Origin of the sequence: Dactylosporangium sp. CA-092794 (genome assembly GCF_050948465.1) — a bacterium.
Lineage (GTDB): Bacteria > Actinomycetota > Actinomycetes > Mycobacteriales > Micromonosporaceae > Dactylosporangium.
Genome location: NZ_CP192044.1, coordinates 1256540 through 1371882 on the forward strand (window position 1 = coordinate 1256540; position 115343 = coordinate 1371882).

At 71.9% G+C, this 115343-nt stretch carries 104 protein-coding genes, 1 tRNA gene, 1 pseudogene and 2 riboswitches (2 of these 108 running past the window's edge); of the genes and pseudogenes, 62 read left to right on the forward strand and 44 right to left on the reverse strand.

What is annotated here, in order from left to right:
• Positions 1–236: the start of an N-acetyltransferase family protein gene (locus ACQPXD_RS05485; RefSeq protein WP_432835437.1), read on the reverse strand. Its footprint begins 250 nt before the window's first position; the window shows 236 of its 486 coding nt (coding positions 1–236); its start codon is at positions 234–236; the stop codon falls past the left edge of the window.
• 72 nt (positions 237–308) lie between these two features.
• Positions 309–713, reverse strand: coding sequence for a superoxide dismutase, Ni (gene sodN / locus ACQPXD_RS05490; RefSeq protein WP_432835439.1), 405 nt, complete (start codon positions 711–713; stop codon positions 309–311).
• 69 nt (positions 714–782) lie between these two features.
• Here sodN and ACQPXD_RS05495 point away from each other — a divergent pair, with 69 nt between their 5' ends.
• The 3 genes from ACQPXD_RS05495 (at position 783) to ACQPXD_RS05505 (ending at position 3360) form a co-directional block, all read left to right on the forward strand.
• Positions 783–1097: a S26 family signal peptidase gene (locus ACQPXD_RS05495; RefSeq protein WP_432843658.1), complete on the forward strand. Its 315-nt coding sequence runs from the start codon at positions 783–785 to the stop codon at positions 1095–1097.
• Between the two features lie 116 nt (positions 1098–1213).
• Positions 1214–2395, forward strand: a complete 1182-nt coding sequence (locus ACQPXD_RS05500) for an NAD(P)-dependent malic enzyme (RefSeq protein WP_432843660.1) — start codon at positions 1214–1216, stop codon at positions 2393–2395.
• Between the two features lie 20 nt (positions 2396–2415).
• Positions 2416–3360 carry a zinc-binding dehydrogenase gene (locus ACQPXD_RS05505; RefSeq protein WP_432835441.1) on the forward strand — a complete coding sequence of 315 codons (945 nt, stop codon included), beginning with the start codon at positions 2416–2418 and terminating at the stop codon, positions 3358–3360.
• 770 nt (positions 3361–4130) lie between these two features.
• On the opposite strand, the gene ACQPXD_RS05510 is transcribed toward ACQPXD_RS05505, so the two are convergent.
• The gene (locus tag ACQPXD_RS05510; protein WP_432835443.1) at positions 4131–5048 is read right to left on the reverse strand and encodes an alpha/beta hydrolase family protein; all 918 of its coding nucleotides are present in this window, start codon (positions 5046–5048) and stop codon (positions 4131–4133) included.
• A gap of 73 nt (positions 5049–5121) precedes the next feature.
• Between ACQPXD_RS05510 and ACQPXD_RS05515 the strand changes: the two genes are divergently transcribed.
• Complete coding sequence (locus ACQPXD_RS05515; protein ID WP_432835445.1) at positions 5122–5754, forward strand: Pr6Pr family membrane protein; 633 nt, start codon at positions 5122–5124, stop codon at positions 5752–5754.
• On the opposite strand, the gene ACQPXD_RS05520 is transcribed toward ACQPXD_RS05515, so the two are convergent.
• The 7 genes from ACQPXD_RS05520 to ACQPXD_RS05550 form a co-directional block, all read right to left on the reverse strand.
• A complete protein-coding gene (locus ACQPXD_RS05520; RefSeq protein ID WP_432835447.1) occupies positions 5713–7239 on the reverse strand; it encodes an FAD-binding oxidoreductase in 1527 nt (508 codons plus the stop codon). The genes ACQPXD_RS05515 and ACQPXD_RS05520 overlap by 42 nt on opposite strands.
• Positions 7240–7400: 161 nt before the next feature.
• Complete coding sequence (locus ACQPXD_RS05525; RefSeq protein ID WP_432835449.1) at positions 7401–8444, reverse strand: alpha/beta hydrolase family protein; 1044 nt, start codon at positions 8442–8444, stop codon at positions 7401–7403.
• Between the two features lie 191 nt (positions 8445–8635).
• Positions 8636–8815: a DUF6104 family protein gene (locus ACQPXD_RS05530; protein ID WP_432835451.1), complete on the reverse strand. Its 180-nt coding sequence runs from the start codon at positions 8813–8815 to the stop codon at positions 8636–8638.
• Between the two features lie 71 nt (positions 8816–8886).
• Positions 8887–12579, reverse strand: coding sequence for a multifunctional oxoglutarate decarboxylase/oxoglutarate dehydrogenase thiamine pyrophosphate-binding subunit/dihydrolipoyllysine-residue succinyltransferase subunit (locus ACQPXD_RS05535; RefSeq protein WP_432835453.1), 3693 nt, complete (start codon positions 12577–12579; stop codon positions 8887–8889).
• Between the two features lie 207 nt (positions 12580–12786).
• Entirely contained in the window at positions 12787–13695 is a 909-nt protein-coding gene (locus ACQPXD_RS05540; RefSeq protein ID WP_432835455.1) for an ABC transporter permease, read from the reverse strand.
• Positions 13692–14603, reverse strand: coding sequence for an ABC transporter ATP-binding protein (locus tag ACQPXD_RS05545; RefSeq protein ID WP_432835457.1), 912 nt, complete (start codon positions 14601–14603; stop codon positions 13692–13694). Before ACQPXD_RS05545 ends, ACQPXD_RS05540 begins: the two co-directional genes overlap by 4 nt.
• A gap of 65 nt (positions 14604–14668) precedes the next feature.
• Positions 14669–15079: a DUF3052 domain-containing protein gene (locus ACQPXD_RS05550; protein ID WP_432835459.1), complete on the reverse strand. Its 411-nt coding sequence runs from the start codon at positions 15077–15079 to the stop codon at positions 14669–14671.
• A 92-nt stretch (positions 15080–15171) separates the two neighbouring features.
• On the opposite strand from ACQPXD_RS05550, the gene ACQPXD_RS05555 reads away from it, so the two are divergent.
• The 9 genes from ACQPXD_RS05555 to ACQPXD_RS05595 all read left to right on the forward strand — a co-directional run bounded on the left by ACQPXD_RS05555 (position 15172) and on the right by ACQPXD_RS05595 (position 23467).
• The gene (locus ACQPXD_RS05555; RefSeq protein WP_432835461.1) at positions 15172–15933 is read left to right on the forward strand and encodes a GNAT family N-acetyltransferase; all 762 of its coding nucleotides are present in this window, start codon (positions 15172–15174) and stop codon (positions 15931–15933) included.
• Between the two features lie 5 nt (positions 15934–15938).
• A complete protein-coding gene (locus tag ACQPXD_RS05560) occupies positions 15939–16745 on the forward strand; it encodes a lysophospholipid acyltransferase family protein (protein WP_432835463.1) in 807 nt (268 codons plus the stop codon).
• Positions 16746–17651: 906 nt separating this feature from the next.
• Positions 17652–18512 (forward strand): DUF4097 family beta strand repeat-containing protein, encoded by an 861-nt coding sequence (locus ACQPXD_RS05565; protein WP_432835465.1) that lies wholly within the window; start codon positions 17652–17654, stop codon positions 18510–18512.
• A complete protein-coding gene (locus ACQPXD_RS05570) occupies positions 18509–19144 on the forward strand; it encodes a PadR family transcriptional regulator (RefSeq protein ID WP_432835467.1) in 636 nt (211 codons plus the stop codon). The genes ACQPXD_RS05565 and ACQPXD_RS05570 overlap by 4 nt, the downstream gene beginning before the upstream one ends.
• 124 nt (positions 19145–19268) lie before the next feature.
• A complete protein-coding gene (locus ACQPXD_RS05575) occupies positions 19269–19958 on the forward strand; it encodes a response regulator transcription factor (protein WP_344613221.1) in 690 nt (229 codons plus the stop codon).
• A gap of 12 nt (positions 19959–19970) precedes the next feature.
• Complete coding sequence (locus ACQPXD_RS05580; protein WP_432835469.1) at positions 19971–21431, forward strand: sensor histidine kinase; 1461 nt, start codon at positions 19971–19973, stop codon at positions 21429–21431.
• Positions 21428–22363, forward strand: a complete 936-nt coding sequence (locus ACQPXD_RS05585; RefSeq protein ID WP_432835471.1) for a S1C family serine protease — start codon at positions 21428–21430, stop codon at positions 22361–22363. The genes ACQPXD_RS05580 and ACQPXD_RS05585 overlap by 4 nt, the downstream gene beginning before the upstream one ends.
• A gap of 208 nt (positions 22364–22571) precedes the next feature.
• Positions 22572–22934 carry a hypothetical protein gene (locus ACQPXD_RS05590; protein WP_432835473.1) on the forward strand — a complete coding sequence of 121 codons (363 nt, stop codon included), beginning with the start codon at positions 22572–22574 and terminating at the stop codon, positions 22932–22934.
• Positions 22931–23467 carry a DUF6036 family nucleotidyltransferase gene (locus ACQPXD_RS05595; protein ID WP_432835475.1) on the forward strand — a complete coding sequence of 179 codons (537 nt, stop codon included), beginning with the start codon at positions 22931–22933 and terminating at the stop codon, positions 23465–23467. Before ACQPXD_RS05590 ends, ACQPXD_RS05595 begins: the two co-directional genes overlap by 4 nt.
• Positions 23468–23653: 186 nt before the next feature.
• Here ACQPXD_RS05595 and ACQPXD_RS05600 read toward each other — a convergent pair whose 3' ends face one another.
• The 4 genes from ACQPXD_RS05600 to ACQPXD_RS05615 all read right to left on the reverse strand — a co-directional run bounded on the left by ACQPXD_RS05600 (position 23654) and on the right by ACQPXD_RS05615 (position 25357).
• Positions 23654–24274 (reverse strand): DUF6879 family protein, encoded by a 621-nt coding sequence (locus ACQPXD_RS05600; protein ID WP_432835477.1) that lies wholly within the window; start codon positions 24272–24274, stop codon positions 23654–23656.
• Between the two features lie 93 nt (positions 24275–24367).
• On the reverse strand, positions 24368–24559 hold the full coding sequence (locus ACQPXD_RS05605) for a hypothetical protein (RefSeq protein WP_432835479.1): 192 nt from the start codon (positions 24557–24559) through the stop codon (positions 24368–24370).
• On the reverse strand, positions 24556–24930 hold the full coding sequence (locus tag ACQPXD_RS05610; protein ID WP_432835481.1) for a hypothetical protein: 375 nt from the start codon (positions 24928–24930) through the stop codon (positions 24556–24558). The genes ACQPXD_RS05605 and ACQPXD_RS05610 overlap by 4 nt, the downstream gene beginning before the upstream one ends.
• A gap of 70 nt (positions 24931–25000) precedes the next feature.
• On the reverse strand, positions 25001–25357 hold the full coding sequence (locus tag ACQPXD_RS05615) for a putative quinol monooxygenase (RefSeq protein WP_432835483.1): 357 nt from the start codon (positions 25355–25357) through the stop codon (positions 25001–25003).
• Between the two features lie 161 nt (positions 25358–25518).
• Between ACQPXD_RS05615 and ACQPXD_RS05620 the strand changes: the two genes are divergently transcribed.
• Positions 25519–26472 carry a cupin domain-containing protein gene (locus ACQPXD_RS05620; RefSeq protein WP_432835485.1) on the forward strand — a complete coding sequence of 318 codons (954 nt, stop codon included), beginning with the start codon at positions 25519–25521 and terminating at the stop codon, positions 26470–26472.
• Positions 26473–26494: 22 nt separating this feature from the next.
• Here the strand turns inward: ACQPXD_RS05620 and glpK are convergent, their stop codons facing one another.
• Positions 26495–27970, reverse strand: a complete 1476-nt coding sequence (gene glpK / locus ACQPXD_RS05625; RefSeq protein WP_432835487.1) for a glycerol kinase GlpK — start codon at positions 27968–27970, stop codon at positions 26495–26497.
• A gap of 106 nt (positions 27971–28076) precedes the next feature.
• Here glpK and ACQPXD_RS05630 point away from each other — a divergent pair, with 106 nt between their 5' ends.
• The 6 genes from ACQPXD_RS05630 (at position 28077) to ACQPXD_RS05655 (ending at position 36079) form a co-directional block, all read left to right on the forward strand.
• On the forward strand, positions 28077–31475 hold the full coding sequence (locus ACQPXD_RS05630) for a cyclic nucleotide-binding protein (RefSeq protein WP_432835489.1): 3399 nt from the start codon (positions 28077–28079) through the stop codon (positions 31473–31475).
• A gap of 259 nt (positions 31476–31734) precedes the next feature.
• Complete coding sequence (locus tag ACQPXD_RS05635) at positions 31735–32907, forward strand: hypothetical protein (protein ID WP_432835490.1); 1173 nt, start codon at positions 31735–31737, stop codon at positions 32905–32907.
• Positions 32908–33020: 113 nt separating this feature from the next.
• Positions 33021–33374, forward strand: a complete 354-nt coding sequence (locus ACQPXD_RS05640; RefSeq protein WP_432835492.1) for a hypothetical protein — start codon at positions 33021–33023, stop codon at positions 33372–33374.
• Between the two features lie 252 nt (positions 33375–33626).
• A riboswitch (cyclic di-AMP (ydaO/yuaA leader) is annotated at positions 33627–33765 on the forward strand.
• A gap of 7 nt (positions 33766–33772) precedes the next feature.
• Positions 33773–34765 carry an NlpC/P60 family protein gene (locus ACQPXD_RS05645; protein ID WP_432835494.1) on the forward strand — a complete coding sequence of 331 codons (993 nt, stop codon included), beginning with the start codon at positions 33773–33775 and terminating at the stop codon, positions 34763–34765.
• A gap of 63 nt (positions 34766–34828) precedes the next feature.
• Positions 34829–35611, forward strand: coding sequence for a methyltransferase domain-containing protein (locus ACQPXD_RS05650; protein ID WP_432835496.1), 783 nt, complete (start codon positions 34829–34831; stop codon positions 35609–35611).
• A 54-nt stretch (positions 35612–35665) separates the two neighbouring features.
• Positions 35666–36079: an Rv0361 family membrane protein gene (locus ACQPXD_RS05655; protein ID WP_432835498.1), complete on the forward strand. Its 414-nt coding sequence runs from the start codon at positions 35666–35668 to the stop codon at positions 36077–36079.
• Between the two features lie 52 nt (positions 36080–36131).
• Here the strand turns inward: ACQPXD_RS05655 and ACQPXD_RS05660 are convergent, their stop codons facing one another.
• The 3 genes from ACQPXD_RS05660 to ACQPXD_RS05670 all read right to left on the reverse strand — a co-directional run bounded on the left by ACQPXD_RS05660 (position 36132) and on the right by ACQPXD_RS05670 (position 39386).
• Positions 36132–37055, reverse strand: a complete 924-nt coding sequence (locus tag ACQPXD_RS05660; RefSeq protein ID WP_432835500.1) for a sigma-70 family RNA polymerase sigma factor — start codon at positions 37053–37055, stop codon at positions 36132–36134.
• A gap of 365 nt (positions 37056–37420) precedes the next feature.
• The gene (locus tag ACQPXD_RS05665) at positions 37421–38413 is read right to left on the reverse strand and encodes an NAD-dependent epimerase/dehydratase family protein (protein WP_432835502.1); all 993 of its coding nucleotides are present in this window, start codon (positions 38411–38413) and stop codon (positions 37421–37423) included.
• Positions 38414–38471: 58 nt separating this feature from the next.
• Entirely contained in the window at positions 38472–39386 is a 915-nt protein-coding gene (locus ACQPXD_RS05670; protein WP_432835504.1) for a glycoside hydrolase family 16 protein, read from the reverse strand.
• A gap of 242 nt (positions 39387–39628) precedes the next feature.
• Between ACQPXD_RS05670 and ACQPXD_RS05675 the strand changes: the two genes are divergently transcribed.
• From ACQPXD_RS05675 to ACQPXD_RS05690, 4 genes are all read left to right on the forward strand, one after another.
• Positions 39629–41476, forward strand: coding sequence for a bifunctional metallophosphatase/5'-nucleotidase (locus ACQPXD_RS05675; RefSeq protein ID WP_432835506.1), 1848 nt, complete (start codon positions 39629–39631; stop codon positions 41474–41476).
• A 106-nt stretch (positions 41477–41582) separates the two neighbouring features.
• Positions 41583–42392 (forward strand): SAM-dependent methyltransferase, encoded by an 810-nt coding sequence (locus tag ACQPXD_RS05680; RefSeq protein WP_432835508.1) that lies wholly within the window; start codon positions 41583–41585, stop codon positions 42390–42392.
• An 11-nt stretch (positions 42393–42403) separates the two neighbouring features.
• On the forward strand, positions 42404–44524 hold the full coding sequence (locus ACQPXD_RS05685; protein ID WP_432835510.1) for a putative bifunctional diguanylate cyclase/phosphodiesterase: 2121 nt from the start codon (positions 42404–42406) through the stop codon (positions 44522–44524).
• Positions 44525–45197: 673 nt separating this feature from the next.
• The gene (locus ACQPXD_RS05690; RefSeq protein WP_432835512.1) at positions 45198–46019 is read left to right on the forward strand and encodes an SDR family NAD(P)-dependent oxidoreductase; all 822 of its coding nucleotides are present in this window, start codon (positions 45198–45200) and stop codon (positions 46017–46019) included.
• A 144-nt stretch (positions 46020–46163) separates the two neighbouring features.
• Here the strand turns inward: ACQPXD_RS05690 and ACQPXD_RS05695 are convergent, their stop codons facing one another.
• The 3 genes from ACQPXD_RS05695 to ACQPXD_RS05705 form a co-directional block, all read right to left on the reverse strand.
• Positions 46164–46997 (reverse strand): DUF5753 domain-containing protein, encoded by an 834-nt coding sequence (locus tag ACQPXD_RS05695; RefSeq protein WP_432835514.1) that lies wholly within the window; start codon positions 46995–46997, stop codon positions 46164–46166.
• Between the two features lie 108 nt (positions 46998–47105).
• Complete coding sequence (locus ACQPXD_RS05700; RefSeq protein WP_432835516.1) at positions 47106–48920, reverse strand: hypothetical protein; 1815 nt, start codon at positions 48918–48920, stop codon at positions 47106–47108.
• Between the two features lie 1837 nt (positions 48921–50757).
• Complete coding sequence (locus ACQPXD_RS05705; protein WP_432835518.1) at positions 50758–51396, reverse strand: hypothetical protein; 639 nt, start codon at positions 51394–51396, stop codon at positions 50758–50760.
• 100 nt (positions 51397–51496) lie between these two features.
• Here ACQPXD_RS05705 and ACQPXD_RS05710 point away from each other — a divergent pair, with 100 nt between their 5' ends.
• Positions 51497–52567 (forward strand): LLM class flavin-dependent oxidoreductase, encoded by a 1071-nt coding sequence (locus ACQPXD_RS05710; protein ID WP_432835520.1) that lies wholly within the window; start codon positions 51497–51499, stop codon positions 52565–52567.
• Positions 52568–52577: 10 nt separating this feature from the next.
• On the opposite strand, the gene ACQPXD_RS05715 is transcribed toward ACQPXD_RS05710, so the two are convergent.
• Positions 52578–53312: a M50 family metallopeptidase gene (locus ACQPXD_RS05715; RefSeq protein ID WP_432835522.1), complete on the reverse strand. Its 735-nt coding sequence runs from the start codon at positions 53310–53312 to the stop codon at positions 52578–52580.
• Positions 53313–53511: 199 nt separating this feature from the next.
• Between ACQPXD_RS05715 and ACQPXD_RS05720 the strand changes: the two genes are divergently transcribed.
• Positions 53512–55098, forward strand: a complete 1587-nt coding sequence (locus ACQPXD_RS05720) for a serine/threonine-protein kinase (protein ID WP_432835524.1) — start codon at positions 53512–53514, stop codon at positions 55096–55098.
• 66 nt (positions 55099–55164) lie between these two features.
• Here the strand turns inward: ACQPXD_RS05720 and ACQPXD_RS05725 are convergent, their stop codons facing one another.
• The 3 genes from ACQPXD_RS05725 to ACQPXD_RS05735 form a co-directional block, all read right to left on the reverse strand.
• Positions 55165–55929: an FAD:protein FMN transferase gene (locus ACQPXD_RS05725; protein WP_432835526.1), complete on the reverse strand. Its 765-nt coding sequence runs from the start codon at positions 55927–55929 to the stop codon at positions 55165–55167.
• Positions 55929–56501: an FMN-binding protein gene (locus tag ACQPXD_RS05730; protein ID WP_432835528.1), complete on the reverse strand. Its 573-nt coding sequence runs from the start codon at positions 56499–56501 to the stop codon at positions 55929–55931. The genes ACQPXD_RS05725 and ACQPXD_RS05730 overlap by 1 nt, the downstream gene beginning before the upstream one ends.
• 197 nt (positions 56502–56698) lie before the next feature.
• Positions 56699–58096 (reverse strand): ferredoxin reductase family protein, encoded by a 1398-nt coding sequence (locus ACQPXD_RS05735; protein WP_432835530.1) that lies wholly within the window; start codon positions 58094–58096, stop codon positions 56699–56701.
• Between the two features lie 239 nt (positions 58097–58335).
• Here ACQPXD_RS05735 and ACQPXD_RS05740 point away from each other — a divergent pair, with 239 nt between their 5' ends.
• Positions 58336–58776 carry a hypothetical protein gene (locus ACQPXD_RS05740; RefSeq protein WP_432835532.1) on the forward strand — a complete coding sequence of 147 codons (441 nt, stop codon included), beginning with the start codon at positions 58336–58338 and terminating at the stop codon, positions 58774–58776.
• A 179-nt stretch (positions 58777–58955) separates the two neighbouring features.
• Here the strand turns inward: ACQPXD_RS05740 and ACQPXD_RS05745 are convergent, their stop codons facing one another.
• The 3 genes from ACQPXD_RS05745 to ACQPXD_RS05755 all read right to left on the reverse strand — a co-directional run bounded on the left by ACQPXD_RS05745 (position 58956) and on the right by ACQPXD_RS05755 (position 61456).
• Positions 58956–59432, reverse strand: coding sequence for a GNAT family N-acetyltransferase (locus ACQPXD_RS05745; RefSeq protein ID WP_432835534.1), 477 nt, complete (start codon positions 59430–59432; stop codon positions 58956–58958).
• A 181-nt stretch (positions 59433–59613) separates the two neighbouring features.
• Entirely contained in the window at positions 59614–60312 is a 699-nt protein-coding gene (locus ACQPXD_RS05750) for a DsbA family oxidoreductase (protein ID WP_432835536.1), read from the reverse strand.
• An 85-nt stretch (positions 60313–60397) separates the two neighbouring features.
• Positions 60398–61456, reverse strand: a complete 1059-nt coding sequence (locus ACQPXD_RS05755) for a P1 family peptidase (RefSeq protein WP_432835538.1) — start codon at positions 61454–61456, stop codon at positions 60398–60400.
• A 95-nt stretch (positions 61457–61551) separates the two neighbouring features.
• Between ACQPXD_RS05755 and ACQPXD_RS05760 the strand changes: the two genes are divergently transcribed.
• Positions 61552–61812: a hypothetical protein gene (locus ACQPXD_RS05760; protein WP_432835540.1), complete on the forward strand. Its 261-nt coding sequence runs from the start codon at positions 61552–61554 to the stop codon at positions 61810–61812.
• A gap of 135 nt (positions 61813–61947) precedes the next feature.
• On the forward strand, positions 61948–63087 hold the full coding sequence (locus tag ACQPXD_RS05765) for a hypothetical protein (protein ID WP_432835542.1): 1140 nt from the start codon (positions 61948–61950) through the stop codon (positions 63085–63087).
• A gap of 74 nt (positions 63088–63161) precedes the next feature.
• Here the strand turns inward: ACQPXD_RS05765 and ACQPXD_RS05770 are convergent, their stop codons facing one another.
• On the reverse strand, positions 63162–64109 hold the full coding sequence (locus ACQPXD_RS05770) for an LCP family protein (protein ID WP_432843662.1): 948 nt from the start codon (positions 64107–64109) through the stop codon (positions 63162–63164).
• A 594-nt stretch (positions 64110–64703) separates the two neighbouring features.
• Between ACQPXD_RS05770 and ACQPXD_RS05775 the strand changes: the two genes are divergently transcribed.
• From ACQPXD_RS05775 to ACQPXD_RS05840, 14 genes and pseudogenes are all read left to right on the forward strand, one after another.
• Entirely contained in the window at positions 64704–66161 is a 1458-nt protein-coding gene (locus ACQPXD_RS05775; RefSeq protein ID WP_432835544.1) for a sugar transferase, read from the forward strand.
• A gap of 46 nt (positions 66162–66207) precedes the next feature.
• Positions 66208–67314 (forward strand): glycosyltransferase, encoded by a 1107-nt coding sequence (locus ACQPXD_RS05780; RefSeq protein WP_432835546.1) that lies wholly within the window; start codon positions 66208–66210, stop codon positions 67312–67314.
• Positions 67301–68482 (forward strand): glycosyltransferase, encoded by a 1182-nt coding sequence (locus ACQPXD_RS05785; RefSeq protein ID WP_432835548.1) that lies wholly within the window; start codon positions 67301–67303, stop codon positions 68480–68482. Before ACQPXD_RS05780 ends, ACQPXD_RS05785 begins: the two co-directional genes overlap by 14 nt.
• Positions 68483–68505: 23 nt before the next feature.
• Positions 68506–69687 carry a glycosyltransferase gene (locus ACQPXD_RS05790; RefSeq protein WP_432835550.1) on the forward strand — a complete coding sequence of 394 codons (1182 nt, stop codon included), beginning with the start codon at positions 68506–68508 and terminating at the stop codon, positions 69685–69687.
• A gap of 121 nt (positions 69688–69808) precedes the next feature.
• Positions 69809–70894 (forward strand): glycosyltransferase family 4 protein, encoded by a 1086-nt coding sequence (locus tag ACQPXD_RS05795; protein ID WP_432835552.1) that lies wholly within the window; start codon positions 69809–69811, stop codon positions 70892–70894.
• Positions 70894–72210 (forward strand): lipopolysaccharide biosynthesis protein, encoded by a 1317-nt coding sequence (locus tag ACQPXD_RS05800; RefSeq protein ID WP_432835554.1) that lies wholly within the window; start codon positions 70894–70896, stop codon positions 72208–72210. The genes ACQPXD_RS05795 and ACQPXD_RS05800 overlap by 1 nt, the downstream gene beginning before the upstream one ends.
• Positions 72211–72263: 53 nt before the next feature.
• Positions 72264–73655: a glycoside hydrolase family 55 protein gene (locus ACQPXD_RS05805; RefSeq protein ID WP_432835556.1), complete on the forward strand. Its 1392-nt coding sequence runs from the start codon at positions 72264–72266 to the stop codon at positions 73653–73655.
• 271 nt (positions 73656–73926) lie between these two features.
• On the forward strand, positions 73927–76008 hold the full coding sequence (locus tag ACQPXD_RS05810) for an O-antigen ligase family protein (protein WP_432835558.1): 2082 nt from the start codon (positions 73927–73929) through the stop codon (positions 76006–76008).
• 949 nt (positions 76009–76957) lie between these two features.
• Positions 76958–77725: a single-stranded DNA-binding protein gene (locus ACQPXD_RS05815; RefSeq protein WP_432835560.1), complete on the forward strand. Its 768-nt coding sequence runs from the start codon at positions 76958–76960 to the stop codon at positions 77723–77725.
• A gap of 165 nt (positions 77726–77890) precedes the next feature.
• A tRNA-Arg gene (locus tag ACQPXD_RS05820) sits at positions 77891–77963 on the forward strand.
• A gap of 118 nt (positions 77964–78081) precedes the next feature.
• Positions 78082–78414 carry a YnfA family protein gene (locus ACQPXD_RS05825; RefSeq protein WP_432835562.1) on the forward strand — a complete coding sequence of 111 codons (333 nt, stop codon included), beginning with the start codon at positions 78082–78084 and terminating at the stop codon, positions 78412–78414.
• A 162-nt stretch (positions 78415–78576) separates the two neighbouring features.
• A complete protein-coding gene (locus ACQPXD_RS05830) occupies positions 78577–79164 on the forward strand; it encodes a GNAT family N-acetyltransferase (protein ID WP_432835563.1) in 588 nt (195 codons plus the stop codon).
• Between the two features lie 83 nt (positions 79165–79247).
• On the forward strand, positions 79248–79484 hold the full coding sequence (locus tag ACQPXD_RS05835; RefSeq protein WP_432835564.1) for a hypothetical protein: 237 nt from the start codon (positions 79248–79250) through the stop codon (positions 79482–79484).
• 81 nt (positions 79485–79565) lie between these two features.
• Positions 79566–79874 (forward strand): annotated as a pseudogene (locus ACQPXD_RS05840) (cellulose binding domain-containing protein); the annotation flags it as partial.
• 26 nt (positions 79875–79900) lie between these two features.
• Here the strand turns inward: ACQPXD_RS05840 and ACQPXD_RS05845 are convergent.
• Positions 79901–81247 carry a condensation domain-containing protein gene (locus tag ACQPXD_RS05845; protein ID WP_432835566.1) on the reverse strand — a complete coding sequence of 449 codons (1347 nt, stop codon included), beginning with the start codon at positions 81245–81247 and terminating at the stop codon, positions 79901–79903.
• A gap of 131 nt (positions 81248–81378) precedes the next feature.
• Here ACQPXD_RS05845 and ACQPXD_RS05850 point away from each other — a divergent pair, with 131 nt between their 5' ends.
• On the forward strand, positions 81379–81639 hold the full coding sequence (locus ACQPXD_RS05850; RefSeq protein ID WP_432835568.1) for a hypothetical protein: 261 nt from the start codon (positions 81379–81381) through the stop codon (positions 81637–81639).
• 313 nt (positions 81640–81952) lie between these two features.
• On the opposite strand, the gene ACQPXD_RS05855 is transcribed toward ACQPXD_RS05850, so the two are convergent.
• Both ACQPXD_RS05855 and ACQPXD_RS05860 read right to left on the reverse strand, forming a co-directional pair.
• Positions 81953–82504, reverse strand: a complete 552-nt coding sequence (locus ACQPXD_RS05855; RefSeq protein ID WP_432835570.1) for a hypothetical protein — start codon at positions 82502–82504, stop codon at positions 81953–81955.
• A gap of 954 nt (positions 82505–83458) precedes the next feature.
• On the reverse strand, positions 83459–84433 hold the full coding sequence (locus ACQPXD_RS05860; protein ID WP_432835572.1) for a cobalamin biosynthesis protein: 975 nt from the start codon (positions 84431–84433) through the stop codon (positions 83459–83461).
• Positions 84434–84563: 130 nt separating this feature from the next.
• Here ACQPXD_RS05860 and ACQPXD_RS05865 point away from each other — a divergent pair, with 130 nt between their 5' ends.
• From ACQPXD_RS05865 to ACQPXD_RS05880, 4 genes are all read left to right on the forward strand, one after another.
• Positions 84564–86102 (forward strand): cobyric acid synthase, encoded by a 1539-nt coding sequence (locus tag ACQPXD_RS05865; RefSeq protein ID WP_432835574.1) that lies wholly within the window; start codon positions 84564–84566, stop codon positions 86100–86102.
• A 22-nt stretch (positions 86103–86124) separates the two neighbouring features.
• Positions 86125–86799, forward strand: coding sequence for a uridine kinase family protein (locus ACQPXD_RS05870; RefSeq protein WP_432835576.1), 675 nt, complete (start codon positions 86125–86127; stop codon positions 86797–86799).
• Entirely contained in the window at positions 86796–87875 is a 1080-nt protein-coding gene (locus tag ACQPXD_RS05875) for a M48 family metallopeptidase (protein ID WP_432835578.1), read from the forward strand. Before ACQPXD_RS05870 ends, ACQPXD_RS05875 begins: the two co-directional genes overlap by 4 nt.
• Positions 87876–88790: 915 nt before the next feature.
• The gene (locus tag ACQPXD_RS05880) at positions 88791–90146 is read left to right on the forward strand and encodes a dipeptidase (RefSeq protein ID WP_432835580.1); all 1356 of its coding nucleotides are present in this window, start codon (positions 88791–88793) and stop codon (positions 90144–90146) included.
• Between the two features lie 119 nt (positions 90147–90265).
• On the opposite strand, the gene ACQPXD_RS05885 is transcribed toward ACQPXD_RS05880, so the two are convergent.
• From ACQPXD_RS05885 to ACQPXD_RS05895, 3 genes are read right to left on the reverse strand one after another with little or no spacing between them, the layout of a single operon-like run.
• Entirely contained in the window at positions 90266–90718 is a 453-nt protein-coding gene (locus ACQPXD_RS05885; RefSeq protein ID WP_432835582.1) for a response regulator, read from the reverse strand.
• Positions 90715–92280, reverse strand: a complete 1566-nt coding sequence (locus ACQPXD_RS05890) for a sensor histidine kinase (protein WP_432835584.1) — start codon at positions 92278–92280, stop codon at positions 90715–90717. The genes ACQPXD_RS05885 and ACQPXD_RS05890 overlap by 4 nt, the downstream gene beginning before the upstream one ends.
• Complete coding sequence (locus ACQPXD_RS05895) at positions 92277–93494, reverse strand: PP2C family protein-serine/threonine phosphatase (RefSeq protein WP_432843664.1); 1218 nt, start codon at positions 93492–93494, stop codon at positions 92277–92279. Before ACQPXD_RS05895 ends, ACQPXD_RS05890 begins: the two co-directional genes overlap by 4 nt.
• A 170-nt stretch (positions 93495–93664) precedes the next feature.
• Between ACQPXD_RS05895 and ACQPXD_RS05900 the strand changes: the two genes are divergently transcribed.
• The 3 genes from ACQPXD_RS05900 (at position 93665) to ACQPXD_RS05910 (ending at position 96391) form a co-directional block, all read left to right on the forward strand.
• Positions 93665–95236: a Na+/H+ antiporter gene (locus ACQPXD_RS05900; protein WP_432835587.1), complete on the forward strand. Its 1572-nt coding sequence runs from the start codon at positions 93665–93667 to the stop codon at positions 95234–95236.
• Positions 95233–95490, forward strand: coding sequence for a UBP-type zinc finger domain-containing protein (locus ACQPXD_RS05905; protein ID WP_432835589.1), 258 nt, complete (start codon positions 95233–95235; stop codon positions 95488–95490). Before ACQPXD_RS05900 ends, ACQPXD_RS05905 begins: the two co-directional genes overlap by 4 nt.
• A 151-nt stretch (positions 95491–95641) precedes the next feature.
• Complete coding sequence (locus ACQPXD_RS05910; RefSeq protein WP_432835591.1) at positions 95642–96391, forward strand: DedA family protein; 750 nt, start codon at positions 95642–95644, stop codon at positions 96389–96391.
• Positions 96392–96418: 27 nt separating this feature from the next.
• On the opposite strand, the gene ACQPXD_RS05915 is transcribed toward ACQPXD_RS05910, so the two are convergent.
• Positions 96419–96700 carry a YiaA/YiaB family inner membrane protein gene (locus tag ACQPXD_RS05915; RefSeq protein WP_432835593.1) on the reverse strand — a complete coding sequence of 94 codons (282 nt, stop codon included), beginning with the start codon at positions 96698–96700 and terminating at the stop codon, positions 96419–96421.
• Between the two features lie 50 nt (positions 96701–96750).
• Positions 96751–97686: an AAA family ATPase gene (locus ACQPXD_RS05920; protein ID WP_432835595.1), complete on the reverse strand. Its 936-nt coding sequence runs from the start codon at positions 97684–97686 to the stop codon at positions 96751–96753.
• Between the two features lie 177 nt (positions 97687–97863).
• On the opposite strand from ACQPXD_RS05920, the gene ACQPXD_RS05925 reads away from it, so the two are divergent.
• The 10 genes from ACQPXD_RS05925 (at position 97864) to ACQPXD_RS05970 (ending at position 106796) form a co-directional block, all read left to right on the forward strand.
• Positions 97864–98166 carry an urease subunit gamma gene (locus ACQPXD_RS05925; protein WP_432835597.1) on the forward strand — a complete coding sequence of 101 codons (303 nt, stop codon included), beginning with the start codon at positions 97864–97866 and terminating at the stop codon, positions 98164–98166.
• Entirely contained in the window at positions 98163–98468 is a 306-nt protein-coding gene (locus ACQPXD_RS05930) for an urease subunit beta (RefSeq protein ID WP_432835599.1), read from the forward strand. The genes ACQPXD_RS05925 and ACQPXD_RS05930 overlap by 4 nt, the downstream gene beginning before the upstream one ends.
• Positions 98465–100174, forward strand: coding sequence for an urease subunit alpha (locus tag ACQPXD_RS05935; RefSeq protein WP_432835601.1), 1710 nt, complete (start codon positions 98465–98467; stop codon positions 100172–100174). Before ACQPXD_RS05930 ends, ACQPXD_RS05935 begins: the two co-directional genes overlap by 4 nt.
• A complete protein-coding gene (locus tag ACQPXD_RS05940) occupies positions 100175–100828 on the forward strand; it encodes an urease accessory protein UreF (RefSeq protein ID WP_432835603.1) in 654 nt (217 codons plus the stop codon). It abuts the gene before it with no gap.
• A complete protein-coding gene (gene ureG / locus ACQPXD_RS05945; RefSeq protein WP_432835605.1) occupies positions 100818–101477 on the forward strand; it encodes an urease accessory protein UreG in 660 nt (219 codons plus the stop codon). The genes ACQPXD_RS05940 and ureG overlap by 11 nt, the downstream gene beginning before the upstream one ends.
• A complete protein-coding gene (locus ACQPXD_RS05950; RefSeq protein ID WP_432835606.1) occupies positions 101474–102241 on the forward strand; it encodes an urease accessory protein UreD in 768 nt (255 codons plus the stop codon). Before ureG ends, ACQPXD_RS05950 begins: the two co-directional genes overlap by 4 nt.
• 632 nt (positions 102242–102873) lie before the next feature.
• A riboswitch (guanidine-I (ykkC/yxkD leader) is annotated at positions 102874–102986 on the forward strand.
• 60 nt (positions 102987–103046) lie between these two features.
• The gene (locus ACQPXD_RS05955; protein WP_432835608.1) at positions 103047–104174 is read left to right on the forward strand and encodes an agmatinase family protein; all 1128 of its coding nucleotides are present in this window, start codon (positions 103047–103049) and stop codon (positions 104172–104174) included.
• The gene (locus tag ACQPXD_RS05960) at positions 104171–105163 is read left to right on the forward strand and encodes an ABC transporter substrate-binding protein (protein ID WP_432835610.1); all 993 of its coding nucleotides are present in this window, start codon (positions 104171–104173) and stop codon (positions 105161–105163) included. Before ACQPXD_RS05955 ends, ACQPXD_RS05960 begins: the two co-directional genes overlap by 4 nt.
• Positions 105160–106032 carry an ABC transporter permease gene (locus tag ACQPXD_RS05965; RefSeq protein ID WP_432835612.1) on the forward strand — a complete coding sequence of 291 codons (873 nt, stop codon included), beginning with the start codon at positions 105160–105162 and terminating at the stop codon, positions 106030–106032. The genes ACQPXD_RS05960 and ACQPXD_RS05965 overlap by 4 nt, the downstream gene beginning before the upstream one ends.
• Positions 106023–106796 (forward strand): ABC transporter ATP-binding protein, encoded by a 774-nt coding sequence (locus ACQPXD_RS05970; protein ID WP_432835613.1) that lies wholly within the window; start codon positions 106023–106025, stop codon positions 106794–106796. The genes ACQPXD_RS05965 and ACQPXD_RS05970 overlap by 10 nt, the downstream gene beginning before the upstream one ends.
• Positions 106797–107150: 354 nt before the next feature.
• Here ACQPXD_RS05970 and ACQPXD_RS05975 read toward each other — a convergent pair whose 3' ends face one another.
• A complete protein-coding gene (locus ACQPXD_RS05975) occupies positions 107151–107771 on the reverse strand; it encodes a TetR/AcrR family transcriptional regulator (protein ID WP_432835615.1) in 621 nt (206 codons plus the stop codon).
• A gap of 106 nt (positions 107772–107877) precedes the next feature.
• On the opposite strand from ACQPXD_RS05975, the gene ACQPXD_RS05980 reads away from it, so the two are divergent.
• Positions 107878–108885 (forward strand): hypothetical protein, encoded by a 1008-nt coding sequence (locus tag ACQPXD_RS05980; protein ID WP_432835617.1) that lies wholly within the window; start codon positions 107878–107880, stop codon positions 108883–108885.
• Between the two features lie 568 nt (positions 108886–109453).
• Here ACQPXD_RS05980 and ACQPXD_RS05985 read toward each other — a convergent pair.
• The 6 genes from ACQPXD_RS05985 to ACQPXD_RS06010 form a co-directional block, all read right to left on the reverse strand.
• Positions 109454–110080: a ceramidase domain-containing protein gene (locus tag ACQPXD_RS05985; protein WP_432835619.1), complete on the reverse strand. Its 627-nt coding sequence runs from the start codon at positions 110078–110080 to the stop codon at positions 109454–109456.
• 49 nt (positions 110081–110129) lie between these two features.
• Complete coding sequence (locus ACQPXD_RS05990; RefSeq protein ID WP_432835621.1) at positions 110130–110318, reverse strand: hypothetical protein; 189 nt, start codon at positions 110316–110318, stop codon at positions 110130–110132.
• Between the two features lie 95 nt (positions 110319–110413).
• Positions 110414–112846, reverse strand: coding sequence for an aminopeptidase N (gene pepN / locus ACQPXD_RS05995; RefSeq protein WP_432835623.1), 2433 nt, complete (start codon positions 112844–112846; stop codon positions 110414–110416).
• A 5-nt stretch (positions 112847–112851) separates the two neighbouring features.
• A complete protein-coding gene (locus ACQPXD_RS06000; RefSeq protein WP_432835625.1) occupies positions 112852–113499 on the reverse strand; it encodes a DUF2306 domain-containing protein in 648 nt (215 codons plus the stop codon).
• A gap of 70 nt (positions 113500–113569) precedes the next feature.
• Complete coding sequence (locus ACQPXD_RS06005; RefSeq protein WP_432835627.1) at positions 113570–114232, reverse strand: response regulator; 663 nt, start codon at positions 114230–114232, stop codon at positions 113570–113572.
• Positions 114204–115343 carry the 3' portion of an MFS transporter gene (locus ACQPXD_RS06010; RefSeq protein ID WP_432835629.1) on the reverse strand. The gene runs 234 nt beyond the window's last position, so 1140 of the gene's 1374 nt are visible here — the last part of the coding sequence; its start codon lies off the right edge, out of view — the gene reads right to left on this strand; it ends in the stop codon at positions 114204–114206. The genes ACQPXD_RS06005 and ACQPXD_RS06010 overlap by 29 nt, the downstream gene beginning before the upstream one ends.

Here is a 115343-nt window from a genome sequence, read left to right on the forward strand (position 1 = left end):
TAGATGCCGTGGACGCCTTCCCAGGTGGAGTACGTCAAAAACCACAGTGCCATGCCCACGGGCGCCCCGGCGGCCTCGGCGACATGGCAGAAGACCGCGGGTGCCGGGCCGAACAGGGCGGCGGTGAGCTGCTCGGCGGTGAGGTGGCACTCGTCGCGGGCGCGCTCGAACTCGGCCAGCTCGTAGACCATGTCGACCAGGAGCGGTACGTCGTCGGGGCGGGCGGGGCGAATCAACCGGAGGGCTCCTTGGAAAGCACGACCCCCACCCCGCGGGCGGCGGGATGGGGGAGGGCAGAGGCGGGTGGCTCAGGCCTGCTTGGTCTCCCAGAAGATCTTCGCGATCTCGTCGATCTTCGCCAGGAGCTGCTCGGCGACCGCCGGGTCGGCGGAGCCCTTGGCCCCGGAGGCGCCGGCGAGCTTGGTGGCCTCGTTGAACAGGCCGTGCAGCTGCGGGTACTTCTCGAAGTGGGCGGGCTTGAAGTAGTCGGTCCACAGCACCCACAGGTGGTGCTTGACCAGCTCCGAGCGCTGCTCCTTGATGATGAGGGCCCGCGTGCGGAAGGCGGGGTCCTCGTTGGCCTGATATTTCTCGGAGATTGCCTTGACGGACTCGGCCTCGATTCGGGCCTGTGCCGGGTCGTAGACACCACACGGCAGGTCGCAGTGGGCGCTCACCACGGTGCGCGGGGTGAAAAGCCGCGACAGTCGCATCGAACCCTCCAGGGTGATTTGCGATGATCCTCAGTGCTGACCCTACTCCTATCCAACCTCGGGGATTTCATGCGCACTCCGTGGTTTACGGCACTCGTGTCGGGGCCATCCATGGTGCCGACGCTGCGCTCGGGGGACCGGATTCTGGTGCGCCGCACCGCGTCCGCGCGCGCGGGCGATCTCGTGGTCGCCGTCTTCCGCAGCCGGCCGGAACTGCTGGTGATCAAGCGCGTGGCCCGCGCTGACGGCGATGGATGGTGGGTCGTGGGAGACAACCCCTTCGGGAGTGATGATTCTGCGCGGTACGGCCGGGCAGATGTCATCGGGCGTGTGACATTTCGCTGGTGGCCACACCCGGTGCGCTTCCCGCGGGCGCCAGGCTAAAGTGATGCGGTTACGGGAGACCCCCGGTCGCATTCGCATTTTTCCCGCGCTTTCACCCCGCGCCGCGCGTTCTTCCCGTATCAAGCCGTGGCAAAGGAGCCCCCGTGCTGACATCCGTGTCCGACTCCGTTTCCGATCCCGTGACCGATCCTGTCTTCGCGCTGCACGCCGGTGGCAAGCTCGCCGTGCAGTCCACCGTCCCGCTGGCCACCCGCGAGGACCTCTCGATGGCGTACACGCCCGGTGTGGCCCGCGTCTGCGAGGCGATCGCCGCCGATGAGTCCCTCGTGCACCAGCTCACCTGGGTCGGCAAGGCCGTCGCCGTGGTGACCGACGGCTCCGCGGTGCTCGGCCTGGGCAACATCGGCCCCCGCGCCGCGATGCCGGTGATGGAGGGCAAGGCGGTGCTGTTCAAGCAGTTCGGTGGCGTCGACGCGGTGCCGATCTGCCTGGACACGCAGGACCCCGACGAGATCGTGCGGGTCGTGACCGCGCTGGCGCCGTCCTTCGGCGGGATCAACCTGGAGGACATCTCCGCGCCGCGCTGCTTCGAGATCGAGCGGCGGCTGGAGGAATCGCTGCCGATCCCGGTGTTCCACGACGACCAGCACGGCACCGCGATCGTGGTGCTGGCCGCGCTGCGCAATGCCTGCGCCGTGCTCGGCCGCAACATCGCCGACCTGCGCATCGTGGTGAGCGGCGCGGGCGCGGCCGGCGTGGCCGTGACCCGGATGCTCATCAGCGGCGGCGCGAACGCCGGCGAGATCGTGGTGCTCGACTCGCGCGGCTGCCTGCACACCGGCCGCACCGACCTCAACCCGGTCAAGGCCGCGCTCGCCGCCGAGACCAACGCGGGCGGCGTGACCGGCGACATCGCCTCGGCGCTGCGCGGCGCCGACGTGCTCATCGGCGTCTCGGGCGGCACCATCCCCGAGGAGGCACTGGCCGGCATGGCGCCCGAGGGCGCGATCTTCGCGCTGGCCAACCCGACGCCCGAGGTGCACCCGGAGATCGCCGCGCGGTATGCCAGCGTCGTGGCCACCGGCCGCAGCGACTTCCCCAACCAGATCAACAACGTGCTCGCCTTCCCGGGCATCTTCCGCGGCGCGCTGGAGTCCGGCGCGACCCACATCAGCGAGGGCATGAAGGTGGCCGCGGCGAACGCGATCGCCGGCGTGCTCGGCGCGGGCGAGCTCGCCCCGGAGTGCATCGTGCCCAGCGCGCTCGACCCGCGGGTCGCCCCGGCGGTGGCCGCAGCCGTCTCCGAGGCCGCGCTCCGCGACGGCGTGATTCGTTAACGAGGACTGAGGTCACGGATATGCGTGCCGCATTCGCAACCGCGTTCAACGAGGCCGACCCGCTGTCCGTGCTCGAGATCGGTGACGCACCGGAACCGGCGCCCCCGGCCGACTGGTCCGTGGTGGAGGTGCGCGCCAGCGCGCTCAACCACCACGACCTGTGGTCGCTGCGGGGCGTCGGCCTCCGGGAGGACCAGCTGCCGATGATTCTCGGCTGCGACGCCGCGGGGATCGGCCCGGACGGCACCGAGGTCGTCGTCTATCCGGTGGTGTACACCGACCAGGGCGACTTCACGATCCTGTCCGAGTACTACCAGGGCACGGTCGCCGAGCGGGTGGCCGTCCCGGCGTACAACCTCGTGCCCAAGCCCGCCGAGCTCACCTTCGCCGAGGCGGCCTGCCTGCCCACGGCGTGGCTCACCGCGTTTCGCATGCTGACCACCAAGGGCCGGCTGGAGGAGGGCGGCGCGGTGCTCGTGCAGGGCGCGGGCGGCGGCGTCGCCACGGCCGCGGTGCTCCTCGGCACGGCGTTGGGCGCCCGGGTGTACGCCACCAGCCGCGACCCCGCGAAACGCGAACACATCGCCGCCCTCGGCGCCACGGCCGTCGAGCCCGGCGCCCGCCTCCCGGAGCGCGTCGACGTGGTCGTGGAGACGGTCGGCGAGGCCACCTTCGACCACTCGATGAAGTGCGCCAAGCTCGGCGGCCGGATCGTGGTGTCCGGCGCGACGAGCGGCTACCTGCCGAAGGTCAACCTGCGCCGGATGTTCGCGCTGCAGCTGGAGATCCTGGGCACGAGCATGGGCACCCCGGAGGAGCTCGCCGACCTGATGGCGCTGCTGGCCCGCACCGGCATCCGCCCGGTCATCGACACGATCCTGCCGTTCTCGGAGGCCCGCAAGGCGTTCGAGCTGCTCCAGTCCGGCCAGGTCTTCGGCAAGGTCGTCCTCGACCACACCGCCTGACCCGCCCGCCCCGGCCCGACCCCGTCCACTGCCGGCCGTGGTCGGCCCCGGCCCCGGCCGGCCGGGCCCACCCCGTCCGCTGCTGGCCGTCGTCGGCCCCGGCCGCGACCGGCTCTCGGCCGCCGCTGAGGCTGCCATGCGCGAGCCGGGGCATTTCCGGCGCAGGCCCGGCAAACCAGCGCTCGGTGTGGGTCCGACCAACCCGATAGTCGGCATTTTTCCGATAAATCCGGACACCTGGCGGTGTCCGGATTTATCGCCTTTATCATCATTTAACCCGTGTCGGGTGACACGCACGGCTTAGCGCGCATCGATCCCGGCCGGGCCGCGCTCGGCCATGCCACGGGCCAGGGCAGGCGCGGCGGCACCAACCTTGGCCGATGAGAGTCACGTTCGGCGATGATCACGCGCCCGAAGGGGCCAAGATGCACATCGGCGGACGAGAGTCCGACAATTGGGCGGTTCTGGGCATCGGCCAGACGTTGCCACGCGTCGCGACCCCTCGGCCGCGGTCGGAGTGAACGAATCTCTCCGCGATCATGCGGCTCCCACTGATGTATGACGGGTTTCCCATGATCGCGGAGACATATGGTACCTATGGGTACATAGTCTCTCCACGATCATGAAAAACCGCCGATGAGGGCCGCGTTCGACCATGATCACGGAAGGTTCGACCCGCTGATGCACATATATACCCCGTCAGGCGAAAAATCCGACAAGTCGTGGCGCGGAGCGCCCGACTTGTCGGATCTCGCGGCCCGCGGGCGCGGCTACAGGTGGGAGTCGAGGTCCACGGAGGGGGCGAGGTCGGCCTTGGCCGCGGCGTCGCCGTACAGCTCCAGCCGGAGGAACTCGAGGGTGCTCTGCGCGACCGTCCCGTAGGCCGGGGATTCCGGCCGCAGGTAGGGGTCGTTGTGGTCGCCGCCCGGAATGGTGAGCATCGCCTTCGCCCACGGGACGAGGTCGTAGGTGGCTTTGCCGCTGGCGTACGACACCAAGGGGTCCGCGTCGCCGTGGACGAAGAACAAGGCCGCCGGCGTGCCGCTGAAATCCGTCCCCACCCCCAGTCCGCTGCCGGCCAGGATGACGCCGGCGCGCAGGCGCGGGTCGCGGGCGACGGTGAAGAGGCCGACCGTCGTGATGGCGCCCGCCGAGTGGCCGGCCGCGGCCAGCCGGGTGCGGTCGATGTGGGTCCCGAGCGGGCCGGCCAGCACCTGCCCGAGCACGTAGCTGGCGTCCGCGGGCTGGTTGAGCACGTCGTAGACGTCGAGGCTGGGAGCGCCGCGGGTCGTGTTGGGATAGGCCGGCGCGATCACCACGAACCCGGCCGCCGCCCAGCTCTTGAGCAGCGGCGCGAACTCTTCCGGCGTGCCGTTCAGGCCGTGGCTGAAGAGGATCGCGGGGTATCGGCCCGCATGGTCCGGGGTCCAGACGACCGTCCGCAGCGTTCGTCCTTGCCGGGTGTACGTCACCTGCTGCGACGACACCGACAAGTCGCCGGCCGGCAGCGCCAGCGGCGGCGGCAGTTGCACCGCGGCGAGCCGGGGATCGGCCGTCCCGGCGGGAGTGGCGCTCGGGGTGACCCAGCGGGAGGGCGCCTGGCTGTCCGAGCAACCCGACAGGGTGCCGGACACCAGCGCAGCGGATACGACGACGGCGGCGAGCGCGGCGCGCGGACGCAGACGCATGCCTCAACGGTACGGGGGCCCCGCACGGATCGACCGCTTCCCCCGAGGGCGAAATCCCGCCAAGATGAGGCGCATGCAGCAGACGTTCAGGGCGCTGACCGCCGTGTGCGCGGTCGCCGGGATCGCGTTCCTGATGCACTGGAACCACGGCGACTGGAACTCGTTCGTCTATTTCACCGTGCAGAGCTCCGTCATTGTCGCCGCCGTGTCGGCCGTGGCGGTGTTCCGGGAGGTGCCGGCCTGGTTGCGCGGCGCGGCCACGCTCTACAGCTGCATCACCGGCATCGTGTACCACTCGCTGCTGGCCAACCGGGCCAGCCCGTTCTACCAGCCCGACTCCGGGCTCTGGGAGATGCACAACATCCTGCTGCACTCCCTCACCCCGATCCTCGCCGCGGTGACCTGGCTGCTGATCGAGCGGGAGCGGGTGCGCTGGTGGTATGCCGCCGTGTGGCTCGCCTACCCGCTGGGCTACCTGGTGTTCGCGCTGGTCCGGGGCGCGTTCGTGCACGAGTATCCGTACCCGTTCATCGACGTCAACAAGCTGCACGCGGGCGGCGTCACCCAGACGTCGCTGGGCTTCACGGTCGCGTTCTTCCTGCTCGGGCTGCTGCTCATCGGGCTCGGCGCGGTGCTGCGCCGGGCGTTGCCGCCCGCGCCCGTCTCAGACCAGGACGCCCGGGTTGAGGATGCCGCGCGGATCTAGCGTGCGCTTGGCCGCGCGCAGGGCATCGCGGTAGAGCGGGGAGCGCTGCTCGTCGTACCACGGGCGATGGTCGCGGCCAACGGCGTGATGGTGCGTGATCGTGCCGCCGTTGTCGGCGATCGCGTCGCTGACCGCGGCCTTGATCTCGTCCCAGATGGTGACCTCGGCGCCGCGGCGGGCCGGGGTGATGATCGTGAAGTAGGGGGCCGGGCCGTCCGGGTACACGTGGGTGAATCGGCAGGTCACCACCGCGACGCGGGCCGGCGCGGCGGCCTGGGCGGCGGCGAGCACGGCCGCGTGCAGCGCCTCGAAGCGGCTCCAGGTGCACGCCGTCTCCACGGTCTCGACGATGAGCCCGAGCCGGATCAGCGCGTCGCGGGTGTAGGGGGCCTTGAGAAATGCGTCCCGGAATCCCGCCGTTTTTGCCGTTTCGGTACCGCCATGAGCCCGGCAGATCTCCAGCGCCTCGGGCAGCAGCACCGAGTCGGGCCCCTCGAAGCCGAGCATGAGCCGCGTCTGCCCGTCGGTGGCGCCCGCGTTCAGCATCGACTCGACCGGGTCCAGCAGCCGGCAGTTCGCGGGGCGCAGCCCGGCCTGCACGAGTTCCCGGGTGGCGGCGACGCCCTCGAGGTACACCGGGAAGGCCATCGCCGCGGACGCCTTCCGCTCGGGCCGCCTGGTGACCCGCAGCCACGCCTCGACGATGATCCCGAGCGCACCCTCCGAGCCCAGGAACAGCCCGTCGGCGGCCGGACCGGCGCCGCTGGACGGCACGCGCGGCGACTCGACCGGGCCCTGCGGGGTGACCACGCGCAGCGCCTCGACGAAGTCGTCGATGCGGGTCGGGCCGGTCGCGTAGTGCCCGCCGGAGCGGGTCGCGAGCCAGCCGCCGACGGTGGAGAACTCGAAGCTCTGCGGGAAGTGCCGCAGCGTCAGGTCGTGCGGGCGCAGCGCGTCCTCCAGCGCCGGGCCGAACACCCCGGCCTGCACCCGCACCGCCCGGTTGACCTCGTCGACCTCGGCGATGCGGTTGAGCCGGCTCAGATCGAGCGAGACCCATGGCGCGCCCCCGCGGTACTCCACCCCACCGACCACCGACGTTCCCCCGCCGTAGGGCACCACGGCGGCCCCGGCGGCCTCCGCCCAGTCCAGCGCCGACACGATGTCGTGCACGGTGCGCGGCTGGCACACCAGGTCGGGCGGGTTGGGCAGTTCACCGTGCAGCGCGCGTACCACGTCCCGGAAGGCCTTGCCGTAGGCGTGCGACGCGCGGCTCATCGAGTCGGCCAGGAAGGCCTCCTCCATGATCGAGGGCGGGATCAGCCGCGGCGGCGGGAGCAGCGGGTCGAACGGCAGCGGCAGCACCGAGCCGTCGATCGGCAGCCACGGGCGCAGCGCCCGCTCCGCGAGGCGGCGGCAGGCCGCGTCGTCGAGGGCCTCGTCGACGTAGCCCCAGCCCCACCAGGAACGCTCGCGGTAGCCCACGCGGGGGAGAGTGCCACAATCCGACACTGTTCGGCCACAGTCGGAAGTGGCGACATAGGTATCGGGTGGGTCCTTCTCGGTATTCTGTCGGCCATGTCTGATGAGCAGCGCATGGACCCGAGTCAGAACACGCAGGCGTTTCAGGCGTGGGTGGACCAGAGTCAGCCGGCAGAACCGGCCAAGTCCAGGACGTTACTCTGGGTGGGGCTCGGCGTGGCGGTCGTCGTGGTGGTGGTCGTGCTGTTCGTCGCGCTGGGGTAGATGCCCGAGGACTCGAAGCGCGTGTAGCCCGGCAGCGTCGCGTCATCGGCCAGCCGCAGCCGGGCCGCGTCGTCGCTGTCGAAGGCCCAGTCGAGGAAGTCCAGCAGCGTCGCCATCGCCTGCACGTGGCCCCGCTCGGGGTCGTTGGTGCCGGCCCCGTGCTCCCCGCCCTGGATGGTGAGGAACGCCTTCGGCCACGGGTCCTTGCCGTAGGACTCCCGCCCCTGGCTGTAGGCCACGACGGGGTCCTTGTCGCCGTGGATGAACAGCAGCGGGACCGGGCTGCCCTTGTAGGCCGTCGTCGGCCGGCCCGCGAAGATCACGCCGACCTTCAGCCGCGGGTCGCGGTGCCCGGTGAACAGCCAGTCGGTGGTGGTGCCGCCGCCGGAGTGCCCGATGGCGCCGAGGCGGTCGGGGTCGATGCTGGCCGCGAGGGGGTTGCCCGGCTGCATCATCTGGCTGATGACGTACGACGCGTCGAGTGCCTGGTTGGGCACGTCGGTCTTGTCGAACTTGGGCCCGTCCTTCTTGGTGAACGGATACGCCGGCGCGGCGACCACGTAGCCGGCCTCGGCGAGGAACTTCGTCATGCCCTCGTACATCTGCGGGTTGCTGTAGAAGCCGTGGCTCCACAGCAGCAGCGGGAACTCGCCGGGCAGCGGGGTCGCGTCGAGCTGGGTGCGGCCCTTGGTCTGGCGGGCGGAGCCGCGCACCGGATACCACACGGTGGTCGGCAGCGGCCGGTTCTTGCCCCGCGCGAAGGTGAAGTGGCGCACCCCGACCGCGTGCGGCGCCGGCGAGGACTGCACCGCGGCCGCGCCGGCGGGCGTGCTGAACGGCGTCGGCGTGTCGTCGGACCCGGACGCGACAACAGCGCCGCCCACGATGAACAGGGCGGCGGTGAGCAGCGACACGGTTGCGGTTCGGGCACGACGCGCAGGCACGTCAAGAATGTAAGTGGGCGGCGCCATACGCCGTTATCGCCCGAGCGGGGACAATCGATTGGCTTGCCGGACTACGCCGGGTTGTTCGCGGATGACCCATTTGGCGGACGCGCCGGTACGTAGGGAGATCGGCGCTTCATCCGCATCGCGCAGCGATGCACTGAAATATCCGATTTATCCGGGCAAAGTGGCTAGTCGTCGCCCTCGTCGTCGAGGCGGGCGAGGTAGACGGCCAGGCGCTCGATCGGCGTCTCGAACTCCGGGTTGAGGTCGACGAAGTCGCGCAGCCGCTCGGCCAGCCACTCGAACGTGATCTCCTCGTCGCCGCGGCGGTCGGCGAGCTCCTCGATGCCGCGATCGGTGAAGTACATGGTGCCGCCCTTTCGCAGAAACGGGCGGGGCACGGCGTCGCCGCCGTGCCCCGGGTTGTCGCAGTCGATCGTCAGCGCTTCGGCAGCGCGGCCTCGATCAGGGCCTGCTGCTCGGCGTCGTGCAGCTTGGTCGAGCCGACCGCCGGGGCGGCCGCCGCCGGGCGGGAGATGCGCCGCAGGCCAACGCCCTGCAGCTGCTCCAGCAGGTTGAGCGCGATGAACGACCAGGCGCCCTGGTTCGCCGGCTCCTCCTGCACCCAGGCGAAGTCCTCCGCGTTGGGGTACTGCTCCAGCGCCGCGCGCAGCTCGTCGATCGGCATCGGGTAGAGCTGCTCGACCCGGATGATCGCGGTGTCGGTGATGCCGCGGTCGGTGCGCGCCTGCAGCAGGTCGTAGAAGACCTTGCCCGAGCACAGCAGGACCCGCTTCACGCCGGCCGGGTCGAGCGCCGTGCCCTTGATGCCCGGGTCGGCCAGAACCGTCTGGAACGTGCCGGTGGTGAAGTCCTCCACGCCCGACACGCACAGCCGGTGCCGCAGCAGCGACTTCGGCGTGAAGACCACCAGCGGCTTCTTCTTCGGCGACAGCGCCTGGCGGCGCAGCAGGTGGAAGTGGTTGGCCGGGGTGGTCGGCACCGCGACGCGCATGTTGTCCTCGGCGCACAGCTGCAGATACCGCTCCAGGCGCCCGGAGGTGTGGTCCGGGCCCTGGCCCTCGTGCGAGTGCGGCAGGAGCAGCGTGACGGAGGCCAGCTGGCCCCACTTGACCTCGCCGGAGGAGATGAACTCGTCCACGATCGACTGCGCGCCGTTGACGAAGTCGCCGAACTGCGCCTCCCACATGACCAGCGCGTCCGGGTTCTCCACCGAGTAGCCGTACTCGAAGCCCATCGCCGCGAACTCCGACAGCAGGGAGTCGTAGATGAAGAGCTTCGCGTTGTCCTTGATCATGGCCGACATCGGCAGGTAGTCGGCGCCGGTCTCGGCGTCGACGATCGCCGCGTGGCGCTGCACGAACGTGCCGCGGCGCGAGTCCTGGCCGGACAGCCGGACCGTGACGCCGTCGTTGACCAGCGCGCCGAAGGCGATGATCTCGCCGAAGCCCCAGTCGATGTCGCCCTCGACGGCCATCTTGGCCCGCCGGTCGAGCAGCTGCTGCACCCGCTTGTGGGGGGTGAAGCCGTCGGCGAGCTTGACGTGGGCCTCGCCGATCGCGCGCAGTACCGACTCGTCGATCTTCGTCTCGACCACCGGCTCGGGCTCGGGCTCCCGCAGGCGGGTCAGCCGGGCCGCGGGCGAGGACGACGCGTCGCGGGTGGCCTTGAACACCGTCTCCAGCTGCTCGTGGTAGTCCTTGAGCAGGGCCTCGGCCTCGGTGATCGGGATGTCGCCGCGGCCGATCAGCTCCTCGGTGTAGATCTTGCGGACCGAGCGCTTCTGGTCGATGATCGCGTACATCAACGGGTTGGTCATCGACGGGTCGTCGCCCTCGTTGTGGCCGCGCCGCCGGTAGCAGACCAGGTCGATCACGACGTCCTTGTTGAACGCCTGGCGGTACTCGAACGCGAGCCGCGCCACGCGCACGACGGCCTCGGGGTCGTCGCCATTGACGTGGAAGATCGGCGCCTGGATCATCCGGGCGACGTCGGTCGAGTACAGCGACGAGCGGGAGTACTCCGGCGCGGTGGTGAACCCGACCTGGTTGTTGACGACCACGTGGACCGAGCCGCCGGTGCGGTAGCCGCGCAGCTGTGACAGGTTCAGCGTCTCGGCGACGACCCCCTGGCCGGCGAACGCGGCGTCGCCGTGCACCAGCAGCGGCAGGACGGTGTAGCCCTCGAGCTTGAGGTCGATCTTGTCCTGCTTGGCCCGCACGATGCCTTCCAGCACCGGGTTGACCGCCTCCAGGTGCGACGGGTTGGCGACCACGGAGACCGTGGTGGCGTGCTCGCCGTCGGGGTGGGTGAACTTGCCCGTCATGCCCAGGTGGTACTTCACGTCGCCGGAGCCGTGCGCCGACTTGAGGTCGAGGTGGCCCTCGAACTCGGAGAAGATCTTCTCGTACGGCTTGCCGACGATGTTGGCCAGCACGTTGAGCCGGCCGCGGTGCGCCATGCCGATGACGACCTCGTCCAGGCCGCTCTCCGCGGAGTTCTGCAGGATCTCGTCCAGCAGCGGGATCAGCGACTCGCCGCCCTCCAGCGAGAAGCGGCGCTGCCCGACGTACTTCGTCTGCAGGAAGGTCTCGAACGCCTCGGCCGCGTTGAGCCGGTTGAGGATGTGCTTCTGCTCCTCGGTGCTGGGCTTCTCGTAGGGCTTCTCGACCCGCTCGGCGATCCAGCGCCGCTCCTCCGGGTCCATGATGTGCATGTACTCCACGCCGACCCGGCGGCAGTAGGAGTCGCGCAGCACGCCCAGCACGGCCCGCAGCTTCATCTTCTGCTTGCCGGCGAACCCGCCGACCGGGAACACCCGGTCGAGGTCCCACAGCGTCAGCCCGTGCTCGAGGACGTCGAGGTCGGGGTGGCGGCGGATGCGGAACTCCAGCGGGTCGGTGTCGGCCATCAGGTGGCCGCGCACCCGGTAGGCGTGGATCAGCTCGATGACCCGGGCCGCCTTGTCGATCTGCCCCTCGGACGTGCGGGCCACGTCGCGGACCCAGCGCACCGGCTCGTATGGGATGCGCAGCGCGGTGAAGATCTGGTCGTAGAACTCGTGCTCGCCGAGTAGCAGCTCGTGCATGACCTTGAGGAACTCGCCGGACTGCGCGCCCTGGATGATCCGGTGGTCATAGGTGCTGGTCAGCGTGATGATCTTGCTGATGCCGAATTCGGCGAGGGTGTCGTCGGACATGCCGGCGTAGGGCGCCGGATACTCCATCGCGCCGACGCCGATGATGGCGCCCTGCCCGGCCATCAGCCGCGGCATCGAGTGCACGGTGCCGATGCCGCCCGGGTTGGTCAGCGAGATCGTGGTGCCCGCGTAGTCGTCCATGGTCAGCTCGTTGCGCCGGGCCCGGCGGACGGTGTCCTCGTAGGCCGACCAGAACTGCCGGAAGTCCAGCGTGTCGGCGGCCTTGATGCTCGGCACGACCAGCGAGCGCGAGCCGTCGGGCTTGGCCAGGTCGATCGCGATGCCCAGGTTGACGTGCTCGGGCTGCACCAGGTTGGGCTTGCCGTCGAGCTCGGCGAAGCTGTTGTTCATCTCCGGGTGCGCGGCCAGCGCCCGGACCAGCGCGTATCCGATCAGGTGCGTGAAGCTCACCTTGCCACCGCGACCGCGGGTCAGGTGGTTGTTGATCACGATCCGGTTGTCGGACAGCAGCTTGGCCGGCACGGCGCGCACGCTCGTGGCGGTCGGCACCTCCAGGGAGGCGTCCATGTTCTGCACGATCCGGGCGGCCACGCCGCGCAGCGGGACGTGCTTCGCGCCGCCGACGGGGGCCGGGGCCTCCCGGGTCGGCGCGGGCTTGGTGGCCGGTACGGCCTTCTTCTCGGCCTTCTGGACCGGCTTCTCGGGCGCCTTCTCGGCAGGCTTCGCGGGCGCGGGCTTCGCGGGCGCGGGTGCTGGGGCCGGCTCAGCCACGACGGCGGCGGCCGCGACGGCCTCCGGGGTGGGCTTGTAGTCGGCGAAGAAGTCGTGCCAGGCGGAGTCCACGCTGGCCGGGTCGGCGAGGTACCGCTGGTACATGTCCTCGACGATCCACTCATTCGGGCCAAACCCCGCCAGCGGATTCTCCTGCGAGTTGGTCGCTTGGGTCGACACGGGTCTTGATCGCCTCTTCCAAACGCGAGTGCTAGGGGTTGCTCATGTCCGGCGTCAAGGCTACGCGCTGCCTAACGCTCGTTCGTCGCCGACGCCGCCGGAGTGACCAGGTAGACGAGGGTCGCACGGCCACCTATACAACTGTGGCCGCCATACGGCGGCCACAACTGTCCTAAATCCGGCACCAAGCACGTGCCGAGCTTTTGCTCAGGTAACGTCGCGCTTCCGCGTGATCAGCGTACCGATCGTGCCCAGGACCACCGCGTAGCCGATCAGGACCAGCACGCCCGACCAGCGCGGCGGCAGGTGGACATCGCCGATCTGGCCCGACAGCGTGCCGATCACGTGCATGGAGGCCAGCGGCGGGATGTACACCGCGGTCTGCATGACCCAGTCCTTCTTGATCAGGTACTCGTGGATCAGTGCCAGCGCGATCAGCGAGGCGTAGGTCCCCACGGTGTAGAGCACGGCGGCGGTGATCGTGGCGCCGAGCTGGCTGCGCAGCAGCACTCCGATGCCGATGCCGAAGATCGCCCACAGCACGTAGACCAGCAGGTTGAGCAGTATCGCCTGCTGCGCCGCCCAGGCGCCGAGGCTGTTGGAGAAGCCCTCGTTGGCGAAGAACACCGCGCCGACGATCAGGTCGATCACGGTGGTGATGAACCAGAACAGCACGGCCACCGCGGCGCCGGTGATCAGCTTCGCGAAGATCACCCGAGTGCGCTTCGGCGTGGCCAGGAACGTCGCCGTCGCGGTCTGGTGGTAGTACTCGTTGGTGATCAGGAGGATCGCCAGCAGGGTGACCATGAGCAGGCCGAAGAACTGCCCCGAGGTGTAGATGTTCGCGGCGGACTTCGCCAGCCCGGCCGCGGCCCGCGCCTGCGCGACCCGGTCCCGCTCCGCCTGCTGATCGGCCAGGAACTGATCGCGCTCCTGGTCGCTCAGGCCCGGCGGCGGGTCCTGGTGGAGGTAGTCCGGCTCGTGCAGCTCGGAGTCGGCCTGCGCGGTGTTGATCAGCAGCGCGATGGCGGTGAACGCCAGGGAGCAGATGAGGAAGATCCACCACATGTTCGTGGTGCGCAGCTTGAGCAGCTCGCTGCGGATGAGCCGGGTCATCGGATGGCCGCCCTTCCCTGCGTCAGTTCGAGGAACACGTGCTCCAGGTCGGGCCGCTCGGCGACCAGCTCGTGCAGCTCGACCCCGGACTTCAGGGCCAGCCGGCCGACCGCCGGTGCGTCGAGCCCGACGATCAGGTGCGCGCCGTTGCCGTTGGGGTTGATCGTGCCGCCGGCCTCGCGCACGGCCGCCACCAGCTCCTCGATGTTGGGCGTGCGCACCCGCACCGTGGCCTGGGTGGCGCCCTGGCCGATGATCTTCTCGACCGGGCCCTGGGTGACCAGCTTCCCGGCCGCGATGATCACCACGTCGTCGGCGAGGATCTCCATCTCCGACAGCAGGTGGCTGGAGACCAGCACGGTGCGGCCCTGCTGGGCCAGGCCCTGCAGCAGGCCGCGCATCCAGCGGATGCCCTCCGGGTCCAGGCCGTTGGCCGGCTCGTCCAGGATGAGCACCTGCGGGTCGCCCAGCAGCGCCTGCGCGATGCCGAGGCGCTGCTTCATGCCCAGCGAGTAGCCGCGGAACTTGCGCTTGGCGGCCGGGGTCAGCCCGACCAGCTCGAGCACCTCGTCGACCCGGGGCGTGGCGATGCCCGCGGCGGCCGCGACGCAGCGCAGGTGGTTGCGGGCCGTGCGGCCCTTGTGCGCGGCCGAGGCCTCCAGGATCGCGCCGACCAGCCGCAGCGGCTCCGAGACGTCGGCGTAGCGCTGACCGCCGATGGTCGCGGTGCCGGACGTCGGTGCGACCAGGTTCAGCACCATGCGCAGTGTGGTCGTCTTGCCGGCCCCGTTCGGCCCCAGGAAGCCGGTCACGCGGCCCGGCTCGACCGTGAACGACAGGTTGTCGACGGCTCTGACGTTGCGGTAGTGCTTCGTCAGGCCGGAGACGACGATCTGTCCGGTGGACAATGCGACGCTCCCTCCTACTTCTGGGGTTCATGGAGTGAAGCGTCAATATTGCATATCCGGACAACCTAGGTCGCGGCGCGGTCTGCCGTCCGGATGACGTGCTTGAGCCCCGACCAGGTGTCGTCGATCGCGCAGACCTTCACGTCCACCCGGCCGTTGGCCAGCGCGTACCCGCGCACCACATGCTCGTCCAGGTCGGTGGCCAGCCCCGAGGAGCGCTTCGGCCACGCCACCCACAGCGCACCGGCCGGCGGGGTGAGCCGGTGCAGGACCCGCCAGCGCCGGCGCAGCCGGGCCTGATCCGGGCAGAACAGCACGATCACGTCGTAGAGCCCCGGCGCGGTACGCCGGTGCAGCACCACGTCCGCGGGCAACTCGCGCAGCTCGAACCCGGCCGGCGCGCCATCGAGCAGAACGCGATGGCCCGCGCTGACACCCAGCTTCTTCGGCAACGGCGTGCCTGAATATCCCGCCATGGTTCATCACGGTAACCACAGTTCATCCGCGCGCCATCAGGGAAACCAGTCAGCGTCAGCCGTCCGCAGGGGTCGACGCTTACACCGAACGCATGACGATTCTCGCCGTCGCCGCCGGCCCGCAAGAGCTGGGCGACTTGCAGCGCTACACCCTGCTGGTGGCCACCGACGGCGACCAGGTCCGGGCCGCACAACGGCTCCGGTACCAGGTCTTCGCCGAGGAACTGGGTGCCACCCTGCATGGCGACGAGCCGGGCGTCGACGCCGACGACTTCGACGAGCACTGCGACCACCTGATCATCCGCGAGGAAGCGACCGGCGAGGTCGTCGGCACCTACCGCATGCTCCCGCCCGACCGCGCCGCCAAGGCCGGCCGCCTCTACGCCGACACCGAGTTCGACCTGTCGGGCCTGGACGAGCTGCGCGGCGACCTGGTCGAGACCGGCCGCTCCTGCGTGCACCCGGACCACCGCTCCGGCGCGGTCATCAACCTGATGTGGGCGGGTATCGCCCGGTACATGCACCTGCACGGCCACCGCTGGCTCGCCGGCTGCGCCTCGGTGCCGCTGGCCGACGGCGGCGTCACGGCCGCGGGCGTGTGGGACCTGACCCGGCGCAAGCACCTGGTGCCCTCCGCCTGGCGGGTGCGCCCGCTCAACCCGTGGGTCACCGACCTGGAGCCCCCCGCCAAGGTCGAGGTGCCGTCCCTGCTCAAGGGCTACCTGCGCCTGGGCGCCTGGGTGGGCGGCGACCCGGCCTACGACGCCGACTTCGACTGCGTCGACTTCTACGTGCTGCTGTCGCTGGACCGGATCAACCCCCGGTACATGCGCCACTTCCTCGGACAGGAGTGAGCTCGATGGCTGTCATGGACAGCCTCTGGCTGCCCCGCTCGACCTGCGGCACCGACTGCCTGGCCGATCAGCCCTCCCTGACCGTGTCCCGGCCGATCATGCTCAAGCGCATCGTCTGCACCGGCTCGGTCCTGCTCTTCGCCGCCCTCTCGGTGCCGGTCCTGGCTTTGCTGCCCCAGCGCCAGCTGGTCCACGCCCAGCGCGGCCTGGCCCGCGCCATCCTGGCCGGCCTGGGCATCAAGCACGCGGCCACCGGCAAGCTCCCGCAGCGCAGCGCCCTGCTGGTCGCCAACCACGTCTCCTGGCTCGACGTCGTCGTGCTCCTCGCCTACACGCCGGCCCGCCTGCTGGCCAAGCGCGAGGTACGGTCGTGGCCGCTGATCGGCCGCCTGGCCGCCACCCTGGGCACGGTCTTCGTCGACCGCTCCCGCCCGAAGAGCCTGCCGTCCACGGTCGCCGAGGTGAACCGCAACCTGGCCGCCGGCGGCGTCGTGGCCGTCTTCCCGGAGGGCACCACCTGGTGCGGCCGCATGGGCGGCACCTTCCGCCCCGCGATGTTCCAGTCAGCGGTCGACGCCCGGGTACCGGTAGTGCCGGTCCGCCTGACCTTCGCCCAGGCCGGCGCGATGTCGACGGTGGCCGCGTTCATCGGCGAGGAGACCTTGATGGCCTCCTTGAAGCGCGTCGTGGCCGCCCGCGACCTGTCGATCAGCTTGCGCGCCCACCCGAAGCTGTATCCGGCCCCCTCCGAGTCACGCACCCACTCCCGTCGCGTCCTCGCCCGCGCCGCCTGCGCCGTCATCTCCACCTGACCCCGCCCGGGCCGGGGTCCACCGATCCCACCCACGCCTCCTGCTCGTCGTCCCCGCTGGGCTGGGCTGGGCTGGGCCGCGCCGGGCTGGGGCCTGCTGCGTCTCGCGGCCAGTCCGTTAAGTCGGGCGCTCCGCACCACGACTTAACGGATTTTTCGCCTGACAGGGTATAAGTCCGAAAAGTCGTGGCGCGGAGCGCCCGACTTTTCGGGCGGCGGCGGGCGGCGGCGGGCGGCGGCGGGCGGCGGCGGGCGGCGGCGGGCGGCGGCGGGCGGCGGCGGGCGGCGGCGGGCGGCGGCGGGCGGCGGCGGGCGGCGGCGGGCGGCGGCGGGCGGCGGCGGGCGGCGGCGGGCGGCGGCGGGCGGCGGCGGGCGGCGGCGGGCGGCGGCGGGCGGCGGCGGGCCGGGTCGGTTGCGGGCCGGGTTGCGCGCCGCTGGCGGATGGCGGCGGGCGGGCAGCATGCTCTGGCCACTCGTTCGGGCTGGGCGGACGTATGTCTCCGTGATCATGCGTGTCGCCGTGGCCGCACCACGGGTTCGCCATGATCGTGGAGACATTTGGTACACGGGTGTACATGTTCACTCCGTGATCATGAGAAACCGGTGGTGTCGGTGGCGAGTCCGCATGATCGCGGAGACTTACCGTCGCAGCGAGCGCCGGTTGCTGCGACCGAGCCGTCGCTTCTGGGGCTGTTCGGGCGAATTATCCGACTCCAGAGACGGACTTGTCGCCTGTCAGGGTATAAGTCCGAAAAGTCGCGGCGCGGAGCGCCCGACTTTTCGGCAGGGCCGGGGTGTGGGTCGGGCGGTGGGAGTTCCTGTGGGCAGTGTGTCGTGAATGGCAGTCGCGATGTATCGCGTTTGGGGGTATGCTCGTCGCAGGGGTAAGGGAGCGAGGAGTGGCGCGATGACCGCGTGGAACATCAGCGAGCCCAAGCGGCTCGCGCTGGACGAACAGGTGACCGACCTCAATGTCGCGCTCGTCGCTGGGCGGCTCAACGTCGTCGGGGCCGATGGGCCGGCGCGGGTCGAGGTGTCGGCGATCGGGGACCGGCCCGTTCACGTCTCGGTCGAGGGTGGCGTGCTGACGATCGCGCACGACTTCCCCAAGGGGTGGCCGGGGATCCTGTGGTGGCTGTTCGGCTCGCGGTTCAAGGTCGACGTCTCGGTCGTGGTGCCGATGACGGCGTCCGTCCGGGTCAACGTCACCTCCGGCACGATTATCGCGTCGTCGTTGCGCAACGGGGCCGGTGTCGACGTGACCAGCGGCAAGATCACGCTGCTCGGCATCGACGGCAAGGTGACGGGCAAGGTCGTGTCCGGGTCGATCGAGGGGCTGACGCTCGGCGGCGAGGTCGAGTTCGAGACGGTGTCGGGCGAGATCGTCGTGGCGGACTCGACGGCGGGGCGGGTCTCCGCTCGTACCATTTCCGGCTCTGTCACCTGCGACCTGGACAACCCGCCGGCCGGCACCGAGGTCCACCTCGACACGGTGTCGGGGGAGATCACGGCCCGGGTGCGCGAGGACAGCGACCTGCGGGTCAGCCTCAACGCGATCTCCGGCCACGTCGTCAACGCGTTCCCGGAGCTCGACCAGCACAGCCGCAACGCGGTGAGCGGCCGGCTCGGCTCGGGCACGGGCGGGCATCTGGTCGCGAGCGCGGCGTCTGGCACGATCTCGCTGTTGCGCCGCCCGGTGGACGATGAGGACATCCCGGACGGGGACCTCGCCGGCGGCCCGGTGGAGAACGAGGAAGTCACGGAATGAGCGCGGTCTTCAGTCACGGCAGGCTCCGGCTGTACCTGCTGAAGCTCCTCGCCGAAGGCCCGCGCCACGGCTACGAGCTGATCCGGCTGCTGGAGAACCGGTTCCACGGGCTGTATGCCCCGTCCGCCGGCACGATCTACCCGCGCCTGCAGCGCATGGAGGCCGACGGGCTCATCACGCACACCGCCGAGGGTGGCCGCAAGGTGTATGAGATCACCGACGCCGGCCGCGACGAGCTGCGCCGGCGGGCGCGGGAGATCGAGTCGCTGGAGGCCGACATCAACGCCTCGGTCGCCGACCTCTCGACCCTGGCCGACGAGGTCGAGCAGGGCGTGCGCGGTTCGGTGCGCGACCTCAAGCGGGAGCTCAAGGAGGCCAGCCGCCAGGTGCGCAGTTCGCCGTCCGGGCCGTCGTCGTTCGGGTGGGGGTACCCGCCGCGGCCCGGTGCGGCCACGCCCCGCCCTCCGCAGCCGCCGCCGGACGTCGTCGCGGAGCTCGAGGAGAAGGCCGCCCAGCTGTTGTCCGAGGTGCGCCGGCTGGCCCGGACCGGGCGGGCCAGCCAGGAGACCATGCGTGCCACCCTGGTTGTGTTGGACGGTGCGATCGACCAGGTGAGACGCTTGCTGCGGTAGGTGACAAGGGTTGCCCAGGAACTTCCCAGGCAACCACCAGCCCTACTCCAGCGGAGGGCGGAAAGATATGCGCATGGGGGTACGAGGCGGCGTCGCACAATCCGGGGGTGCATCGTCGCCAGGCGTGGCGCAGGCTGAGGCGAGGCTGCTCGTGGTCGAGGACGACCCGAATATCCGCGAGCTCCTCTCCGCCAGCCTGCGCTTTGCCGGTTTCGCGGTGGACGCGGTGACCACCGGCAGTGAGGCGGTCACCGCGGCCCGCGAGAGCAAACCCGATCTGGTCGTGCTCGACGTGATGCTGCCCGACCTCGACGGCTTCGAGGTGATCCGGCGGCTGCGCGAGGGTGGAGTGCGCCTCCCGGTGGTCTTCCTGACCGCCCGCGACGGCACCGAGGACAAGGTTCGCGGCCTCACGCTCGGCGGCGACGACTACGTGACCAAGCCGTTCAGCCTGGAGGAGCTCACCGCCCGGATCCGGGCCGTGCTGCGCCGCACCGCCGGCGACCCCGGGCCCAACCGGCTCGTCTTCCACGACCTGGAGCTGGACGAGGAGACGCACGAGGTGAGCCGGGCCGGGCAGACCATCGCGCTCTCGCCGACCGAGTTCAAGCTGCTGCGGTACCTCATGTTGAACGCCGGTCGCGTCCTGTCCAAGGCGCAGATCCTGGACTTCGTGTGGAACTACGATTTCCGCGGCGATGACAGCATCGTGGAGTCCTACATCTCGTACCTGCGCCGCAAGGTCGACATCGCGGAGCCGCGGCTGATCCACACGCTGCGCGGCGTGGGATACGTCCTGCGCCTGCCCGTCTGACCCGGGGCCTCGGTGCGGTTCATCGCCGACGTACCGCTGCGGGTCAAACTGATCGCGGCGGTGCTCACGCTCGTCACCATGGCGCTGCTCGTCATCGGCGTGGCCAGCGCGCTCGTCATGCGCAGCTCGATGATCGACAAGGTCGACGGCCAGCTGCGCACGCTGGCCGGCGCGGTCGACGTCGGCCGGCTGCCCAAGCAGAGCGACTCGCAGCTGCCCAGCTACTTCATCTTCTGGCTGCAGGCCAACCCCGACGGCAGCATCACGCTGAGCACCTCGGGCGTGAAGGACGAGGGCGCCCAGCCGCCGCTGCCGGACACGCCACAGGAGTTCATCGACCGGGTCGGCGAGCCCTACACGGTCCGCGCCTCGGGCACGCACGAGCGATGGCGGGTGCTGATCACCCAGCGGTACACCAACACGCTGATCGGCGTCGCGGAGAACCTCTCGATGATCGACAACGCGGTCGACGAGCTGGTCACCGCCGAGCTGTTCATCGGCGCGGGCGTGCTGGTCGTGCTGGCCGCCGTCGGCGTCACCATCGTGCGGACCAGCCTGCAGCCGTTGCGGGAGATCGAGCGTACCGCCGCCGCCATCGCCGCCGGTGATCTCACCAAACGCGTGCCGGAGAGCCCGCCCGAGACCGAGATGGGCCACCTCGCCGCCGCGCTGAACACGATGCTGTCCCAGATCGAGGGCGCCTTCCGCATGCGCGAGGCGTCCGAGGAGCGGATGCGCCAGTTCATCGCCGACGCCTCCCACGAGCTGCGCACGCCGCTGACCACCATCCGGGGCTTCGCCGAGCTGTACCGCCAGGGCGCGGCCCGCGAGCCCGAGGAGACCGGCGCGCTGCTGCGCCGCATCGAGGACGAGGCCTCCCGGATGGGCCTGCTGGTCGAGGACCTGCTGCTGCTCGCCCGGCTGGACCAGGAGCGCCCGCTCAGCCTGGCCGACATGGACCTGCGCGTGATCGCCGGCGACGCGGTGGCCGCCGCCCGGGCGGTCGCCCCCGACCGCGAGATCACCCTGGACCTCGAGCGCGACGAGCCGATCGAGGTCAACGGCGACGAGGCGAGGCTGCGGCAGGTCGTCGGCAACCTGATGACCAACGCGCTCACCCACACGCCCGCCCGGACGCCGGTCGAGCTTCGGCTGCGCCGCGACGGTACCGACGCGCTCATCGAGGTCATGGACCACGGACCGGGACTGACCGACGAGCAGGCCGCCCGGGTCTTCGAGCGGTTCTACCGGGTCGACAAGGCCCGCACCCGGCGCCAGGCCGGCCCCTCGCACAGCGGCAGCGGCCTCGGGCTCGCCATCGTCGCCGCGCTGGTCGCGGTGCACAGCGGAACGGTCTCCGTCTTCGTCACTGCGGGGGGTGGGGCGACCTTCCAGGTCCGGCTTCCCCTCACAGCCGCTTCCCAGGCCGCTCAAGGTAGCCCGCAAGCTGCCGTCGGCAAGCTCAAATCATGAGCGAACAGCAGGGATGGGCGCCGAAGCCGGACGATGCGACACCGCAGCACGTGCCGACCAACGAGGTGCCCGCGCACGTACCGCACATGCAACACCCGCCGCAGTGGTACCCCTCGTCGCCGCCCTCCGCGACCCCCGTCACCGCCCCGGCGCCGCTGCGTCGCCGCCGTGCCGTCACCACGGTCGCCGCCGTGGTCGCCGGGGTCGCGCTCTGCGCGGCCTCCGCCCTCGGCGGCGGCTACGCCGCCCTGGAGCTGCGCCCGCCGGCCGCCAGCACGGTGGTCACCGCGCAGAACTCCAGCACCTCCAGCGGCAAGACGGCCAGCCTGTCCGACGTGGCCGCCGCGGTCCTGCCCAGCGTGGTCTCGATCAACACCGGCAGCGCCGTCGGCTCGGGCGTCATCATCACCGGCGACGGCGCGATCCTGACCAACAACCACGTCGTCGCCACCGCCCGCGGCACCACGGTCCAGGTCACGTTCTCCAACGGCAAGTCCGCTCAGGCCCAGATCGTCGGCACCGACGAGGACACCGACCTCGCGGTCATCAAAATCGTCGGCGGCGGTACCTACACCCCGCTCGCCTTCGCCGACAGCTCCTCGGTCCACGTCGGCGACACGGTCCTCGCCGTCGGCAGCCCGCTGGGCCTGGACGCCTCGGTCACCTCCGGCATCGTCAGCGCCCTGAACCGCACCATCGACGAGAGCTCCGACACCCGCTCCTCGTCCGCCGCGAAGATCACCGGCGCCATCCAGACCGACGCCGCCATCAACCCCGGCAACTCCGGCGGCGCCCTGGTCAACACCGCCGGCCAGCTGATCGGCATCAACACCGCGATCGCCACGTCGGGCTCGACCGCCGGCAGCATCGGCGTGGGCTTCGCGATCTCCAGCAACACCGCGAAGACCGTCGCCCAGCAACTGCTCGGCTGACCCCAAAGGCTGGTTTCCCCTCCCAGAAACAGAGCGGCGGCGCACCCACAAGGCAGCGCCGCCGCTCTGCGTCTCCGGCAACTGACTGCTGTGCGGCGATCGGCCTGCTTGCGCTGGGCAGCTCACCACACGGTCAGGTTTCCGTTGGGCGCCGCCCGGGTCGACTAACGTTCTAGTCGTGGGCAACCCTCGTGAGGCGTACCGGCCGATGACCATCGTCCGGCTGGCTGAGCTGCTGGTCGGCGCCGAAGAGTCACTCCGGTGGCGGCTGATCGCCGAATTCCTGGAGGAGTATCGCTGGGAGCCCGCCCAGCTGAGGCCTGGACTGCTGGCTGCCGAGCCCGCGACGACGGGTGACGATCATTGGGACGTGTTTTTGGCCGCGTTGGCGGAACACCTCGCGGCGCGAGACGCTCGGGACGGACCGGCTTGGGCGGCAACCCGGTCACTTCGGCGGTTCTGGTTTCCGTTCAACGGCCGCGCGGCACGAGTGGACGCCATCGTCAACGCACCCGCCGCGTTCCGGCGGCGCGGAGTGTTCGTCGCCCGACAGGAGCTGGAAGTGGCATGAGCGCCGATGGTTCGCTGCTTGATCGGGCCGGTATCGAGGATGCGTTCCGACGGCTGGGTGATCGGCTCGTCCGTCGGGGCGTAGTGGCCGACCTCTACATCTTCGGCGGCGCCGCGATGGCGTTGGTGTACGACTCGCGGCGGGCGACCCGCGACATCGACGCTGTCTTCCACCCGCACGGTGTAGTGGTCGAGGAAGCCCGTGCGGTGGCTCAGGAGCTGGGCTTACCGCAGTGGTGGCTCAACGAGCAGGCCAGCGCGTACATCGCTCCGGGCGGTGACGCGGCGGCCTCTCGGGTGTTTGACCACCCTGGCTTGCGAGTCTCCGCCGCGTCGCCTGAGCACCTGCTCGCGATGAAGGTATTGGCCGCAAGACGCCGTGATGCGGAAGATATCCGTGTCCTGGTGCGACACCTGGGACTCACGACTCCGGCCCAAGTGCTCGCCCTTTGCGCGGACGTCTTCCCCGACGAGGAGGTTCCTCCTCGTGCACAGATGGTTCTTGACGACATCTTCGACGGCAACGACGAGTGAGATCGAGGCCGGTGAGCGCAGGCGGCGGCGCATCTCGGTCGACCGGTCATCGAGACCGAACAGGAGCGCCGCGGGGATGATCACCAGCGCGGCAACGCCGCCGAGCCCGGCGGCGACCGCCGCGGCAATCGCCAGGGAGCGCGGCCACCGGCGGCTCACCGCCCGACCCCCTGCCGGCCCGCATCACTACCGCTGAGCCAGGAACGTCTGCAACGGTACTGCCCGGCTTCGAAAGTCCGCGATCATTGCTTCCAGGCGCGCAAGGGTAGCGGGTTCGTGCGTGATCCATCCTCCGGTCTGTCTGCCGACCGGACCGCTGCCGTAGTCATGGATGAGCGCGGTCTGCCGATCAAACAGCAGACAGTCGAAGGCTCCGGCGGCCTCACGGCGCACCACCTCGATGTGCTCGCCCATCGCGGCCCGGATTCGGTATGCGAGCAGTTCGTAGCGGAGATAGTCCGTCAGGGGTTCCTGCACGAGCCGAACGCGGGCGTACTCGATTCCTCGCTCCTGCACGTCCTCGTACAAGGGCCGATCGGCCTCGGCCTCGCCGTGCAGCAATCGCTCTGCCTCGACGACATCGCCACGGTCGAACGCGGCCTGAGAGGCATTGGTTTCCGCTTCCACATACCGCTGCCAGCATTCGAGCTTCAAGAACCGCGACCGCATCGACGACCACGCAGCGGCGAACTCGGCGGCGAATACGTCGAGATCGAGACGGCGACTCCGGGTGAGCGCCCACCCCGGCGGAGTCATCAGCCTTCCGGGATGTCGTGCTTGGCGGCGGTCAGGGTGATCCGGGGCCATGTGCGGACCCCTTGCTGGAGGAGCCGACTGTGCACCTACCGTAGCATTCGCGCGTGCGTATCCATCGATGTATTGGCTGAGCTCGGAAGCTTTTCAGGCGAGGCCGACGCGTTCGAGGCGGTCGAGCAAGGCCGGTCGGCGGGCGTGCTCTTGGCGTAGCTGGTGCACCCGGCCGCGGAAGTCCTTGCGGCGGCCGTCGAGGTCCGCGAGAGCCTTCAGGTCGAGCAGCAGCGTGACCGCGTTGTCGTACTCCTTGGGCTTCCCGGTCGCGATCAACGCGGTCACCCGCTGCCAGGCTCGCTCCGGGTCGGCGGCCAGTATCCGCCGCGGAGGTCGAGGATCACGTGCTCGTCCGTGCTCCAGCAGGACGCGAAGTGGCCGGTGCAGTAGACCGCCGCGAGCCGCGGATCCAGCAGCCGCACCGGCAGCCGCAACGCGATCCGGCGGTCGCCCCAGTTCGCCAGGTAGAGGTGGGCGTCGAAGTACCGCGTCATCCAGTCCCGCGGATCCGCCTTCAGGCCACCGAAGTCGTAGTGGTTGACGAAGCTCGACGCGCTGATCCGGCCGCGTGCGGAAACCTGCCGCAACTCAGCCTGCTCGAACCTGGTCAATGGCCGATCGATCGCCACGAACTCGTAGTACTGGTACTCGCTCACGGATCATCCGCCCCGGCGCCGATGGTCAACGATCGCCGTAGATTAGCCCGGTTTCCGGGCGGACCGGGGTTCAGGCGTCGAGCGGCCAGATCCAGGTGGCCTCCAGGTCGGTGGCCAGCAGGGCGGGGAGCCGGCCGAAGTAGTCCTGCATGAACGGCTGCCGCACGTGCCGCAGCAGGTCCGCGCCGGACGTCCAGCGCTCGTAGAAGGCGAACGCGCCGGGCTCGTCCTTGCTGGTGTGGACCGTGTACTGCTCGTAGCCCCACTCCGCCCGGATCGACGGGATGATCGACCTGACCAGCCTCTCGAACTCGTCCTCCTTGCCGGGCTTCGCCCGCGCATAGCCGTAAACGGCGACCGGGGTCGTCGAGGCCAGCATGTCGGCCGGCAGCAGGCCGTCGGGAACGTTGTCGTCGGGGGTGCTCATGGGATGTCTCCTCTCGCCGGCCGGGCGGCGTGCCGCGGCCTGGTGAAAGCGTATGAACCAGCGAAGCGTCAACCAATGACAGGACGAGCCAGGAAAATATCCGAACGATTCAGCCTGACCGGAATGTGCGTCATCCGGTGAGCGGGCGCTACGGTCGGACCATGGATGTACTCTCCGACGTCCTGGCCGTCTCCGGCGTCCGCGGCAGCGCGGGCGCGCGCATCGGCGCCGGTGGCGCCTGGGGCGTCTCCTGGGCCGGCCAGCAGGACGCGGCGCTGTATGCGGTGACGGCCGGCATGGCCTATCTCACCGTCACGGGGGAGGCGCCACGGCAGCTCATGGCCGGCGACCTCGTCCTGCTGCCCACCGGCATCTCACACACGCTGTCCAGCGCCCCGGACGCCGAGATCCACGCGTGTGACGCGGCCGCCGCCGAGGCGGCGCGGCGCGAAGGGAGCCTCCTGAGCCTGGGCGACGGCGAGACGCAGACGCGCATCCTCGGCGCCGGCTACTCGCACGACGCGTCCACGGCGACTCCGGTGTTCTCCCTGCTGCCGCCGGTGATCCACATCCGCGCGGACGCCGCCGACCCGGACCTCGGCGACACCGTGCGGCTGCTGGGCCGGGAGCTCGCCCGGCCCCGCGCCGCCACGGAGGTCCTCCTCGACCGGCTCGTCGACATCCTGCTGATCCAGCTCCTGCGCGTGTGGCTCGACTCCGGCAGCCCGCCCGACATGTCATGGTGGGGCGTCCTGCGGGACCCGCTGCTGCTGAACGCCGTCACGAGAATCCACGCCCGGCCGGCCCGCGACTGGACGACGGAGGCCCTCGCCCAGGAGGTCGCGGTGTCCAAGAGCACGCTCAACCGGCGCTTCATCGCGGTCACGGGCGACAGCCCGGGCGCCTATCTGACCCGCTGGCGGATGGACCTCGCGGCCCGCCGGCTGCGGGACACCGACGACACGCTCGAGACGATCGCGGAATCCATCGGGTACACCTCGGTCTACGCCTTCAGCCGGGCGTTCCGCCGCGAGCGGCACCTGCCGCCGGCCCGATACCGCACGGCGGCCCGGTCGACCGGCCGCCCCGCCGAGCACCGGGTGCCGGCGGCCTGAGCGCACCTTCGACCCGACATGGTCAGTCGGCCCAGCCGAAGGAGCGCTCCACGGCGCGCAGCCACAAAGCGTGCCCGCGGTCGCGCTGGTCCTCGGACATCGACGGTTCCCAGCGGCGGTCGACGTGCCATTTCTCGCGCAGGGTGCCGGTGTCGGGCCAGAAGCCGACGGCCAGGCCGGCGGCGTAGGCGGCGCCCAGCGCCGTCGTCTCCGCCACCGTCGGGCGGACCACCGGCACGTCCAGCACGTCGGCCTGGAACGCCATCAGCAGGTCGCTCGCGGTCATCCCGCCGTCGACCTTGAGGGTTTCCAGCGGTACCGCCGACTCGGCCATCATCGCGTCGACCACATCCTTCACCTGCCACGCCGTCGCCTCGAGGGCGGCCCGGGCCAGGTGGCCCTTCGTGACGTAGCCGGTCAGGCCCGTGATGACACCGCGGGCGTCCGGGCGCCAGTGCGGGGCGAACAGGCCCGCGAACGCCGGGACGATGTAGCACCCGCCGTTGTCCGAGACGGTGGCGGCCAGGTCGTTGATCTCCGGGGCGGAGGCGATCAGGCCGATGTTGTCGCGCAGCCACTGGACCAGCGAACCGGTGATGGCGATGGAGCCTTCCAGGGCGTACACCGGATCCGCGGCACCGATCCGATAACCCACCGTGGTCAGCAGGCCACGATCGCTCGCCACGGGCCGGGTGCCGGTGTTGAGCAGCAGGAACGAGCCCGTGCCGTAGGTGCACTTGGCCTCGCCGGGGGCGAAGCACGCCTGGCCGAACAGGGCCGCCTGCTGGTCGCCGAGGGCGCTGGCCACCGGTACCCCATGGAGCATGGTCTTGGCTTCTCCGTAGACGAATGACGAGGAGCCGATCTCCGGCAGCATGACCCGCGGGATGCCGAACGCGGACAGCAACTCCTCGTCCCAGTCCAGCGTGGTCAGGTTCATGAGCATCGTGCGGCTGGCGTTGGTGACGTCGGTGACGTGGCGGCCGGTGAGCTTCTCGATGAGCCACGTGTCGACGGTGCCGAAGTGGATCTCGCCGGCCTCGGCGCGCTCACGCAGGCCGGGCACGTTGTCCAGCAGCCAGACCGCCTTCGGGGCGGCGAAGTAGGTGGCCAGCGGCAGGCCGCAGCGGTCGCGGAAGCGGTCCGGGCCGGCGTCGCCGGCCAGGGCGCGGATGACGGCGTCGGTGCGGGTGTCCTGCCAGACGATGGCGGGGTGCACCGGCTCGCCGGTGCGGGCGTCCCACAGGATGGTGGTCTCGCGCTGGTTGGTGATGCCGATGGCGGCGACATCCGCGCGGGACAGGCCGGCCTGGTCCAGCGCGCGGGTCGACACCGCCTGGACGTTGTGCCAGATCTCGACCGGGTCGTGTTCGACCCAGCCGGGGCGGGGGAAGCTCTGGCGGTGTTCGCGCTGGTCAAGCGCCACGATGGCGCCGTCGGCGTCGAACACGATCGCACGGGTGGAGGTCGTGCCCTGGTCGATGGCGAGGATGTACACGGTGTCATCTTCGCCGAAGCATTGTCACGTTTGGGACGCAACCTTCCCGTCGCGGGCAAACCCGCTTAGAGTCCGTGCCCGGAACCGTGCCTGAACAGGAGCGACCGTGGCCGTCATCGAGACGCGCATCAGTGTCTGGGAGGCCCTCGCCGGGCGCGCCCCGGGTGTACCGCTCGGCCCCGCCGACGTCGGGCTGTGGCATGCGGTAACGGAGCGGCTCAATCCCGCTCGTGCGCGGCCGGCGCTGCGCGAGGGTGTCGAGGCGGTGACGCTGACCTCCGCGCGCGGCGTGGAGTACGTGATGCTGCGCTCGCCCGACAGCGGCGAGTCGAGCTACCTGCGGCTCTCGCCCGAGGAGTTCCGGCTCGCGCGGGCCATGGACGGCACCAGGACCGTGGCGCGGCTGGTCGCCGAGTTCGCCCGGATCTCCGGCCGGCTCGCCCCCGACCAGGTGACCCGGATCGTGGCCGACCTGGCCGGCAACCGGATGCTCGACGAGCTGCCCGTCGACGCCTTCCACCGGCTGCAGCGGGTCCATCGCCGTCCGTGGCCGATCCGGCTCGGCAAGGGGCTGGTGGCCACCGCGCAGGGCCGCCGGGTCGTGCTCGCGAAGGTCGACCCGGTCGTCACGTTCCTCTACAAGGCGGGCGGCCGGCTGTTCTTCACCCGCGTGTTCGCGGTGCTGGCCGGCCTCGTCGCGCTGGCCGGGCTGGGCGTGTTCGGGTGGAACTGGTTCCGCGCCGACCAGTCGGTGTTCCTCACCAACGATTCGTACCTCGCCGGCGCCCTCGTCCTGCTCGGCCTCAACGTCTTCGCGCTGGCCTGCCACGAGCTGGGGCACGCGCTGGGCGCCAAACACGCCGGCCGAAGAGTCCCGGTTGCCGGATTTCTGGTGTACTTCGGGATCCCCTCCGTCTTCGTGGACACCACCGACGTGTGGATGGCCGGCCGGCGGGCCCGCCTGGTCACCACCATCGCCGGCCCGGCGACCGGCCTGATCCTCGCCGGCGCGTGCCAGATCGTGGGCGTGTTCTTCCCGGAGCTGCAGCCGTGGACGTTCAAGCTGGCGTTCGCGTGGTACCTCAACGCCCTGTTCAACCTCAACCCGTTCATGGCGCTCGACGGGTACTACCTGCTGATGGACTGGCTCGAGGTGCCCAACCTGCGGGCCCGGGGCCTGGCCTGGGTGCTGGCCCGCCTGCGCCGCCGCCCGCCGCGCTTCGCCGACCTGGACCGCGAGGGTCGCCTGGTCGCGCTCTACGGCATGCTCGCGGTGATCTGGATCGCCGTCGCCGTCAACCTGATGTACCGGGTGTACACCGACCGCGTCGCCGGCGTCGTCACCGGCCTGTGGAACGCCGGGTGGGCGGCCCGGGCGCTGCTGGCCGTGATCGTCGTGGGCCTGCTCGCGCCGCTGGTGTATCTCTTCTTCGGCTGGCTGCGCCGCCGCGGCCGGCGGCTGCGGGACCGGCTCGGCGAGCGCCGGCTGGTGCGCGACGAGCCGCGCCGGTTCGCCGCGCTGAGCTCGTCGGTGCTGTCCAACCTGCCGCCGGAGGCGCTCGCCCAGCTCGCCGGCCACGCCCGCTGGGTGCACCCGCGCACCGGCGAGCAGCTGGTCTTCGCCGGCGCCGCGCAGCCCTCGGTCTTCGTCGTCGTCGACGGCGCGCTGGAGGCCCGCCGCCCGGGCGACCCGACCGGCACCGTCCGCGAGCGGGTGGGCCGCGGCGGCGTCGTCGGCCTGGCCAACGCCCTGACCGGCGCCCCGGCCGCGCTGAGCTGGCTCACCGCCGGCACCACGCTGCTCGCCATCCCGTCGTCCTCGGTGGCCGCCGCGGTCGGCCCGCTGCCCGGACCGCCGCCGGTGGAGCGGGCGGAGCTGGAGCGGCTCGTCGGCGAGACCCCGGCGCTGATGTACCTGAGCCCGGAGGACCGCCTCGGCCTGATCAGCCGGGCCCGCCCGATGCACCTCGGGCCGGGCCAGCCGGTCGTGCTGCGCACCGGCAACGACGCCGTGGTCATCGAGTCCGGGTCGCTGCAGCTGCCCGAGGGCACCGAGCTGCACCGCGGCTCGATGATCGGCCCGTTCGGCGACGGCTCGCCCGGCCAGATCGCCACCGCCCGCACGCCCGCCCGGGCCTGGCTGCTGCCCGCGGTCGCCGGCCTGCCGCTGCTGCTCGGCCGCGCGGCCGGCGCGGTGCCCGGCGGCGGACGGCGCCCGCTCGCCGGCGCGCACCCGCCGTCGACCTATCCGCCGCTGGCCGCCCCGCCCGGGCCGCCGCCGCCCGCCGACGACAGCGTGGACCGCCGCTTCGAGCGCAAGCTCTGGTGGCTGCTGGTACTCCTGCTGCTCTTCGCCCTGTTGCTCACCGGCGCCAACCTGTTCACCGGCCCGGTGTGGGCCGAGATGCCCACCGACAACGCCCTGGTCACCGTCACGCGGGGCGGGGCGACGGTCCGGCTGGGCGGCGTCGAGCACGCGCTGGGCCGCAACGCCAAGCTGTACGTCCAGCACGGCGACTCGGTCCGGCTCAACCCCCGCTCCACGGCCACCCTGACCTTCCGCGGCGGCAGCGCCACGGTGCTGTGCGCGGGCGTCAGCGTGCAGATCGGCGACCTGGTCAGCGGGCAGCAGGCCCCGATCGAGCCGACCGCGGCGCTCACCCTCGACGCCGGCCGCCTGCTGGTCGACACGACGAGCACGACGACCGCGTTCAAGCCGCTGCGCCTCACCGTCGGCGACGTGACCACCGAGGGCTCCGCCCGCTTCGCGCTGAGCGCGGGCAACGAGCCGGAGGTCGGCCGCGGCGTGGTCCGGCAGCACGGCACGGCGGTCACCCCGGACCGGGGAGCCGACCTGACCTGCGGCGACGGCGTGGCCCTGCCGAAGCCGGGCGACACCCCGACGCTCCCGCCGTCGCCGACGGACACCCCGTCGGAGTCCCCGAGCCCGAGCGACTCCCCGTCCGCCTCGGCCTCGGCATCCGCGGAGGCGACGCCGACGGGCACGCCCACGAAGACCCCGACCCCCACGCCGACCAAGACCACCCCCGGCGCGCCGCCGCCCACCACCGCCGGCCCACCGCCGCCGACCACCGGCGCCCCGCCGACCACGAGCGCCGGCCCGCCGCCGGACACGACGCCGCCGACCGTGACGGTCCGCGCCGCGCCGAGCAGCATCTACCGCACCTGGAACGGCGGGCCGTGCTACTACGGCGACCCGCCGACGCCGTCCTCGTCGACGTCGAGCGTGACGATCGTCGGCTCGGACAACTCCGGCGCCGCGGGTGTCACGATCCGCTCGCTGACCTACACGTTCGAGGGCCGGACCCAGTCGTTGAAATACTCCGGCGGCAGCGGAAAATGGTCGGCCTCGGTCGGACCGTTCGCGGGGGCGGCCGGTGCGGAAACGCTCACGATCACCGCCGTCGTCCAGGATGCCGCGGGCAACGTATCGAGGGCGGGCAGCGCCTCGGTGGCCGTCGGCGAATGCATCGTTATTACCTGAACAGGAGAGACTGTGCTTTGTTGGTTCTGCGCCAAGGCGGCGCGGGGGTCGTGCCGGTTCTGCGGGCGTGGGCTGTGCGAGGACCACGCGAAGTTCGGCCCCTACCTGCTGGAGGTGCACCGGTCGCAACGCCGCGGGCGGGCCGAGGGGCTCGTCGTGGAGGATGCGGTGCAGTGCGGGACCTGTCGGCCGCGGCCGCAGCCGATTCCGATGCCTGAGCTCGACTGAGCTCGACCGAAAGTCCGAGATGGGGGAAGCGATGTCCGACTTCGACGAGGTGCTGGAGCGACTGCTCGGCGATCCCGGGTTCAAGGCCCGGCTGGCGGCCGATCCGCAGGGGGCCCTGGCCGGGTACCACCTCACACCGGACGAACTGGACATCCTGCACGCACAGCTCGGTGACGCCGGCGGGCAGACGCACGTCGAGCAGCGCACGAGCAAGGCGAGCATGTTCGGCGTGCTCTCCTCGATCGGCACCGGGCTGGGCGACGCGCTGCACGGCCACGGCGGCGTGAGCGGTCACGCGCTGGGCGGTAGCGGCGCGGCCGGGGTCGGCCACCGCATGCACGACATCGTCGAGCAGGCCGGCGGCCGGCACGCGGCGCCCGCGGGCGGCGGCGCGGGCGGGCTCGAGTCCCCGTCCCTCGCGCAGCACGTCCAGGACGCGGCGCAGGGCGGCCGGCACGCCGCCTCCGGGCTCGAGGAGGTGCACGTCGAGAGCCACCAGGAGTCGTACACCGAGTACCACAGCGAGGTCCGCTCCTCGGGCACCGTGTACCAGTCCAGCACCTACGCGGGCGGCACGGGCGGCACCCCGCACGAGCCGCCGGCCGGCGGGGCGGGCGGCGCGGCCGGGAGCCTGGCCGGGTTCGGCGCGGGCGGCGCCGGGGGAGTGGCCGGCGGGCTGTCGGGTTTCGACCAGTACCAGGGGCAGGGCGGCGCCGGGGGAGTGGCCGGGAGCGCGGCCGGCGGGCTGTCGGGCTTCGAGCAGCACCAGGGGCAGGGCGGCGGCATCGGGGGCGGCTTCGCCCATCTGCTGGAGCAGCCGGGCCAGGGCGGCGCGGGCCAGCCGGGCCAGGGTGGATTCGGCCCTGCGGGCCAGGGTGGCATCGCCGGCGGCATGGGCGGCCTCGTGCAGCAGGCCGCGCACGCGCAGGTGCCGGGCCAGGCGCCGACCGACGGCTACCACACCCGCGTGGACTGGGACGGCGACGGCCGCTGGGACCAGCACACCTACGTCAACCGGGCCGACGGCGGCGTCGACATCGTGGTCGACACCGACGGGGACGGACGCGCGGAGTTCATCGGCCACGACACCGACCGCGACGGGCTGATCAACTCCTCGGAGATCGACACCAACCACGACGGCGTGATGGACGCCCGCTACGAGGACGTCAACGGCGACGGCTGGCTGGACCGCCGAACCCGATAAAACCGTTTGCCTCGAAACGAGGTGGCACGTTTCGGGGAGCAGGCCGCTCGGATCGGCCCCTACCGTTCTAGAGGTACCCCCACCGGGGCTACTGAAGGAACCGGGAGCAGGTTATGAGCGACTTTGACCTCGACTGGGGCATGGAGCACGATCTCCACGTCGACCACGACGGCGGAGTCGAGCATGTCCTGGCCGACCACCACTTCGATCACCACGATTTTTCCGACGGTACCGACGGCGCCCACGACATCACCGACCCGCACTACGGCGACTTCGTGGACCCCGGCCAGCACGACGAGCCGCTCCAGCTCGACGAGCCGGACCCCGACCTGCCCGACTGGCAGCTCGACACCGACTTCCTGGACGGCCACTACGACCTGGTCGGCGCCGACCCGGACGAGAGCGACATGTGGTCGCAGTTCATGACGGACATGCACGAAGAAGTCAACCCGTATGCGGCCAACTGACCGCGGATGCTCATATCCAGCGCCGGCCGGTGTGATCGAGCGCACCGGCCGGCGCCGTTCTCGGCGCATTGTCACTGTCCGATGCGCAAAGTCAACCGGGGGTAATCCGGACTTTTAGGTGCTTTATATATTGAAGGCGACGCACGCCTTTCGCGCCGCCGGTGATCACGTTAAGTTAGGCCCTGGCCTGCTCGGCAGTCCGCCGTCCACCCCGGACGGCGCCGGGCAAGCGCCGCCGAATCGAGTTCTGCGCGTCGATTCATGCCGTGAACCGCACGCATCGAACCGGGGACCCAGAGTAATCATGGGGTGAATCCGCAACGTCGCGGTAGGGCGCTCTCTTCTCGCCCGAACCCGTCAGCTAACCCGGTAGGCGGTCGTTGCAGAAGGGTCATTCCTTGTCCACTGGACATCGTGCCCGCCGACCGTTGCTGCAGGCCGTGCTGGCCGCCGCCGCATCGATCGTCGTGCTGGCACCCGCCACGGTCGCGCACGCCGATCCAACGCTCGCCGAGATCGAGGCCCAGCTCGACAAGTCGAACCAGGACCTCGAGGCCACCATCGAGGCGTGGAACAAGCTCAACATCGACCTCGCGGCCTCCCAGGCCAAGTCGACCGAGCTGGAGGCGAAGCTCAAGCCGCTGGAAGACGGCCTGAACGCCGCCAACGCCGGCGTGGAGGAGCTGGCGGTCGCCGCCTTCAAGTCGTCCACCGGCAATCTGCGCAGCCTGTCGATCGTGCTCGGCGCCCAGTCGTCCGACTCGCTCATGGACCAGCTCTCGATGCTGCAGCAGATCACCCGCAACCAGCAGAAGAGCATTGACGACTTCAGGTCCGCGAAGTCGAAGGTCGACGACGAGAAAAAGCAGCTCGACCAGACGATCGCCGCGCAGAACACGCAGAAGGCCGACCTCGAGAACCAGCGCAAGAAGATCGAGGGCGACGTCAAGAAGTTCGAGGACCTGCAGAAGAAGGCCACCGCCGCCGGTTCGAAGAAGGTCAACCCGCCGAAGACCGACCCGGGCAACCTGCCCGCCGTCTCCGGCAAGGCCGGCACCGCGGTGAACTTCGCCAAGGCGCAGCTGGGCAAGCCCTACAAGTGGGGTGCCGCCGGGCCGAGCAGCTACGACTGCTCCGGCCTGACGATGGCGGCGTGGAAGCAGGCCGGCGTGACGCTGCCGCACAACGCGGCCAGCCAGTGGAGCCAGGTCGCACACATTCCGCGCGGCTCGCTGGCCCCGGGTGACCTCGTCTTCTACAACGGGCTCGGGCACGTCGGCATCTACGTCGGCAACGACACGATCATCCACGCGCCGCACACCGGCACGGTCGTGCAGTATGCGCCGATCGGCGTCGACAGCATCTACGGGTACGGCCGCGTGAGGGCCTGACCCGCCGGCACGGCGTGAGGGGCCGCGGACCGTGACGGTTCGCGGCCCCTCATCATTGAGGGCATGGCGTCGTGGGATCCGCAGCAGTACAACCGGTTCGCCGAGGAGCGGGCGCGGCCGTTCCGGGAACTCGTCGCCCGCATCCCGACGACGCAGGCCGTCGCGGTGGTGGACCTCGGGTGCGGGCCGGGCACGATGACCGCGACGCTGGCCGAGCGGTGGAGCGACGCGGCCGTGCTGGGCATCGACTCCTCGCCGGACATGATCGTCGCGGCGAGCGAGCGCCAGACCGCGCAGCTGCGGTTCCAGCTCGGCGACGCCGGGCAGTGGCGGCCGCAGCGCGGGTCCGTGGACGTCATCGTGGCCAATGCCTCCCTGCAGTGGGTCGACGACCACGAGACGCTGCTGCCGGCCTGGGCGGCCGGGCTCGACGACGGCGGCACGCTCGCCTTCCAGGTGCCGGTCTCGACGTTCGACCCCGGTTTCGGCGGCATCGCGGCCCGGCCGCGGTGGGCGGGGCTGCTGGGCGGCGCGGCCGGCGCCATCGGGCCGCGGTCGGCGACGCCGGTGCTGCCCGCCGCGGAGTACGTCCGGCTGCTCTCGGCGGCCGGGCTGACCGTCGACGCCTGGGAGACGACCTACTACCACGTGCTACCGGGCGACGACCCGGTGTTCGAGTGGTTCAAGGGCACCGGCCTGCGGCCCTACCTCGACGCGCTGTCCGGCGACGACCGCGAGGAGTTCACCGCGGAGGTCCGGCAGGAGCTGCGCCGGGGGTACCCCCGGGAGCCCTTCGGCACGATCCTGCCCTTCCCGCGGCTGTTTGTGGTCGGGCATCGGGCTTGATCCGCGTCGGGTGACTTACACCCGGCGAAGATCGACGCTCGTACGCTGGCGCGCGTGAGTAAAACAGCCAAGATCATCATTTTCAGCGTGCTCGGGTTCGTCCTCGTCTGCTGCGGGGGTGGCGCGGCCGCGGTGTTCTTCTTCGTCAACGCCGGCCTCAAGGAGCCCAAGGCGGCGGCCGGGGACTTCCTGACCGCGCTGGAGGGCGGCAACAACCAGGCCGCCTACCAGATGCTGTGCGACTCGGCGCGGGAGAGCTACGGCCCGGAGACCTTCGCGTCGTTCGTCGAGCAGCACGCCCCGGCCTCGCATGATCTCGGCTTCGGCGGCTCGTACAGCAACACTGACGGCAACGAGACGGCCTCGATCACCGCCTCCATCACCTACAAGAACGGCTCGAAGGACAGTCGCACGCTGCCGATGACCAAAGAGGGCGGCGCCTGGAAGGTGTGCGGCAACCCCTACTGAGGCACGGAAAAGCCCCGGGTCGGGCCGACCCGGGGCTTTGTGCTGTCTAGGGTTATGCCGCCTGGAGGCCCTCGGCCCGGGCCAGCTCGCGCAGCCGGCCGAGCGCCTGGATCTCCAGCTGGCGGATCCGCTCCCGGGAGAGCGAGAACCGCGTCGCCACCTCGGTCAGCGAGTGCTCCCGGCCGTCTTCGAGGCCGTAGCGGGCCCGCATGATGCCGGCCGACCGGTCGTCGAGGTGGTTGAGCAGGCCCTCGATCCGCTGCCGCTCCAGGGCGGCCAGGACCACGTCCTCCGGCGACGGCGCGTCGGAGTCGGCGACCAGGTCGCCCAGGTTGGTGTCCCCGTCGTCACCCACCGGGGTGTCGAGCGACACGGTGTCCTGGGACCAGCGCATGAGCTCGTGCACCCGCTCGACCGGCACGCCGAGCGCGGTGGCCAGCTGCTCCGGCTCCGGCTCGTTGCCCAGCTCGCGGGTGAGCTGACGCGCGACGTTGCGCATCCGGTTGACGTCCTCGACGAGGTGCACCGGGAGCCGGACCGTGCGCTCCTGCTGCGCGATCGCGCGGCTGATCGCCTGGCGGATCCACCACGTCGCATAGGTCGAGAACTTGTATCCACGCACGTAGTCGAACTTCTCCACGGCCCGCACGAGGCCGGTGTTGCCCTCCTGGATCAGGTCGAGCATCGGCATGCCGGACCTGACGTATCGGCGGGCGATCGAGACCACCAGCCGCAGGTTGGCCCGGATGAACCGGTCCTTCGCCCGCTCGCCCTCGGCCACCAGGCGGTGCAGCTCCGCGGCGGTGACGCCGTCGGGGATCTCCTCGACGTCCAGCAGGTGCTCCGCGTAGAGCCCAGCCTCGACCGCCTTGGACAGCTCGACCTCAGAAGCGGCGTCGAGCAGCGGCGTGCGGGAGATCTCATGCAGGTACACGCCGACCAGGTCACGCTCCTCGGCGCCTGTGTCGGTTCGCATCTCCACTTTCACGTTCTCCACTTCGGGCCCCTCCCCGCTCCATCCTTCGCCTTCCCCGTTTCACCCTGCTAAAACGGGTGCCCCCCGGGTATGCCCCCTACACAACGGTCAAGTCGCCTTCCGAATTCCGCCCTCAGGGGCGATTCGGTGACGACCCCTGAGAGTTGCACCACTTACCAGACGCTCGGGAGGCTGCTCCGGTTCGCTTCGGTTGCAACAAGTGATACGTGGTGTTCCTGCCCGTCAGACGGCTGAATTCGCTGTGAGTTCCCTGGGAACGCCCCTCCGGCAGGGCCCACCGGGCGGTCGAGCACGGCAGATCATCGGCAGCTGTCGCCCGTCCGACAGGCTTTTGTGCAACCGGGCTATCGGGCATGCCATTCCCGCAACAGCGCCGTCTCTTCATCGATACCCAGCCCCAGGCTTTCATCGATGTGCGTTGCGTCACGAAATGCGTTGCGGGTGTCCCGGACGGTCTCGGCGAGCGGGCGAATGCGCAGCCCGGCGGCGAGGGAGGGCCCCGCGTCGCGGCTCATGAACCCGGCGTACCGCGGCAAAGGCAGCCATAGCGGCAGCGACCGCGGCCCGGCCCACGGCACCACGCCCCGCTCGAGCAGGAACTCCTGCGTGACCCAGGTCAGCGGCGGCGCGGTGCCGGTGCCCGCGGCCAGCCCGGCGTGGAACTCCGCCCGGGTCATGGGCGCGCCGACGCCGTCGAACGGCCCGGCGAGCCCGCGCCCGGCGGCGGTCAGGATCCAGTCCGCGAGGTCCCGCACGTCGACGAGCTGCACCGATTCGTCCGGTCCGCCGGGCGCGAGCACCTCGCCGCCCCGCTCGTAGCGGCGCACCCAGTAGTCGAACCGGCCGGTCGGGTCCTCCGGCCCGACGATCAGGCCGGCCCGTAGCAGCAACGTCCGGCCGGCGCCGAAGCCGCCGGCGGCCAGCCGCTCGCACGCGACCTTGGCCCGGCCGTACGACTCGGGATCGGCCGCCGGGTCGGCGTCGTGGTCCGGCGGCAGCAGCGGCGCGGTCGCCGCCGTCTGGTGCGGGGTGGCGACGTCGGCGTACACCGATCCGGTGGACACGAGCGTGTAGTGCCCGGCCCGCCCGGCGAGCGCGGTCACGGCGTGCCGCACGTGGTGCGGGTGCCGGGCGACGTCGACGACCGCGTCGAACTCGCCCTCGACGGCGCTCAGGCCGTCGGGCTCGTCGCGGTCGACCCGGACGAACCGGGCGCCGCCGACCGGCGCCCCCGACTCGCCGCGGGCCGCGCAGAGCACCTCGTGGCCGGCGGCGAGGGCCTGCCGCGCGACCGCGCGGCCGAGAAAGACGGTTCCACCGAGGATCAGGATTCGCATGCGGCCGAGCATTCCGCGCCGGCCCGGCGCGGGGCGAACGGATCCGCTCAGGACGTAATCACGCGCGGTGCGCCGACGGGGGCCGGTGCGGCCGGGTCTTGTGCACGACCAGCGCGAAGAGAGCCAGCGCGGCGGTCACCATGGCGGCCACGGCCAGCCACAGCGACCAGCGCTGCTCGCCCCCGCCCGGCCCGGCCCCGGCCCGGTCCACAGTGGATGGCTGGGCGGCCACCGCGGGCGCCGAGGCCACCGGGGCGAAGGCCCAGATGCGCAGGTAGTCGATCTCGAACTCGGCCGGCAGGGCGGTGGAGGCGCCCGGCGTGCCGGCCCGGTCACCGGTGGTGACCGCGAAGCCGAACCAGCGCGGCTCGGTGGAGACGGCCGGGTCGAGGGAGCGCTGCTTGGCGTCGACGAACACCCGGAATCCCGACGGCGCCCACTCGATCACGTAGGTGTGCCAGTCGCTGAACGGGCCGGTCAGCGTGCTCGTGGTGGTACCGCTGCCATCACCATTGCTCACGACGGCCCGCTCGGCGCCGGGCCGGGCCGTGATGGACAGCTGCGAGCCCTGCTGCGTGGTCTGGCCGTCGACCGGCCGCAGCAGCGCCACCGACTCGATGCCGGCGCCGAGGGGTACCCGCGCCTTGAACTCGTAGCGGCCGAACTGCTGCGCGGCGCCGACGCAGCGCAGCTCCCCGGTGACGAACGGCTTGCCGGCGTAGGTGCGCCGGTGCAGCGCCAGGCGCAGCCGCCCGTCGGAGACCGTCACCGCCTCGGGGCGGAAGTAGCTGGCCTGGGCGCCCTCGGGCGCGCCATCGTAGGCCGAGCAGCCCCTGGGCAGGGTGCCCGCGTCGTCGAAGGCGTTGGAGAACACCGGGCGCCAGCCGACCGGGTCGCTCGCGTTCACCCGATCGGGGAAGGTCAACATCGTCGACGCGACGACGACCAGCACGGTCGTGACTCGCCTCAGCATGGTGACCGCCTCCGCACACGCGGTGTACCTTCCCCGGCAACGTACCCGATACCTACCGGTAGTGCAGCGTCGCGCAGCGTTGTCTGCCCATTCGGACGGCGCGTTCCGTCACACCCTTGCCTTTACCCGTATGACACCTTCCTGACGGCAACTCGTGCTCGCGCGAGATCGACGCCTTCGGAAGGATGACGATCGACGCATGTGTCCTTCCGTATGTGTCTCCCACGCCATAAGGAGAGAACATGGCCCAACCTCGCGCCCGCGGGTGGCGTGTCGCGCAGCAGCTCGCTGTGCCCGCACTCGCCCTCGCGGTCGTTGCCCTGCTGCCCTTAGCCAAGAGCGGCACCACCCAGAGCTCCGACCGGTGGACGCCGCTCACCCCGGCCAAGGTCTCGTTCGACCGGAACATCGGGAAGACGACAACCGCGCAGCTGCTCGGCTTCAACGACTTCCACGGCAACATCGACCCGCCGACCGGCAGCGGCGGCCTGGTCAACGGTGTGCCCGCGGGCGGCGCCGAGTACCTCAGCACGTACCTCACCAAGCTGCGCGACGACGCGGCGAAGCACGGCGTGCACAACAGCGACACCGTCGTGGCGGGTGACAACATCGGCGCCTCGCCGCTGGTCAGCGCCGCCTTCCACGACGAGCCGGCGATCGAGATGCTCAACAAGATGGGTGTCGACCTCGCATCGGTCGGCAACCACGAGTTCGACGAGGGCGTCACCGAGCTCTACCGCATGCAGTTCGGCGGTTGCCACCCGACCGACGGCTGCCAGGACGGCGACGGCTTCTCGGGGGCCAACTTCCCGTACCTCGCCGCGAACGTCACCAACAAGTCCAACGGCCTGCCGATCCTGCTGCCGTTCACGATCCGGTTCTACGACGGCGTGCCGGTGGCCTTCGTCGGCATGACGCTGGAGGGCACCCCCGGCATCGTCAACCCGGCCGGCGTCAAGAACGTGGACTTCCACGACGAGGTCGAGACGGCCAACAAGTACGCCACCATCCTCAACTGGCTCGGCATCAAGTCGATGGTGCTGGTCATCCACGAGGGCGGCGCGCAGAGCAGCCCGCCCGCGCCGCTGGACCCGTCCGGCTGCGCGAACTTCGCCGGCCCGATCACCGACATCACCCGGGGGCTCAACCCGGCCTACGGCCTGGTCGTCTCCGGTCACACCCACCGCTTCTACACCTGCGAGCTGCCCAACTCCTCGGGCCAGAACTCGCTGGTCACGAGCGCGGGCTCGTTCGGCACGCTGATCACCGACATCCGCATCACGCTCGACAAGCGCACGCGCAAGTTCGTGGACGCGTCGGCCACCAACGTGATCGTGGACAACGGCGTGAAGAACCCCGACGGGACGTACCAGAAGGACGCGGCCGGCAACCCGGTGCGCAACCCGAAGCTGGTCGACCCGAAGATCAAGAAGATCGCGGACAAGTACCGCACCGCGGTGGCGCCGCTGGCCAACCGGGTCGTCGGCAGCATCAGCGCCGACATCACCACCACCACGGGTGCCAACGGTGAGTCACCGCTCGGTGACGTGATCGCCGACGCCCAGCTCGGCTACACCAAGTCGGCCGGGGCGCAGATCGCGTTCATGAACCCGGGCGGCATCCGGGCGTCGCTGACCTACGGCAACTCGGCCGGCGGCGAGGGCCCCGGCCAGATCACCTACGGCGAAGCGTTCACCGTCCAGCCGTTCAACAACCTGGTCGTGACGCAGTCGTTCACCGGTGCGCAGATCAAGGACGTCCTCGAGCAGCAGTTCGCGGGCTTCCAGGGCCAGACCGTGCAGCGGTTCCTGCAGGTTTCGGCCGGCTTCACCTACACCTGGAGCGCCTCGGCGCCGGTCGGGTCGAAGATCACCGACATCAAGCTCAACGGTGTCCCGATCGACCCGGCGGCCACCTACCTGGTGACCACGAACGACTTCCTGGCCAACGGCGGCGACGGGTTCCTCAACCTGGCGAAGGGCACCGGGCGGGTCACCGCGCCGGGCTTCGACATCGACGCCCTGACCGCCTACCTCGGTACCGGCATCATCGCGCCGGGTCCCGCGGACCGTTACACCAAGATCGCCTGATCGGATCCTGATCCGATCTCGGTGGGCGGGCGGCCGGGTTTTCTCGCCGCCCGCCCACACGTATGCTCGGCAACGCCGGATAGCTGAGGTCGAGGAGTGTTGATCTTTGGAGCGTCCTAGCTGGGCCCCGGCGGACGTCGACCTCGATCGGCCGAGCGTCGCCCGGGTCTATGACTACTACCTCGGCGGCTCGCACAACTTCGCCGCCGACCGCGCGTTCGGTGAGCAGGTCCTGCGCATGGTGCCGGAGGTCGCCGCGGTCGCCCGCAGCAACCGGGCCTTCCTGCGCCGCGCCGTGCGGGAGCTGGCCCGCATGGGCGTGCGGCAGTTCCTCGACCTGGGCTCGGGCATCCCGACCGTCGGCAACGTCCACGAGGTCCTCGCCGACGCCGGCGTCACCGACGCCCGGGTGGTGTATGTCGACGACGACCCGGTCGCCGTGGCCCACAGCCGCATCATCCTCGCCGACGTGCCGGGCACCGCGTTCGTCGACGGCGACCTGCGCAAGCCGGCCGAGGTGCTGGCCGATCCCGAGGTCGGGGCCCTGCTCGACCTCACCGAGCCGGTCGCGTTCCTGCTCGTCGCCGTGCTGCACTTCGTGCCCGACGAGCAGCGCCCCGCCGACATCGTCGCCGGATACGCGGCCGCGGCCGCACCCGGCAGCCACGTGGTGATCTCCCATGTCGGGATCGACCGGCCGCTCACCGCCGCCGAGGAAGACGCCTACGAGATGTACCGCAAGTCGCCCACCCCGCTCATCATGCGCACGTCCCAGCAGGTGGCGGCGATGTTCGGCGACCTGACGGTGCTGGAGCCCGGCGTCGTGGCCACCTTCGACTGGCGCCCGGACGGCGACGACGAGCCCAAGCCCGAGGACAGCGCGGTCGGCCACGCCGGCGTCGCGCGCAAGGACTAGCGCCGACGACCATGACCGCACTCAGCCCTACGCCGACGTCGTGGGACCGTCCGCATCGCGCCGCCGAGCGAATGGCCCGCGCCTGGTCGCTGGCCATCGCCGGCACCAGCTACGTCTCCATGAACGGCCTGGAGGTCCAGGACTTCCTGACCAGCCTCGCCACCCGGCTCATCCACGCCCTGACCGCCGAGGTCTTCGACCCCGCCGACGTGCGCGAGGTCGGCTCGACGCTGGTCGCGGCCCACTTCACCGAGCCCACCACGCTGGAGCGCAGCCTCGCCGTGCTCGCCGAGCAGTTCGGCAACGCGCCGGTGAAGCGGGTCGCCCAGGTGCAGGGCGCGCTGGCCTCCGGCTACGCGCTCGCGCTGCGCGACCGGGTGCTCGACGAGCAGGAGGAGATCCGCACCGCCGCCCTGTGGGCCCGGGCCCGCGCCGAGGAGGGCCGCCGGGTCAGCGAGGCCCGCTTCCAGGCGATCTTCGCCGGCGCCGCGATCGGGATGAGCGTGAGCACGGTCGACGGGCAGGTCATCGAGGTCAACCAGGCGCTGTGCGACATTCTCGGCTACACCGCCGACGAGCTGCGCTCCATGTCCTTCGAGGACTTCGTGCTCCCGGAGGACCCGCCGGGCGCCGGCGAGATGTATGAGGATCTGCTGGCCGGCCGGCGGGACCAGTTCCGCATCGAGAAGCCGTACGTCCACAAGAACGGCGACCGCGTCTGGACCGACCTCGTGGCCTCGGTGATCCGCGACGAGCACGACCGGCCGCGCTGGCTCGTCGCGATGTTCGAGGACATCACCGACCGCTACAACCTCCAGCTGCGCCTGCGCCACCAGGCCCTGCACGACCCGCTGACCCAGCTGCCCAACCGCACGCTGTTCTTCGAGCGGCTCACCGCGCTGCTGGACTCGGCCGCGCAGTCCGCCGAGGGCGGCGACGCCCGCGTCGGCGTCTGCTACCTCGACGTCGACGGCTTCAAGGTCATCAACGACACCCTCGGCCACGACATCGGCGACCAGCTCCTGCAGACCGTCGCCCGGCGCCTGGCCCGCTCGATCAGCGGCGAGCACCAGCTGGTCGCCCGCATGGGCGGCGACGAGTTCGTGGTCCTGGTCGAGCAGTGCGCGGGCGTCGACGACGTCATCGCCATCGCCGAGAAGGCCCTGGACACCGTCCGCGCGCCGGTTCACGTCGCCGGCCACGAGATCAGCATCTCGGCCAGCATCGGCGTGGTCGAGCAGCCGCTGCGCGGCGCGAGCACCGGCGAGCTCATGAAGGCCGCGGACACCACCCTCTACTGGGCCAAGGCCGACGGCCGCAACCGCCTCGCCCTGTTCGACGCCGAGCGGCACGCGCGCGAGGTGACCCGCTACGAGCTGTCCGCGAGCATGCCCGCGGCGCTGGAGCGGCGGGAGTTCTACGTGGAGTACCAGCCGCTGGTGCGCCTCAGCGACGGCGTCACGATCGGCGTCGAGGCCCTGGTCCGCTGGCGGCACCCGCGCTTCGGCATTCTCGGCCCCGACTCGTTCATCGGCATGGCCGAGGAGACCGGCCTCATCGTGCCGCTGGGCCGCTGGGTGCTGCAGGAGGCCTGCCGGCAGGCGGCCGCGTGGCGGCGGGACTTCGGCGACCGGGCCCCGCTGATGAGCGTCAACTTGGCGGTACGCCAGATGCGCGACCGCACGATCGTCCGCGACGTGCGCACCATCCTCGAGCAGACCGGCCTGCCGCCGTCGGCCCTGCAGCTGGAGCTGACCGAGAGCGCCATCATGGGCAGCGGCGGCGAGCCGATCGAGGCCCTCAAGGACCTGGCCGACCTGGGCCCGCGGATCGCGATCGACGACTTCGGCACCGGCTACTCCAACTTCGCCTACCTGCGCAACCTGCCGGTCCACAGCCTGAAGCTGGCCGGCTCCTTCGTCGCGGGCCTGCGCCCGCCGGAGGGCCCGGACCCGGTCGACCAGGAGATCGTGGCCGCGGTGATCGGCCTCGCCCACACCCTGAACCTGAGCGTGACGGCGGAGGGCGTGGAAACCGCCGAGCAGGCGACGCGACTGCTGTCCCTCGGCTGCGACACCGCCCAGGGCTGGTACTACGCCAGCGCCGGCCCCGCCGCAGCCATCAAGCTCTGACCTGCCCTTTCCGCCCCCGGCCCTTTCCGCCCCCGGCCCCTTTCCGCCCCCGGCCCCTTTCCGGCCCCGCCCCGCTCCGGCCCCGGCCCCTTTCCGGCCCCGCCCCGCTCCGGCCCCGCCCGGCCCCGCCCGGCCCCCGGCCCCCGGCCCCCGGCCCCCGGCCCCGGCCCCGCCCGGCCCCCGGCCCCGGCTCGGCCCCCGGCTCGGCCCCGGGCCCCCGGCTCCCGGCCCCGCGTGCTGGCGCGTCTGGGCGACCGTTGGCGGCCGGCGGTGCTCGGCCTGTGCGTCGTCCCGACGCCCCGGGGCGGGCGCGGCCGGCTCTCACGTTGCACGCGGCGGCCGCTGCGTCCTGCATGCTGCGCGGCACGGCGCAGCGACCGGAAGTCTCCGTGATCATGCGCAACTGGCACCGACACCGGCGGTTTTTCATGATCACGGAGTGCTCATGTACACCCGTGTACCACAAGTCTCCGGGATCATGGAAAACCCGCGGTGCGGCCGCGGCGACACGCATGATCACGGAGACATACGTCCGCCCGTGGTCGCGCGGATCGGATAGCCGTCATGCGTTCGGTGCATGACGAGGTGCGAAACGGGTCTTGGACGAAAGCGCCGGCAGGCCGTTGGCTGTTCAACAGACGCGATGTCTTTCCCCGCTTGAAGGTTGTGCTCTATGACTGTCGACTATCGCTCGCAAACCGTTCTCCTCACCGGGGCGAGTTCCGGGATCGGCGCCGCCTTTGCCGCGGCCTTGGCGGCGCGCGGCTCGAACCTCGTGCTCGTCGCCCGGCGCGCCGACCGGTTGGCCTCGATGGCGGACGAACTGCGCCGTAACTACGACGTGCGGGTCGAGGCGATTCCCTTCGATCTTTCCCACCCGGCTGCCGGAATCGAGCTTCGTAAGGCCGTCGCCGACCGGGGCGTAGAGGTCACGAGCCTGATCAACAACGCCGCGTTCGGCACATTCGCCCCGTTCGCCGACGCGGATCCCGGGCGCCTCGCCGATGAGATCGCCGTCGACGTCGCGGCGCCGGTTCAGCTGACCGCGGCGTTCCTGCCGCAAATGTTGAGCGCTGCCAACGGCTTCATCATCAGCGTCGCCGGCGTTTCCGCCTACTTTCCCTCACCCAGAATGGCCGTTTACAGCGCCGCGAAGGCATTCGTGCTCAGCTTTACCGAATCGCTCTGGACGGAGCTGCGCGGCACGGGCCTGACCGCCTTCGCCGTCAGTCCCGGCGCCACCAGTACGGAGTTCACGACCGGGATGGGGCCGGAGGCGAGCGTGTTGACCTCCGGGAGGCTGCGGACGCCCGAGGATGTGGTCGCCACCGCTCTGGCCCATCTTGAGCGTCGAAACCCGGGCCCGAGCGTCATCGACGGGCGCGCCAACCAGCTCGGCGTGCTCATGAGCCGGCTCGCGAGCCGGCGCCAGAGCGCCATGATGATGGAGCGCGTCCTCGACCCGAACCGCCGATCAAAGCCCACTGCGGCCTGATGCGGCCGCGATCCGCCGATCAAAGCTCGCTGCGGCCTGATGCGGCCGCGATCCGCGGGTCCGGGCCGGCGCGTGCCGGATCGGCGGCCCGAGCAGGCGGGCGCCGCGTTCGCGCTGCCCGGGGCCGCGTGGTCGGGCGGGGGTCTATTCCCGCTTCAGCTCGCCGGCGACCTGGCGGAGCAGGTCGAGCGTGGCGTCATGCGACAGGGCGCGCTCGGTCAGCCGGTCGAGGATGCCGCGGTACGCCCCCACGAGCTCCGGCTCCTCCCACAGCAGCTGCTGCCGGTAGAGGACGCCGTCGTCGGCGCCGAACTCGAGGATGGTGAAGTCGCCGTCCCAGCCCGGGTGGTAGCCGGCGTTGAGCGGCACCACGCGGACGTCCGTGTACGGCCGCTGGGCGAACTCGATCGTGTGCTCGATCTGGTCGACCAGCAGCGCATCGTCGCCCGGGACCGGGCCGCGGCGCAGCACGGACTCGTCCAGCAGGGCCTGCATGCGCGGCGGATCCTCGCGGTTGAACAGCTCGTCCTGGCGGCGCATGTGGAACTCGACGCGGCGCTCGGCCTGGGCGGACTCCGGGTCCGAGGTGGCATGTGCGTACCGCCGCGTCTGCAGCAGCGTCGGGAACATGATCGGCGACCATTCGCCGATGCGGGTCGCCTCCGCCTCGAACCCGACGTAGGTGATCAGCTGGGCCGGCAGGACCGGCCGGTACTCGTCCCACCACATCCGCCGCTTCGCCGCGCGGGCCAGCTCGAGCAGCTCGTCGACGGCCTTCGGGTCGTGGACCCGGTAGTAGGCCAGCAGGCTGCGCAGATCGCTCACCGAGATGGCGACGGTGCCGTTCTCGATGCGGATCAGCTTGGACAGCGACCACTCCATCTCGGCGGCCACCAGGTCCTGGGTCAGTTCGCGCTCGCGCCGCAGCCGCCGCAGCTCGGCTCGGAGGCGGCGCTTGCCCACGATAGGCCCGCTCATGGACCATCACCCCAATCGCGTACAAATGGCATCGCCCCGGTCGAGGGCTCCGCGTTTCTACCCGAATTGCGGCTGATGCACCTAGCGCGTTCCGATTTCCTGAACGGGCTACCGGGGCGTGTGCGCGGCCAGGAAGATCTTGGCCATCGCGCTGGCCAGGTCACCCGGGTCGTTCGAGGCCACGGCCTGACCGCCGGTCAGCTGCGACATTTCCCGCAGGACCGACATGTCGGCATCGCCACCGTACCCGATCGCGAAGATCATCACCGGTCGGGCGGGGTCGCGCAGGCCCGTCAACCGGGCGATGAACTGCTCTTTCGGCATGGAAAATTTCGAGTCCTGATCCCGGCCGTCGGTGAGCACCACGACGAGGTTCACCGCATCCGAGGTGTACCGCTCCTTCATGTCGTCCACGCCGCGTAGCACGGTCTCGAACAGCGGCGTGCCGGCGGCCGGATACGCCTTGTACCCGTCTGCCACCCGGCGCATCGCCTCCCGGCGCGGCACGTCGCCCACCGCCTCGCTCATCGGCCCGAACGGCAGTGCCACCGTGAACGGCGGCGCGTCGGCGCCCGGCGAGGCGAACATCCACACGCCGAGGCTGGTCTCGTCGCCGAAGAGCTGGGCGGCCTGCACCCCGGCCGCGCGCAGCAGGCCGGCCTTCGTGGTGACGGCGCCGGTGCGGTCGTGCACCTCGTCGTTCATCGATGCGGAAGCGTCCACGAGCAGCAAGGTGCGATAAGCCAGCCGTTTGTACTGCGCCCACGTGGCCGCCCACTCGGCCACCCCGTCGGGCAGGTCCGCCGCGGCCGGGTACTGCGCGGCCAGCCCGTCCGCGCTCGGCGCCGCCCCGCCGCTGCCGGCCGGCCGCAGCCCGTGCCCGGTGAGCACCGCGGCGAACTCCTTGGCGTGCATGCGCTCCGCGAGCCGGTTGGCCAGCGATTTGAGCTCGCCGTCGCGGCCCGCCTCGGGGGTGAGCAGGAGCGGGAAGTCGGCCTCGTACAGCGCGTCGGCCGGGTAGAGCGCGGCCACGGCGACCGGGTGGCGGCTCTGGGAGTACCGCCAAACATCCTGCTCGGTGGCGGGGAACAGCCCGATCTCGCGTATGGCCCGCGCCGGGTCGGCCTGGGCGCCCATCCGCTCCAGCAGCCGCGTCGGCGACGCCTCCGGCTCGGCCAGGCGGGCCCGCACCGATAGCGCCCGCATCTGGGCGATCCCCGGGTCGTCGGTCGTCTTGGCCATCGCGCTCTGGATCTCCAGCGCCGCGAGCAGCCCGGCGGTGTCGCTCAGCGGGCTGCCCATGCTGAGCCGGGGCACCTGGCCGGCGTTGACCCCGGCCGCGAGCGCGGCCCAGGTGGGCTGCTTGGCGGGCCAGCCGAGCGACTCGGCGAACGGCCGCGGCGCGGCGACGACGACCGGCGTGCGGGCCAGCGAGACCGGGTCGGGCGCGGCGCGGAACTTCGCCAGCCGCGCCCAGCCGGCCGTGGCCGGGATCCAGGCCTCGCCGCCCTGGTACTCCTCCTGGGCCGTGACGGCGATGAGCTTGCAGCCGCCGGCCGGGTTGGCGCCGATGTCCGCGGCCGCCTGCTCGACCACCGGCGCGAGCGTCGGGCTGACCGTGGTGCGCAGGACCTCCCGCCCGCCGCAGGTCGCGCCCGCCGCCCCGGAGGCCGCCTCACCGCGTGCCGCGAGGCTGAGCCCGACCAGCACGCCCGCCGCGACGGCGAGCGCCACGATGATCACCCCGACCGCGATCCACCACGCGGTCGCCGAGGAGCGCCCTGCTTCCAGGTCCGGCGGCGGTACACCGGGAGGCAGCCGCGCCAGCGAAATGTCCGCGTGCCGCTCCTCGGGCGCCGGCAGCGGCCTCCACTCCTCGCGCACCGGCTCGGGCGGCCACTCCTGCGGATACAGCGGCGGCAACCACCCGTCCCCGCCCGCCGCCGCCGCGTTGTGGGCGTCCTCGGGCCGCGCTCCGAACGTGACCTCGGTTGGCGCCGCGTGCGCGGGCTCCCTCGGCGCCGCGTGCTCGGCCGGCGGTGGCGCCCCGTAGGCCGGCTGCGACGCACCGTATGACGGCGCCGGCGGTTCGTACTCCGGCTGCGGCGGTTCGCCGTATGCCGCTGGGGATGCTTCGTAAGCCGGCTGCCGCGGTCCTCCGTATGCCGGTGGGGCCGCTTCATACCCTGGCTGCTGCGGCGCCCCGTAGGACGGCTCCTGTGGTGCTCCGTAGGACGGCTCCTGCGGTGGCCCGTGAGTCGGCTGGGGCGGCCCGTAGGCCGGCTGGGGTGGCTCGTAGGCCGACTGGGGTGGTCCGTAGGCCGGCTGGGGTGGTGCCCCGTATGCCGGTGGCGGTGGGTGTGCCGCGTGGGCCGGCCTCGGCGGTGGCGCCGTCTGCGCCGGCGGAGGAGGGGGGAGATCCTCCGCCGGCGCAAACGGTTCTTCCTCGTAGTACTCCTCGGGGTAGTCGTCGGAGTACTCATCGTCGTCGTAGGCCGGTGCCCAGGGGGAGGGGCGGCCGGTCCGCTCCGACGATCGCGCGGTGAAGTCGGGGGCCTGCGCCGGACGCTCGCCCGGCTGGTCCGGTGGTGGTCCCTCAGCCGCCGTCGGCGCCCACGGGGAGGGCGGCGGCGCTGCGGGTGGCCGGCCAACCGGCTCGGACCTGGGGCTGGGCACCTCACGCGGCGGCGGGATGTAGATTCCGCCCTCCGTGTGGTCGTCATCGTGACGCCGATGATGCCGGCCCTCCGTCATGGCATCCCTTTCTCTCTCTGCTGCGAGGCCGCGATGTCGCGCGCGAGGCGAGGAAGCGCGATCGCCAACCTAGCACCGGTTGCCATCGATATGTGACCGCTCCGCTACTTACTGATCATGACGTCGCCTTGCAGTATCTGAAATCCCCGCATTTCCATCTATTAGCCCCAGGCTGGGCGTGATTAGGGCACGGCGGTCATCGACGCCGCCCCCTCAGCGCGGCGGGGCGCGGCGCGGCGGGGCGCGGCGCGGCGGGGCGGCGCGCGGCGGCGCGGCCGGCGGGGCGGATGTGCACCAGGCGGGCGCAACCCGCGACCTGCGGGGCCGGGCCGGACGTATGTCTCCGTGATCATGATGTCCGCGGTGACCACGCACCGGGTTTGCCATGATCCTGGAGACTTGTGGTACACGGGGGTACATCAGCACTCCGTGATCATGAAAACCGTTGGTGTCGATGCCCGGTTGTGCATGATCACGGAGACTTCCGGTCGCTGTGCCCTGCCCCGCGGGCCGAAACCACTTGGCCTTCGGCGGGCATGGCGGCCAACGGTGCCGGTTCCCGGGCGGCGCGGGCCGGTGCCGCAGTGTGGGCCGGTGCCGGAGTGCGGGCGGAGCATGGCGGGTGCGGGCCGGCCGCCCCTGGACCGAGGGCCGGGGCACCACTCGGCGCATCGCGGTCGTGCCGGCGCTGGTTCGTGGGGGACACGCCAAGCTCATACACCACCGCCGGCGGGCGTGACTGCGTCGCGCGGAAGCGGGCGCGACCAGACCGGGGGCTGGCGAGGGCCGCGCCCGCTTCCGCTTGGGGGGATGAGTAAAGCTCTACAAACCTCGACGCCGACGCCGTTCGCGCCGGCCGTCAAACGCCGGCCACTTCCTCAGGCCGTGCCAAGCCGATCCGCACCCCACGGTGGCGGTCCAGCCAGAGCCACTTCCTTCACGCCGCGCCAGGGGCACACTGCTGCCCCCCGGCCCCCCGCCCCCGGGGCCCTGCAAAGAACGAAGCTCAGGCGGCACCCCACATGGCCGAGAACGCCGCCGCCTCTCCGGCCAGCCACCGCTCCACCTCGGCGCCCTTCACCGCCACGTCCGGTCGCAACACGTCGCCGCGCCGCAGGTCGACCAGCACCGGAGTCGCATTCGGGAGGACGAGGTCCATGTGGCGCGCCATCAGGTGGAGGGTCGCCACCGCGGCCTCGTCCTGTGGGGGCTCCTCGTCGAAGTGCAGGCGCACCGCCTCGCCGCGGCCGTCGGGGTAGCGCAGGCCGAAGTGGGGGTTGATCTTGACGGGCAGGGCGCCGATCATGCACAGCGCGTCGCGGGTCGGTGTCACCTCCACCTTGGCCGGCAGCGACTCCAGGTAGCGCAGCGCGCCGGGGACCACCGACTCGTAGAGCGGCTTCCATCGCGGGTTGACCTGGTCCGCCACGGCGTTGAGGTATGTCCCGCCGGTGCGGAAGCGGATGTCCGCCTTCAGGGCCTTGACCAGCTGGCCGTGCGGGTTGAAGCCGTGCCCCGACTCGCGCTGCCGGCGCAGGCCGCCGACGAAGCTCGCCTTGCGCGGGCCGGTGCGGCCGACATACCGGGTGAAGCTGAGCAGGGTCGCGTAGGGGATGGATCCGGTGGTGGTTGCGGGCGCGGTCACGGGCGCTCCCCTCCCAGGTCAAGAGCGTCTTTCGTACACACATTCTAATTGATTTGCGCGAGGATTCCCACCCATAACGTCGGTAGGTAAAGTAGGGTTCATGACCACGTTCCACTGGTTCCTGCCCACCACCGGCGACGGCGACCAGGTCGGGGCGGCGACCGTAGCGGCCGGGGCGGCCCGGCACGACCGGGCGCCCACTGTCGAATACCTGTCGGAGGTCGCCCGGGCGGCGGAGCGGGCCGGGTTCGACTCCGCGCTGACCCCGGTCGGGGCCGGCTGCCTGGACCCGCTCGTCATGTGTACCGCGATCGCCCAGCACACGACCACGCTGCGGCTGCTGGTCGCCTTCCGGGCCGGGTTCACGCTGCCGACGCTGCTCGCCCAGCAGGCCGAGGCGTTCCAGTGGATCTCCGACGGCCGGCTGGCGCTCAACGCGGTGACCGGCGGCGACCAGGCGGAGCAGCAGGCCTACGGCGACTTCGTGGCCAAGGCCGGCCGGTATGCCCGCACCGCCGAGTACATCGAGGTCATGCGGCGCACCTGGCGGGGCGAGCGGTTCGACTTCCACGGCGACTACTACCACGTCGAGTGCGGCGGGCTGGCCCGGCCGCTGGAGCCGGTGCCGCCGATCTACTTCGGGGGTGCCTCGCCGGAGGCCGTCGAGGTCGCGGCGCGCCATGCCGACGTGTACCTGCTGTGGGGGGAGCCGCTGCCGGCCGTACAGGAGCGGATAAAGGCGATAAAAGCGAAAAATCCGAACCTTCGGGTGGGGCTGCGCGTTCACGTGATCGTGCGCGATGACGCGGATCAGGCGTGGGGCGAGGCGGAGCGGATGCTGCGGGGCATGGATCCCGGGCGCATCCGGGCGGCGCACGAGCGTTTCGCGCGCATGGAATCGGTCGGCCAGGCGCGGATGACGGCCCTCAACGAGGGCACCGCGGACGGCCTGGTCGTGGGGCCCAACCTGTGGGCCGGCGTCGGCCTGGTCCGGGAGGGGGCCGGCACCGCGCTCGTCGGCAGCCCGGCCGAGGTGGACGCGCGGCTGGCGGAGTACGAGGCGGCGGGCGTCGACGAGTTCATCCTGTCCGGCTGGCCGCACCTGGAGGAGGCCGAGCGGGTCGGCGACCTGATCCTCGCCCGCCGCGCCACCGTCGCGGCGGGTCGCTGACCGCGCGAGGTCAGCCCAGCAGGTCCTCGACCGGGCCGAGCATCAATCGCACGCCGAAGGCCAGGCAGGCGAGCACGACGATGACGAAGAACCCGACGTACACGATGGCGGGGACGCGGGTCAGGCGGGCGATCTGGTCGGCGTCGGAGTTGGGGGCCTGCCGCCGGAAGCGCGACTGCTGCAGCTCGAACACCGCGCGCACGCCGCCCAGCAGCATGAACCACGCGAAGGCGTAGGCGAACGCGCCCTGCACCTGCCCGTCGGCGAACCACGACACGACGAAGATGATCGCGCCCGCCACGACGACCGAGATCACGCCGTAGAAGTTGCGGATCATGATGAGCATGAGCACCAGGAGTACCAACAAAAGCCACAAAAGGATCGTGATCCGCGCGATGCCCAGGATCGCCGCGGCGCCCAGCCCCAGCAAGGACGGCGTGATGTAGCCGGCCAGCCCGGTGATCACCATGCCCGGCCCGTTCGGACGGCCCTTGGACAGGGTCAGCCCGGAGGTGTCGGAATGCAGGCGGATGCCCGACAGGCGGCGTCCACTGAGGACCGCGGCCAGGGCGTGCCCGCCCTCGTGCGCGATCGTCACGAAGTTGCGCATGACCTTCCACACCGGGCGGAGCAGCACCGCCAGCAGGGCGACCGCGGCGGTGGCCAGGACCACGAACCGGTCGGGGGACGGCTGGCGGCCCAGGGCGTCGTGCAACACGTCGAACACGAATGCAGAGCCTGCCATCTCGCGTGTTGAAAGAACAACGTCGAGATCCGGCGCAATACCGACAGTGACCGGCCGGGCACGTGCCGGCGCCGTGCTCGGCATCTATACCATGCATCGGTACCCGTGATGCTGTTGAACGCTCCGCGAATCCCCCGCAGGGGGCATACTTCCTGGTACAGGTTGTGACCTTCATCTTGCATTCTGTACCAATACCTCGATGCGTACTCCGCCCGAAGCGCGCTACGACACCGACGGTCACCACAGTGGTGACCTGACCGGTTATCGCATCGGCGACTCCTACGAGCTGGTCGAGCCCATCGGTGGCGGCGGCACGGGCACCGTGTGGCGCGCCCGGGCCCTCAACAACGACGAGCACGTCGCGGTGAAGCTGCTGCGCGAGGACCTGATGGCCGAGCCGAAGGCCGTCAACCGGTTCGTCCAGGAGCGCGCGATCCTGCTGATGCTGCGCCACCCCCACATCGTGCGCGTGCGCGACCTGGTCACCGTGGGCACCTCGCTCGGCCTGGTCATGGACCTCGTCGAGGGCGGCAGCCTGCGCGACCACCTGCACGAACAGGGCACGCTGCCGCCCGCGGAGGCGGCCACGCTGCTGGCCCAGGTCGCCGAGGCCCTCTCCGCCGCCCACCGCCGCGGGATCGTCCACCGCGACCTCAAGCCCGACAACATCCTGCTCGACCGCGTCGACGGCGAGCTGCACACCCGCCTCACCGACTTCGGCATCGCGCGCGTGCTGGATACGCCCAGCATGACGACGCCGGGCGCGCTCGTCGGCACCGCGAACTACGTCGCACCGGAGGCGGTCTACGGCAACAGCCCCACGCCGGCCGCCGATATCTACGCACTTGGCGTCGTACTGTACGAGCTCACCACCGGCCGGCCTACGTACGCCGGCGGTCCCGCCTGGGCGATCCTGCGCCGTCACGTCGACGAGTCGCCGCGGCGCGCCCCCGGCATGCCGGACGCGGTCTGGGAGGTCGTCGAGGCCTGCATGGACAAGCGCCCGGGCCGCCGCCCCACCGCCCGCGACCTGGCCGTGGCCCTGCGCACGGTGGCCCGCCGCACCCGCGACGAGCCGGCACTGCCGCCGCTCCCGGTCGACGAGCGGCTGACGACCCTGCAGCCGCCGGTGCCGTTGCCCCGCTCGTCGTCGCACTCCCGAGGCGTTTTCCTGGCGGTGGTACTCGTGGTGCTGGCGCTGCTGGCCGTCCCCGCCTGGCTGTACGCCACCCGGGAGCGCAGTGCCGACACGTCCGCCGGCGCGAGCGCCGCGCCCGCGCCCGCGGCACCGGCGCCCGCCCCGAGCGCGGCCCGCAGTGCCGCCGCCGGCGGCGCGGCCAGCCGCAGCCCCGGCACGCTGCGCGTGGGCGACAAGAGCGCCGGCCCGTCCGCCGAGCCCGGCGTGCACGTCGAGGGCTCGGTGGTTTTCGGCCCGTGGCTCTGCGGCGACCAGTACACCTGGGATCTCGGCCATCCGGTCCTGGCCCAGCCCTGCCACGCGGTCGGCGGCGACCTGGTGCGCATGGTCGGGCACATGCAAGGCCTGCCGGGCGTCCAGGCCGACGTGAGCCTGTCCGTCCTCGACGTCGAGAGCAATGCCGTGGCCGACGGCCCGCACCTGTGCACCGGCCAGATGTTCACCGACTTCGCCCCCGAGCACGACTGCGGCCCGTTCGAGGCCCGCCTGCCGCACGGCCACCGGTACGTGGTGGTCGAGAAGTGGCTCTACACCGGCCGCGCGCTGCTGCCCGGCGGTCAGGTCCGCGGCCAGGAGTTCGACTGGTAATTCGGTTTTTTGTCGTACCCATGTGGTGAGGTGCGGGCCCGTGCCCGGCACCGGCGGGCCGCGGTCTCAGGGCATCGGCGGGGCCACCGGGAGGTTGTCGGACCGCATGGCTCGCCCGTCCTCGGTGACGATCGCGCACTCGTGCCCCGGCACGGAGGCCAGCCAGTCGATCCCCTTGAGCCCCATGGCGAGCGCGGCGGTCGCGTAGGCGTCGGCGGTGCCCAGGTCCGGCCCCACCACGGTCACCGAGCGCAGGTCGTGTGCCGGCTTGCCGGTGAAGGGGTCGAGCACGTGGAGCCCGCGCTCGTAGGTCCCCGACGTGGCCACCGCCGTATCGGTGACCTCCAGCACCCAGGCCACCGACAGCGCCTCCCACGGATGCCGGATGCCGATCCGCCACCGATCACGCCCCCGGGGCGCCCCGCGCACGTATACGTCACCGCCCGCGTTCAGGCAGTGGTTCGCCGAGCCCGCGTCCCGCAGCCGGTCACAGGCCCGCTGGACGGCCCAGCCCTTCACGTAGCCGGACGGGTCGAGCATGCCACCGGCGTTGATGTCGAAGTAGCCGCCGGTCTCGGTCCACAGCTCCGCACACCGGTCGAGCACCTCGCCCACGACCGCCGAACAGTCCTCCCGCCGCAACTCCCCGCGCCCGAGCCGGCTGATCTCGCTCTCCGGCTTGTACGTGCTGAAGATCCCGTCCACCAGCCGTAACCAGTCGAACACCTCGTCGGCCAGCCGCTCCAGCGCCGCGATCGGCAGGTCGTCGTCGAGGTCGAGGCTGATCGGCATCCCCATGACGTGCTCGACCCGAACCAGGCTGTGCACCATCAGCCCTGGTAAGCGCGGTCGATGGCGGAGCGAAGCGACAGCTTGTAGCCGGCGCTTGTCTCCGTCGCGCCGGAAACGGTATCGATGTCGGCGCTCTGGGCGGCCAGCGCCTCGGCCTTCAGCTTGGGCAGGGCGCTCTTGTTGATCTGGACCGAGCGGGATTCGTCGCTGGGCGAGTCGAGGACCTTGATGTCGGTGATCTTGCCGCGGGAGACGACGATCGAGAGCTCGACGACGCCGTAGTCGATGTAGATCGGGTTGCCGTTGAACGTGCCGTCCCGCATCGTCGTGCCCTTGGGGGCGGTCGTTGCCGGCGCGGTGTTCGCGTCCGCGGGCTGGGTCTTCGCGGCGGAGGGCTGGCCGGCGCCGGCGGCTGCGGCGCCGGGTGCGGCGCCAGGGGGTGGACTGGCCTGCGGGCCGGGTGGCTGGGCGGCGGAGCCGCCGGGGATCGGGCCGTTGGCGGACTGGGGCTGCAGCGCCTGGTCGCCCGGGCCGCCGAAGCCCGACTTCGCGCCGACCAGCAGGACGGTGCCCGCCGCAGTGCCGAGCAGGGCCATCAGGGCGCGTCGCACGCTGTATCAACTCCTTGTGTGTCGAGGGCGTGCCTCGTGGGCCGGCCCACATCGATGTCGCCCGGCTGCGTCGTCGCGAAGCGCGGGCGGGTCGGCGGCCGTTGCCGGGGGCGCCCCTGCCGCGTGCGCTCGGCCGGGGCGTGGCGGGACGGGTGCGGCCGGGGCCGGCGCGGCGGGTGAGCTGGTGGCCGGATCATCTAGAACTCGAACGGGTCCAGGTGGACCTGCCGGCGCGGGACGCGGAGGCGGCGCAGCACCTGCAGGGACTGCTCGACCAGGCCGTCGGGGCCGCAGAGATACGCGTCGCGCTCGGTGACGTCGGGCACCAGCTCGCGCATGCCGCTCGGGGTGAACAGCCGGCGCGGGCCCGGGTCGCGGCGGTCGCCGACGACGAACCACAGCTGGGCGTGGCGCAGCTGGGACAGCTGCTCCAGCTCGTGGCGCAGGTGCAGGTCGTGGACGGCGCTGGCCCGGTAGATCACGATGGCGCCCGGGGGCAGCTCCTCCAGCAGCGCGCGGATCGGCGCGATGCCGCTGCCCGCCGCGATCAGCAGGGCGCGCTGGCGCACCCGGCGGCTCGCGGTGAAGTCGCCCCACGGCCCCTCGACGAAGATCCGCACGCCGGGGCGCATCGAACGCAATCGGTGCGTGTGGTCGCCGACGGTCTTCACGGTCAGCCGCAGCCAGCGGCCGTTTGGCGCCGCGGACAGCGAGAACGGGTGGGCCTGCCACCACAGCCCGCGGGCCAGGAACCGCCAGCGGAAGAACTGCCCGGCCTCCGCGCCGAGGCCGTCCAGCCGGTGCCCGGTGATGTAGATCGACACCATGTCGGGGCCCTCGGCCACCACGTCGGCGACCCGCAGGCGGTGCCGCAGGTTGAGCGTGAGCGGACCCATGATCCGGCCGATCACCACGGCGGCGATGGTCACGACGTAGAAGCCGATCCACACCGTGCGGCCAAGGCCCGGCCGGAACAGCTCCTGCCCGTCGGAGAACTGGTGGGCGAACCCGAGCAGCAGCGCCAGATATGCGGTCAGATGCAGGAAATACCAGAGCTCGTAGGGCAGCGCCCGGCGCAGCGCGCGAATGCTGAGCAGCGCGATGCAGACCAGCATGCCGGCCGCGATGAACGCGGTGACCATGTCCGCGTATTCGCTCAGCAGCGTGCCGAGCTCCTTGACGAACCCGACGCGGTCGGCATACGAGTAGCCGACGGTGATCAGCGCCGCGTGCGCGAGGATCGTGACGAGGACCGAGCCGCCGAGCTCCCGGTGCCACAGCCCGAGGTGCCGGGCGCCGATCCAGCGCTCCAGGAGGCTCAGCCGGCTCATCAGGATGACCTGCATCAGCAGCAGATAGCCGGCGATCAGCCCGGTCACCCGGCCCGAGGCCTGGAACACCTCCGCGGCGGTGTCGATGGAGCCGGGCTTGGTGCCGAGCCACCAGGGCAGGACCGCGAGCGCCAGACCACCCCAGAAGAGGGTGCGGAGCAGGAACCGCCCGGCGTTGTTGTGCTCGACGGGCCGCGCCGCCGGTGCCGCCAGCCGACCGGCCGGACGTTGTCTCGGGACGGTGGTGTCTCTCGGGACAGTCATGGTCGTCTCTGCATACGGTGCATGTGGTTCCACTGCCATCGGTGATACCAGCGCCCGCTGGCCACGGGCCACGGGCTTAAGCCGGACTTCAGGTTGCCCACAACTGCGGGCACGGGGAGATGTTCGCACGAGGGTACGACAGTTTTCGCGTCGCCTAGAATGCACCAATGCGGCGATTATGGTGGATTGTCCCAATATCCGTGGCGGCAGCGGCGACGGCGCTGGGCACGGCGTACTCGTTGGGCGCGTTCGCCGATCCGGGACGGTTCGCCGCGGTGCCCGGCTGCGGCGTGCTCGACCCGGCAACCGTGGCGCCCGTCGTCGCCGGCGCCGCGATCGAGGCCGACGGGGACAACTGCGCGGCGTCGGACGGTCAGGTGCAGATCACCATCGGGTACACCGTGGTCTCGGCAAAGGGCACCGCCGGTGGACCGCGGCAGGCGTCGCGGCTGCTGGATGCGGCGGGCAGTGGGACCGCTGAAGCGCTTGCGGGGGTTGGTGATCAGGCCTTCCGGCAGCGGGCGCAGGCGGTCGGGGCGCCGCAGGTCATCACGATGCGGGTGAGCAACCTGATCGTGGTTCTGTCGGCGGTGGATCTGAGCGGCGCGGAGCTTCCGGCGGGGGTCGGGGACGGTCTGGTGAAGGTCGCGAGGGCGGTCGCCACCCGGTTGGGTTCCTGAGCCGGCGGAGTTTGTTTCGCTCCTCCTGGGTGTTCTCACAAATGGGGCGGACGCGGTCAAGGTGGGTGCAGGCCGCGTTGGTCTACATCGCCGCGCGGTGTGCTATCTCCGGAAATTTCCGGACATGGCCGAGGGCGCCGGCCCGCACGACCCGGCTGCTCGTGTGAGGGAGCGGCGCGTCAGGGCAGCTGGCGCTGGAAACGGCCGGCGGCGTCGGTGCGGTCCTGGTAGCCGAGCGCGCGGTAGAAGGCGGTCGCCCCTTCCCGCGTGCGCAGGCACGTCGCCTCGACGCTGGAGCAGCCGCGCATCAGGCCGAACGTCTCGGCGGCCGCGACCAGGCTCGTGCCGATGCCGCGGCCGCGGGCGGCCTCCGCCACGGCCAGGGCCACGATTCGCAGCCAGGCGCCGTCCGTCTCGAACGACGGGATGATGTGCGCGGCGATGACACCCAGCAGGCGGCCCCGCTCGTCCCAGACGAAGGAGGCGCCGTCCGGGTGCTCGCACCAGCGCTGCAGCCGCCTCGCGAGGTTGGTCTCCTGCTGCGGATGTCCGTCGCTTTCGAGCAGCCTGGTTACCTGCTCGGTGTCGTCCGGAGCCAGCCTGCGCACCCCGCGGGCGACCTGCATCCGGTAGCTGTGGAGGACATCAGCGGTCATGAGTGCAGAGTAGAACCGGACCGCCGACCGGTGCTTGCCGGAAAGTAGTCACTCAAGTTCACGGTGCGCCGGGTCTCACTTGACTGTGCGTCTGCACGGCCTAAGATTCCACGCCCTAAATGCACGTGCGCGAAGCGGGGCCGCTCCAGTGGAAGCGGCCCCGCCGGTATACGGGCAGCACTCAGATGGCGCAGGAGTCGTCCGTGCACTCGCCGGCCGACGCGGACGAGGAGGACGAGGGGGAACGCAGCATCGTCAGCGAGGACTGCTGCAACGCCTGCGCGAACACCTCGAGCGGCTGCGCCCCCGACACCCCGATCCGCTGGTCGAAGACGAAGAACGGCACACCGTTGATGCCGTACGCCCGCGCCTGCGCGAAGTCCGCCTGCACCTCCGCGGCGTAGGAGCCGTCGGCCAGCGCCTGCTTGGCCGCCACCTCGTCCAGGCCGGCCTCGCCCGCCAGGGAGGCGAGCGTGGCGTGGTCGGCGACGTCGGCGCCCTCGGTGAAGTACGCCTTCATGAGCCGCTCCTTGAGCTCCGGCTGGTGCCCGTTCACCTTCGCGAACTGCAGCAGCCGGTGCGCGTCGAGCGTGTTGGCGGTCCGGGCACGGCCGAAGTCGTAGCGCAGGCCCTCCTGCGCCGCGATCCCCGTCACGTGCGCGAACATGCCCTGCACCTGAGCCGCCGACAGGCCCTTGCGGGCGGCCAGCGACTCGCCGACCGGGCGGGAATCGCCGATGGGGGTCGACGGGTCGAGCTGGAAGCTGCGCCACTCGACGGAGACCTCGCCGTCAAAGCCTTCGAGCGCGCGCTCCAGGCGGCGCTTGCCGATGTAGCACCACGGGCAGACGATGTCGGACCAGACCTCGATCTGGATCATGCGCGCTCCTTATGCTGATATTTCGGATAAATCTGGATGCGCCAGCATCCGGATTTATCTGCGCAACAGACCTTTGATGCTTCAACTATAGCGCCGCAAAAGCGGCCCGCACAGCGTCGTGGGGGAGGGCATCCAGGTGACGGCCCGAGCGGCCCGTCATCGGGACATTGGCCACCAAAGCGTTGAGGACCGCCTCCTCGACGGACTCCACCACGGCCGCATAGAACGGGTCCAACGCCTCCCACGGTACAAATCGGGCAACGGAGAATCCCCCCGAGGACTCCGCGGCGGCGGTCGACAGCGCCAGGAAGATGTCCCCCGAGAAGTGGCTGCCGCTGGTTCCGGTCCGCCCGATGCCCAGCGTCGCCCGCCGCGCGAGCGCCTTGCACTGACCCGGCAGCAGCGGCGCGTCGGTGGCGATGACGACGATCACGGAACCGTCGCCGTCCAGCTCGACCGGCGGCAGGGACCGGCCGAGCGGCGCGCCCGCGATGGTCAGCTCCGCCCGGGCGCCGAAGTTGGCCTGCACGAACGCGCCGACCGTGAACCGCTCCCCGGCGTACGACAGCATCCGCGACGCCGTCCCCGAGCCGCCCTTGTACCCGTAACACCGCATCCCGGTCCCGCCGCCCACGCTGCCCTCGTCGAGCGGGCCCGGGCGCGCCGCGTCGAGGGCGGCCACTGCATGCGAAGGCCGCACGTGCCGGCCGTTGATGTCGTTGAGGTACCCGTCCCAGGTCTCCGCCACCACCGGCAGCAGCCACCGCTCGGCAACGGCGGGCAGCTCCCGGACCATCCACTCGACGATGCCCGCGTGGACCATCCCGACCGCGTGGGTGTTGGTGATGCCGATCGGGCCGGTAAGGCCGCCGCTCTCCTCGATCCAGGCGGTGCCGGTCATCTCGCCGTTGCCGTTGAACGAGAACCAGCCGGCCGGGCACGGTACCCCCAGCGACGGCCGCGGCCGGGGCAGGACGGCGGTCACGCCGGTGCGCACGTCCGCGCCCTCGACCAGCGTGGTGTAGCCGACCTCGACCCCGGGCACGTCGGTGATCGCGTTGTACGCGCCGGGCTCGCCGCGCAGCGGGATGCCGAGCCCCCGCGCGCGGACGCGGCCCGACGGCGTCGTGCGGTGATGATCCATCCCCGCACCCTAAGCCGCCTACGAATGCCGGCGCAGCGCGTCCGGACTGCGCCGTTCGCGACACGGTTTCGACGGCGTTCCGACAGGCTGCGGGCATGAGGACTCGTTTCACCGAAGCCTTCGGCCTGTCCACGCCGATCGCCCAGGCCGGGATGGCGTTCGTCGGCATGACGCCGGACCTCGCGGTCGCCGTCAGCAACGCCGGCGACCTGCCGGACGCGGACGCCGCGGGCCCCGTCATCGGCGAGATGGTGCTGGGCGGCCAGACGATGCCGATGCACCGCTTCTCCAACCTCGTGCCGATGCGGGGCGCCACCACCGGCGACTTCGACGAGATGGCGCTGCTGTCCGGCTAGGGCGTCGGCCTGATCACCGCGATCCGCCCCGCCGCGGAGGTGATCGCGGAGCTGACCGCGACCGCGGAGCGGCTGCTCGGGGACTCCCGATTCGTCCGATCCCTTTAGTCGAGGCGCATTGATACCCTGCGGCACGTGAGTGACCAGGCGCGCCAGCAACCAGGACCCGGCCAACCGGCCGGCGGGCCCAGCCCGAACTCGCCGTGGGCCGTGCCGCCCATGGCGCGGGAGGGGGAGCCGTCGGACTGGCATCAGGACCAACAGACCGAGCCCCTTGTGCAGCCGCCACAGGTTCAGCCGCCGCAAATCCAGCCGCCGTACTCGCCGCCGCCCCAGCCCGGGCCGCCGGCGCCGTACGTCGATCCGCAGTACGGGCAGGTCCCGCCGGTGTACGTGCCGCCACCGCCGCAGCAGTACGGCGGGCCGCCGCCGTACGCGCCGCCGGGACCGCCGGTCTCCGGGCCGCCCGGGGTGTGGGGGCAGCCGGCGCCGCCGGTCTCGGCGCCGCCCGGTGCCTGGGGGCAGCCGCAGCCCTGGAGGGCGGATCCGTCGGTGCCCCCGCTGCCCGGTCCGGGCACCGGCAGCGGGGGCGGGAGCGGTGCCGGCAGGAGCACCGGTGGTGGCGGCGGCTCCGGGTCGGGGAGCCGGGCGCTGCTGTGGACGATCGTCGTGGCCGTGGTCGTCGCGCTGCTCGCGGGCGCCGGCGGCTACCTGGTCGGCACCGGCGGCAAGCTCGCCCCGGCCGGCGGGGAGGCCAAGGCGGCGCCGTCCACCAGCCCGCCGCTGACCGCGTTCCAGTCGATCCAGGCCAACCGGAACAAGGCGAAGTTCGACGGCGCGCTGCTCGATCTCGCCACGCCGTGGCTGCCCGACGTCGCCCCCTGCCTGACCGACACCGACGCCGGCGGCCCGAAGAAGTTCCGGGGCGAGTCGAAGCGCGTCAACTGCCGCTACGGCGGCGTCCTGCTCCAGTTCGTGGCGTACCTGTCGGCGAACGACCACGACGGGGCGCAGGCGAACGCGATGAAGAGCAACGCCGCCGCGGCCGAGCTGGCCCCGGGGGCGGCCCCGGCCGGCACGAAGACCGGCGCCAGCGGCACGACCGGCCAATACATCGAGATCGCGCGGAAGGAAAGCGGCAGCGACCGGATCGTGTGCGGCATCGTGTGGAGCCCCGACGGGAGCGACGCGGCGCTGTACATGGAGGCCGGATGCGACGACATCCTCGGCGGAGACTGGAACGCGTTCCGGGACCTTTGGCACCGGCACAGCTGAGAGCCCCGGCCGAGCGCGCCGGCGGCGGCAGGGCGGGGTGTCCGCGCTGCCGCCGCCGGCGATCGGGGCGCTGCTCAGGCCGGGAGCGGCTTGTCCTCGCGGATGGCGTCGTAGAACGGCTTGACCTTGGCGTCGTCGGAGAAGACCACGCTCTCCGAGCCGACCATGCCGGTGCCCTTGGTCGGGCTGGTGTAGAAGGTCAGGTCGTCGCCGCGCAGGTTGCGCAGCTCCATCGCCATGTCGAACATGTTGAGCGTGCCGTCGACGGTGACCGCGTCCGCGGTGGCGTGCAGGAACGAGTTCAGCCGGCTCGGGTTGCTCAGCGTGCCGCCGGAGGCCGCCTTGTTGAGGATGGCCTTGATCACCTGCTGCTGGTGCTGGATGCGGGCGAAGTCGCCGTCCTTGAACGCGTACCGCTCACGCGAGTAGTCCAGCGCCATGGCGCCGTCCATCGTCTGCAGGCCCTTGTCGAAGTGCCGCTTGCCGTCCGGGTTGAGCGAGTGCGTCGAGTCGAAGCTCTGGGACACGTCGATCTCGACGCCGCCCAGGGCGTCGACGATCTCCCTGAACCCGGAGAAGTCGACGATGACGACGTGGTCGAGGCGCACGCCGGTGAACTTCTCCACGGTCTGCACGACCAGGGGCACGCCGCCCCAGGCGTACGACGCGTTGATCTTCGCGTTGGTGTTGCCATACTGACTGGTCTGCGACTTCGGGATGAAGACGTAGGTGTCGCGGGGGATCGACACCATCTGCGCCTTTTTGTGGTCCTTGTCCAGGTGCAGCACGATGATGGTGTCGCTGCGCGAGCCGTTCTGGTTGTCCGGGTCGCGGGTGTCGCTGCCCAGCAGCAGGAAGTTCATCGCGTTCTTGGCCTCTGGGGCCTTCTCGGGCCGATCGCCCTGGGGCACGTCGGAGAACGCGTCGACCCGCTTCACGTCGCCCGTCACCGAGTTCAGCCACAGCGCGGTGCCCAGCACCCCCGCGCCGATCAGCACGACCAGCGAGGCCGCGATGAGCAGCACGGTCCGCTTCCAGCGGCGGCGCTTGGGCGCGGGCCGGCCCTCGCCGGGCCCCTCGGGCCCCTCGGTCGTGTCCAGCCTGCGCCGGCCACCGCGTGCCCCCGATCGGGGCGCCGGAATGCGGGCGGTGACGACGGTGGCGTCACTGTCAGTAGGCGGTGTTCCCCTTGGCATGGCGAGGATCGTACTGAGGGATGTCCTAGGTCACCTACCGATCTGGCGTCGATATTCGAGGTCCGCACGGCGGCGGTGGAGCAAGATCGCCGGTCTTCTGTAGCTTCTGTCCGAATTGGATGGAAAATCGAAACGCGCAAAGGCCATGAATATCGGTCAAATGCCCGCGAGCAGCGGGTTAGCACATCCGACGGCGCGCCGTGAGAAACGTGACGCGTCTCTCAAATGTGGGTTTACCGCAACCCCCTGGGGTAGTGGAATCGATTAGCCCGGGCTTAGCATCCTCATCCATCGGGGACGCGACGGATCGAGTTCGTCGCTTTGGTGAGGGAAGCGATGCAGCTGGATCCGGGACGTTCTACGCCTGCCGAGAGTGGGGCGCTACCCACTCACCGTAATCGCCGCGCCTCACACTCCGCGGTGCCGGCCCAGCGCACCCCCGGCGAGTCGGAGGGCGTCGACCTCGACGAGACCGTGGAGTACTCGAAGGCCGTCGTCGGCTCGACCGTCGTCCTGCCGTACGTGAGCTCGCCGGCCGCCCGCCGGACCCGCAAGCTGCGGATGTGGATGCTGTCGGCGCCGGTCGACGTGGTGGCCTTCGCCGCCCCCGCACTCCACTTCCAGCAGCACTGGAAGAGCATCGTGGTCACCGCGGGGCTGACCGCGCTGCTGTTCGGGATCGGCGGGCTCTACAGCGCCCGCCGCCACCTGAGCCTGCTCGACGACCTGCCGACGCTCCTCGGCCGGATGCTCGTGGCCAGCGCGCTGGTGAGCATCGTGGTCGCGATCCGGCACTCCTCGGCCGAGCACCTCGCGTCCTACCTGCGCGTGGTGGCGATCTCCGCCGCGCTGGCGCTGCTCGGCCGCAGCGTCTCCTACGCCTCCGTGCGCCTCGCCCGGCGCAGGCGCTGGGTCGAGCACGGGGCGGTCATCCTCGGCGGCGGGCCGGTGGCGCTGGAGCTGGCCCGGCTGCTGCGGCGGTATCCGGAGTACGGCCTGCGCTTCACCGGCTTCGTCGACGTGGACTCCACCGCGCACGACGTCAAGGACAGCACCCCGCTCGTCGGCAGCCTCCACGACCTCGGCGCGGTCGCGCGGCGGGTCGAATGCGACGTCGTGATCATCGCCGACATCGACTGCCCCGAGGACCAGCTGCTGCCGATCGTGCGCTCCGCCGCGGCCGCGAACCTCGACGTGTGGATGGTGCCGCGGCTGCGCGAGTTCAGCGCTCAGGTCGGCAGCCCGGACCACATCGGCGCGATCCCGGTCGTGCGGGTGCGCCCGCCGATGCTGTCCGGCGCCCGGTGGCTGGTCAAGCGCGGCTGCGACGTCATCCTGTCCGCGCTCGCCCTGCTGGCGCTGAGCCCGATCCTGCTGGTGTGCGCGATCGCCGTGCGGCTCGAGGGCGGCCCCGGGATCTTCTTCCGGCAGCAGCGGATCGGGCAGTACGGCCGCACGTTCCAGCTGGTGAAGTTCCGCTCGATGCGGCCCGTGAACGAGGCCGAGTCGCAGACCAACTGGAACGTCGCCCACGACAAGCGCATCGGGCCGGTCGGCCGCTTCCTGCGCCGCACCTCGCTCGACGAGCTGCCCCAGCTGTGGAACATCCTGCGCGGCGACATGACGATCGTCGGGCCGCGGCCCGAGCGGCCGTACTTCGTCGACCAGTTCTCCGCCCAGCACCCCGACTACGCCCTGCGGCACCGGGTGCCGGTCGGGCTCACCGGGCTGGCGCAGGTCAGCGGGCTGCGCGGGGACACGCCGATCTCGGACCGGGCCCGGTTCGACAACTACTACATCGAGAACTGGTCGATCTGGCTCGATGCCAAGGTGATCCTGCGCACCGTCGCGGAAGTCTTCCGTGGCGGCGGGCGCTGACCGGCAGTACCCCCGTCCAAAACCCTTGACCCCAGGAGGACCGGAAGTGGATCACGCGCCGGCGCCGTTGTTGCCGGGCCGGTCGGTCGCCATCGTGCACGAGTGGTTCGGCGTGACCGGCGGCTCAGAGAACGTCTTCGTCGCCATCAGCGAGGTGCTGCCGCAGGCCAAGCCGTTCGTGCTCTGGCGCGACGAGGGGGCACACCGCGCGGACGGGTTCCGCGAGTCGTGGCTGGCCCGCACGCCGCTGCGGCACGCGAAGCCGCTGGCCCTGCCGGTCATGCCGCTGGCCTGGCGCACCCTGACCCGCGAGGACTTCGACGTCGTCATCTCCTCCAGCCACGCCTTCGCGCACACGGTGAAGATGGGCTCGGCCGAGCACACGCGGTACCTCAGCTACATCCACTCCCCGGCGCGGTACGTCTGGAGCCCCGACTTCGACGGCCGCGGCTCCGGCGGCCTGCTGACCGTGCCGCGCCGGGCCCTGCAGGCGGCCGACGTGCGGCTCAGCCGGCACGTGCACAGCTACGCCGCGAACTCCCGCGAGGTGCAGGCGCGGATCCGCCGCTTCTGGAACCGCGACGCGCGGGTCATCAACCCCCCGGTCGACGTGGCGTACTTCGCCGAGGCCCCCGCCGCGCAGCGCGCCCAGGAGCGCGGCTACCTGCTCGGCGCCGGTCGCTGGATCCCGTACAAGAACTTCGACCTCATCATCGCCATCGCCGACGCCGCCCGGATGCCGCTGGTGATCGCCGGGTCCGGCCCCGAGGAGGAGCGGCTGCGCCGCGCCGCGGCGGCGGCCCGCGTGCCGGTCACCTTCGAGCACCAGCCGTCCCGCGAGCGGCTGCGCGAGCTCTACTGGGGCGCCCGGGCGCTGCTGTTCCCGGCCCACGAGGACTTCGGCATCATCCCGGTCGAGGCGCAGGCCTGCGGCACCCCGGTGCTCGGCGTGCGCCGCGGCGGGCTGCTGGAGACGGTGGTCGACGGTGACACCGGGTTCCTCATCGACTCGATGGACCCGGCGGACTACGCGGCCGCGCTGCAGCACCTCGACAAGCTCGACAACCATCGGATCGCCGCGCACGCGTGGAACTTCTCCACGGACGTGTTCAAGGCGAACGTCGCCGCGTGGGTCACGGATGACGCGTCCTGACATGATGCGCATCGTCCACGTCAGCCATACCTCCCAGCGGGGCGGCGCCGAGCTCGCCTTGGTGCGCCTGCTCTCGCAGCGGCCGCGATGGCAGGCCGGCGTCTGCTCGGCGGCGGGCGGCGACGCCTTCGCCGGGCTGCCCGCGCACGGCGTGCCCGTCCAGCTGGACCTCCCGGGCCTGCCCGGCGGCGGGACCAGGGGCAAGAGCCCCGCGCTGGCCGTGAAGTACCTGTCGGCGCTGCGCGCCTCGGCCCGGGCGCTGCGGGCCGGCCCGCTGATGCGCGACGCCGACCTGGTGCACGCCAACTCCGCCGCCGCGGCGATCATCTGCGCGATGGCCGTCCGCGGCCGGGCGATCCCGCTCGTCGTGCACCTGCGGGACCTGGTCGCCGTGGAGAGCCTGGGCCGGTTCGGCTTCGAGGCGTTCACCCGCATCGGGCTGCCGCGGGCCGACGCCGTCATCGCGAACTCCCAGACCACGCTGCGCTCGGCCGAGGACCGCCTCGGCCCGGGCAGCCTGCGGACCGTGCTGCAGAGCCCGAGCGGCGTCAGCGCTCGCGTCGCGGCGCCGGCGGTCGGGGACCGGGTGCGCTCGGTGGGCATGGTCGGGCGGCTCCAGCGCTGGAAGGGCCAGCACGTCTTTCTCGAGGCGTTCGCCGGCGCGTTCGCGGGCACCGAGGTGCGCGCGTTCCTCGCCGGTGCGCCGCTGTTCGGCGAGACCGAGTACGAGCAGGAGCTGCACGAGCTGGCCGCCCGGCTGGGAATCGCCGACCAGGTGGTCTTCCTCGGCCACGTCGAGGACGTGCCCCGGTTCATCGACTCGGTCGACGTCCTGGTCCACGCCTCCATCCGCCCCGAGCCGCTCGGCCAGTCGGTGCTGCAGGGCCTGGCCCGGGCCAAGCCGGTCATCGCCACCGAAGGCGGCGGGCCGAGCGAGTGGATCCGGCCGGGCGGCAACGGGCTGCTCGTGCCGCGCGACGACGCCCCGGCGCTCGCCGCCGCGCTGCGCACGCTGGCGGACTCCCGCGACGCGCGCGTGCGCCTCGCCGCCGGCGCGGCCGCCACGCCGGGGCTGCTCACCGACGACGAATGCGTGGACGCGCACGCGGCCTTCTTCGGGGCCGTGCTGGGCGTGCCGGCACCGGCAGACAGGCGGCAGGCGGTATGACCGGCCGGACCCAACCGCTCCGCGTGGCGTACGTGCTGCTGCGGGAGCCCACCTACAGCGAGACCTTCATCTGGTCGGAGATCAACGCCGTCCGGGCCGCGGGCGCCGAGGTCGGCCTGTTCTTCGCGCGGAGCCGGCAACAGAGCCGGCGCGCCGAGGCGGTCGGGGCGTTCCGGACGCTCATGAGCCATCCCGCCCGGCTGCCGGGCCAGGTCGGCCGGCTCGGCGCCTCCTACGGGGCGCGGGCGGTGCTGGCCGGCGCGTACGCCACCGCGCTGACCCCGCAGGTGCGCCAGTTCCGCCCGGACGTCGTGCACACGCACTTCCTCAACCTGCCCACCGCCGTCGCGGTCCTGGTCGCCGACCGCCTCGGCGTGCCGGTGACCGCGCTCGCCCATGCGGCGGACTTCCTGCTCGACGACAATCCGGCGGCGCTCGACCGGCGCGTGACCGCGCTCGCCCACCTGTTCGTCATCTCGGCCGCGGCGGCGGCGCAGCTGCGGATGAAGGGCGTCGACCTGACCCGGGTCCCGCACAGCGTCGCGCGCGCCGCGTTCGACGGCGAGTTCGTCGACCGGCCGGCGCCCGCGCACGGCGGCGAGGTACGGCTCGTCACGATCGCCCGCCTGATCGAGAAGAAGGGCATCGACACGGCCCTGGAGGCGGTGGCCCGGCTCGCGCAGGCCGGGCACCGGGTGCGCTACGACGTCTACGGCGACGGCCCGCAGGGCGAGCGCCTGCGCCAGGCGGTGGCGGCCAGCCCGCTGCTGGCCTCCAGCGTGACCCTGCACGGCGCCACGCCACACGCGGAGGCGATGCGGGGGCTGGCCGCGGCCGACCTCGCCGTGCTGCCGTGCCGGCGCGCCGCCAACGGCGACGTCGACGGCATCCCGGTGTTCCTGATGGAGGCGGCCGCCCGCGGTGTCCCGGTCGTCACCACCGCGGTCTCCGGCATACCGGAGCTCGTGGACACGGGCAGCGGCTGGCTCGTGCCGCCCGACGACCCGGACGCCCTCGCCGCGGCGATCGCCCACGCCGGCGGTGCGCCGGGCGAGGCGCTGCGCCGGTCGGCGGCGCTGCGGGACCGGATCCGCACCGAGTTCGCGCCCGGGCTGCAGGCGGAGCGGCTGCTCGGCACCTGGTCGAGCCTGGTCGAGCGGAGCGCCCGCACCGCCGAAGCCGAACGGACCGGTCAGGTTGGGTGAGCCGATGAACCTCACGGTCGTCTCGACGTTCTTCCCGTTACCGCAGGACCGCGGGGATCCGGTGCGCGTGCTCATGATCCTCCGGGCGATCGCGCACAGCCGTAGCTATAGGCTGCTCGTCGTGCGGCGTCACGACACGACCCCGGCGCTCGTCACCGAGCTGCGGCAGCTGCTGCCCAATGTCGAGGTCGAGGACTTCCGGGCCACGCCGTACCGGCTCAACCGGCTGGGAGCGCTCGGGCGCTTCCCCGAGGCGTCCTTCGAGGGCATGCCGCCGTGGATCCGCAGCCGGTACAGCCAGCCGCTGCACGAGCGGCTCATCGGCAGCAGCGGGGCCGGCATCGCCATCGGCGAGGCCGCCGGCGCGTACTTCCGCGACACCATGCTGCGCTGGCACTGGGACAAGGCGAACGTCCTGGCCGCGAGCACGCGGCAGGACGTCGCGGAGGCGCCGGGCGCGGCGCACCGGCTGCGCGCGCAGTACCTCGCCCGGGTCTCCGGCCGGTTCGAGGCCGACGCGCTGGGCCGCGTCAGCACCGTGTCCGTCACCAGCGCCGACGAGTCCGACCGCCTGCTCGCCCACCACGGCCGGGCCGCGGACTTCACGCTGCCCAGCTGCGTCACCGTCCCGACCGGCTACACGCCGCAGCCGCAGCCGGGCCGGCTGGTGTGGCTCAGCAGCTTCTCCTACCGGCCCAACCTGCTCGGCCTGCTGCGGTTCCTCGACGAGAGCTGGGCGACGGTGCGGCAGGCCGGCTACACCCTGACCCTGATCGGGTCCGGCCTCAGCGACGCGATGCGGGCGGGCCTGGCGAAGTACGAGGGCGTGGAGGTGCTCGGCTACGTCGAGGACCTGCGGCCGGTGCTTTCGACGGCCCGGGCGGCGGTGGTTCCGCTGTGGAGCGGCGCCGGGGTCAAGCTCAAGACGCTCACGCTGTTGTCGCACTCGATTCCCGTCTTCAGCACCGCCGTCGGCGCCGAGGGCGTCCCGGCGACGCCGGCCGTGCGGATCGCCGAGACGCCCGCCGCGCTCGCCGACGGCATCGTCTCCACCACCGCCGAGGAGTACGACCGGATGGCCGCCGAGGCGCTCCGCGTGGTGCGCGAGCACTTCTCCGAGGAGTACTTCGCCGGCCACCTCATCCGATCGCTGACCGAGACCGGCTACCTCGGCAGCGCCGGCGCGCCGGTGCACGGGTACCGCTGATGTCGAACAGGAAGCTGGCGGCCGCCTCGTTCGCCAACCTGCTCATCCCGATCAGCGGGCTGCTCGTGAGCCCCTTCCTGTCCCGGGAGCTCGGCCCGGAGAACCGCGGCCTGTATGCCGCCCTGACCTTGCCCATCGTGGTCTACGGCTGGCTCGGCACCTTCGGCCTGCAGGACGCGCTGAGCTTCCACGTGCGCAACGGGACCGTCGGCCGGCGGGCCGCGGCCAAGGTGAGCGTCGTCGCCTCGCTGCCGCTGGGCGTGCTGAGCATCGTGCTGCTGGCCGCGCTGGGCATGTTCGTCTTCGACGACGACCCGGACCAGTACCGCCACTTCCTCGTCCTGGTCGTGCTGGCGCCGCTGCACGTCACCTCCAACCTGCTCATCGGCGGCCTCACCGGCGCATCGGACATCCGCGGCGTCAACCGCGTGAAGGTCATCCCGGCGCTCGCCCGGACCGGGCTGGTCATCTTCGCCTGCCTGGCGTTCGACCTCGACGCGTTCTGGGCGGCCCTGCTCTTCGTGATCACCGCCGCGTTCGGGGTCGTCTCCGGCCTGCGCAGCCTGTGGAACGCGCCCGACGACGACGGGCCGCCCCCGGCCGCCATCCCCACCCGCTCGCTGTTCACCTACGCCATGGCCTGCCTGCCCGGCTCACTGGCCGCGGTCTCCAGCGCGCGGCTCGACCAGATCGTCGGCCTGCCGGTGATCGGGGCGAAGGAGCTCGGGTACTACGCGGTGGCGGTGAGCGTCGCGGAGATCCCGATGGTGATCGCCACGGCGGCCCGCACCGTCCTGCTGGGCCGGTCGGGCTCGGCCGATCCGCGCCGCGAGACGCAGTTCGCCCGGCTGGCCGTCGCGGCGTCCGTGTTCGCCTGCGGATTCCTGGCGCTCATCGCGACCGTCGCCGTGCCGTTCGTCTTCGGCGCGGAGTTCACCCCCGCCGTCAAGCCCACGCTGATCCTCTGCCTCGCGACGGTCCTGTACACCAACATGACGCTGTTCACCGCCGTACTCCTGGCCAACGGCAAAGCCGGCTGGTCCTCGACCGCCCTGGTCGCCGGCTCGGTGTGCGGCGTGGTGATGCTGTTCGTCCTGGCGCCGCTCGGCGCCGTCGGCGCGGCGCTGGCCAGCCTCGTCGGTTACGGTGTCTCCGTCGTGGTCGCCGCGGTCGCACTGCGCCGCGCGGGCACGAGCCACTCCTTGCGCATGCTGACCGTGCTGTACCGCGACGACCTCGTCATGCTCCAGGACCAGCTCATCTCGCGCGTGAACGCCGTCGCGCCGCGACGGCACGCGGGCCGGCATGCACGATGAGACTGGCCGGGGCGGGCGCCGCGGCCGGCCGTCCGGTCGGATGAGGAGGTCGCATGGTCCGCTCCGGTAGTGATCCGTCGCCGACGACACCGGTCGTGTCCCGGCGCGCGGCGCTGACGGGCGGGGTGCTGGCCGCGGCATCGGGCGCCGCCGCGGTGGGCGTGGTGGTCAACCGCGACCACGAGACCTCGGCGCCGCCCGCCGGCACGAGCGATACGGCGTTCAACGTCCGCGACTTCGGCGCCGTCGGCGACGGCGACGCCGACGACACGGCGAAGATCCAGGCGGCGATCGACGCCGCGCGGGAGACCGGCGGCATCGTGTTTCTGCCGCCCGGGACCTACCTGACCCGGCGGCTGACCCTCTACTCGCGCATCCACCTGCGCGGCGCGGGCGGCGACGCGACGGTGCTCAAGCTCTTTCCCGGCGCGAACTCCGCGATCATCGAGTCCGACGGCTTCTCGAAGCTGACCGGGACCGCCTCCGACGGCGGCACCACGATGTTCAGCATCCGCGATCTTACCCTGGACGGGAACAAGAGCCGCAACGCCGACGGCGGCTTCGGCCTGCGCCTGTACAGCTATGGCTACGAGATCAGCGACGTCATCGCGTACAACTGCAAAAACGACGGCATCTTCAGCGAGTGGGGAACCTCGAGCGCGCTGCCACCCCCGTCCCACCAGATGGAGGCGCGGCTGTCCGGCATCCGGTCGCACGAGAACGACGGCCACGGCGTCAACTTCGCCGGTCCGCACGACTCGATGTTCCTCAACTGCCTGGCGTTTCAGAACCGCGGCACCGGATTCCGGATGAGCGCCAACAGCGCCGGATCGCTGATGGTCAACTGCCACGCCTGGGGCATGGAGCAGAACATCTCCTTCGACCTTGCCGCCGGCCACCTCAGCTGCATGAACTGCTACGCCGACCTCAACGGTGGCGTGGGGGTGCGGATCTCCCGCAACGGGGTGAAGTGGATCGGCGGGATGGTCCTCGGCTACAACTACGCCGGGCCGGGTGACGAGATCGGCATCCAGTTCGTGGCCGGGCCCAAGCGCGGCGAGCCGACCGGCAGCATCATCGACACCAAGATCGTCAACTGTGGTACCGCCGCCGTCGACTTCGGTGCCGAGCAGGGCGCGTCGAGCGTCCGGGCGAACCTGTCGCTGCCCGGCGCGAAGGACAAACAGGGCAAGGTCATCCCCGGTTCCGGCCGCGGGTGGATCGGCACGCCGGCCGCGACCACGCAGGTCGAGCTCTTCGGCGGGGTCGGCGACACCGGGAAGAACCTCGTCATCCGGCCGGCGTTCGACCTGCGGGTCCAGGCGACCCCGCCGCCCCCGGACGCCGACACGGTCCGGATCTTCGTCCGCAAGGAGGGCGGCAAGACGCAGGTCTGCGCGCTGTTCCCCGGCGGGGCGGTGCAGGTGATGGCGACGGAGCCCTGATCGTGCTTGACGGCGACTCCGCCGGCGGCCGGCGTGTGGAAACGATCGGCCGTCTTTGGTACCCTGCCACACGTTCAACAACGGGGGGTCTCTTTGCCGCACGGCCTACCGGCGGCGTTCTCGGTCCCGCCGATGGCGGCGCAGTCCGCCACGACACTGGGCTGCGACGCAGCGCAGCACACATCGAGGACCACTCGAGACGATGAGCGATCCAATGTCCGCGCAGCCTGACCCCTCCTATCCCCAGGCGTCGGCGAGGGAAACCGCACCGATGACGGCGCCGCGATCGCATCGGCGTCCCGGCGGCGACTTCGGCCCGCTGTTCTGGGTCCGCGCCGTCGTGGCCCTGGGCCTGACGGTCCCGCTGGCGATCTGGTCGCCGAGCTACTACATCACGCTGGCGGCGGCGGTGGCACTGCCCGTCGTCGCCGGGCGGTATGCCCTGGCCACCGTCGCGTTCTTCGCGATCACGGCGCGTGAGGCCCCGTCGGGCCGGGGCTTCGACTACGTGACGATGCTGGGATCGCGGATCTTCTACGAAGGCAAGGCGCCCGCGATCGACTTCCTCGCCGCCTCGGCGATCGTCGTCGCGCTCATCCGCCTCTACCGCCGCGGCGACCGCCTCGTGCTCCGCCGGGTCGCCTGGTGGCTCCTCGGCTGCCTGGCGGCGCTCGCGGCGCTCGCGTTCGTGCTGGGCATCGTCTACGGCCAGTCCGTGTTCTCCGCGGCCAACCAGAACAGCCGCAACTTCGTCGTGGCCGCGATGGCGGTGGTCATCGGCCTGCTCGTCATGGAGTTCCCCGAGGAGATCAAGGCCGTCAAGATCGCGGCGCTGAGCGGCCTGGGCATCCTCGTGATCGCCGCGGCCTATGCCGTGGCCACCGGGCAGGCCGCCGACGAGCGGGTGAGCCGCTACTTCACCTACTACGACTCCGCCCTGCCGGCCGTCGCGACCGCGGTCTTCGGCGCCCTGCTGATCAGCCGGTCCCGCCTGCTCTGGCCGGCCGCGCTGGCCATGGGTCTGTCGCTGGTGCTGTTGCTGATCGGGTTCCGGCTGACCATCTGGCTCGCCACGCTCATCGTCCTCGCCTTCAGCGTCCTGCTCAGCCGGGAGTGGAAGGCGATCGTGCGCCGCTCCGCCCTCAGCGCGGTGGTGCTCGCCGTGTGCATCCTGGTGTTACCCGGGATGCGCTCGGACATCACCAACCGCGTCATCGGCGCCTCGTCGGCCGCCCCGGCCGCGTCGAAGCCCACGCCCACGCCGGACACCCGGGGCGGCGCTTCGCGGACGGAGACCGCTGGTGCCTCGCCCACCCGGCCGGCCAGCACACCCACAAAGGGCGCGGCGACGCCCCGGGCCACCCCCAAGCCCGGCGGGAAGCAGGGCGGCGGCCAGGACGTGGCGGCCGAGTCCAGCCAGGGCCATCTCGAGGACATCCGCGTCGCTTGGTCCTACGTGCGCGTCAACTTCTGGACCGGCATCGGGCCCCAGCACCCCCAGCTGCCCGGCCTGGCGTCGGACAAGACCACCGTGCTCTACGTCCACAACGAGTTTCTGCAGGACTGGCTGCGCTTCGGCCCCGGCGCCGTGCTGCTCGTGACCGCGTTCCTGCTGATCATCGCCGTCCTGGCCATCCGTTCCCTGGCCGGCCGGAAGGCCTCGACGATGCATCGGGGGGCGGCGATATTGGGGCTGATCACGCCCATCTGCCTGCTCGCCTTCCCGTACTTCTCCGAGTCCCACCAGTGGCCGTTCCTGGTCGGCGGGGCCGCGGGCATCCTCGCCGCCGGCGTCAAGATCTCCCCCGCCAAGCCGGAGGATGAGCCGTCCGACGCGCCCGTCCTCGCGCCGCCGGAGAGCCCGTCGCCCGTCGCACCGCCATCACCGGCCGCGCCGCACGAGCTCGACACCGTGGTCTTCCCGGCGGTCCGGGACGACGCCTCCTGGCTGTCGGACAGCAGCACCCAGGAGTTCGTGGCGCCCGCGTCGCAGCCCTCCGCACCTCCGGCGCCTGTGTCGTTGCCCTCCCCGCCCCCGGCGCCCGTGTCGCTGCCCTCCCCGCCCCCGGCGCCCGTGTCACTGCCCTCTCCACCTCCGGTGGCCCCGTCGTCGCTGCCCTCCGCGCCTCCGGCGCCTGTGTCGCTGCCGTCCGTGCCTGCGGTGCCGGCAGGCCTCGGTTCCGACGACGACACCGTCGTCATGCCGGCGGACCCGGCGGCCTGGCTGCCACGGCAGCGCGCGCACCGGGCCGAGCCTGGCGCCGACGACGACACCGTCGTCACCGCCGCGGCCGACCTCCTCGGCATCCGCCCGGCGGCCGACGCCGGTGGTTCGGACGGCCAGCACCGCTGACCCGTCCTGATGCCTAAGCTGAGGCGCCGCGTCTACGAGCTCACCCCCGCCGGCGCCGAGGCCCCTGGCCGCCAAGCGCGGCGAGTGGCGCCGCTTCGCCGACGGCGTGACCTTGGTGCTGAAGGGTGTCACCGCATGACGGCCCGCCGCCTCACCCCCTCGTCCTGACGCTCCCGCGACGTCGACGTCGTGCCGCCCCGGCGGATCGTGTTCGTCTCCGGGCCGATCGTCGCTTCGATGGACCGCCTTGGCCGCCGTCCTGCCCGTCAACACCGTATTTGCCGCTGTGGATAACTTCCGGCATTCCGGACGGCGACTCCGCCGGGGTGGGCACGGCCGGCGATTCGCGTCCCACGCATCGGCCGCACGCAGCCGCTGCACGCCGCAGCGACCGGAAGTCTCCGCGATCATGCGCTACTGGCCCCGACACCAACGGTTTTTCATGATCACGGAGTGGTGATGTACCCCCGTGTACCAGAAGTCTCCGGGATCATGAAAAACCCGTGTTGCGGTCCCGCGGGCATCATGATCACGGAGACATACATCCGGCCCCGGCCGCGCGGAGCGGAGGTTGCGCCCGGCGGGTGCGACATCCGCACCGATCCGCTGCGCCGCACCACCCCGGGGCCGGCGCCGATGGCCGCCGGGTCCGTGCCGCTAGGGAGACCGTGACTATCCGCGGGCGATGAGGCCACGGGAGTTACGGTCCGCACCACGGCGGACATCGCGGTAGCTCTGAATTTTTTCTGGCTCGTCGGCGTCCGCCGGGTCCGTTCGGCGGTCCGCGTCGTCGCAGGTCGCCGGCTTGCGCATAACAGATCAACGGGATCGGGGCGACCCTGTCCACAAGGGCCCGGTTATCCACAGATCCGGGGTTCCGGCGCAGCGGCGGCGGCGCCGTTGCCGCAGGCTGCCTTGCGACAGACCGCGAGTGAGAAGGAGAAGGATCGTGTTCGAGACCACGGTTACCATCGTCGGCAACGTGCTCAACCCGCCGGACTGCCGGCGGATCGTGGACAGCCAGACGCTGGTCACGCACTTCAAGGTGGCATCCACATCGCGGCGGTTCGACCGGGCCGACGGACAGTGGATCAACGGGGACAGCCTGCGGGTGCGGGTGAACTGCTGGCGGCAGCTCGCCGAGAACGTCGTGCGCAGCGTGCAGGTGGGTGATCCGGTGATCGTCACCGGGCGGCTGTACAGCCGCGACTGGGAGACCGAGGATCACGTGCGGCGGGTGAGTTATGAGCTGGACGCGTATTCGGTCGGCCATGACCTGTCCCGCGGCCGCGCGAAGTTCGCGCGCATCAAGGCGCACGCGCTGACCAGCGCGGTCGACGACGAGCTCGCCGACGCGCGCATCGGCGCGGCCGAGACGGCGCCGGCCGAGGAGCTCAACGGGCTGCCGCGCCGCCGGGCGTACGACACCGAGCTGGGCGGGTACGTGACGCTGGTCGACGACAACGACCCGTTCGCCGAGGAGGTCCTGGCCGCGCTGGACGCGAACGACTCGCCGTTCGAGCGCAGCGACGCGGAGCTCGCCGCCGACCTCGAGAAGGTCCTGGCCGCGGCCGAGGAGGCGGCCGACGAGGAAGAGGAAGACGAGGAGAACGAGGAGCCCTCGGACGCCCCGGAGGCGGCCGGCGCCGCGACCGGGCCCGACTCGGAGCCGCGCGGACGCAAACGGCCGCGCAACCGCGTGCCCGCGGGCGTCTGAGAACGGCGGCGGGCCGGCGGCGGCGTCCCCCGCGCGCCGCGGCCGCCCGCCGCCAACCCTGTTGCCGGACAACGCCGTGACGTGCTGTCCTTGAAGTCTGCTGGCCGGCAATCCGGCTCCCGCACGCGATCCGGCCCGGGTTGGCGGTAGCCTGTGCCACGACATGCGCTCGTAGCTCAGTGGATAGAGCAGGGGACTTCTAATCCCAAGGTCGTAGGTTCGAGTCCTACCGGGCGCACCGAGATTCTTCAGAGCTACCGCGATGTCCGCGGTGGTCCGGACCGTAACTCCCGTGGCCTCACCGTCCGCGGATAGTCGCGGTTTCCCTGGCGGCGCCGCTGTGCTGCGATATTCCGATGACGATCATCCGGTCCGGGCTGCTGTTCGTGCTCGCCGCGCTCGCCGAGATCGGTGGGGCCTGGCTGATCTGGCAAGGGGTTCGGGAGCATCGGGGGCTGCTGTGGATGGGGGCGGGGGTCGCGGCCCTCGGTGCGTACGGGTTCGTGGTGACGCTGCAGCCGGAGGCGAATTTCGGGCGGATTCTCGCCGCGTACGGCGGGGTGTTCGTGGCCGGCTCGCTGGTGTGGGCGATGGTCGTCGACCGGTTCCGGCCGGATCGCTACGACCTCATCGGCGCGGCGATCTGTCTCGCCGGGGTCGCGATCATCATGTACGGGCCGCGGTCCTGAAGCGGCGTGCCGTAGGGTTCGGCAGATCTTCGCGGATCTCAATCTCCGGCTTGCCGTGATCGATGCGTTCATCGCGGCCGGTCTCGGCGGACGTCGCCGCCCGGCTGGCCGAGCGCGGCGTGCGGGTCACCGGCCTGCGCGCCGTGGGGTAGAACACCAGATGTGAAGGTGGTGCCGGCCAACGAGGCGACCTGGGACGACCTGCGGGCGATCTTCGGCGATCGGGGCGACCCGGCGCGGTGCCGGTGTCAGTACTTCCGGCTGTCCGCCGCGCAGTGGAAGGCGACCACGCCGCTGGACCGGGCCGAGCGGCTGCGCGAGCAGGCGTCGGCGCGCGAGCCGAGCGGCCTGGTCGCGTACCTCGACGGCGAGCCCGCCGGCTGGTGCGCCGTCGGGCCGCGGACCGTCTATCGCCGGCTGCTCGGCGCGCGCGTGCCGTGGGCCGGGCGGGACGAGGACCGCACCGATGCCGGCGTGTGGGTGGTGACCTGCTTCGTGACCCGGTCGGGGTTCCGTCGGCGCGGGGTCAGCCGGGCCCTGGCCGCGGCCGCCGCCGGCTACGCGCGGGGGCGCGGCGCACGGGCCGTGGAAGGCTATCCGCTGGTGACCGAGCCCGGCCAAGAGGTGGCCTGGCCGGGCGAGCTGTATGTGGGCACCCGGAGCATGTTCGCCGCAGCCGGGTACGCGGAGGTGAGCCGGCCCACGCCGCGCCGCGTCGTGATGCGCGTCGACTACCCGGAGCGGCCGTGAAAGGTTCGCGTCGATCGCATTGACAAACACCGACGAGCCGGGCGGAAGCTTGCCGGGCGAGACTGGCGGGCCCCAGCTTGCGGATGGCCTCGGCCCGCCTCATCGGCGCCCAGCCGATGATCATCGCCAACTACGGCACCGGCACCGCGCGGGAGGCGGCCGGCTGGGTGCACTACACCAACATCGAAAAGAGCTACCACGCCACCTACTGGACCGTCGGCAACGAGAACTACGGCAACGGCCACTACGGTAGCGCGTGGGAGGCCGACGACCACGCGGACAAGAGCCCGCGTGCGGCGGCGTCTGCGAGCCGCCGCTGAACACGCCCTTCGCCCCAAACCACGCGCTGAAGCTCATGCACTCCTTCGCCCGCCCCGGCGACGAGCACCTGCACGGTCCGCTTCACGGACAGCAACGACTGGGGCAACGGCTTTGTCGCCAACATCGACATCACGAACACCGGTACGGCCGCGCTCAACGGCTGGACCCTGGCCTTCACCTGGCCGACCGGGTGGCAGAGCGTCAGCGGCGGCTGGAACGGCACGTGGACGCAGGCGGGCGCGACGGTCCGGGTGACCCCGGCCGACTTCAACACCACGCTCGCGCCGGGCGGCGGCACGACCAGCGTCGGCTTCATCGGCGCCTACAGCGGCCCGAACGTCCTGCCGGTCGCGTTCACCCTCAACGGAACGGTCTGCGCCGCGGGCTGACATCCCGATCCGGCGCCGCGGGCGGGTCACGTCCGCGGCGCCACCTCCGCCAAGGCCGCCTCGACCGTGACCGTCTCGATCTCCCGCGCCAGCGTCTCGATATCCGCCGGGCTCAGCCGGTGCGTGTCGGCGCAGATCGTGACGTCGACCGCGTCCGGCGCGGCGTCGACGCTGAGATTGAGCACGGCGTCGAGCGTGTCGACCCGCCGGCTCCACCAGGTCGACGTCAGCGGTAGCAGCTCGCTGAGCGGCACCGGCGCGGCGCCCTGGTCGGTGGCGCCGGTGAACGCGCGGCGGTCGTTCACGATGATGTCGTACTCCAGGTCGGGCCGCTCGGCGCGCACGCGCGCGACGACCTCGTCGAGGCCGGCCGGGTCGTAGTAGCCGTGCTTGTAGGCGCCGGTCGCCGCCGTGAACGCGCGCCGCACCGCCTCGTCGAACGGCACCCCGTCCACGTCGACCGCGCACACGCCCAGCTGCGCCAGCTGGCTCACCGAGTCGCCGCAGCCGGGCCGGAACCGGTTGTTGACCACGAGTTGGGCGACGCTGGGGTTGATCCCGGTGTGCCGGGCGAGCGCGACCGAGTACGCGGCGAGCACGACGTAGCCGACGCCGATCCCGGTGCGCCGCGCGACGGTCTCCAGGGCGATGTGCATCGCCGGGGAGCGCATGGTGAGCTCCCAGTAGCGCGGCTCGCGCGGGTCGTCCGAGACGCCCAGCCGCCGGGCCGGGATCGCGCGCAGGACCTGCTCCCAGTGCCGCAGCGACTTGTCGGCGGCCCGCCGCCCGGACGCGCTGCCCTGCTTCTCGACCAGCTCGAACGGGGTCAGCGCGGTGACCGGCTCGGTGCCCTCGCCGGTCGCCGGGTCAAGGTGAGCCAGGTCGCGCACGATCGCGTCGATGCCGAAGCCGTCGACCGCGAGGTGGCAGTACATCAGCACGACGTGGGTTAGCGCGTCCCCGCGGCGCACCACCCCCATCCGCACCGGCCACTCGCGCTCGTAGTCGAACGCCTCGCCGGCGTAGCGGGCCCGCATCTCCTCGGCCACCGCGTCGGCGTCGTCGCCCGGCTCGACGTCGGCGATCTCGACCGAGGCCTCGCCGGCCGCGGACATCACCTGCTCGGCGCCGCCGTCCGACGCGAAGCGCAGGCGGGTGCGCAGGGACTGGTGGCGGCCCATGATGTACCGCAGCAGCGTGGTCATCTCCCGCAGCGGAGTGCCCGGCGGCAGCGTCACGGTGCCGCCGATGTTCATGTTGATGCCGGTGGCGACCATCGTCTTCCAGATGCCGACCTGCGCCCACGTCATCCCGGCGACGCCCGCGCCCTCGCCCTCGAACGGCACGACCACGTGGCTCGTCACGCTGCCCATCGGTGCTCCCTTCGGGATCGCCCCGTGGGCCAATTCTGGTCACGCATGCAGATGGGTCAATCGGCCCTTCGGTGGGTTCCGAGAGCGCTCTCCGAGGGCCATCGTGGGGCTGTGCACCGTAGGGTGGGTGCATGGACGAGCACCGCCGCGACGACACCCGCAACGCGATCGGCGTGCTGACACTGCTGTTCCAGTCCCCGCAGGACGCCGAGACCCGCAGCGGCTACCTGCAGCAGATGATCGGCGAGGACGACACGATCGCCGACGTCGGCCGCGCGTTCACCGGCATGACCAACCTGGCCGCGCTGATCCTGCTCGACCACGCCCGCACCACCGGCGAGCCCGTCCCCGACGTCCTGCGCCGCATCGCCGCCGAGCTCGCCTCCGGCTGACCGACATCACTCTGTCGTTACCACTGGTGCCAGCCCTACCGAGGCGGTGTTTCTGCCGGGGTACGGACCGGCTCGCTCACCTCGGGCTTCGCCGCTTTGGCTGGGAGGCGGCTGGACCGAGCGGCCAGGCCGGGCCGGTTTGGCTGGGCCGGGCCGGTTTGGCTGGGAGGCGGCTGGACTGAGCGGGCGGGCCGGGCCGGTTTCCAGCGCGGCGGCGGCGATGGCTGGGCCGGCGGGCCGGGCCGGTTTGGCTGGGCTGGGCTGGCGGGCCGGTTTGGCTGGGCGGGCTTGGGCTGGCTGGGGTGGGCGGCCTTTAGAAGGCCGCCTCCTCGGGCATCCGGGCCTGGTTGCTCACGAACGGCTCCCAGATGCCCCGGCGCCGAACCAGCATCTTGCGCGACAGCAGATACCGATCCCCGGCAAAGAACACCCGATCGACCGCCCGCCGCACCTTCGCCAGCCCCGGCGGCGACTGCGACCCGGTAACGATGACGACGTCCCGCGCCGGCACGCCGACAACCAGTTCGCCCGGCACGGACCGCTCGAGACTCGCCCACAGCCCTTCCGCGAGCAACAGCGTCGAGGCGATCCCCTCGAACGTGAGCATGAGCGCCGGCGGCTGACCGTGGACGCCAACAGCATCGAGCCGCGCGTCGAGGTTGTGAGCGGCCTGGCGGCGCAGCGTGCGGCGGGGAAGCTCCATGCGTTGCAGATCGGCCCACGTCACCAGCCGCTGACCGAACGGCGGCCCGTAGCTGTAGCCAACTCCCAGCCCACCCATGAACTCATCGAGCACGGGCGATTGCACATCGTCGCGACCAAAGTCCCGAATCGGTGCGAGAACAGGGAGAAGCACGAGCTCCACGACAGCAAACTAAGACCGTGACGGATGTGAGACAAGCTCTTGTTTTTGCGCCATTTGCTTGCTAGTAACCACCGCCCTCCACTTTGGCTCCCGTCCCGTCCCGTCCCGTCCCACGGCCCGTCCGCTCACGCCCGGCGGCATGGTGTGCGGTGGCCGGCGCCTGATCGTGGTGGTTGCTGTCACGTGGCCGGCGGTTGATGTCGAACGGTGCATCGCGGTCCTGGGCGCCGGCGGCTTCACGATGGCGCTCAGCCGGCGGCCGCTGCAGCTGGGCGTCGCTGGCCGCCGGCGAGGCACGGCGGTCATCGGCGCCGACCTGGCTGGCCGCCCCGCAGCTCGTCGACCCGGCTGGCCGACCCCGCTGGCCGACCCGGCTGGCCGACTCGTGGCTCGCCGCGGGCGGGGCACGCCGACTGCGGCAGGTGGCAGGTGGCACGTCGGGCGTTGCAGATGTATCACTCGTCGGGCGGGCATCCGATCGGTGCGGCCGCGCGGACGTATGTCTCCGTGATCATGAAGCATGCCCTGGCCGCACCACGGGTTTGCCATGATCCAGGAGACTTGTGGTACACGGGTGTACATGTTCACTCCGTGATCATGAAAAACCGTTGGTGTCGGCAGTGGGTGTTGCATGATCCCGGAGACTTCCGGTCGCTGCGCTGTGGCCCGCGCCGTGCAGCGCCCGTCGTGCAGTGCCTGCCGTGCAGTGCCTGCCGTGCAGTGCCTGCCGTGCAGCGCCTGCCGTGCAGCGCCCGTCGTGCAGCGCCCGCTGTGCAGGGCCTGATCGCGGCTGCCGTGTGGGACCTGATCGCGGATTGCGTCAACTGTGGGCGCCTGGACGCCTGGGCCTGAGCCTCGGCCTCGGCGCGGGCGGCGGAGACGGTTGCGGAAATCGGCCGTGGCGGGCGAGGTGGCGCCGGGTGCTCGCCATCCGAACCCGTCGCGGCAGCGTGGTCAGGGTTTTCGGCGGCGGCGGTGGCGGCGGGCGAGGTGGAGCCGGGCGGCTGCGGCCAGGGCGACCGCCGCCGTGCCGACGGCGATGGAGAGGGTGGCCGCGCGGCGGATGTCCGCCGGGTCCGGCGGTCGGCCGTCGCCGAGGTGGGGGCGCTCCTCGATGCGTGAGCCGTAGACATTGCGGCCGCCCAGCCGGACGTCCAGTGCGCCGGCGGCGGCGGACTCGCACTGGCCCGAGTTGGGGCTCGGGTGGTGGGAGCCGTCGCGCAGCCAGATCCGCAGCGCGCGGGACGGGCTGCCGCCGACCAGGGGTGCCGCGGCGACCGTCAGGGCGGCGGTCAGGCGGGACGGGGCGAGGTTTGCCGCGTCGTCGAGGCGGGCGCTGGCGGTGCCGAATCGCGCGTATCGCGGCGAGCGGTGGCCGACCATGGCATCGAGCGTGTTGATGGCTCGATAGCCGACGATGCCCGGCAGTCCGGCGACGGCGCCCCAGAACAGCGGGGCGACCACGGCGTCGGAAGTGTTCTCGGCGAGCGACTCCACGGTCGCGCGGGCCAGCTCGGGGGCGTCCAGCGCGGCCGGGTCCCGGCCGCACAGGTTGGGCAGCTGGTCTCTTGCCGCCGGCAGGTCGCCGGCGGTGAGCCGGTCGGCCATGACCCGACCCTCGCGGGCCAGGCTGGTGCCGCCTAGCGCCGACCAGGTCGCGGCCGCGACAAGTGCCGTGCGGGCCACCGGTCTGTGCCGGGTGAGCCGCGCCGCGATCGCCGCGGCGGCGACCGGTGCGCCGACCGCGACCGCGGTAAAGCGGACTCCGGCCCACCGGTCGTCGGCGTAGAGGCGCTGCTCCAGCGCCCCGGCGAACCGGCCGAACCCGGCGACGGGATGCCATCGTCGTGGGTCCCCGAAGACCGCGTCGAGGACCGCGCCCAGCACGATCCCGACCGCGTCCGCCCGTGAGCCGGTCAAAAATCTCATGTGGGGAACGTACCGGGGGGCTGTGACAGTTTTGGGGGTCGAGTGGGGGATGGGTACTACGCGTAGTTTCTCGATTACTTCTCGCGATCGGGCCGAATTTCTGTCGTACCGCCGGGTCAGAATGGGCGGCGTGAGAGGCAAGGGTGGTCTGCTCGTCGCGGGAACGACGTCGGACGCGGGCAAGAGCCTGCTGACGGCCGGGATCTGTCGGTGGCTGCATCGGCAAGGTGTCAACGTCGCGCCGTTCAAGGCGCAGAACATGTCGAACAACTCCGCCGTCGCCATCGAGCCGGACGGCACGGGCGGGGAGATCGGGCGCGCACAGGCGCTCCAGGCGGTCGCCTGCGGCCTGGCGCCGAGCGTGCGGTTCAATCCGGTGCTGCTCAAGCCCGGCTCCGATCGGCGCAGCCAGGTGATCGTGCTCGGGCAGGCGGTCGGGCACATCGGCGCCGCCAACTACGCGGAGATCAAGGACCGGCTGCGGGCCACCGTGCTCGAGACGCTCGACGACCTGCGCCGGCGGCACGACGTGGTGATCTGCGAGGGGGCGGGCAGCCCGACGGAGATCAACCTGCGGGCCACCGACCTGGCCAACATGGGCCTCGCCCGGGCCGCGGGGCTCCCCGTGATCGTGGTCGGCGACATCGACCGCGGCGGGGTGTTCGCGGCGCTGTTCGGCACGGTCGCGCTGCTCGACTCCGACGATCAGGCGCTGGTCAGCGGGTTCGTCATCAACAAGTTTCGCGGCGACGCCGGGCTGCTCCGGCCGGGGGTGGAGGCGCTGACGGAGCTCACCGGGCGGCCGACGCTGGGCGTTGTTCCTTGGTCGCACGAGCTGTGGCTGGACGCGGAGGACTCGCTGGCATATGACGGCAGGGTGCTCGGCCGGCCGGCGCCGGCCCGGGGAAGCCAGTGGCTGCGCGTCGCCGTGGTGCGGCTGCCCCGGCTGTCCAACGCGACGGACGCCGAGGCGCTGGCGTGTGAGCCCGGTGTGCAGGTCCGGCTGACCGTCGAGCCGGCGGACCTGGCCGACGTGGACCTGGTGGTGATCCCCGGGAGCAAGTCCACTGTGGACGATCTGGCGTGGCTGCGCGAGCGCGGGCTGGTCGACGCCGTCGTCCGTCATGCCAAGTCCGGGCGCCCGTTGCTGGGGATCTGCGGCGGGTTCCAGATGCTCGCCGAGCGGATCGACGACGAGGTGGAGAGCGGCCGCGGCAGCGTGGCCGGGCTGGGACTGCTGCCGGTGGACATCGCGTTCGCGCAGCGCAAGACCCTGGCGCTGCCGAGCGGGACAGCGTTCGGAGGGGTGCCTGTCCGGGGGTACGAAATCCATCACGGCCAGGTCACCCGGGGCGCGGAACGGCCGTTGATCGAGCTGCCGGACGGCACGGGGGAGGGGGCCGTCGCGGGCAACGTGTTCGGGACGCACTGGCATGGGGCGTTCGAGTCGGACGCGTTCCGGCGGGCCTTTCTCGGCGAGGCGGCGCGGCTGGCCGGGCGGCACGGGTTCGAGGTCGCGCCCGACACGTCGTTCGCGGCACTGCGGGAGCGGACCGTGGACGTGCTCGGCGACCTGGTCGAGGAGCATCTGGACACCGATGCGTTGTGGCGGCTCATCGAGGGCGGGGCGCCGAGCGGTCTGCCGACGATCACGGTGGGGACGCGATGACGAGCGCCGGGTTGGGGGAGCCGTGAAGGGGACATATCGGGAGCTGGCCGAGTTGGTACTGGCGCGAAAGGCGCGGCTGGGGGCGGTTCGGCTGGTGGCGGTCGACGGGCGGGCGGGGTCCGGCAAGTCCACGTTCGCCGGTCGCCTCGCCGCAGAGCTGCAGCGGACGCGCCGGGTGACGGTGCTGCACACCGACGACTTCCTCGACGGGTGGTCGAAGATGCCCATCTGGCAGCCCCGGCTGCGGGAATGGGTCTTCGAGCCGTTCCGGAGCGGGCGGGCGGGGGCGTATCGGCGCTACGACTGGGGGCTGGAGCGGCTGGTCGACGAGTGGACCGTCATCGAGCCGCCCGACGTGCTGATCGTCGAGGGAGTGGGCAGCGCGTCGGCGGTCATGCGGCCCGACCTGACGCTGAGCGTGCTGGTGCACGCCCCGCGCGGGCTACGGCTGCGGCGGGGGCTTGAGCGCGACGGCGAGGCGCTGCGGCCCGAGTGGGAGCGCTGGATGACCGGTGAGGACGGGCACTTCGCCGAGGACGGGACGCCCGGCGCGGCCGACGTGCTCGTCGACGGAGCGCCGGCGGAGGCGCACGATCCGGAGATCGAGTACGTCATCGGCCCGGAAGGGTGGACGACCGGCGCGACACTGGAGGACGATCCGGAGAGCAGGCCGGACGGGGAGGAGCAGGGCGAATGAGCACCGACGAGGCGCAGAGCGGCAATCCTCCGGCGCGACGGCGAGTCGTGCTGACCGGGATCAGCTCCCGGGCCTGGGAGCACCCGGCGGACCGGGGCGCACTGGTGGCGCTGCGGGAGCTACGTGGATTCGACGACGTGCTCAAGTCGCTGCACGCACTGTGGAACGAGCGGGCGTGGCGTCTGCAGTTCCTCGGCAACGCGATCCGGGTCGACCATCGGCAGTATCCGCGGGTGCACCGGCTGCTGGCCGAGGCGGCCGCGTCGCTGGACGTGTCCGAGCTGCCGGAGCTGTTCGTGCAGCAGGATCGGTCGATCAACGGCATGTGCATCGGCATGTCGAAGCCGTTCATCGTGGTCAACTCCGGGTCGGTCGAGCTGCTCGACGATGACGAGCTGCGCTGCATGCTCGGGCACGAGATCGGGCACCTGGTCAGCGGGCACGCGGTGTATCGGACGATGGTGCTGATCCTCACCGACTGGGCGGTGCGGCTGGCGTGGCTGCCCGTCGGGTCGATGGTGCTACGGGCGATCGTCGCGGCGCTGATGGAGTGGTGGCGCAAGGCCGAGTTGTCCGCCGACCGGGCCGGGCTGCTCGCCTGCCAGGACCCGGCCGCGTCGCTGCGGCTGGCGATGAAGCTCGCCGGCGGCGGTGACCTGTCCGAGGTCGACACGACGGCGTTCCTGGAGCAGGCGGCCGAGTTCGATCGGGCCGGCGACCTGCGCGACAGCCTGATCAAGATCCGGATGGTGACGACGCGGTCGCACCCCATGCCGGTCGCGCGGGCGGCCGAGGTGCGGGCCTGGATCGACAGCGGCGAGTATCAGCGGATCCTGTCCGGCGACTACCCGCGGCGCGACGATGACGGCAACGCCTCGGTGAGCGAGGAGATCAAGGCGGCCGCGGCGTCGTACCGCCAGGCGTTCAACCGTTCGCAGGACCCGCTCGTGTCGCTGCTACGCAAGCTCGGCGACGGCGCCGCGGACGTCGGCGGCTGGGTCGGCGCCGGCGCCGGACGGATGCGGGGCTGGATGCGCGGCAACGGGACGGAGGGCGCGGACGGCACCACGGAGTGAGCGAGGCCCTGGCACGCGGCGGACGGGGCCTGCGGAGAGCGTGGCGCGGGATTCAGGGAACCCCGGCCGGTAGGAGCTGAGCGCGGACGTCGCGCGACGCCCGCAGTGCGCCGGCGCGGTGCCGCTCGGCCCGTCCAGGGCGTGCCGGTCGTGCGCGGGGCAGGCTCAAGGGGCTCGTGGCGGTGCTGGGGGCCGTCGGCCTGGCCTGTTGGCGGCGGCCATCGGCGGCCGCCGGTGGCGCACAACCGGTCATCGGCGGCCGACCCACGGGCGGCGCGGCGGGGCGAACGTTGCGGATGCGGCGGGGCCGGACGTCGCGGATGTCGCACCTGTCGGGCGGACCATCCGATCTGCGTGGGGCGGGGCGGACGTATGTCTCCGTGATCATGATGTGCGCGGTGGCCGCACCACGGGTTTGCCATGATCCCGGAGCCTTTCGGTACACGGGTGTACATCAGCGCTCCGTGATCATGAAAAACCGTTGGTGTCGGGGCCAGTTGCGCATGATCGCGGAGACTTCCGGTCGCTGCGCCGTGCTCCGCGGCGGTCGGCGCTCGGCGGGTGGGATGTGATTGCCGGCCGCGTCCCGCCCGGGGCGTTGGGACGTGCAGTCCGGGCAACCGCTGGACGTCGTGCCCGCTGGCGGTCGGCGGTGCCTGTTCCCGGGTGACGCCGGCCGATGCGAGGTGCCGGGGCGGGCCGTGGCCTTGCCGGGGCCGGGCTGGGCCGGGCCGGGCTGGGCGGGGCTGGGCGGGGCTGGGCGGGGCTGGGCGGGGCAGGCCGGGCGGGGCCGGGGTGGGAACGGGCCGGGCGGGGCCGCGGCGGGGCGGGAAGCGGGAGCGGGAGTCGGAGCTGGGCGTGGTGGATGTGGCGGTGGCGGCGCGCTCGGGTTGGGGTGCGCAGTAAGTTTTGGCTATGACAGTGCGAACCGAGGAAGAGCTCCGGGCCGCGATCCGGCGGGAAATGCCAGGTGTGCGGGCCGATCTGGAGCGTCTCGTCCGGATTCCGGGGATTGCGTTCACCGGGTTCGACCACAGCATCGTGGAGCGGTCGGCTGAGGCGGTCGCCGAGTTGCTGCGGGGGGCTGGGCTGTCCGACGTCAGGCTCGTGCGCAAGGGTGGGCAGCCGGCCGTGCTCGGGCGGCGGGCGGCGCCCCCCGGGGCGCCTACCGTGCTGCTGTACGCGCATCACGATGTTCAGCCGGTTGGGGACCGTTCGCGGTGGTTGAGCGATCCGTTCGAGCCGGTCGAGCGGGACGGGCGGCTCTACGGGCGTGGCGTTGCCGATGACAAAGCGGGAGTTATGGCGCATGTCGCGGCGCTGCGGGCGTTCGGGGATGAGCTGCCGGTCGGGGTGGTGGTGTTCATCGAAGGGGAAGAAGAATTCGGCTCGGAGTCGCTCGAGGAACTGCTCCGGGAGTACCGCGATGAGCTCGCGGCCGATGTCATCGTCATTGCGGACTCGGGGAACTGGGACATCGGGCAGCCGGCGTTGACGACCGGGCTGCGGGGGATCGTCAACGGGTTCGTCGAGGTGCGGGTGCTGGAGAACGCCGTCCACAGCGGCATGTTCGGCGGGGCGGTGCCCGATGCGCTGATCTCCTTGTCGCGGCTGATCGCCAGCCTGCACGACGACGACGGTGATGTTGCGGTCGAGGGGCTGGTGCGGACCGGGTCGGCGCCGCTGGAGTACCCGGTCGAGCGGTTCCGGGCGGAGGCCGGGATGCTCGACGGAGTCGGGTTCATCGGGCGCGGGCGGCTGGTTGAGCGGCTCTGGACGCGGCCCTCGATCTCGATCCTGGGGATTGACGCGCCGGCCACGGCGGGGGCACCCAATGCGCTCATTCCGGTGGCGAAGGCCAAGTTCAGCGTGCGGATCGCGCCGGGGGACTCCGCGCAGCGGGTGTACGAGGCGATGGTCGAGCACCTGCACCGGCACGCGCCGTGGGGGGCCAAGGTGACGGTCGAGCTCGAGCAGCTCGGCGAGCCGTGCGTGATCGACGCGACCGGGCCGGCGTTCGACGCCGCGCGGGAGGCGTTCGCCGCGGCGTGGGACGGGGTGCAGCCGGTCGACATGGGGGTCGGGGGGTCGATCCCGTTCATCGCGACGTTCCAGGAGCTGTTCCCGAAGGCCGCGGTCCTGGTGACCGGGGTCGAGGACCCGGGGACCGGCGCGCACGGGCCGAACGAGAGCCTGCACCTGGGCGAGTTCGAGCGGGTCTGCGTGGCCGAGGCACTGCTGCTGTCGAACGTGTCGCGGCTGACCCCCTGACGAGGCGGCGGGCCCAAAGGCCCTAAGGCCCAAGGGACCAAGGGACCAAGGAGTCAAAGAGTCAAGGGGTCAAGAGGGACAGGGGGCCAAGAGGGGCAGGGGGCAAGAGCGGCAAGGGGTCAGGAGCGTGGGGGCAGCTTCACGACGCTGACGAAGAACTCGTCGATCTGGCGGACGACCGCGATGAAGCTGTCGAAGTCCACCGGCTTCGTCACGTAGGCGTTGGCGTGCAGGGAGTAGCTGCGCAGGATGTCCTCGTCGGCCTGGGAGGTGGTCAGGACGACGACCGGGATGCGGCGCAGGTCCTGGTCCTCCTTGATGACCTGCAGGACCTCGCGGCCGTCCACCCGGGGCAGGTTGAGGTCCAGCAGGATGAGGTCCGGACGGGTGGCCTCGGCGAAGCGTCCCTCGCGCCGCAGGTAGGCCAGCGCCTCCTCGCCGTCCTGGACCACGTTGAGCTTGTTGCGGACCTTGTGCTCCTCGAACGCCTCCTGCGTCATGAGCACGTCGCCCGGGTCGTCCTCGACCAGCAGCACCTCGATGGGGAGGGATGCTTCCGCGGGTGCGGTCATGAGACGGACTCCTCAACACGAGCTGGAACGGGCACCGGGAGCGTAAACCGGAACAGCGTACCCTCACGGTGCGACGGGTCGATCCAGATCCGCCCGCCGTGATACTCGACGATCTTCTTCGCGATGGCCAGGCCGATGCCGGTGCCGGGATAGGTCTCCTTGGCGTGGAGGCGCTGGAAGATCACGAAGACCTTGTCGGCGAACTCCGGCTCGATGCCGATGCCGTTGTCCTCGACGCTGATCTCGTACTCGCCGTCGGCCAGGCGGCTGTCGATCACGATGCGCGGCGGCACGTCGGGGCGGCGGAACTTGATCGCGTTGCCGATGAGGTTGCTGAACAGGGCGCCCAGCAGCGGCTCCTCGCCGCGGACGACCGGCAGGTCGGTGAAGACGATCTCGGTGTCGGTGGCCTCGCGCTGGGCGTCGAAGTGGGCCGAGGCGTCCACGACCACCTTGTTGAGGTCGACGTCGGTGAAGCCCGCGGTCAGCCGGCCGATGCGGGAGAACGCCAGCAGGTCGTTGATCAGCCGCTGCATGCGCTGCGCGCCGTCCACCGCGAAGCCGATGTACTGGTCGGCCCGCTCGTCCAGCTGCCCGGAGTACCGCCGCTGCAACAACTGACAGAAGCTGGCCACCTTGCGCAGCGGCTCCTGCAGGTCGTGGCTGGCCACGTAGGCGAACTGCTCCAGGTCGCGGTTGGACCGGGTCAGCTCCGCGGCCTGCTGCTCCAGCATCCGGTTGGCCTCCTCGACCAGGCGGCGGGCCTCCCGCACGTCGGTCAGGTCGGCGTTGATCCGCCGGCGCATGGTGTCGACGTCGCCGGCCAGGGCGGCCAGCTCGGGCGGGCCGAAGCCGGCGATCTCGTGCCCGTAGTCGCCCCCCGCCACCTGGCGCACCTCGGCGGCCAGGTCGGTGACCGGGCGGCTGACCAGGCGCCGCAGCAGCAGGGCGAGGGCGACGCCGGCCAGCACCACGACGATCGCGGCGAAGATGAGCAGCAGGATCAGCACGCCGCTGGTCGCGCGGACCTCGCGGGCCACGTCGTCGCGGCGCACGGACAGCTGCTGCGAGAGCGCGGTGATGCGGTTCGCCGCGTCGTTGTAGACGGTGCGTGACTCGTCCGTCGGCGCCGCGTTGTCGGGGTCGGCGCCCTGGGTGCGGGTCCGCGCGATGAGCGGTTCGATGATCTGGCCGCGGTACCGCGCGGTGGCCGCCCCGATGTCGCGCACCGCGGCCGCGAGGCGGGGCTCGTCGGAGAGCAGCGCCTGCGTGTCGGACAGGATCTGCGCCTCCTGGTGCTGCGCGTCGCGGTAGTTGTCCAGGTCGGAGTCCTTGCCGGTCAGCGCGAACGTCCGCGCGCTGGACTGCTGGCGCAGCAGTTGCGAATACAGCCGTTCGGCGTTGGCCAGGGCCGGGGTGAGCCGGTCCATGACCTTGGACGTGTCGGAGCGGTTGACGGCGGCGGTCGCGGCCGCGGTCATCGCGATCAGGCCCAGCACGCCGGCCACGATCGCGCACAGCGTGATGATCCGCCGCCACAGCGACCAGGAGGAGGAGGTCATGAGGTCCTTGAGGGGGTCAGCAGGAGCACCGCGATGTCGTCGGGCACCGGACCCTCATTGTGGGCCTCCGCCTGCAGCGCCAGCCAGCCGGGCAGGTCGGGGAGCGCGGCGCGCTGCGGCTGCTCGAGCACCCGGCACAGCCCGTCGACGCCGAGGCGCTCGCCGGGCCGCGTGTCCGGGCCGGCGGCGCCCTCGATCAGGCCGTCGGTGTACAGCAGCAGCGACCACTCGCCGGTGGGACCCAGCGTCACCTCGGCCTCCGGGCGGGGCATGCCCGGCAGCACGCCCAGCACCAGGCCGGGCTCGACGTCGCAGGGCACGGCCTGGCCGCCGGTCAGCAGGATCGGCGGCGGGTGCCCGGCCAGGCGCATCCGGGCGGTGCCGGCGGCCACGTCGACGGTGACCACCGCCACCGTCGCGAACAGCTCGTCGGTGCGCCGCTCGCTGACCAGCACCTGCTCCAGCGAGTCGAGGATCTGCTCCTCGGGCACCCCGGCCAGCACGAGGGCGCGCCAGGCGACCCGCAGCGCCACGCCGAGCGGCGCCTCGTCGACGCCGTGGCCGCAGACGTCGCCGATGAGCAGGTGCAGGCGGGTGCCGCCGACGCCGATCGCGTCGAAGAAGTCGCCGCCGAGCAGCGCGCGGTCGCGGCCGGGGCGGTAGATGGAATACAGCCGCGCGGGGACGTCGCGCATCAGCGGCTGGGGGAGCAGCCCGCGCTCCAGGCGGGCCGACTCGGCCTGGCGCAGCTCGGACTCGCGCAGCAGCCGGGCCTGCACGTCGGCGCGCTTGCGCTCGACGGCGTAGCGCACCGCCCGGGACAGCCCGGCGCCGTCGACGGTGCCCTTGACCAGGTAGTCCTGCGCGCCCTCGGCGACCGCGGCGGTGCCCAGGTGCTCGTCCTCCAGGCCGGTGAGCACGCAGACCGCGGCGCCGCCGGAGACCTGCAGCACCTGGCGCAGCCCGTCGAGGCCGCTCGCGTCGGGCAGCCCGAGGTCGAGCAGGATGCAGTGCACGTCGCGGAAGCGCGGCCGGGCCTCGCGCATGGTCTGCGCGATCTCCACGTCGAACGGCGCGTCGGCCTCCGCGAGCAGCTCGCGGACCAGGAACGCGTCGCCCGGGTCGTCCTCGACCAGCAGCACGCGGATCCGCTCGCCGACGAACGGACCGATCCGCCGGCTGCGCAGGTCCACCGTCGCGCCGAAGTCGGCCATGCTCACGCCCATCCGGCGGGTCGAGATATTTGCCGCGCGACACACATGAGGATGATCCTCCCCTACGTGACGGCTTGCTGCATGTGCGGGTGCAGTCTCTCAGGCCCGCCGCGCCGCCTGCCACGTGCCGTTGGCGCTCGATCGACATCGGCGTGGATAAGCTTTCGCGCGTGCACGGGCTCGATAACATCGTCGGACTGATCGCGGTCGTGGTCGCCACCTCGGTGGTCGCCCGCCGCATCGGGGTGCTGTCGCCGATCCTGCTGGTCATCGTCGGCATCGGCATCTCGTTCATCCCCGGGCTGCTGGAGGTCGAGCTCGACCCCGAGGTGGTGCTGGTCGGCATCCTGCCGCCGATCCTCTACGTGGCCGCGCTGGAGACCTCGATGCCGGCGTTCAAGTTCAACCTGCGGCCGATCCTCCTGCTGGCGGTCGGGCTGGTGTTGTTCACGGCGGCGGCGGTGGGGTTCACGCTGCATATGTTGCTGCCGGGGGTACCGCTGGCCGCCTGCTTCGCCCTCGGCGCCGTCGTCGCCCCGCCCGATGCGGTGGCGGCCACGGCCGTCGCCCGGCGCATCGGCCTGCCCCGGCGGGTCGTCACCGTGCTGGAGGGCGAGAGCCTGATCAACGACGCGAGCGCGCTGGTCACGCTCCGCGTCGCGGTGGCCGCGGCGGTCGGGCAGGCGGTCGACGGCTGGTCGATCGCCTGGCAGGCGTCGGTGGCGGTGATCGGCGGCATCGCGATCGGCGTGGCCGGCGGGATCGTCGTCGGCTTCGTGCACAAGCGGATCGGCAACCCGCTCATCGACAACGCCGTGTCGCTGCTCACACCCTGGGTGGTCTTCCTGCCGGCCGAGGCCCTGGGCGCCTCCGGCGTGGTGTCGGTCGTCGTCTGCGGCCTGTCGCTGGGCCACCGGATGCCCACGCTGATGTCCGCGGCCTCCCGGCTGCAGATGGACGCCTTCTGGCGGATGGTGAAGTTCCTGCTGGAGGGCGCGGTCTTCCTGCTCGTCGGGCTGCAGCTGCGGGGCATCGTGGCCCACGTGGAGCGCTCGTTCGCGTTCACGGCCGGCGCGCTGGCCGCCGTGGTCGGCGCGGTGCTGCTGACCCGGATCGCGTGGGTGTTCGCGACGACGTACCTGTCGCGGCTCGTCCCGGGCGGCCGCCGCCGCGACTCGGGGCTGCCCCTGGCCATCCCGGCGGTGATCTCCTGGGCCGGGATGCGCGGCGCGGTGACCCTGGCCGCCGCGCTCTCGCTGCCCGAGACGCTCGCCGGCGGCGACTTCTATCCGCGCGGACTCTTCGTGATCCTGGCCTTCGGGGTCATCGTCGCGACGTTGGTACTGCAGGGTGCCACCCTCCCCGCCGTCGCCCGCCGGCTGAAGGTCCCGGCCGACGACGTCAAGGAGGACGCGCTCGCCGAGGCCTCGGTGCAGCACGAGGCGTCCCGGGCGGGCAAGGCGCGGCTGGAGGAACTGGCCGGCGACGCACCCGACGGGGTGATCGAGCGGCTGCGCCAGCTGGCCCTGAGCCGCTCCAACATGGCGTGGGAGCGGCTGGGCCGGGCCGAGGTGGAAACGCCGTCCGCCGCCTACGCCCGGCTGCGCCGCGAGATGCTGATCGCGGAGCGTGAGGTTTTCCGCAAGGCGCGCGACACCGGCAGAATTCCGGAGGAGACGCTGCGCCAGGCGCAGCGCGAAATGGACCTGGAGGAGTCATTGCTCGAGCGAGGGGACCTGTGACCTGCGTGCATGTGGAGGCGGCCGAGAAGGTCGAGCCGCCCGTGGTGGACGGCTGCCCGGAGTGCGTGGCGGCCGGTTTCACCGATTGGGTACACCTGCGTCAGTGCCTGGCGTGCGGCCATGTGGCCTGCTGCGACTCGTCGCCCCGGCGGCACGCCACGAAGCACTTCCTCGTCACGCATCACCCGGTGATGCAGTCGATCGAGCCGGGGGAGTACTGGCGGTGGTGCTTCGTCCACGAAACCGTGGGATAACCCGCCCGAGTCGGGGTGTTCTCAGGCATTTCAAAGGAGATGCGGGACACAATCGTGGCGAGTTGGGCATGTAGCCCGGCGGGACCGTGTTGGCATGGTCCACAGGGGGAACGTGCCATGGGGTTAGGGGCGGGGCGATGACGAGTCCGACATGGTGAGCGCGGTGCTCGACCTCGTGTCCGCGCCGGGCGTGCTCTACGCCGCGGTTCTCGTCCTGCTCACCGTCGACGCCTTCGTCCCCGTCGTCCCCGCCCAGGCCCTGATGATCGGCGGGGGCATCCTCTCCGCCTCCGGCCACGTCCAGCTGGCCCTGCTGGTGCTCGCCGGCACCGCGGGCGTCTTCGCCGGCGACTTCCTCGCCTTCCTCGTCGGCCGTCGACTGGCCCGCCGCGGCCGGCGCCCCGCCCGCCCGCTGCCGCGCCGGGCCCAGGCGATCGCCGACCGGCTCGACGACATCATGCGCCGGCACGTCTTCCTCGCCGTGCTGTTCTGCCGGTTCGTGCCCGCCGGGCGCATGGTCACCGCCGTCTACGCGGGCCGCAACGGCATGTCGCGGCGCCGGTTCGCCGGCTACGACGTCGTCGCCGCCGGGCTATGGGCGTCCTACGGCGCGCTGCTCGGCCACTTCGGCGGCGAGGCGATCGAGGACTCCTCCTGGCTGCCGCTGCTGCTCATCGCCGCCGCGGCCCTGGCCTTCGTGGCCGGCGCCCCGCTGGTCGGCTTCGTCAACAAGCTGCGCAGGCGGCGCGTCCCGGCGCGGGCGTGCCGGCGCACGGCGATGGAGACGCTCGCCGCCGCCGAGCCGATGGCCGCGATCGAGGTGCTGGTCGCGGCCGAGGCCGTCGCCGCCGCGGAGTCGGTGGTCGTCCAGGTCAGCGGCCTGGAGTCGGCCACCCCGTGAGCGGTGTGCATCCGGAAATGCCGGGATTCATGCGCGAAACGGGTCGTGCTCGGTGAGGATCTTGTCGAGCCGGGCCTGATCGACGCGCTGCACGACCGAGGACGTCTCCTGCTGGTCCCGGATGACCTTGGCCAGGGTGAACGCCGACGTGACGGTGTAGAGCAGGCCCAGCGCCAGGAAGGCGCGCATCCAGGCGTTGACCGGCAGATAGGCGATGCCGGCGCCGACGCCGACCAGGGAGATGCCGAACGACAGCGCGGACTGGATGAAGAACGCCGCGGTGGTCTTCTGCGGGACGGGTGCGGTCATGAGCACAGTCTCGGGCGGCCGCGCGGCGACCGCCTGAGTACACCTACTCATTACTGAGCGGCGTGGACCTCAGACGGGCTGTGCAGCTCGATGTTGTGGACCCGCTCCCAGGCGTCGATGATCTCCGGCGTCACGTGCGCCCGGAAGTAGTCATTGGCGCTCAGCCGGTTGGTGACCGGCTCCTCACTCTCCGCGAGCAGGCTGGCCGAGACCAGGTGGACGCCGTTCTGCACGGCCGCGCTGAGCCGCCGGTGCCCGTCGATCACGTAGTAGTCCGGCCCGCTGTGGCCGATCGTGAGCGGCTCGAGGTCCTCCGGGCTGGCGCCGGCCAGCTCCTGGGCGAGCGTCTCGTCGGCGAAGTCGATCGCGCGGGTCGGGTAGATCCGCATCGGGTCGAGCAGCAGCAGCGGCGGCCGCTCGCGCAGGATGTCGGCGCCGAGCCGGCCCTCGAACGCGGCCTGCACCGCCGAGACGACCTCGTCGGGCGTGGCCCGGGTGCTGTCGGCGACCAGGTCGTAGTTGCGCAGCTTGTACTTGTCGGCGCCGTAGCGGGTCAGGAACCGCATCCGCTCGCTCTCGCTGCGGCTGTGCAGGTTGCGCTTCGCCTCCTCCAGCGAGGCGTAGTTCTCCACCTCGCTGTGCGGGCGGGCGAGCACCCGCCGGGCGGCCTCGTTGGGCTCGGTGATCAGGTGGACCTTGAACGCCTCGTGGAAGAAGAACCAGGCCAGGCGGCTGTCGACGATCAGCTGCTCGCCGGACTGCGCGATCTCGCTCTGCAGGTTGTCGACCGCGCTGTCGATCGCGTCGTCGAGCTCGGCGTGCAGGTTGAGCTGCAGGGCGGTCATGCCGCGGCGCTGGGCCATCTCCCGGTACATATCGCCGACGCTGATCCGGCGCAGCCCCAGCCGGCTCGCGAGCGCCACGGAGACCGTGGACTTGCCGCTGCCGAGATCCCCGTTGATGACGACGGACCGGTGATTGCTCATGCAACTCTCCAGGTAGTTGGCGTCCGGAGCCTAACACGTGATCGTTGCCGGGCCTTTTTTCGTGGTACCCAGGGATGACACCCGAGATTCCCCCGGAAGGGCTGCGCAGGTAGGTAACCGGGGTGAAACATCGGAATGGCAGCATCCGGCCACCACCGCCCCCACGGGAGGTCATCGTTGTTCCTGACCCGCCACGAGCAGGAGCGTCTGCTGATCCACGTCGCCGCCGACGTGGCGCAACGCCGCAAGGACCGGGGGCTCAAGCTCAACTACCCCGAGGCGGTCGCCCTCATCACCGCGTTCCTGCTGGAGGGCGCGCGCGACGGGCGGACCGTGGTCGACCTGATGGAGGCCGGCCGGCACGTGCTCGGCCGCGACGACGTCCTGGAGGGCGTCCCGGAGATGCTGGTGGAGGTGCAGGTGGAGGCGACGTTCCCGGACGGCACCAAGCTCGTGACCGTTCACCACCCGATCCCGTGATCCCGGGCGAGATCGTCCCCGGCGACGGGCCGGTGGTGATCAACGCGGGCCGCCCCGAGCTGGTCGTGGCGGTGACCAACACCGGCGACCGGCCGGTGCAGGTGGGCTCGCACTACCACTTCGCCGAGGCCAACGAGGCCCTCGACTTCGACCGGGAGGCCGCCTGGGGCCACCGGCTGGCGGTGCCCGCCGGCACGTCGGTGCGCTTCGAGCCGGGCGTGGCCCGCGACGTCACCCTGGTCCCGCTCGGCGGGAACCGCATCGTGCCCGGGCTGCGCGGCAAGGCTGGAGGAGCGCTGTGAGCGAGCTGGACCGTCGGCGCTACGCCAACCTCTACGGCCCCACCACCGGCGACCGGGTGCGGCTGGCCGACACCGACCTGTTCATCCAGATCGAGCACGACCACTGCGCCGGGGGCGACGAGGCGGTCTTCGGCGGCGGGAAGGTCATCCGCGAGTCGATGGGCCAGTCCCGGGCCACCCGGGCCGACGGTACCCCCGACACGGTCATCACCGGCGCGATCATCCTCGACCATTGGGGCGTGGTGAAGGCCGATGTCGGCATCCGCGACGGTCGGATCGTCGGTATCGGCCGGGCGGGCAACCCCGACACCATGGACGGCGTGGACCCGGCCCTGGTGATCGGCCCGTCGACGGAGATCATCGCCGGCAACGGCCGCATCCTCACCGCCGGCGCGATCGACTGCCACGTGCACCTCATCGCCCCGCTGATCCTGGAGGAGGCGCTGGCCAGCGGCATCACCACGATCGTCGGCGGCGGCACCGGCCCGGCCGAGGGCAGCAAGGCCACCACGGTCACCCCGGGCGCCTGGCACCTGGCCCGGATGCTCGAGGCGCTGGACCCGTGGCCGGTCAACGTGCTGCTGCTGGGCAAGGGCAACACGGTCTCGGAAGAGGCCATGTGGGAGCAGTTGCGCGCCGGGGCCGGCGGCTTCAAGCTGCACGAGGACTGGGGCACCACGCCGGCCGCGATCGACGCCTGCCTGCGCGTCGCCGACGCCTCCGGCGTGCAGGTCAACATCCACACCGACACCCTGAACGAGGCCGGGTTCGTGGAGGAGACGCTGCGCGCGATCGGCGGGCGGTCGATCCACGCGTACCACACCGAGGGGGCCGGCGGCGGCCACGCGCCCGACATCATCACCGTCGCGTCGCACCCCAACGTGCTGCCGTCCTCGACCAACCCGACCCGGCCGTACACCCGCAACACGCTCAGCGAGCACCTCGACATGCTGATCGTCTGCCACCACCTCAACCCGAGCGTGCCCGAGGACCTCGCCTTCGCCGAGAGCCGCATCCGGCCCTCCACGATGGCGGCCGAGGACCTGCTGCACGACCTCGGCGCGATCTCGATCATCGGCTCGGACTCCCAGGCGATGGGCCGGGTCGGCGAGGTCGTGCTGCGCACCTGGCAGACCGCGCACGTGATGAAGCGCCGCCGCGGCGCGCTGCCCGGCGACGGGCCGGCCGACAACGAGCGGGCGAAGCGGTATGTCGCGAAGTACACCATCTGCCCGGCCGTCGCGTCCGGCATCGACCACGAGGTCGGGTCGGTCGCCGTCGGCAAGCTGGCCGACCTGGTGCTCTGGGACCCGGCGTTCTTCGGGGTCCGGCCGCACGCCGTGGTCAAGGGCGGGGCGATCGCCTGGGGCGCGATGGGCGACGCGAACGCGTCCATCCCCACGCCGCAGCCGATCCTGTCCCGGCCCATGTTCGGGGCGTACGGCACCGCCGCCCCGGCCACCAGCCTCGCCTTCGTCGCCGAGGCGGCGCTCGAGGACGGGCTGGCCGAGCGGCTGGACGTCAAGCGGCGGCTCGTCGCGGTCGCCGACACCCGCGGGCGGGGCAAGGCCGACCTGCCGGGCAACGACGCCCTGCCGCGCATCGAGGTCGAGCCCGACACGTTCACGGTCCGCATCGACGGCGAGGTGGTCGAGCCCGATCCGGTCACCGAGCTGCCCATGGCCCAGCGGTATTTTTTGTTCTAGATGAAGGCGTTCACCCAACTGCTGATCCTGGCCGACGGCCGGTTCCCCTCGGGCGGCCACGCCCACTCGAGCGGCCTGGAGGCGGCGGTGGCGCACGGCCGGGTCCGCGACCTCGACGGCCTGCGCGCGTTCCTGCGCGGCCGGCTGCACACCGGCGGGCTGGTCGCGGCGGCGTTCGCGGCCGCGGCCTGCGCCCGCCCCGAGGCGATCGAGGAGCTGGAGGCCGAGCTGGACGCGCGCACGCCCGCGCCGGCGCTGCGCCTGGCCGCCCGCCGGCAGGGCCGCTCGCTGCGCCGGGCCGCGCGGGTGGTCTGGCCCGGCGAGGATGCGCACTGGGCCGCCGCGGTCTCGCAGCCGGTCGCGCTCGGTGTGGCGGCGCGGGCGGCCGGCCTCACGCCCGACGAGGCCGCGCTGCTCGCGGCGTACCACGCGATCTCCGGACCGGCCAGTGCCGCGGTCCGGCTGCTCGGCCTCGACCCGTACCGGGTCCACGCCCTGCTCGCCGAGCTCGGCGACGAGTGCGACGAGGTGGCCCGGGAGGCCGCAACGCACGCCCGTGGCCCCGCGGCGGACCTGCCGGCGGCATCGGCGCCGCTGCTCGACGTGTCCGCCGAGGACCACGCCGCATGGGAGGTAAGGCTCTTTGCATCCTGAACACTCGCACCCGCATCCCCACGACGACCCACACCACCCCCTGCCCGACACCCGGCGGGCGGTCCGCATCGGCATCGGCGGCCCGGTCGGCTCCGGCAAGACGGCGCTCGTCGCCGCGCTGTGCCGGGCGCTGGCCGACGACCTGCGGGTGGCGGTCGTGACCAACGACATCTACACCACCGAGGACGCCGACTTCCTGCTGCGCAACGGGGTACTGCCGGCCGACCGCATCCGCGCGGTGGAGACCGGCTGCTGCCCGCACACGGCGATCCGCGACGACATCTCGGCCAACCTCGACGCCATCGAGGAGCTGGAGGAGAGCCTCGGCCCGCTCGACGTGATCCTGGTGGAGAGCGGCGGCGACAACCTCACCGCCACGTTCAGCCGGGGCCTCGTCGACCGGCAGATCTTCGTGGTCGACGTGGCCGGCGGCGACAAGGTGCCGCGCAAGGGCGGCCCGGGCGTCACCAGCGCCGACCTGCTCGTCATCAACAAGACCGACCTGGCCCCGCTGGTCGGGGCGGACCTCGGGGTGATGGAGCGCGACGCGGCGGCCCGCCGGGGCGAGCTGCCGACCGTGTTCCTGTCGCTGGTCGAGGACCGCGCCGCGAAGCCGGTGCAGGAGTGGATCCGCGGTCTGGTCCCGTGAGGGCGGCCGCCCGGGTCGTCGCCGAGCGGGACGGCGAGCGGACCGCCCTGCGCGTGCTCAAGGGCGAGGCGCCGCTGCTGCCCCGGCGGACGGGCCCGAACGAGGTCCACTTCGTCGGTGGCGCGGCGGGCCCGCTCGGCGGCGACGACCTGAGCGTCGAGATCGAGGTCGGCCCGGGCGCGGTGCTGTGGGTGCGCACCGTCGCGGCGAGCATCGCCCTGCCCGGCCGCGACGGCGCCGAGTCGCGCCTGTCGGTGCACGCCACGGTCGCCGACGGCGGCCGGCTGGCCTGGCTGCCCGAGCCGACCGTGGCGGCGGCCCGCTGCCGGCACCACACGGTGTCCTCGGCCGAGCTGTCCGCCGGCGCCGGGCTGGTCTGGCGCGAGGAGGTCGTCTTCGGCCGCCACGGCGAGGCCCCGGGCGACATCCGGCTGTCCACGACGATCCGTCGCGATTCCCGGCCGTGGTACCGCAGCGACGTCGCCGTCGGCCCGTCGCACCCCGGCGGCCCCGCGATCCTGGACGGCGCACGGGTGCTGTCGACGCTGATCGCCACGCACGCACCCACCGACACCTGGGCGATAACCGATAAATACGATAAATCCGGACTTGTGCCAAGTCCGGATTTATCGGATATTTCGTATACGCACCAAACCGCGGCCATCATGGCGCTCGCCGGGGGCGGCTTCGTGGCCACGGCGCTCGCCGACGAACTCGCGCAGACGCGGCGCGTGACCGACCGACTGGCCGGACCCGCGCAGTAGCCGCACCCGCGCCGGTCGCCGAGCCGCGGCGGGGGTGGTTGCGCGGCGCGGTCGCGGTGGTTGCACGGCGGGGGTGGTTGCGCGGTCGCGGCGGGTGGCCGGCCGAGAGCTTGGGTCGCGCCGTGGCGGTGCCCGGCCGAGAGCTGGGGTCGCGCCGTGGCGGTGCCCGGCCGAGAGCTTGGGTCGCGCCGTGGCGGTGCCCGGCCCGCGCGTCCCAACGCCCCGGGCGGGCGTGATCGGCGATCACGTCCCACATGCCGGGAGCGGGGACCGGAAGTCTCCGTGATCATGCGCACTCGGCATCGACACCAACGGTTTTTCATGATCACGGAGTGCTGATGTACCCCCGTGTACCACAAGTCTCCGGGATCATGGCAAACCCGGTGTGCGGTCAGCGCGGGCATCATGATCACGGAGACATACGTCCGGCCCGGCCGCGCAGATCGGATGGTGCGACATCCGCCCCGCCGCGCCGCCCCAGGGGTTAGCGCGGATGACCGGCTGCGATGCGGCGGCGGTCGCGACGGCGGGAGCGGGGCTACGGAGATGCGGCGGGGTGGTTACACCTCCGCAATAGCCGAGCAAACCAAAAGTAACCGCCGGGGCGTGTACTCGGCAGCGACTCACCAATGGTGAGGCGCGCCTAGGGTTCCGCGGCGGTGCGACGCTCCGCCGGCTGGTCCGAGAGGTGCAGGCGCCCGGTTGCGCGGCGGGCGCTCCACGGCGGGACAAAAGCCCGGGAGACAGCCGACACGTCCGGCTGCTCCTCGGCCGGACGGCCACACCCCTGGAGGTGTCTGTCCGAATGGGCTTTGACCATCATCATCACCTGCACGACAACTACGGGCCCGAGGCGCGCTACGCGGTCGAGCGCGAGGCCGAGCTGCCAACCACCAAGTGGGAGGAAGAGGTCGCGCGGGGGCTCGAGCTCGGGCTGCCCGGCGCGGACTCGATCGTCGACAAGCGTATCCCCACGTTCTCCCGCGGCGAGCTGCCCCACTTCGCCGGGATCAACACGTTCCTGAAGGCGCCGTACCTGGAGGACGTCCGCCGGTGCGGCGAGTACGACGTCGCGGTGCTCGGCGCCCCGTTCGACGGCGGCACCACCTACCGCTCCGGCACCCGCTTCGGGCCGCAGGGCATCCGCAAGATCTCGGCGCTCTACGGGCCGTACAGCTTCGAGCTCGGCGTGGACCTGCGCGAGTCGATCACGATCGCCGACCTCGGTGACGTGTTCACGATCCCGGCGAACATCGAGAAGACGTTCGACCAGATCTCCAAGGCGGTCGCGCACGTCTACGCCTCCGGGGCCCTCCCGGTCGTACTCGGCGGCGACCACTCCATCGGCTACCCGACCGTGCGCGGCGTCGCCCAGCACCTGCAGGGCAACCTCGGCATCATCCACTTCGACCGGCACGTCGACACCCAGGAGACCGACCTCGACGAGCGGATGCACACCACGCCCTGGTTCCATGCCACGGACATCCCGAACGTACCCCCGAAAAATCTGGTGCAGATCGGCATCGGCGGCTGGCAGGCGCCCCGCCCCGGCGTGAAGGTCGGCCGGGAGCGCGGCACCACGATCATGACCGTCACCGACTGCGTCGAGATGGGCATCGAGGCGGCGGCCGAGCGGGCGCTGGAGGTCGCGTGGGACGGCGCCGACGCGGTGTGGCTGTCCTTCGACGTGGACTGCCTCGACGCCGCGTTCGTGCCGGGTACCGGCTGGCCGGAGCCGGGCGGGTTCCTGCCCCGGGAGGTCCTCAAGTTCATCCAGCTCATCGCGGAGCGGCCGCTGGCCGGCATCGAGGTGGTCGAGTGCTCGCCGCCCTACGACAACGCCGAGATCACCTCGCTGCTCGCCACCCGCGTCATCTGCGACACCCTCGGCTGCCTGGTGCGCGCCGGTCACCTTCCTAGGAGTGCGTCATGAAGCGTCGTGCACTGCTGTTCGGGGCGGCCGGTGCCGCCTTCCTCGCCGCCTGCGGCAACGATGCCGGCTCGTCCGGGGCCGGCGGCGGGGGCGCGATCACGCTGGGCTTCAGCGCCTGGCCGGGCTGGTTCCCGTGGCAGGTCGCCCAGGACAAGGGGCTGTTCGCCAAGAACAACGTCCAGGTCGAGCTGAAGTACTTCGACAGCTACACCGACAGCCTCACCGCCCTGGCCACGGGCAACCTGACGGGCAACAGCCAGACGCTCAACGACACACTGTCGTCGGTGTCCGGCGGCTCGAAGCAGACGATCGTGCTGCTCAACGACAACTCCACCGGCAACGACCAGATCATCGCCGCGCCCGGCATCGACAGCGTGGCCGCGCTCAAGGGCAAGAAGGTCGCCGCCGAGCAGGGCACGGTCGACCACTACCTGCTGCTGCTCGCGCTGGAGAAGGCCGGGCTGAGCGAGAAGGACGTGACGTTCACGCCGCTGCTGACCGACGCCGCGGCCGCCGCGTTCGTGGCCGGGCAGATCGACGCGGTCGGGGTGTTCGCGCCGTTCACCACCACCGCGCTCGGCCGCTCCGGCAGCAAGGCGATCGCCACCTCGAAGGACTTCCCCGGCGCGATCCCCGACACGCTGTCGTTCCAGTCGAGCTTCGTCAAGGACCACCCGGACCAGGTTCAGGCCGTGGTGCAGACCTGGTTCGACACGCTCGCCTGGATCAAGGCCAACGAGGCCGAGGCGGTGAGCATCATGGCGAAGAAGGGCGGCGTGTCGGACGCGGACTACACGACGTACGACGCCGGCACGACGATCTTCACGAAGGAGCAGAACCTGGAGGCGTTCGAGCCCGGCTCCGACGCCAAGCACCTGGACTTCCAGGCGAACAAGATCGCGGAGTTCCTGGTCAGCACCAAGCTGGTCGACGCCAAGCCGCCGCTGGACGGCCTCTTCGAGTCGAAGTTCGTGAAGGCGGTGCGATGACCATGGCTCCCGCCGGGGTGGAGGCCGAGGCCCAGGCGTCCGTCCGGGCGTCCTGGCGGCCGCTGCCCCGGCGGCGGCCGATCCGCCCGCCGCGCCCGGTGTTCGCGATCCGCGCGCCGCTGCCGCCCGCGGCCCGGGCGGTGCTGGTCGCGCTGTCCGTGCTGCTGCCGCTCGCGGTCTGGCTGGTGCTCGGCGCCACCGGCGCGGTCGACCCGCGGTACCTGCCGCCGCCGGACAAGGTCTGGCGGGCCGGGGTGGACATGGCCGCGAGCGGGCAGCTGTGGACCGACACTGGCGCCACGCTGCAACGCATCCTCTACGGCTTCGGGCTGGCGGTGCTGGTGTCGGTGCCGCTGGGCATCGCGATGGGCAGTTTCTCGGCGGCCAACGCGCTGCTGGAGCCGCTGAGCGGGCTGCTGCGCTACCTGCCCGCGGCCGCCTTCACGCCGCTGCTGCTGATCTGGCTGGGCATCGGCGAGAATCCCAAGATCGCGCTGATCTTTCTCGGCACGGTGTTCTTCAACATGCTGATGACTGCCGATGTGGTACGTCTGGTGCCCCGCGACTTCATCGACGTCGCCTACACGCTCGGGGCCCGCCGCGCCGAGGTGCTCGGCAAGGTCATCATTCCGCATTCGCTGCCCGGCATGCTCGACGCGATCCGGGTCAACTTCGCCGCGGCGTGGAACCTCGTCGTGGTCGCCGAGCTGGTCAACAGCGAGATCGGCCTGGGCAAGCGGATCCTGCTGGCGCAGCGGTTCACCCAGACGGACCGGATCTTCGCCATCCTGGTGGTCATCGCGGTGATCGGCGTGGCGACCGACGTGCTGCTGCGCCTGGCCCGCAACCGGATCGGACGGTGGGTGTAGTGCTCTCGCTGAGCGGAGTCGGGCGCACGTTCGGTACCAAGGCGGCTTTGGAAAATGTCTCCGTCGAGGTCGCTGCCGGCCAGTTCGTGTGCGTCGTCGGCGCCAGCGGCTCCGGCAAGTCGACGCTGCTGTCGATCGTCGCCGGCCTGCTCGCCCCGACCTCCGGAACCGTCACGCTGGGCGGCACGCCGGTCGCCGGCCCGGGTCCGGAGCGCGGCCTGGTGTCGCAGTCGGGCGCGGTCTATCCCTGGCGGACCGTGGAGCGCAACATCGCCTTCGGGCTGGAGCTGCTCGGCCTGTCCCGCCGGGAACGCCGGACCCGGGTCGACTGGTACCTCGCCGAGACCGGCCTGGAGCCGTTCCGCCGCGCCCTGCCCAAGCAGCTCTCCGGCGGCCAGCGGCAGCGGGTGGCGATCGCCCGGGCGCTGGCCTGCGAGCCGGAGGTGCTGCTGCTGGACGAGCCGTTCGGCGCGCTGGACGTGCAGACGAAGGAGGACATGCAGGTCTTCCTGCGCAGCGTGTGGCGCGACACGGGCACGACGGTGCTCATGGTGACCCACGACGTGGAGGAGGCGGTGTTCCTCGGCCAGCGGGTGATCGTGCTGGCCAGCGACCCCGGCCGGGTGGCCGCGGACGTGCCGGTCACGCTGCCGGACGACCGCGAGCTGACCGCCAAGCGCTCGCCGGAGTTCCTGGCGCTGCGGGCCCAGGTGGAGGACCTGGTCCGCGGCTACCACCGCCGCCACGCCGGCGCGGTCGCCTGACCCCGCCTACGCGCCCGGCTTCGGGCTGGGCGCGTCCTCCAGCGCCGCCCGCGCGCCCGGCTTCGGGCTGAGCGTGGTCGCCTGATCCGGCCTACGTGCCCGGCTTCGGGCTGGGCGCGTCCTCCAGCGCCGCCCGCGCGCCCGGTTTCGGGCTGAGCGTGGTCGCCTGACCCGGCCTACGTGCCCGGCTTCGGGCTGGGCGCGTCCTCCAGCGCCGCCCGCGCGCCCGCCCGGCTTCGGGCTGAGCGTGGTCGCCTGATCCGGCCTACGCGCCCGGCTTCGGGCCGAGCGCGTCCTCCAGCGCCGCCCGCGCGCCCGCCCGGCTTCGGGCTGAGCGTGGTCGCCTGATCCGGCCTACGCGCCCGGCTTCGGGCCGAGCGCGTCCTCCAGCGCCGCCCGCGCGCCGCGCAGGGCGAGCCGGAGCTGGTCCGGTGTGCGGCGGACCTGGGCCAGCAGGAGCCCGCCCTGGATCGCGGCCATGGTGAGGTCGGCCAGCTCCGTCACGTCCACGTCCGGGCGCAGCTCGCCCGACTCCTGCATCCGGCGCAGGCCCGCGATGAGGGGGGCCTCCCAGCGCGCGAAGGCGTCCACGAACGCCTGCCGGGTCAGGTCGTCCCGGCCGCTGAGCTGGCTGGCCAACGAGCCGATCGCGCAGCCGCCCACCGCGTCCTGCCGCGTCCCGTTGGCCACGATCGCGTCGAACCAGCGCTCGATGCCGGCCAGCGAGCCGACCTCCAGCAGCAGCGGTTCCTGCGCGGCCAGCACCGTGTCCACGGTGGAATGCACCACGGAGCGGACGAGATCGTCCCGGTCGTCGAAGTAGTGGTACAGCTGGCTGCGCCCGACCCCCGCGGCGCGCTCGACATCGTCCAGCGTCACCGACGCGACGCCGCGCCGCTGGATGAGGTCCGCCGCCGAATCGAGGATGCGCTCCCGGGTCGCGCGACCCCGCGCGGTGGTCGGTGTGTGCCCCATGGAGCCCTCCTCCGTGTTCTGTACCCGCTGATACAGTCTACGGCAGACCTTTCTGTACTGTGCGATACAGTCCGCGCGTACCCGCCGGCCCGACCGAAGGAAGACCATGTCCCCTCACCGACCCACCGGGCTGCGGCGGCGCGCCGTCACGTTCGGTCTCGCCGCCCTGCTCGCCGCGGTCGCCGCGGGCCCGGCCCCGGCCCGGGCCAGCACCGCGGCGCACCCCGGCCACGCCGCCGGCACCCGCCTGGGCGACGTGCGCGTCCTCGCCCACTTCGACCGGGCCGCGGGCCAGGCCGCCGAGAGCATCGCCCCGGAGCCCGGCGGCGGCGCGGTCATCGGCATGATCCCCGCCCGTCAGGTGGTGCGGGTCACGCCGGACGGGGCCGTCCAGGTCCTCGTCACCATGCCGCTGCCTCCGGGCGGCGGCGGTACCACCCCGGTCGTCGGGATTCCCGTGGTCACCGGGGTCGCCCGGTCGGACAGCGGCGCCGTGTACTTCCTCTACTCCTCCGGGCGGGGCGGACTGACCGGGATCTGGCAGATCCGTCGCTCCGGCGGGCCCCGGCTCGTCGTGCCGCTGCCGGCCGACACCATGCCGAACGCCCTGGTCATCGACGGCAAGCGGGACCGCTTCCTGGTCACCGACTCCACCGGCGGGCGCATCTGGCAGGCCCCGCTGCGCGGCGGCGCGGCCTCCGTGTGGTCGGCGGACCCGGCCTTGGCGCCCGGTGCCTTCTTCGGCGCCAACGGCATGAAGATCCACGACGGCGCCGTGTGGGCGAGCAACTCCGACCGCGGCACCATCGTCCGCATCCCGGTGACCCGGGACGGCGGCTCCGGCCGCGCCGAGGTCCGGGCCACCGGGCTGGAGGGCATCGACGACTTCGACTTCACCGGCCCGGGCACCGAGATCCTCGCCGCGATCAACCAGAGCAGCAAGCTCGTGCGGGTGGGCGCGGACGGCGCCCAGGAGACCCTGCTGGACGCCGGGGACGGCATGCAGGGGACCACGGCCGTCGCCGTCCGAGGAAACCGGGCCTATGTGACCAACGGCGCCAACCTCGCCGGGAACGACTCGAACCTGCTGCTCGCGCAGCTGCGGATCGGTTAGGGCCTGTATCAAAGTCAGTCACAGCCATTCGTTGATCGCGGCGATGTGCACCGCGGCGTCGTAGCGCACACCCCGGGCGCGGCGGCGCGGTTGCGCTCGACCGCACTCCACCGCGTGGCGCTGCTCGTGGGTTGCGGGGCCGAAGGCGGTGGCCGGCCTCCTTCAACGCCGGCTTGCGCCTGCCCACGCCGCCGGATCCAGGGGCCGGCTCAACCCCGTCGATCCAGAACGGCGCGACCCCAGCGACCCCGCCCGCCCCGCCCGGACCTGGTGGCCCTTGCGGCCGGCGCGGCGTTTTGCTTCCGTGATCATGCGCCGGAGGCGTCCACTGGCTGGGATCCTCATGATCGCGGAGTGATAGTGCCGCTCCTGGTACATCGTCGCTCCACGATCATGGAGCTCCCGCCATTCGGGACGCTCCTCGGCATGATCACGGAAAGTAAACGCCGCCGGGGGCCCCTTACGGTTCTTGGTCGTTGAACCAACGCCCGGAGACCTCGCTCATTGTCGATCTCGACACGCCCGAACCTCGGAGCGGTCCGCCACCACCGCCGACGTCGACACAGGCCTAGTCGACGGACTTGAAGGTCCGGTGGCCGACGTCCGTCGCCACGAGGTAGAGCACCACCGCGTTGAGGCAGTGCCACAGCCAGTGCGTGCCGATCGGCACCTGGTCGCACAGCGGCTGGTCGAGCGTGCGCAGTGTGAGCGAGACCGCGAACACCGCGGCGGCGATCGCCAGCCGCCCGGAGCGCAGCGCGACGGCGAACCCGGCCAGGCCGAGCAGGGCCGGCAGATAACCGCCCAGGGTGTACCGCGGGCCGGCCAGCGCCAGCAGCAGGTCGACGGCGACGGCGAACACCAGGAACACGGGCGCGCCCAGCCAGGCCGCCCCCGCGCGGACGCCGAAGCCGTAGCGGGCCAGCAGCACGACCGCGACCAGGACGTACACCAGGATCGACAGCGTGTCGAGGGCGCCGGTGAAGGGGACCGCGGTGGTGTGGAACGACAGGCTGCACAGGCCCACCACGCCCAGCAGCACCGGCAGCAGCCACGCCACCCGCGGCGCCCGCGGCTCGGCCCGGGACAGCCGCCACAGCAGCATCGCACTGGCGAGCAGGAACGCCAGGTTGGAGACCGCGTTCAGCGGCTCGGCCCACAGCCCCGGGCCCAGGCGTTCGCAGTAGCCGTCCACGGGCCGGGACCATAACCCGCCCAGGTGACGCGCCGGGAAAGCCGAGGCGTCAGGCGCAGGCGTCCGCGCGGGAGCGCAGCAGGGCGCGCTCCTGCGCGTTGCGGGTCATCGCGGCCGCCCGCTCGAACTCCTCGCGCGCCTCCGCGCGGCGGCCCAGGCGGAACAGAAAGTCGCCGCGAACCGAGGGCAGCAGATGGTACGACCGCAGCGCCGGCTCCTGCCGCAGCGGGTCGAGCACCGCCAGCCCGCAAACCTTCCGGAGATTCCCCGATGCGTATGCTGTTCGCGTTCGCCGGCGGCAACGGCCACCTCCAGCCGCTGCTGCCGCAGCGCTCAGGACCAGCGGCGCAGCTCGTCGGCGGCGTCGGCGAGCTCGCGGCGCAGGCGGGGGTCCAGGTCGGGGCGCTCCAGCTCGGCGGCCGTCAGCTTCAGCGCGCGGGGGCTGTAGGCGGGGAACGCGAGCCGGACCACCTGCAGCGCCGCCACCAGGTAGCGGCCGTCCAGCATCGCCGGGAGCTCGCCGAAGTAGCGCTCGACGTAGGCGTCGGTCAGCGCCTCCTGGCCCGGCTGCCAGAAGGCGCCGGCCTGCGCGATCGCCACGCGCGGGCGCGGGTCGCCGACGATGGTCCGCCAGGCCGCCGCCTTCGCCTCGGGGGACGGCCGCGCGGCGCGGGCGGCCGCGGCCCGTTCCGCGCCCTTCGCGCTCGGGTCGCGATGCTCCTCCGCCGCGATGTCCGGCTCGTCCGCCGCGCCCAGCGCACCCAGCCGCACCAGCAGCGACCAGCGCAGGTCGGCGTCGACGACGAGGCCGTCCGGCGCGCCGGATCCGCTCAGCCATGATCGCAGCAGGGGTACCTGCTCCGGGCCCGCGACGCTCACCAGCGCCCGGGCGGCGGCGAGCTGCCGGCCGGTGCCCGGTGCCGCCCCGGCCAGGGCGCCCGCGCAGGCCTGGGCGAGCGGGCCGAAGGGCACCAGCCCCCGGCGGGCGAGGGCGTCGCGGGCGAAGGCGAGTACCTCGTCGAAAATGCCCTCCTGCCGCTCGGTCGGCAGCGCGGCCACCAGCAGCGCCAGGAACTCGGCCGGCGGCAGCTCGCCGTCGCGCACCGCGTCGATCACGGCGGTCCAGATGACGGCGCGGGCGAGCGGGTCGGCGAGGTCGGGCAGCACGGCCGGCAGGGCGGCGCGGCTGAACGGGTCGAAGCGGATCTTCGCGTAGGTCTCGTCGGCGGCGTTGAGCAGCAGCACGGTGCCGGCCGGAGCGACGGCGATGTCCGGCACCGTCGTGCGCTCCGCGTCGATGGTGAACGGCACGTGCCGTACCGAACCGTCGGAGGCGAACGCCGAGACCGCCAGGCGGTGCGGGCGCAGCGGCCGGCCGGACTGCTCGACCGTGAGCCCCGCCGGGCCGCCGGCGGCGCGCGCCGGCACCGGGCGCAGGGTGTTGGCGCCGCTGCTGCGCAGCCACAGCTCGGCCCACCCGGTGAGGTCGCGGCCGGCGGCGCCGCCCAGCACCGCCAGCAGATCGGTGAGGCTGGCATTGCCGAAGCGGTACCGCCGGAAGAACTCCCGCAGCCCGCCCAGGAACGCCTCGTCGCCGACGAGCACGGCCAGCTGGCGCAGCGCCGCGGCGCCCTTGGCGTAGGAGATGCCGTCGAAGTTCTGCTGCGCGACCGCGGTGTCCGCGACGCCGTCCGGCGCGACCGGGTGCGTGGACGGGCGCTGGTCGGCGAGGTACCCCCAGCGCTCACGCCAGATCGCGAAGTCGGCGGCGGCGCTCGGGTGCCGGCCGGTCTCGGCCGCCACCCGCCAGCCCAGGTACTCCGCGAACGCCTCGTTGAGCCAGATGTCGTCCCACCACCGCAGGGTGACCAGGTTGCCGAACCACATGTGGGCCATCTCGTGCGCCATGACGACGAACCGCCGGTGCCGGTCGCTGTCGGTGGCCCGCGACGGCCCCGGGCGGAACAGGAACTCCTCGCGGAAGTTCACCAGCGCCGGGTTCTCCACCGCGCCGCCGGAGAGCTCGGGGACGAACGCCTGGTCGTACTTGCCGAACGGGTACCGCACGCCGAACAGCTCGTGGTACCGGTCGAAGCTCGCCGCCGTGGCCGCGAACAGCGCCGCGGCGGCGGCGTCCAGCGCCGGCGCCAGGCTGCGCCGGCACAGCAGCCCGAGCGGGATGCCGTCGTGCTCCGCCTCCAGCAGGTGCCACGGGCCGGCGACCAGGCTGAAGAGGTAGGTCGACAGCGGCGGCGTCGGCTCGAACACCCACCGCCCGCCGTCCCGCTCGCGCAGGGCCGCGTTACCGCGCACCGTCCACCCGTCGGGCGCGAGCACGGTGAGCGCGATCGGCGCCTTGAGGTCGGGCTGGTCGAAGCAGGCGAACACGCGCTGGGCGTTGTCGAGCGGCGCCTGCCCGTAGAGATACACCTCGCCGTCCTCGGGATCGGCGAACCGGTGCAGCCCCTCGCCGGTGCGCGAGTACGCCGCGGCGAACTCGACCTCGAGCCGGTTGTGCGCGGCCAGCCCGTCCAGCCCGATCCGATTGTCCGCCAGCGGCACCGCCCGCCCGTTGAGCCGGGCCCGCACCTCGCCCGCCCCGGCCACCTCGGCGAACGTCGCCGCGCCGGGCTCGGCGCAGTCGAACTCGACCACGGTCCGCGACACGAACCCGTCGTCGGCGGTGACATCCAGCTCGACGGCGTAGGAGCGCACGCGCAACAGATGCGCGCGCCGGACCGCCTCGGCACGGGTCAGACTCGGCATGATCCCTACCGTATCGGGCGGCGGATGGCGTACTCGGCCACCGCCAGGTTGATCAGCCAGCCGGCGATCATCGCGACGGCGCGGGCGGCCGGGAAGTGCGGGTCGGTCTCGCTCATCGTCGCGATCAGCGGCAGGCTCGTGAAGGCCTGCGTGCCGGCGCCCATGGCCAGGGCGTAGGAGCGCAGTATCCAGGCGCGGTGGGTGCGGATGTCGCGGCGGCGGGCGGCCAGGAACGCCGCGACCAGGCCGGCCAGCATGGTCACGCCGACGACGGAGCGGGCGGCGTTGACCACGGCGTTGTCGGTGGCCGGCAGCGGGTAGAAGGCGGTCATCCACAGGCCCGACCCGGCCGTGGCCAGGCCGCCGGCGAACGCGATCCGGCCCGCGATCCGGTGCCAGCGCCGGTGGCGGGCCCGCAGCCGCGGGGCGACCTGGAAGGCGCCCAGGACGGCGAAGGTCACCGCGCCGACGATGTGGATCACGACCGGCAGCGGCATGTCCACGAAGCGGGCGTTGTCGGGGGTGCGGGGCACGCCCGCGCCGAGCTGGGCGATGCGCAGGGCGCCGGCCACCGAGGGGACGAAGGCCAGCACCAGCAGGCCCGTGATGATCGGCCAGTCGCGCCGGCCGCGGCGCAGGGTTTGGGTGGTCACGCCATCGATGGTGGGCGGCCGCGGCGCCGGTTTCATCGGCACTTGGGCCGCGGCCGGGCCGGACCAAAGTTCAGGTGCCGGGCCGGACCCGGTTGGTCTCGTACGCCCACATCGCGATCTCCACCCGGTTGCGCACGCCGAGCTTCAGCATCAGCGCGGTCACGTGGGTCTTGACCGTGCTCAGCGTGATGAACAGCTCGTCGGCGATCTCGTTGTTGGTCCGCCCGCGCGCCACCCGGGCCAGGACCTGCTCCTCGCGCTCGGTCAGCGGGTCGATCGGCTGGCGGGGCGGGGCGGCGGGGCCCGAGTCGGCGAAGGCGCGCAGCAGCCGGGTGGTGACGCTGGGGGCGATGAGCGCGTCGCCGTTGGCGGCGGCGTTGACGGCCTGGGCGAGCAGGGCCGGGCCGGCGTCCTTGAGCAGGAAGCCGCGGGCGCCCGCGCGCAGGGCGGCGTAGACATACTCGTCGAGATCGAACGTCGTGATGACGACCACCGCGAGCGGGTCGGCCACGTCGGGCCCGGCCAGCAGCCGGGTCGCCTCCAGCCCGTCCATGACCGGCATGCGCACGTCGAACAGGCACACGTCGGGCCGCAGGCGCCGGGCCAGCTCGACCGCGCGCCGGCCGTCGGCGGCCTCCCCGACCACCTCGATGTCCGGCTGTGCATTGAGGATCATCGTCAGCCCGGTGCGGACGATCTCCTGATCATCCGCGACCAGCACCCGCACGCTCACCGGCCAATGTTACGAGGGGGGTGGTACGGCCAGATCCGCCGAAAGTACGACCGGCGATCCCGACCCCGGCGAGGGCCGGCAGGAGCGCGACGGCGAACGCGGCGAGGTAGGCGACCGGCCCGCGGCCGACGAGGGCGGCGAAGAGCGAGCCGCCGATCGCCAGGGCGGTGGTGGTCAGCAGGGCGTCGCCGACCTGCAGGGCCGAGCTGTTCACGCCCTGGCGGGCCGGCGTGGAGTAGCGCAGCACGAGCGCGGCCGTGGCCGGGGAGACCAGGCCCATGCCGAAGCCGCCGGCACTCCATCCGGCGACGACCGCCACGACGGGTATCGCGGCGAACACGACGGCCATCGCGGAGAGCACACCGGCGGCGATGGCCGCCGCACCGAGCCGCAGCCGGGCCGCGTCGGACAGCCGCTGGGCCGCCCGCGCCTGCACCCACGAGCCCGTCGACCAGAACAGCGCGCCGACGGTCACGGTGAGGCCGGCCAGCGCCGGGCTGAGGCCGCGCTCGCGGGTGAGCAGCAGCGGGATGAACACGTCGGCCTGCACGAACGCGGCGCCGGCCAGGCCGCGCAGCAGCACGACGGCGGGCAGGCCGCGGCGGGCGGCGAGGGCGCCGGGCGGCAGCAGGCGCGCGCCGCACAGCGGCACCGCGACCAGGCCGGCGGCGAGGCAGAGCAGGCCGCGCGGCGAGAGGTCCTGGCCGCCGAGGTACAGCAGCCCGGCCCCGCCCGCCGCGCCGAGCGCCCACGAGAGCCGCCGCAGCGGGACCCCGGCGGCGCCCTCCGCGCCCGGGACGTCGCGCACGCGGGGCCAGACGAGCAGCGCCGAAGGTACCGCCAGCGCCACGACGAGCAGGAAGACCCAGCGCCAGCCGAGGTACTCGACGATCACGCCGGCCACGACCGGGCCGGCGACGGCGGGCAGCACCCACGCCGCGGACAGCGCCGAGAAGACCCGCGGATGCTCGGCGGCCGGGTAGGCGCGCCCCACCACGACGAACAGCGCCACGTTCACCAGCCCACCGGCGAAGCCCTGCACCAGCCGCCCGGCGACGAGCACCGCCATGTGCGGGGCCAGCCCGGCGACCAGCAGCCCCAGGCAGAACAG

Coding starts and splice junctions, on each gene's coding strand:
- ACQPXD_RS05635 (WP_432835490.1), top strand. CDS start 31,735: ATGTCCGACTTCGACGAGGTGCTGGAGCGACTGCTCGGCGATCCCGGG.
- ACQPXD_RS05785 (WP_432835548.1), top strand. CDS start 67,301: ATGACGCGTCCTGACATGATGCGCATCGTCCACGTCAGCCATACCTCC.
- ACQPXD_RS05940 (WP_432835603.1), top strand. CDS start 100,175: ATGAAGGCGTTCACCCAACTGCTGATCCTGGCCGACGGCCGGTTCCCC.
- ACQPXD_RS05650 (WP_432835496.1), top strand. CDS start 34,829: ATGGCGTCGTGGGATCCGCAGCAGTACAACCGGTTCGCCGAGGAGCGG.
- ACQPXD_RS05615 (WP_432835483.1), bottom strand. CDS start 25,357: ATGAGCACCCCCGACGACAACGTTCCCGACGGCCTGCTGCCGGCCGAC.
- ACQPXD_RS05555 (WP_432835461.1), top strand. CDS start 15,172: ATGACGATTCTCGCCGTCGCCGCCGGCCCGCAAGAGCTGGGCGACTTG.
- ACQPXD_RS05920 (WP_432835595.1), bottom strand. CDS start 97,686: ATGAGCAATCACCGGTCCGTCGTCATCAACGGGGATCTCGGCAGCGGC.
- ACQPXD_RS05835 (WP_432835564.1), top strand. CDS start 79,248: ATGGCCTCGGCCCGCCTCATCGGCGCCCAGCCGATGATCATCGCCAAC.
- ACQPXD_RS05540 (WP_432835455.1), bottom strand. CDS start 13,695: ATGACCCGGCTCATCCGCAGCGAGCTGCTCAAGCTGCGCACCACGAAC.
- ACQPXD_RS05665 (WP_432835502.1), bottom strand. CDS start 38,413: ATGCGAATCCTGATCCTCGGTGGAACCGTCTTTCTCGGCCGCGCGGTC.
- ACQPXD_RS05890 (WP_432835584.1), bottom strand. CDS start 92,280: ATGACCTCCTCCTCCTGGTCGCTGTGGCGGCGGATCATCACGCTGTGC.
- ACQPXD_RS05895 (WP_432843664.1), bottom strand. CDS start 93,494: ATGGCCGACTTCGGCGCGACGGTGGACCTGCGCAGCCGGCGGATCGGT.
- ACQPXD_RS05515 (WP_432835445.1), top strand. CDS start 5,122: ATGCAGCAGACGTTCAGGGCGCTGACCGCCGTGTGCGCGGTCGCCGGG.
- ACQPXD_RS05660 (WP_432835500.1), bottom strand. CDS start 37,055: ATGCGAACCGACACAGGCGCCGAGGAGCGTGACCTGGTCGGCGTGTAC.
- ACQPXD_RS05975 (WP_432835615.1), bottom strand. CDS start 107,771: ATGGGGCACACACCGACCACCGCGCGGGGTCGCGCGACCCGGGAGCGC.
- ACQPXD_RS05745 (WP_432835534.1), bottom strand. CDS start 59,432: ATGACCGCTGATGTCCTCCACAGCTACCGGATGCAGGTCGCCCGCGGG.
- ACQPXD_RS05685 (WP_432835510.1), top strand. CDS start 42,404: ATGACCGCACTCAGCCCTACGCCGACGTCGTGGGACCGTCCGCATCGC.
- ACQPXD_RS05585 (WP_432835471.1), top strand. CDS start 21,428: ATGAGCGAACAGCAGGGATGGGCGCCGAAGCCGGACGATGCGACACCG.
- ACQPXD_RS05875 (WP_432835578.1), top strand. CDS start 86,796: ATGAGCACCGACGAGGCGCAGAGCGGCAATCCTCCGGCGCGACGGCGA.
- ACQPXD_RS05735 (WP_432835530.1), bottom strand. CDS start 58,096: ATGACTGTCCCGAGAGACACCACCGTCCCGAGACAACGTCCGGCCGGT.
- ACQPXD_RS05725 (WP_432835526.1), bottom strand. CDS start 55,929: ATGGTGCACAGCCTGGTTCGGGTCGAGCACGTCATGGGGATGCCGATC.
- ACQPXD_RS05505 (WP_432835441.1), top strand. CDS start 2,416: ATGCGTGCCGCATTCGCAACCGCGTTCAACGAGGCCGACCCGCTGTCC.
- ACQPXD_RS05955 (WP_432835608.1), top strand. CDS start 103,047: ATGGGCTTTGACCATCATCATCACCTGCACGACAACTACGGGCCCGAG.
- ACQPXD_RS05550 (WP_432835459.1), bottom strand. CDS start 15,079: ATGGCGGGATATTCAGGCACGCCGTTGCCGAAGAAGCTGGGTGTCAGC.
- ACQPXD_RS05595 (WP_432835475.1), top strand. CDS start 22,931: ATGAGCGCCGATGGTTCGCTGCTTGATCGGGCCGGTATCGAGGATGCG.
- ACQPXD_RS05690 (WP_432835512.1), top strand. CDS start 45,198: ATGACTGTCGACTATCGCTCGCAAACCGTTCTCCTCACCGGGGCGAGT.
- ACQPXD_RS05560 (WP_432835463.1), top strand. CDS start 15,939: ATGGCTGTCATGGACAGCCTCTGGCTGCCCCGCTCGACCTGCGGCACC.
- ACQPXD_RS05510 (WP_432835443.1), bottom strand. CDS start 5,048: ATGCGTCTGCGTCCGCGCGCCGCGCTCGCCGCCGTCGTCGTATCCGCT.
- ACQPXD_RS05850 (WP_432835568.1), top strand. CDS start 81,379: ATGGACGAGCACCGCCGCGACGACACCCGCAACGCGATCGGCGTGCTG.
- pepN (WP_432835623.1), bottom strand. CDS start 112,846: ATGCCGAGTCTGACCCGTGCCGAGGCGGTCCGGCGCGCGCATCTGTTG.
- ACQPXD_RS05565 (WP_432835465.1), top strand. CDS start 17,652: ATGACCGCGTGGAACATCAGCGAGCCCAAGCGGCTCGCGCTGGACGAA.
- ACQPXD_RS05695 (WP_432835514.1), bottom strand. CDS start 46,997: ATGAGCGGGCCTATCGTGGGCAAGCGCCGCCTCCGAGCCGAGCTGCGG.
- ACQPXD_RS05710 (WP_432835520.1), top strand. CDS start 51,497: ATGACCACGTTCCACTGGTTCCTGCCCACCACCGGCGACGGCGACCAG.
- ACQPXD_RS05720 (WP_432835524.1), top strand. CDS start 53,512: ATGCGTACTCCGCCCGAAGCGCGCTACGACACCGACGGTCACCACAGT.
- ACQPXD_RS05960 (WP_432835610.1), top strand. CDS start 104,171: ATGAAGCGTCGTGCACTGCTGTTCGGGGCGGCCGGTGCCGCCTTCCTC.
- ACQPXD_RS05885 (WP_432835582.1), bottom strand. CDS start 90,718: ATGACCGCACCCGCGGAAGCATCCCTCCCCATCGAGGTGCTGCTGGTC.
- ACQPXD_RS05880 (WP_432835580.1), top strand. CDS start 88,791: ATGACAGTGCGAACCGAGGAAGAGCTCCGGGCCGCGATCCGGCGGGAA.
- ACQPXD_RS05590 (WP_432835473.1), top strand. CDS start 22,572: ATGACCATCGTCCGGCTGGCTGAGCTGCTGGTCGGCGCCGAAGAGTCA.
- ACQPXD_RS05860 (WP_432835572.1), bottom strand. CDS start 84,433: ATGAGATTTTTGACCGGCTCACGGGCGGACGCGGTCGGGATCGTGCTG.
- ACQPXD_RS05825 (WP_432835562.1), top strand. CDS start 78,082: ATGACGATCATCCGGTCCGGGCTGCTGTTCGTGCTCGCCGCGCTCGCC.
- ACQPXD_RS05530 (WP_432835451.1), bottom strand. CDS start 8,815: ATGTACTTCACCGATCGCGGCATCGAGGAGCTCGCCGACCGCCGCGGC.
- ACQPXD_RS05750 (WP_432835536.1), bottom strand. CDS start 60,312: ATGATCCAGATCGAGGTCTGGTCCGACATCGTCTGCCCGTGGTGCTAC.
- ACQPXD_RS05805 (WP_432835556.1), top strand. CDS start 72,264: ATGGTCCGCTCCGGTAGTGATCCGTCGCCGACGACACCGGTCGTGTCC.
- ACQPXD_RS05715 (WP_432835522.1), bottom strand. CDS start 53,312: ATGGCAGGCTCTGCATTCGTGTTCGACGTGTTGCACGACGCCCTGGGC.
- ACQPXD_RS05570 (WP_432835467.1), top strand. CDS start 18,509: ATGAGCGCGGTCTTCAGTCACGGCAGGCTCCGGCTGTACCTGCTGAAG.
- ACQPXD_RS05755 (WP_432835538.1), bottom strand. CDS start 61,456: ATGGATCATCACCGCACGACGCCGTCGGGCCGCGTCCGCGCGCGGGGG.
- ACQPXD_RS05980 (WP_432835617.1), top strand. CDS start 107,878: ATGTCCCCTCACCGACCCACCGGGCTGCGGCGGCGCGCCGTCACGTTC.
- ACQPXD_RS05845 (WP_432835566.1), bottom strand. CDS start 81,247: ATGGGCAGCGTGACGAGCCACGTGGTCGTGCCGTTCGAGGGCGAGGGC.
- ACQPXD_RS05800 (WP_432835554.1), top strand. CDS start 70,894: ATGTCGAACAGGAAGCTGGCGGCCGCCTCGTTCGCCAACCTGCTCATC.
- ACQPXD_RS05620 (WP_432835485.1), top strand. CDS start 25,519: ATGGATGTACTCTCCGACGTCCTGGCCGTCTCCGGCGTCCGCGGCAGC.
- ACQPXD_RS05810 (WP_432835558.1), top strand. CDS start 73,927: ATGACGGCGCCGCGATCGCATCGGCGTCCCGGCGGCGACTTCGGCCCG.
- ACQPXD_RS05760 (WP_432835540.1), top strand. CDS start 61,552: ATGAGGACTCGTTTCACCGAAGCCTTCGGCCTGTCCACGCCGATCGCC.
- ACQPXD_RS05910 (WP_432835591.1), top strand. CDS start 95,642: ATGGTGAGCGCGGTGCTCGACCTCGTGTCCGCGCCGGGCGTGCTCTAC.
- ACQPXD_RS05495 (WP_432843658.1), top strand. CDS start 783: ATGCGCACTCCGTGGTTTACGGCACTCGTGTCGGGGCCATCCATGGTG.
- ACQPXD_RS05915 (WP_432835593.1), bottom strand. CDS start 96,700: ATGACCGCACCCGTCCCGCAGAAGACCACCGCGGCGTTCTTCATCCAG.
- ACQPXD_RS05600 (WP_432835477.1), bottom strand. CDS start 24,274: ATGGCCCCGGATCACCCTGACCGCCGCCAAGCACGACATCCCGGAAGG.
- ACQPXD_RS05670 (WP_432835504.1), bottom strand. CDS start 39,386: ATGCTGAGGCGAGTCACGACCGTGCTGGTCGTCGTCGCGTCGACGATG.
- ACQPXD_RS05965 (WP_432835612.1), top strand. CDS start 105,160: ATGACCATGGCTCCCGCCGGGGTGGAGGCCGAGGCCCAGGCGTCCGTC.
- ACQPXD_RS05640 (WP_432835492.1), top strand. CDS start 33,021: ATGAGCGACTTTGACCTCGACTGGGGCATGGAGCACGATCTCCACGTC.
- ACQPXD_RS05675 (WP_432835506.1), top strand. CDS start 39,629: ATGGCCCAACCTCGCGCCCGCGGGTGGCGTGTCGCGCAGCAGCTCGCT.
- sodN (WP_432835439.1), bottom strand. CDS start 713: ATGCGACTGTCGCGGCTTTTCACCCCGCGCACCGTGGTGAGCGCCCAC.